Origin of the sequence: Novosphingobium malaysiense, assembly GCF_000802225.1 — a bacterium.
Classification (GTDB): domain Bacteria; phylum Pseudomonadota; class Alphaproteobacteria; order Sphingomonadales; family Sphingomonadaceae; genus Novosphingobium; species Novosphingobium malaysiense.
Genome location: NZ_JTDI01000001.1, coordinates 1 through 115,343 on the forward strand (window position 1 = coordinate 1; position 115,343 = coordinate 115,343).

Sequence of the window (115,343 nt, forward strand, 5' to 3'; positions counted from 1 at the left end):
GACGCTGGCCGACGCCAAGGTCTCGGTCGCCGCCTACGACCCGGAAGGCATGGACCTGGCCCGCCCGCTGATGCCCGAGGTGGACATGGTCGAGGATCCCTACACCGCCATCGACGGCGCCGATGCGGTCGTCATCGTCACCGAGTGGGACGCCTTCCGCGCCCTCGACCTCGCGCGCGTCAAGTCACTGCTCAAGTCCCCCGTCCTCGTCGACCTGCGCAACATCTACCAGCCCGAGGCCATGCGCGAGGCCGGCTTCGCATACACCTCCGTGGGCAGAACCTGACAGGAAACGGCCACCCGAACACATCCAAAACGGTCGCAATTTCAGCTCGTTCGACTCGAGTCCGATAGGCTTGTCAGCCGCGCTCCAATTGCTCTTTGGGGGTACTGTGCACTTCCACACAGTTCCGATCCCGACCAAAAATAGCTTGCATTTCGGTGCTTTCTGGCGCGATGAGTTAACGCCATCTCAACTAATACCAAGGTATACGCCGTGAGATGACGCTGACGTTCAGCGTGGGGGCGACACATCAAGGCGTGGAGTAGGACGCGATGGGTAAGGGCAGCGGGGTCGTTGGACTTCGCAATACCAAAGCGACCGAGACGGTTGTGGTCGAAGCAGCACATCTCGCAGGATCTGCGATTTTGACAGCCGGAGTTGCGGCCGCCTTGGTGGTGGCTGCGATCCCGGCATCAATCGTTTTGGGCGTTTCCGAAGGGTTTAAGTCGATCAAGAACCGCCGATAACCGTTGGTTTGCCAATGGTTTCGTCCGGCTGATCGTACTTCAGGATCATTTCGTCAATATCGCCCCCGCTACAGCGCGGGGCCGGGTTGACCATCGCTGCCCCCATCTTCAGCCTTCGACTGCACCGGGACCGGTGTGGGATAATCGGCCTTCGCGCAGGACGACTGTCGCTCATTTGCGGTCCTTGCAGTTGGGAAGAAGAAGCACCATGCGATCAGACATTACTCGGCGGTTCTTTGTGACCTCGGCCCTCGCCGTAATGGCGCTTCCACGTTGGGCAGTTGCCGCAGTCACAACGATTATTTCAGGGCGCACCTTTCAGGGAAATCGCGCGCCCGATGGCGTGAAGGGCGAAGGTGGCGAAGGCCTGCGCGCCAGATCGAACATGATCATCCAGAATTGCACCTTTCTCGATCTCGGCAATGGTGCTGTGCGGGTCAATGTTCCGACCGACAATCTGACCATCCAGAGTTGTTCGGGATCCAATTTCTATCGGTTCCTCGAGGACACCAGTTCGGACAGGACCAACCCGGCCAACTTGACGAACTTTGCGGTCCGGAAAGTCACAGGTCGCGAAGTCGACCGCGGCATGACCCGGATTCGCTACGGCTCACATAGCGGAACGATCGAAGACGTGACGGCATATGCCAGTTCGCAATGTGACCTTTATTGCGTCGGCTACCAGCTCGATGGCGATGCGCACGACATCACCTATTCTCGCGTGCAGGCACACGGTTTTCGCGAGGTGACGCGTCCTGACGACAAGTACTGGAACGGCGACGGCTTTTCCGACGAACGCGGAAACCACGGCATCCGATACCTGTCCTGCCTGGCAACCGGCTGCAGCGATGGCGGCTTTGACCTCAAGTCGGCGAACGTCTATCTCGAAGATTGCACTGCAGCACGAAACAAGCGCAACTTTCGCTTGTGGAACAGCGGCGTCCTGCGCCGTTGCACCAGCAAGCACCCTCGCTGGTACGGCGGCAAAGGCGGAGCGGCTCATTTTTCGTTCCACGGCACTGTCGATCGCTATGTTCTAGACCAGCCGGTCGTGACCGCCGGGGCCGGGAACCGTGCACCGGTCTTCCTGATCGTAACGAAGAACGTTCTGCACCTCGAAATCCGCAATGCGAAGATCGATGCGCCCGACGCGCCCTTGTTTGCCGTCTACGGACCGGAGCCGGTCATTACCTGGGTGCCGCCCCGCAATCAGCAAGATATCAAGGTCGGCAAAGAGAAGGCCTGAGCAAGGCCGAATCGGACCTTTTCGGCGGAAATCGGCTGAATTCGCGTACAGCCTACGATATACGGAGCCGAAAACCCGACGAGGGGAATGCTGCAATGCACTATCAGCGTTCACCTCGCGCCTTTGGCAAGGTACTATCCCTTTCAACGTTTGAGGCAAAAGGCCCGGTATCGGTACGCCCGATAGCGAGTCGCTCACGATCGTAATTTCGAGATTCGCCAGCGGCCCTGGCGTCGTCCAGATTTTGCGGAACTGAGTCTCTGCGTCCTTCGTTGTAATTATTGCGTATGGCTGATCGCGCAACCAACCATAGAGGGATCACGCACTGTGAAGGTATTCATTACCGGCCTTAGGGGCATCCCAGAAATCATGGGCGGGATCGAAAGTCATTGCGAGGAGCTCCTGCCTCGCATCAAGCGGACAAACACGGATCTCGACATCTCGGTGTTGTGCCGTGCACCATACGTCCAGCGCGACTTGCGCAATTATCGCGGAATTTCCCTCGTCCCTCTGCCATCCCCGCGCTCGCGATCGTTCGAAGCGATCGTGGCGACTTTCATTGCCACGATCTATGCATGGTTCCAGCGCGCTGACGTCCTGCACATTCATGGCATCGGCCCGGCGCTGCTAGCCCCCTTGGCCCGCATTCTGGGGTTCAAGGTCATCGTGACGCATCACGGCGCGGACTACGAGCGCGAAAAATGGGGCCGGATGGCAAAACTCGTTCTTCGCATCGGGGAAAGATCGGGCCTCATCTGGGCCCACCGCGTGATTGCAGTGTCCCCCTCGCTCGCCCTGCACCTCAAGGAGATATTTCCGTCGCAGGCCGAAAAGGTCGTCTACATTCCGAACGGCGCGCCGAAGCTGCCGTCGGGAGGCGTGGATGCCCGCAGGACGCTGGCTGACCTCGGGCTCAAGCCGAAGGGCTATGTCCTGGCCGTGGGCCGGCTGGTACCCGAAAAAGGCCTCCACGACCTGATCGACGCGTTCAAGGCGAGTTCCCCGCCCGACGGCGTTGTGCTGGCCATCGCCGGCGACGCGAACCACGATTCGGATTACGTCCGCAAGCTGCGCTCGCAAGCCAACGACCGCATAATCTTTCTCAATTTCCAGCCGCGACCGGTTCTCAAGTGCCTCTATGAGAACTGTTCGCTCTTCGTCATGCCCTCGTATCACGAGGGGCTGCCGATCGCCGCGCTGGAAGCAGCCTCCTGTGCAGCGCCAATGTTGCTGAGCGACATTGCCGCCAACCGCGACCTTGGGCTGAACGAGGATTGCTACTTCCCCGTCGGGGATACGGCATGTCTTTCCGGTCTGCTCTCGGCCGATCACCGCACTCGCACCGCAGATGCACACATGGTGAAGCGGCGGTTCGACTGGGACACGTCCGCGATCAACACGGCCGATGTCTATTATTCCCTCATCGCCGCGCCGAGCGGCGCCCATGCGCCCAAACGCTCTGCATCGGGAGCCGTCAAATAAGATGGTGCAAGGGTCGCCCCGAAAGAAAAGCGCCGTTTTCATTATTAATTCGCTGGCCGGTGGTGGCGCAGAGCGTGTCATGACGACTTTGCTGCGCGCCTCGGGTTCATGGCGTGATCGATACGACATCTCGCTGGTTCTTCTCGACCGCGAGCCAGGCGCCTACCCGGTTCCCGACTGGATCGATGTCGTCCAGTTCGATACCCGCGGCAATCTGGTTTCCGGTATACGGGCACTGCGCAGGCTGATCGCCGCCCAGCGGCCCGACGTGACGCTGAGTTTCCTGACCCGGGCCAATGTTGCCAATGTCGCCGCATCTGCGGGACTGGGCATCCGTTGCATCATCAGCGAGCGCGTCAACAGTTCGGCGCATTTCGGCGGTCGCCTCCGCGCGGCGGCAAGCAGGTGGCTGCTGCGCTTCACCTACCCCCGGGCAGATCATGTCGTTGCGGTGTCCTACGGCGTCGCCGACGATCTGGCCCGCAATTTCTCGGTTCGCGAGAACCGGATTTCGGTCATCGCCAATCCCGTCGACCACGACCTGATCGCGGAATGTGGCCTTGCTGATCCCGCCGTCCCCGTCCCTGAAGATTACGTCGCAGCCGCCGGTCGACTGGTTCCCAACAAGAACTTTGCAATGTTGATCGAAGCCTTTGCACGGTCCGAACTGCCGGGATCGCTGGTGATCCTTGGGGAAGGCCCGGAACGGGCAAACCTGGAGGCGCATGTCGCCCGCCTTGGCCTTGAGGGCCGCGTTCATCTTCCCGGCTTCGTCGAAAATCCGTTTGCCATCCTCAGGCGCGCATCGCTCTTTGCCCTTCCCTCGAACGCGGAAGGATTCCCCAACGGGCTGGTCGAAGCCATGGCTTGTGGCCTACCGGTCGTCGCCACCAACTGCGCTTCGGGACCGTCGGAAATCCTGCTCGGTTGCCCCCGTGAAGAGGTCCAGGGTGTTGTGGAATGCGACGCCGGCATCGTCGTCCCGACAAACGATGTCGCGGCATTCACCAAGGCTCTGCGGATGCTCGACGATCCGGAAAAGCGCAAAAGAAAAGGGGACGCAGCGGCGGAAATCACGCGCGCTTTCGACACTGCGCAGACGGCAAACCGCTATTGGGAAACCATTGAAACGACACTCGCTGTCGGTCAACCAAGCCCCCTCGCCCGGCATGACGGCATGCCGATGCGGCAAGCGGTCGTGGCACCCGGCAGCTCCAGCAACAGCAACTGAAAAGAGACGCACGATGGCCAGAAATTGGACCCGGGGCTTCATGATCCTTGCGCTGACGCTGACCTGCGTCGGCGGTGTTTCGCCGGCCCATGCCGGGGAAAAGCCGCGCGAGACCAGAAAGGTCGAGCTCAAGCTGGCGCCCGGTGACACGTTGAAAGTGACGACCTATGGCCTGCCGACGTTGACCGGTGAATTTACCGTCTCTGCCGACGGAACCATCGATTTCCCCTTGATCGGGGTAGTCGAGGTAGCTGGCGCCAATCCCTCCGACATCAAGCAGAAACTGACAACGGGCCTGGCAAGCGGTTACGTCAGCGATCCCAATGTAACCGTGGAAGTGGGCGAATATCGTCCATTCTACATTCTGGGACAGGTCGGAAAGCCCGGCGAATACCCCTATTCGCTCGGTCTGACTGTACGCGATGCCGTGGCCAAGGCCGGCGGTTTCAACTACCGCGCCAACGAGAAGCGCGTCTATATCAGGTCTGCCGGCGAAGACGATGAACACGTCTACAAGCTGACAGCCGGCATCCCGGTTGCGCCGGGCGATACCATCCGCATCGGGGAGCGTTACTTTTGAACCAGATGGCGCCCATCAAGCCTGAACAACTTGGCAAGCCGCACCGTCGCGGTTGTCCCCGTTCGTTCCGGCACCTGCGCCTTTTGCTTCAGGCCGACCTCTATCGGTATTCCGGCCGTATCGACGCCAAGACCTTCTGGCGCCATTTCCTGTTCACGCCTGGCTACAAGTACACGGTGTACATGCGCAGCTGCGGTTACCTGAAGACGAAGCGTTTTCAGGCATTCGGGTTTTATCTGCTCCTCAAGTGGCTGCTGCTGCGGTGCCGCTACAAGTTCGGCATTGCCATCCCCGAATACACGGAGATCGGGCCAGGCCTTTTCATCAACCGCTTCGGCGGCATCTACATCAATGGCGACACCGTCATCGGGACCAATGCCAACCTGACCCACGGCACGATGCTCGGTCAGGCAAACCGGGGGTCGCGCGCCGGATCGCCCGTTCTGGGGGATCGCGTGTTTATCGGAGCCGGTGCGAAAATCATCGGACATATCCATCTTGGTGAGGGCTGCATCGTTGGCGCCAACGCCGTGGTGACGAAGGACGTCCCGGAAAACGCTGTTGTCGGCGGAAACCCGGCCAAACTGATTTCCGAGGCTGGCTCAGGCGGGTACATCAACAGGCTGGTGCCGGAAGATCTGCTGCAACGCTGTCGCGTAGCGGGTCGAAATCCCGCCGCAGGCGCTTCTAAAGACCTTTGAACACCAGGCCTATCGAGGCCACGTTCTCCTTGAAATCGCGGCCGGGCGCGGAGCCCTTGCTCGTCTGCTGGCGATGGCTCAGGCTCGCCTGCAGCGACCAACGCGGGCTCAGAAGCCAGGTGGCTCTGAAATTTGCCGAAAATCGATCGTCCGTCCTGTCCACCCCGACGAAGCGGCGATGTTCGTTACCGCCTTCGACATGCAGGATCAGGTTGCGCAGCAACTCGTAATCGGCCTGGACCGACGCGGTTGTTTTCACGTAGCCGGCGGCTTCGACAACGCCGGTTTCCGAAACGCTGCGATCCACCTTTGCCGTCAGCGTGACCAGCGGCGTCAGGTAATACGCGATTTCCCCGCGGATCAGGAACCCATGCACGTCCTTGAACAGAGGATCCTTGTAGTTCTGGCGCAGGTATCCGACGCGCATGCTGCCGTGCATCAGATGACCGAGGTTGAAATTCGACCCCAGCGCGAGTTCATAGCCCTTCGAATCGCGCGCAGGGATCGGACCGATCCGGGTCCGATAGTCGCGCTGGTTGGCCGAAGCTGCAGCAAACACGGCGAAATTCGCGCTCATCGTATATTGCGCAATCAGGCTGCCGGTTACCGTCGATCGGTCCCGGAAATCCTGGTCAATCACGTTGCCCGCGATATCGCGATTGTCGAGGTAATTGCGTCGCGCGAAATCGATCGTCCCGCGAACGCTCAGGCGATTGAACCTGTGCGTCAGATCCCCATAGAATTCCGTGAGGTAGAAACGATTGGGCCTCGCGATGCTGGAGAGGGAATCGGGCGAGGTTCTCGATTCCGAATTGCGGGACCGAAGCGCCTTGGCGTTGACCACGGTACTGGTGCCAATCTGATATTCCAACCCGCCCTGGAAGGCATAGTCGTTCGTGTTTTCCGAGGTGAGATTGAAGTAGCGGGTGGCTTCGTACTCGCCGGCAATCGACCAGCTAAATCCGGGCGAAGGCCTCCCGATCGTGATGCGCGGCTGATAGGTAACAATGCCGTCGCTGCTCTTGCCATTTTCCACCGCGTAGACGTTGTCGTCGAAATCGAGACCGAGGATGACCTGCGGCATGACCTGGATCGAGCCGATCTGGATCGGCACGGCCTGGTATTCGGGTCGCGATCGCTGCGTGACACTGTCCGGCTGATCCTCGTCGAGAGGATTATTGCTCGCTTGCAGAGTCCCCAGTCGGCCGAACGGATTGTAGCTCTGGGCCATGGCAGGAGACGCGAGTGGTCCGAATGCCACCAACGGAATGCTGGTGGCCGCCAAGGTGCGTACTGCGAAGGCAGAAGCAGGTACGATCTGTGCTCTCATTGTCCCTGCCGCATCCTTGCCGATCCGGCGCGTAAGGACTTCACGAAATGGTAGGCGGACTTGCGCCAGGACACCGGAGTCCAACGTGTCACTGCCAGCATGGCTAGCGTGCCCAGGCCTTCGGGCAGATTGACGTCGCTCAGCGGAATGCGGATCGGCTGGTCCAGCTTGAGCGAATAACGGGCGTAGTGGGCGATTTCCTGATTGATCAACCGGCGCAGCAGGCGCCGTTCCTCGGTATCTGCATCGGTCATGAGCTTGCGGGCCGTTCCGATCAGGCAGGGCGTGGACAGCGTATTTGTAGTCTTGCTGACCTTGTTTGACGAATCGCGACTGAAATCCGCCGTGAAGGTCGGGTCGTAGGCCAGGCTGGTCCGCCGCATGGCCCTCAGCCACAGATCCTTGTCTCCGCCGCGCCTGGCCCGGCCTTCCGGAAACAGGCCGGCGTCGATCAACACGTCGCGACGCAGCGCGATGGCACCGGTCCACATCGGGCATTCACGCACTTCGAGCCAGCATTCGAGAAATTGCCGGAAATCGAGAACGGCGCCCGCCTCAAGCTTCTGTGCGATACGTTGGGGCTGGCGATGTGTGTCGAAGACATGGTCGAAACGGGTGGCCGCCGCGCCTGCCCCCGGCGCATTTGCTATGGCCCGCGCAAGCACGGCCAAATGATCTTCTCGCCACAGGTCGTCGGCATCGAGGAAGGCTATCCAGTCGCCTCTTGCCTCGCGAATGCCCAGGTTGCGGGCGGCATACCCGCCAGGCCCCGGCTCTTCGCGCCCGAGCAGACGAAGCCTTTCGCCTGCAAACGAGGCGGCGATGTCCCGGCTCCCGTCGGTGGATCTGTCATCCACCACGACGATTTCGAACGGCGCGAAGTCTTGTGCAAGGGCGCTTTCGATCGCTGCGGCGACATGTTCCGCCTTGTTGTGCAGCGGCATGACCACAGTGAATTTCGGTGTCGTTGTCAGGGGAGCCTCACTGAAGTCGTTTTCGCGCGGATCGATACCCCGAAGACAGCCGGCCGAATTTTCACATGGCCTCCGCAATTTCGAGAGATCAGGATTTGGCCTTCGACCGGACCGTCTCCCAGTGCATACACCGGGTCAAGCATGTGCCGCAATTGCGAAGACGAGCCGGGCAGGAATCTCGTTGGATTGTGCGTCCGCGAAGCGCCAGCCGCCAAGTACGTTGGATTGATCGCTTTTCCGGCTCGCTACAACGCAACCTGTGTCGATTGCGATCCCGGTCGGGTTGCGTTGCAGTGCGAGAATCTATTTGCTCTGTTCAATGCCCGCGGGTCGGATTGGACGACTCCATACTGCTGGCAAAACATCGGAGCCGGGGAATACTCAACAGCTTGCGCATGGCCGAACCCGCATTCCCCTGTCCGGTTTTCGTTGTCTCGATGACGACTGCCGAAGAACGTCGCTCCGCGTTTGCCGCGCGTGCCGCAAACACGCAGGTTCCCTGGCGCTTCTTCGATGCCTGCACGGCACTGACGGAAGACCTGACCTATGACGCGGAGGCGGTGGAGCGCAACAAGGGGCGGCAACTCACCAAGGGCGAGCTGGGCTGCTATGCCAGCCACTACTCCATCTGGCAGGAGATGGCCCGCGAGCAGATCGCCCAGTGCATCGTTCTCGAGGATGACGTGATCGTCGACTGGGCTTTTCTGGCCCGGCTCGGCGAAACCGACCTGGAAGCGCAGGACATCCGGTATCTGCGCCTCTATTCGAAAGCGCCGACTTTCAATCGGGTGGTGAAACGCAACTTCCTGCAGCGTTCGCGGAGTATCGTGGAACTCGTGGGCTATCCTTTCGGCACCCAGGCCTATGCAATCACGCTGAACGGAGCACATGCCTTCCTCGATGCCTGCCGGACGGTCAAACGCCCCGTAGACGATCAGATGGATCGCTCGTGGGAGCACGGCGTACGTAACCTCGCCCTGTTCCCCGCTCCGGTTCTCGAGGAGTTCGTTCCATCAGCCATCGGCGCGGAGCGCTTTGCGACAAAGCGTGCTGCGGCCTATTATTCGCCCCGACAGCGGGTTACACGATCGATGGACAAGCTGAAGATGCATGCCAAGAGACTGAGCGTTCTGCGTGGCAAGTGATTCCATAACGCCCGACGAGCCCCCCGCTTCCAGCGGTGCGCGGTTTGACAGCAAGCTGCGCCGGCAAAGCAAGCAGTCGATCAGCTGGACGATCCTGAGGTTCGCGTCCGATCAGGTCTTTTCCTTCGTCGTTTTCGTCCTGATGGCGAGGCTGCTTTCGCGCGCGGATATCGGTGCCTTCGCGCTGATTTCGATATTCGCGCTCGTGTTCCGGACGATCAGCATGGCCGGACTGGTCGAGACGGTCGCCCGGGAACGCGAACTCAGCCCCGCCTTCATGGATACAGTCTATCGCAGTCACATGGGGTTTAGCCTGATCACCTGCACGTTCATCGTGGCGGTAGCCGATCCCTTCGCCGCCTTCATGAATGCACCGCAGATAGCCGCGCCGCTCCAGGTCCTCAGCCTGACGCTCCCGATCTCATCGCTGGGAGAGACGCACTTGGCCCTGCGCCTGCGCGAATTCGGGCACAAGACGACGGCCCTGCGATCGGTGGTCAGCGGGATCGGCGGTGGCGGCGCGGCCATAGCCGCGGCGCTGATGGGATTCGGCCTTTGGGCGCTCGTCATTCAAAGGATATTGACGGTCGTCATCAGCGTCGTGCTTTCGCGCCAGGCCTACCGGTGGAAGCCCGGCTGGAACTGGCAATGGTCCATCCTCAAGCGCAACCTGAGCATCAATGGCAGCCTCACGGCCATGCAATTGGTCTACCTGGCCATGTCCCGCATGCAGGAGCTGGTAATCGGCAACGTCATCGGTATCGTCGCGGTCGGCATCTACCGCACGGCCTGGCGCACGGTGGACATCATTTCCATCGGCGCAATCCGGCCGTTCTCCTCGGTCGCATTACAGACGCTGTCTCGCGTGAAGGAAGATCCCGTCGAACTGGCGCACGCCTATCAATGGGTGATCTCGAAGGCTTCGGCATTGTCCTTTCCCGCGCTTGTCGGATTCGGAATCCTTGCTCCGGAAGCCGTCCCGGTGGTTTTTGGGGCAAAGTGGGCCCAGGCCGGCGACCTTGCCCAGATCTTTGCCTTCATGGCAGTCCCCTTCACGCTTAACCAGTTTGCCACCCCGTCTCTCGGCGCGCTGGGGGCTGCCCGGATCCTGTTGTTCATCGCCCTTGCTCAGCTCGCCTTGACGGCAATCCTGACCTTCAGCCTGGTACGTTTCGGTTTGTTCGCTGTAGCCTGCGGCTTCGTGGCGCGTGCCTACATCATACTTCCGGTGCAGATTTACATGCTCAAGCGGGTCTCCGGTATCGGCTTCCGCCAGACATGGAACGCCATCTGGCGTCCCTTCGCAGCATCCGCCATCATGGGTGTGATCCTCTATCTCCTGAGACACTCGACGGTCGGCCTTGCCGCCAGTACCGCGATTCCGTTCCACCTGGGCCCTTGGATCGCCCTGCTGTTGAAAGTGGCAATCGGAGCGCTGGTCTATGGTCTGATGCTGATCAGCCTTTCACCGTTCTGGCGAGCTCAGGCGTTGAAGGTATGCCGCAAGGTGCTGCCCAACCGTGTCCTGCCTGGGGCTGGCGCCTGACAGGTTCCTTGTGCACGGACAGAGGTCCCCCTACGCGTCTTCCAGCGCATACCCCTGCGTCTCGATCACGGCACGGTACGGCATGAGGCCACGGGTTATGGCCCCACGCTGTGCAGGTGAAAGCCGCGCCGTCTGCGCAGCGTTCATGTTCGACAATTCCTGGGGCGCATAGTCCTTGACCCGCACCTGCGCGCCGGAATTCATGCCGGCCAGCCTGGGAATGGCCGCCGTGAGCCTGGCGACCGTCCTGTCCGGATCCTCGGTCAGCTCTTCGTAGGAGATCACGATCTGAGCGATTTCGCGGCAGGCCTGCAGGGTCTGCGCGCGTGCGCCGTAAAGGGCGCCCAACGCCTCGAAGAGGTCTTCGCTGTCCGCCTCCATGTCCACGAATCGCGCATCCCAGTCACGGCCGAGCTTGGCGGGAGGATAGCGCTTGGCCCAACTCGCGCAGACCGCATAGGGATCCCGGGTCAGGACGATCGTGTGCACCGGCATGTCGGAAAAGGTTTCGGTCAGGGCGCGCAGACGGACGATGTTCGATGGCGATTTTTCCACCACCAGCGCGTTCGCGCCGACACCCCGCCGCCGGGCTGCATCGATCCAGACCGAACGCAACATCGCATAATCGATTTCGCGCTCCGGATTCCACCGTTCGATGCCCTTGCTCAGTCGCGGCATCAGCCACTGGGCCTCGCCATTGTCGGTCAGCGTCGTCGCGCCGGGCGCCGTCGAAAGCAGCATCGCCAGTGCCGTCGACCCGGAATTGGGCAAATTGGCCACGAACAGCCACTCAAGCCCGGCGATCGGCTCCTTTCCGGCTCGGCGTGCATGGACAAGGCGATTGGCGATATCGGTCCGCACATCGGCAGGCAGGCAGCGCTTTGCGGCCGTGGTTATGCGATGGAACATGCTCAGGTCTCCCCGGCTCCGGTCGTGAGCTGTCACAAGCGAAGGACGCGTTACAGGGCGGCCCTCATCCTCGGTTCGAACAGGTTGGGGTAGTCGGCCCAACCAGGCTGGCTGCGCCGCTGCAGGTTCTCCCTGGCGCTGAACAGCGAATAGCCGCAAAGAACCGCATAGAGCGCCAGCCCCTCCATCAGCCAGAACGGCATGGTGCCAAAGTTCAGCAGGAAGAAACTGAGGTGCGCCGCCACCAGCATCGGACGATCCCAGCGCCTCGCCATCACGGATTTCGCAGCCATGGCGATCCACAGCAGCAACATGGCGCCCACGCCCACGGCACCCAACTCGTAGAGGGTGCCGATCAGCGTGTTATGCGGATAGACATCGAAACCCCTGGCCCATGACTCCGGCCCGAAACCGAACATGATCTGGAAGGGGCGCCCGTCCATGTAGGCATAGAGATACTCGCTCCAGATCAGGGGGCGTGCCGAAAGAACGTGTCGGTCGATTTGCGTGAATTCGCGAGGCGGCTTGATCAGCGCTCCGGGGTTGGAAAGGAACGTGCCCATGTCGGCAAAGCGTTCATGATAGAGTACGGCCACCGCCGCAGCTCCGACCAAGGCAATCATGAGCGCAGTCGCCGCGATGACCCTTCGCTGGCTCGGGCTAACGTATTCCGTCATTGCGGCCCAGAACACGACGAGCATCATCGGGCCCGCCGCGAAAATGGAGGTTCTATAGCCGGCGAGGAAGATTCCGATTGCGACGGCCAGTAGATAGCCGAGACGAATGGCGGGATGCAGCCGATGAGCGAGGCAGCCTACGATGAATGCTGCCAACAGGGCCACGGAAAACGCCGCTTCGTGGTTGTACCCCCCGATCCACACGACGCCATCGCCCATTTCCGAACCCTTCGGCAGATGGAGTGCGAGGGACAGCCACTGGAACAGCAACAGCGGCGCGAAGGCCCAGATGAGCATCGGCATCAATTGCTCATCTTCGTCCTGCCGCATGGCCTCGAAAGTCGCAACGAGGAGCACGACGAAGTAACTGTATTTTACCATGACGGTCATGATGCCGGGAATGTCCATGTTGAGCAGCCCGCTCACCAGGACAAGCATCATGATCAGGTATACTGGCAGGAGCGCTCTCAGCATCAGGTGTGGCAATCTGATAACCAGGAGCCCGATCCCGGCAACAGCGATCGACACCAGGGCATTGCCCGACATTCCCGCCACGAGCGGCTTGAACATGTAGACGTGATAGGCGCCCAGCAGCATTCGCAGCCAGATTGCCGCGAACAGGAAGCGCCCTTGCAAAGAGGGGATGCGTCGCCCCGCCAGCAACGCGATGACAAGCAGAACCAATGTGGCCGGCACGAGAATGCCCAGACCGAAGGTCGGCCCTGAAGAGGCGCTCTCATTCATCGGTGGCTCTTGCCGCCCTTACACATAGTAGGACTTGTAGGCGCTGTAGTAGTAGCTTGCGTCATCGTACCCGATGCGCGCCTGAGCGGTGACATCGACCATGGAAAGGCTCGTGCCGATCACGTTGGCATCGACCGCTTCCAGCTTGCGGAGCGCCAGTTCGGCCGCCCGCGTCGGGGTCTTCCGCCACCGAACCATAAGCACGACGCAATCCGCCTTGGCCGCGATCACGCGGCTATCATCGATTGTCAGGACCGGAGGGGTATCGAGCACGACGAAGTCGAACCTCTCCCTCAAGGCGGCGATCAGTTGCGAGAACGCTTCGCTGTCCGCGAAGGGCTGAACATGGTGCTCGTCGCTTCCGCGAGGCAGGACGTGGAGGCCGGTTTCCGGTTCGACATAGATCGACTCGTGCAATTTGCTTTCGCCGTAAAGCAGCGCCAGCAACCCGGCTGAACTCATGGAGCTGGATTCCGCATTCGAAACCCGGCGACGCAGGTCGCAGTCGACCAGGATCGTGCGCTTGCCGGCCATCGCTGCCGAACGGGCCAGCGAAAGGGCGGCCGTCGTCTTGCCCTCGTTGGGCAGGGCAGACGTTATGGCCACGACCGGATGCAGATCACGCAGGTTGAAATTGATCGAGGTCTGCATGCAGCGGAAGGATTCGGCGAAGGATGAGTGCGGCTTGTCGACGACGAGCTGCGTCGGACGAGACCGATCCTCGCGGTCGGTCAGTTCCGGCAGGTGCTTCGTGTCGGGAATGGAGCCAAGCACCTGCACGCCGAGCCTCTTTTCCAGCGCACTCGTCGTTTCCACGCCCCGGTCTAGCAGTTGCAGAATCGCGACGACAATGGTCGAAACGGCAACCGCGGCGATCAGGCCGATCACGCCGAAGACGACCACATTGGGGAACGTGGGCGAGCCCGGAACGCGCGCAGGCGCCACGATGTAGGAGTCGGCCCTTTCGAGCCCGCGCTGGGCCAGCGTCTGCTTATAACGATCCAGGAAGGTCTGATAGAGCGTGCGCGTGGAATCCGCCTTGCGTTCCAGCTCTGCAAGCCCGACCGCGGACTTGTTGTCCACTGCCAGGGTGCCTTCCGCGCGCTGCAAGGATTGATTCAGCGACGCCGTTCTCTGGCTGGCCGCGTTCGCCTGGATGCTCAGGTTGGCGACGATGCGCTTCACTTCGCCGGCAATCTGCTGGTCGATATCCTTGAGCTGTTCACGCGCCTTTGCCAGCTCCGGATATTTCGGGCCGAACTGCTGGCTGAGGGAGGCCACCTTGCCGCTCACTTCCGCGCGCTGAGCACGCAGCTGGCTGACCACTGGCGAGTCCAGGGCTTCGCCCAGTTCTTCGCCTGTCCCGCCACGCGAGAGCTGCGCATTGGCGGTATTGAGACGCGCCCGCGCTTCCGCTTCCTGCGCCCGTGCCTGGGCCAGCTGCGTGTTTAGGCTGGACAGTTCTGCCTGCGTAACAGTGCTGTCCTGACCGAGATCGAACAGGCCGTGCCTGGCCCGATAGTCGGCTACCGCGGCTTCGGCGGCCTCCACCTGCACCCGCAGCTTGTCGAGCTGGCCCTCTAGAAAATCGCTCGCCCGCGCCGTCGCACCGGCCTTTTCGGACACTTGCTGGTCGATGTAGGTGCTCGCGATCGTGTTGGCGACCTTTGCCGCCGTGGTCGGCGATCCCGCCTCGTACTGGAGATCGATCGCATAGGAAAAGCCGCTGCGCTTGACCGTGAGATGACTCAGTATCGTGGAAATCGCCCAGTTGCGCTCCACGTCTTCCGGGGCGCTGCGCCCCTCCTTCAACGCGGGATTGAACTCCGGGTCGCGCGTCAGGTTGAGCTTGTCGACGACCGTGCCAATCAGCTTTGGAGACCTCAGCACCTGCACTTCGGTATCTACCGAAGCCGAGTCCGGCACTACGTCTGGCACGACCTGATCGACCTTCACCACGTCTTCGGCGCCCCTTTCGAGCGCAACCGTGGCAACCGCGGTGTACCGCGGCGGCGTCATGAAATAGGCTGCGGCGGCCGCGCCGAACATGAGCAGGCTGACGATGAGGATGACGACCCTGCGACGCCGAAGCACCTGCATGAATGCCCGCAGGTCGATCAACGCCCCCTTGTCGACCGGATCTCCGGGGCGCCCGTTATGGGGAATCAATGGTTGAGGTCTGGCATGCATTGCAGGGTTCCGGATCATGAGCGGCGAAAGAAGAGGACATTTCACGGCGGCTCAGCATACCGCAGTTCCAGCTCGTCGTCGGCCGTGGCACCTTGGTGATCCCCGAACAACGGATTGACCGGGCTTGGATTTGTGCATTGGTTTTGCACTGCAGCAAGCCGTTACGCGGCGGACCGTGCGAAAGGAGCGGCCTGAAGCGAAAATTCACTTCTGAATCGAAGATTTCGACCACCTCCTGCCGGCTATCCGAACCTCAGCCCCTCTTTTCGCACACGAGGAATACAGGTGTAAATCCTTGATTGGCTCCCCCGCATGTGCCGATTACGTTTCCTGCGAACCAGGTCCTCCCGGGCACGGAAATCAGGCGTATCGTTCTGTAGCCGGGCTGCGCCGATTTGGCGCTTTCCACCACGCGACTTTATCATGCTTCTCGCCGTCGGGAACGCTTCAGGAAGGGTGGATGTGTTCGGGACCTATCGCTTGGCGCTTGCCCTGACGGTGATGGTGCATCACCTTCTGTCCATCCCCGTGATCGGCCAATATGCCGTGTTTTCCTTTTTCGTGCTTTCAGGCTTTCTGATGACGGCAGTCATGGCGGGAACCTACGGTTATAGCCCGGGCGGATTCCTGCGTTTTGCGACCAATCGCGCACTGCGGCTCTACCCGGCCTACTTCTTCGCCATCGCTCTGGCTCTCATCGCCATTGCCCTCTGCGGGGAAACCTTCGCCCGTGGCTACCGCAATGCCATGTTTCTGCCGCGGGACGTGGAGACCTGGGCCGCGAACCTGTCCATGGTCTTCCCGCGGCTGACGCCCTACCACTTCCAACCCCGACTGCTCCCAGCCACCTGGGCTCTGACAGTTGAGCTCGTGTTCTATGTGCTCATCGGTCTCGGGCTCTCGAGAACCCGCAGGCTTTCCTTGGCCTGGCTCCTGGGAAGCCTGGCCTATACCGGCGGCATGATCGTCTTGGGGGCCAACTACTATGACTTGTACAGCCTCATTCCTGCAGGCTCTCTGCCATTCGCTGCCGGTGCCTGTACCTGGCACTGGCGCGAGGAATTGAGCGCCAACCTGAAGCGTTTCATGCCGCTACGTCCGGAATTTGCCATGACGGCGGGCCTGATGTGGTTTCTTCCATTCGCGGTCGTCGACAAATTCGCAAACATCGACGCGGTGAGGATCGCCGGCCTCTATCTCAACATCCCGTTGGCATCCATTGTCACTCTGGCTCTTTTCAACGTGGACAGAACGCATAAGATGCGAAGGAGTGACAGCTTCTTGGGTGATTACAGCTATCCAGTATATCTGCTCCACTGGCCGATGGGGGCTTTGGCTTCGTGGGCGCTACTAGGGAAACCAGTTCGCGGCATGAGTTTCGCCTCCCTGAGCGCGTTCGCGCTCGCCCTGGTCCTGACGTTCGCGGCGTCGACGGCCGTCGTCCTGGTTGTAGATCCGGTCATCAAAAGGCTACGAAATTCGATCAAGCGTCCCGATTCCCGACAGCCCCTCCCCGCTTCCATCGAGGGCTAGAAACCGACCTAGGCGAACGGATGCCTCATCGGCATAACGTTATCTCCCGAAATTCAACGCCTTTTGCAAAAAGGGGGCACCATGTTCCGATCTGTACGCCGCAAGCTTGCACGTTTTCGGCTTGAGTCGGGGCTCCCCGCCCCCTTCCATCACCACCGGGCAATATTCATCCATATTCCCAAGGCGGCCGGCACGTCGGTTTCCATCGCTCTTTTCGGCCATCAGGTGGGCCACGCCACCGCGCTGGACCGCTATGCCCAGGACTTCGCGGCGACGCGCGACTATTTCAAATTCACCTTCGTGCGCGACCCTCTGGCTCGAGCCCTGTCCGCATTCAAGTTCATGCAGGGAGGCGGGATGACGCCGCGCGACGAAGCCTATTCGAAGCGGCTCGAAGGGTTGACGTTCGAGGAATTTGCCCGCCGGCTGTCAGAATTCCAGGACATAGAACATTTTCGTCCGCAACATACCTTCATTTGTCACCCCTATCGTCGCTTGCTGGTGGACTACGTCGGCAGGATCGAGACAATGGCGGAAAGCTTCGCCTATGTTGCGAAAAAGATGGGATACGAGGGGCAACTGCCGCATATGAACAGCGGCTCGGAAAAACCATCGGTAGACGATGAAACGAGCCAGTTCATCCGCGATTTCTACGCCAAGGACTACGTCTTGTTCGGCTACTGAGGTCGAGTACCGGCGCGACCATAAGGCAGCGCAAAAGGCCATGTCAAAACTGGTGCCTCGGCTGGTCGTGTAGCCTCCGTCCCCGTGGTTCGCATGGTGAATGAAGCGCGCCGCAGCGTTTCTCGATCAGCGCCATAGCACGCGGCCGACCGGCTTGGTCGGCCGCGTCCGGTTCGATGAAGTCCTCGCCCGGCCCGTGCGTCTCCGCTCCGGCCCGGACGAGGACGGTTCAGGCCCTGCCTTCGATCCAGTCGTTGAGCACTTCGTGGAAGAACCGGATGCGCGTCTCCTGATCGGAGAGGTAGGCATCCTTGTATCCGCGCGAGTGCATGCCGGCCTGCATGTTTTCGGCCAGTTCCATGTCCTGATAGACGATCTGCCCGGCGAGTTCGGGAATGCCCCGCCCATTGTCGAACACCCGGTGTTCGCATTCGGGCACTTCGCGCAGTGGTTTCACGCCGGCCATGATCGATTCCACCTCGGTCTGGCCTTCGACGGGGAAGGCCATGCACCACAGGTCGAAGTAGCACTTCTCCGGATCGTCCGGGTGCGGCTCGCTGCGGAAGAGGATAAGATTGTCCGGCAGGAAGCTGATGGTGACGTTGGGGAACATCACCGTGTGCGGGCTGTCGGTGATCTCCTCGTCGTTCATGTGTTCGTAGTGCAGGTAGCCCTTTGCCTTCCAGAGCTTCTGCTTGGCGGCCTTCAGGTCCTTCCAGCCCTGCAGCGCGAAATCCTCGTACGTTGCGTACTTGCCCGGGTCGATGTCCCACTTGCGCAGTTCGGCCTCGAACATGGCGTTGCCACCACCTTCAGGACGGTCGCTGAGCGAGGGGCGCATCGGCTGAACCGTGCGGCCATGGCCCTTGGGCCACATCTCGTGGCGCGCGGAATCGACGTCCTGGTCGATCCATGGCGGAACCTGCGGGTGTGCCGTGCGGGTGTGGTAGCTTTCCGAGAAATTGTCGGTCACGAACTTCCAGTTGGCGTTGAGTTCGATGCGGTACCAGGCAACGCGAACTGCCGTATCCATCGGATAGTTGCGGTAGAGCGCCGGCATGGGCTCGAGAAACTCCTCGAGTGTGGGACCATCGTCGTCCATGCAGTACCACACGAATCCGCCCCAGGTATCGCACCGCAGCTCGCCGAGCTTGAGCTTGCCGCAGGGATTGCCCTTCTTGAAATCGACATCGGCGTCTTGCGCATACTCGAGCTTACCGTCGATGCCCCACTTCCAGCCGTGATAGGGGCAATGGAACGAGGCGACCGAGCTCATTCCGTCGACCATGCGCATGCCGCGGTGTCCGCATGAGTTGTAGAAAGCGCGGACGGAGCCGTCCTCCTGCCGCACCGCGATCACCGATTCCTTCATGAAATTATGGACCATGAAGTCACCCGCTTCGGGAATGTCGGCGGTGCGCCCGGCGATGTGCCAGATCTTCGTCCAGACATGGTCCCATTCCTTCTGGGCGAATTCCTTCGAGAAATAACGGTCGCCCGTTATCTTGTCCCCGCGCAGGTTCGACGGATCGCGGCCATCCATCGGCGGTGGCACGGCAGTCTGCTGGTTCATCGCACGTCTCCCAAGTCTTCGGCCTGGCGGCAATCGCCGCACAAACCTGCAAATGCTCCATTGGGCAATGGCCGGGGAGATATGGCGGCCGGCACACGCACGGCCCGCCCGTTCCTCTCCATCAGCGGCTCTTGCCGTCGACAGCAACACTATATCAGTTGGTCGAATGACCAACCCCTCAATTAGGTGAGGTCGGATCGATTAGCGAGCGCAACCCGGTGGAGAAAAAGCGCAAGGTCGCACCGGCAATCTGGTCGAGCTTGTCCGCCGAATGGTGATGAGCGCTGATATCGTCCAGGAAACCGGGATCTTGCACCATGAAGATCAGGGCCGCTTCGATCAGGTATGTACCCGCCAACAGTTCGCTTTCGCCGGCGCCGGGACAAGCCGCCCTCACCCGGGTCGTGAAGAGTTCGGAAATGGCGCTCAGGCGTATCAGCGAAGGCTTCACTTCGGGGACCCGATAGGAACTCATCAGGTGCGACGTCATCACCACGAAATTGTGCAGTTCGTGCCCCTTGTCCGCACTCACTTCGAGAAAAGGCATGACGAAAGCCCGCACGCACTCTTCCAAAGTCAGTTCGCCGCCTGCGGCAGCTGTATCGAAGCTGCTCTGGATCAGGCTGCGCAGGCCATCGAACTTGCGGTCGAACGTGGCTGCCAGAACCTTGTCCTTGGTGCCGAAATGATAATGCAGGAGACTGAGGCGGACTTTCGCTCTGGCGGCAAGATCGCGCGTGGACGTCCCCTCGTACCCGCGCTGCCCGAACAGGATTTCGGCAGCGTCGAGAATGCTGTCGCGCGTGAGTTGCCCCCTGCTGGCGCTGGCCCTGTCACCATCCTGTGAAATCTGCTCGTCCGTTTTCATCCAAGCGCTTCTGGCCACGCCGAGAGCAATTGCCAAGGGGCCGCGCCGCCAACCCGGCACACTGTCACCTCATGGGACCGCCCGGATTCAAGCGCCTTACCCTGCCCAACCTACCTGGGCGTAGCCAGCAGAAGCTCGAAATCCTTGAGAGCGGCAGAAGCTGTCGCGGTCGGTTCCGGACCGCCCCCCATGGTCAGGATCTCGCCCATGCAGTCCGTGTGGATTCGCAAGGCCTTCGCCTTGCCCGCTATATGTGCGAAGGGATCGTCGAGCGGATAGGTTCGCAGCGCCACCTCGGCTTTCGGCCCGTCTTCCCGGAATTCAATACGCCCGACAAGGCGCGGCACTGTTCCTTCTTCGCGCCAGCGCCCGATGTCATCGAGAGTCACGCCGCCGATGCCCGAGACGGACACATCCTTCATGCCCAGATCGAGATCGAGACCGAAGTTTGCGAGGATGAGGAGCTTGCAAGCCGTATCCCATCCTTCGATGTCCCGGCTCGGCTCGCTCTCGGCAAAGCCCCCGGCCTGGGCTTCGCGCAGCGCTTCCGGAAAGCCGATGCCGCGTTCCATCATCGCATTGAGCAAGTAGTTGGTCGTTGCATTCAGAACGCCTTCCAGACCGAGCACACGACAGCCCAGCAAACCTGTCTCAAGCACGTCGATGGTCGGCAGCGCGGCCGCGGTGGCTCCGCTAATCCTGAGCCGCGCGCCCGTTGCTGCCGCAAGGCGGCGCAATGGCGGACCAGAATGGACGAGCGCGCCCTTGGACACGACAACACCGTCGCACCCCATGGCGAGCAACGTCCGAAGATAGGCCAATCCCGGACTCCCGGTCTCAAAGTCGCTCGGCCCTGCTTCGATCAGCACGTCGGGTTTCGCTTCGACGAGAAACGCGGGGCCAGTCGACCCGGGCACCAGACTGGCAAAGTCGACCTCCTCGATTCCCGCGCCCTTTCGCAGTCCCGCCCGCGAATTGCACACGGCCACGAGACGGACGTCCACCCCGTAGAGGTTCCGATAGCGCGAGCGCCTGGCAAGGAGCATCCGCGCAATCTGACGCCCCACGTTCCCGAATCCCGAAATTGCAACGGCGACCGTTTTCATTGCCTCGCTGTCCATCTCATCTGCGTTCGCGCGGCTCCTACCACGCAATTCACGATGTGCGATGGGCCGGCGGCCCCGGTCAATTACGGCGTGGACATCTCCAGCTGCGAGAACATCTGGCGGGCATAGTCTTCGCTCGTGATCACCATCGAAAGCGTTGCTTCGCTTCTCAGACCGGAAGTGAACTGTCCATCCTGGAACAAAGACACCAGCGAACCGGCATCGACAGGCCCCGTCAGCGTCGCCTCCGAAAGGGTAAACCCATGCCGGTCCGCCGCGTCGGTCATCATGCGTTGCAGCACCGATGATAGCTCGGACACATAGGACTGCACACCGACCGCGAGGGGACTGAACTGCCAGCCATTGGGCAATCGGGTCAGCAGCATCACGCGCTCGGTATTGTCCGGCTTGCCTTCGGCATTCACCACCTGCTGTCGCGCCACGGCCAGAAACACGCTTTCGTCGGCGGAATACGGTAACAGCGCTACGATGGTGTCGAACGACCCATAGCCGCTGATCAGAAATCGCCCGTCGTCCATTCTGCGAATCCTGCACGCCTGCAGGGCTTCAGACATGTGCGGCATGGCCTGATAGTAGAGGCCGGCCAATCCCGGCGGGTCCGCAAGGACGGCATCCGTCGGCAGCGGCGACCCGAGAACGATTTCGCGCGATACCTCGAAATCGGAAGAATTCGGGACATCGACGGGAATTTCACCGGATCGATTTGCCGGAAGATAGGTCGCCATGCCGTTGATCCTTGTCGCTGCAAGGAATTCTCGGTCCCGGAAAAGCTGCGGTATCTTGCCCTGGCGGACGGGGCCTTCGATGCCGGTGAGGGAATCGTCCGGATCGAGCGAGAACCCGTGGCGACTGGCAATGCGCTTCAGGAAGTCTTCGTTGGCCTCGGTGAACGGCGCGATCGCATTGACATTGAAATCGAGAAGCTTCCACGCGCCGCTTTCGATCCGCAGCATGAGGTAATAGACGGAGCGCGGCTTGCCCTCCTCATTCCTGACATCGTTGACCAGCAGAAACAGGTCGGGAGGTACCAGGCTCACGAGCCGTACCGGGGACGGCTCGTCCTTGTCGGCACTCATCAGGAAGGTGCCTTGCGCACCTTTCCGAAAGGTCATCGAGCCGATGCCGTGGTCCTCGATTCTCCAGTAACGGCCCGCAAGGTCGGGCGGTGTCGCAAGGTCGTGCTCTGCGATCACGGCCGGTTCACTCTCGAAACAGCCCGCCAGCAAGAGCGCAAGTCCGGCTGCCAGAGCATGTTTCACGATCGCCCCCACCGAAGTCTTCAGTCGCCTTCCCATGGCTCCGTCACCTCCCACCGAATGCTTAGATAGTCGGATCCCTACTTCCGCGCAGCAAACGGAAAGCTGCGAACGCAAGGACCAGGGTTCCCAGGACAAGCACGGCCCACAAGATCCACGTGCGGCTGGCCTTGCCCTTGTCGAGCCCGGCCGGATCGACCGCGACAATGAGCGGCGACGTGCTAGATGCCACAGTCTTTGCCACGGGCAGCGCAGATTGGTCGGCGGCCTCCATGCCGGGGGCGATCTCGTCCCGGGTCAGGAAGGTATCGGGGGCATCCGCCAGCCCCGCGGCAAGCCGATAGGGCGGCGTGCCATCGAATCGGACCAGGAGTTCGAGCCGAGGAAGCAGAAGTTCGACCTTTGGCGGCCTGGAAAATCCGGCAGTACGACGATCGGCTTCGAGTCTGAAGTTCCGCCATGATCCGTCGACCGAATTGATCCAGAGGGTCGTTCCGGCCTGGTCGCCGCGCAACGTCGCCGCGGCCAGTGAATGCCAGCTCTCCTCGCTCGTTCCTCGGGCAAAGAGCGTGACCGGCATCACCCCGTCGGTCTCTGCTATCTTGACCCTCACGCCTTCCAGGCGCGTGGCAAAAGGTAGCGAGAAGAGAACGTCGCGTGGTTGCGGCATCTCCAATCCCCGCGCGGCCACTGCCAGAGGTGCCCGGGTCTCGCGTTTCACCATTACCGCCTCGGCAGCGCGGATAGCGATCGTCTCGTCGCCGGGGGACTGATTCCAGCGCACCCGGACATACCTATCCCGCAGGTCGGCGTCCTCGAGTGCAATGCGCCGGTCTCCCAGAACGGTCTGGCCATCATCCACGCTGACCATCACCTTTTCCGCCAGTCGCGACCAGTCCTTGAGGTTGGTGCTGGCCTCGACCGTGAAGGTTACCGGCTTCCCCCGGGGCAGATCGACGTCGAGCGCCAGAGCATCGACCGGGTCGTCCAGCTTGCGTGTGTCGATGAGGACGCCGAGCACACTGGTCTCGCCAACGCCGGCCGGGACAAGCTCCCCGTCCAGACCGACGATGCGCGCCTGGTCCGCGTTGTCGAGACGAAGCGTGACACCCTTGATCTGCAAGGCCCTGCTCGAGCCGACGATCGGATGGACCGGCAGCGGGACTTCGGACTTCACATCCGGTGCCTTGTCGTTGCCCATGGCAATGGGCATCGCCCGCCCCGTCGCGTCGAACACGCGCAAGTCGGCATGATCGCTTCGTCGCAGCGCGATCAGTGCCTTTGCCGGCAAGGCCAGGCGTTGCAGCTTGTCCCCCCTTGCGGATTCCACCGGCATGACCGTCGCATAACTGTCGGGACGGGACGGGTCTCCTCCTGACCTGCCCCCACATGCGGCGAGCAGCCACACGAGACTGGCGACGAGGAATATCGACGATTGCCTGCGCATCATGCCGGCTCTCCTGCGTTGTCATCGGCATAGGCTGGCGGCAGCGGCGCGAAATAGCCGATGACAAGCATCAGCCCGCCCACAGCGATAAACGCCACTACGCGTTCCCAGCCTCCCGAGTTGGACAGATCGACAAGGACGAGCTTCACCACCACCATCACCAGCAATGCCGCCCCCGCAAGCCACACGACCCGCAGGGCTCGACGATGGGCAGCGATCATCAAGGCCATGGCAAGCATCGTCCAGAGTATCGCCAAGCCGGTCTGGACCTCGAAGCTCGTCAACAGCGCATCGGCGGACCAGTCGACCCCGAGCCAATGGTGCGCCGTACGCAACCAGATGGTGTTCACGAACACGAACCCCATCAGCGCAGCTATAGCCAATGCGTTGGGACCCGTGACCACGCCGCCGTCGGATGGCGTGGGTACCGCGCTGGCGAGTGTGCGGCGCCAATGGACGAGCACCAGCAATGCCAGAACCAGCGACAGGTCGACCGGATTTATCAAGGGGACATAGGGAAGCGGAGCCGTCACGCCTTCGGCGAACAGGGCCGTCGCCAATGCGCCACAAGCCACCAGGACCGCCAGCGGAACTGCGGCGGTCCAGTAATAGCTGCTGGAATAGCGATCGAGAGGCCAGCGAGCCTTGTCCGCGGGTTCCGCCACACGCTTTCCGGCCCAGGCGGATAGAACGAACAGAACAGCCGCCGCGCTATCGAGGTTGATGACGCCCGCCCAGGACGTGTCCCACAGGCGGCCGCGCTCGATCGCGAGATAGATCGCGTTGGCCAGCATCGCCGTGCACAACCAGACCGTTCCGGCATGGATGAAGCGTTGCCATCCACGCGCCATGGTTTCCGGACCGTCTCCCAGATCACGATCTTCCTCTCGCATCAGGTGCAGATGCAGGCCCAGCCCCAGGCCGAAGAAGGCGATGTCCGGCCAGTAGAGCACGTTGCGCCCCGACAGGACCTGCGAAAGCAGGGTAAATGCGAGCACGAACAGGCTCGCGCGTCCCGGCCAGGTGGCCACCGGCCAGTCGCGCCTGCGCCCCAGCCACGCCGAGAGGGCCATTGCAGCGAGCAGGGCGAGCATCGTCGTCAACCGCTGGAGATTTGCCGACAGGACGGCCTCGTGCAGATCTCCTACAACCTCTTCCGGCAGCAACCGTCCGATTTCGAGCATAATGGTGATGGCCGCGAGCCCGAAGCCGACGAGGAACGATACGTAGCGAGACCCGTATTCGACCTGGACGTACCTTCTCGCCAAGGGGCTTGCGCTGTGTGGTAACGGCTTTCGCAACCACCATGCGGTCAAAAACAGCGGCACGGTTACAAGCAAGCCCCCGACGAAACCGCCGTTGAACAGCGGGACGGCCGAGATGTTGGGCTCCAATGTCACCAGGAAGACCAGAACGGCAACCGCCTGAAGCGCTAGACCGAACACGCGCTGCATCCATCGTGCCTGGCGCATGCCCACCCAGAAGGCCCCGGCCCCTTCGAGGGCCCAGCTGCTGGACGTCCACCGGGCGTCAAGGGCAAGAGGTATTGCCAAGGTCACGAACCCGATGCCGATCGCGGCCATGCATTCGATCAGCACCCGCATCTCGTCTCGCCGCTTGCGCAGGCAGAACATGGCAAGGCCGATATACACAGCGGCGAAACCCAGTGCGCCAAGCGCGCTGCCGTACTCGAAGCGATGCACCATGCCCACTTGCAGCCCGAAACCGGCAATGGCGGGACCGAACAGCAGCGTTCCGTCCGCGAAATTGCCGAAGCGGCCGGGCGTGTTGTGGGCATAGAGGATCGCTGTCAGCAGATAGATGACTACCGACGCAGCGAGGAATGCCTGGCAGACGGCGTAGTGGTGGGGCTCGTAGCTCGTCGCGCCCCATAGGGCCGCAATCCCGAAAGTGGCCACGAACCCCAGCAGGTTGAGCGTGCGCCAGGAACGGCGCCACGCGATCACGAGAATGGCAAGATTGAGGATCGTCCCGTAGGTGAACAATCCCAAGGGCGTGTCGGCTTGGCCACCAAGCAGAAGCGGCACGGCAAAGCCTCCGCCAAACGACGCGAAAGCCAGAGCCTGTGCATTCTGCAGGAGCGCCAGGACGCAGGCCAGCCCACAGAACACCACCATCAAGGCGAAGCCTGCGGCCGGTGGCAGGATTTCATAAATTCGCGACGACGCAAATACCGTGAGGTAGAGAATGGCGACGCCGGCTCCCTGCACCGCCAGGCCGAAAGTCGGACGGATCAAGCGCCGGTTGAAGCCCAGAGCGACCAGCGCCGCGCCTGTCGCGCCCACCAGCGCGAGCCGCAACTCGATCGGAAACCAGCCTGCACTGGCCGCGAAACGCACCAGGAAGGTCAGGCCTATGAAAAGAATCGCAAGCCCGGCGCGCACGATGGTATTCCCGCCGAGCAGCCAGTCCCGCGCCGCACGGACCCAGGCCTCCGGGCCGTGCGTCACTGGCGACGGCGACTCCCCCGCTTCCTGCTCTGGACCCGTGCGCGCTAGCGGTGGCTCCTCGGGGCCCTCTTCCCCGAGAGACTCGATCTCGCGGCGTTCCATTGCGGGGGCGGGTATCGCTTCTTCTGCCTCCGGCTCCGGCACCGGGACGATTCCCGCTGGAAGCGCCGTTTCGACCGGGGCCAGATCAGCCATGGCCGCCCGGATTTCCGCTCTTACGGCGGAACGGAGCAAGACACCCGCAAGCCAGCCGAAAAGACCACCCAGAATCGCTCCGGCCCCGAAGCCTCCATAAGCGCTGTCCATCGACCAGCCGACCAGAACGCCGACAAAGATACCCCACCACACCATTGCCCTGTCCTCCACCCAAACCAAGGCATGCGTTGCTATCCAGTTCGCCAGTACAGTCAGATCACGCTGTCCGGGTCAATCGAAAGCCAACTCTCCCATTATTCCGGACGCGACGCGAAATACCGGCGCACGGCTCGCTCCCGGGGGTTCGGGCAAGGCACGGCCTTTCCCGGGCTCCTTCTGTAACCGTTTCACTTCCCGTCCTGCACGTTAGGCCATCCCGAGAAGAATATTTTGCACGCCGGCGGCGCTTTGCTTTGCCGGTTGCAGTATACGACCTGGCCTAGAAATCGCCGCGCCCAGTCCCTGTCCTTGCTGGATGGAACGCCCTTGAAAGCGACATAGACGATGTAGACGTCCCTGGCTCCATCGATCGCCCGCGTGAGGAACGATTCTTCCGAGCTTTTACCTTCCAGCGTCACACCTCCGGGAGACGGTTTGCGAAGACTTATGACCCAATCCGGCTCGTCTTCCGCGATCTCCCTGAGCATCGTTTCATACTCATCGGCAGTTGAATTGCGCACACGCGAAAAGATGACCGAATAGCGCCAGTCGTTTTCTGTGCCCATTGGAACCAGTTCCGACGATTCCATCTGCCCGTCGTCCGAGGCGTTCAAAGTGACGTAATTGTCCATGGAAGGCGTCAGCAGAATCTCGTCCGCCTCGGCATAAACGCGGACTGCCTCGGGCCAGGCTGGGCCTGGCAACCCCACAGCCAGGAAGAGCACAAGCACCCAACGCATGCGGCACCCCATCGACCCGAATAGAGGCAGGATGATTACTTCCACTGCCTCGACTCACATTTGTGTATTTCCCGCGAGTCAGAGGGGAATAAGCGCTTGCAGTGACTTCAAGTCAAACAATATTGCGGCACCCTCGGCAGCCCTGCCCAGCACGGTCAGCACCCGTACGGGCATCAGTTGATCGCGCCCTTTCCAGGGAGGGGACAAGCTTCATGCTGCAGTCGTAGATGGCCGGGCCCTAGCCCTGCTTGAGCATGTGCCGTGCCGTCTTTTCCAGCAGGGGAATATTGCTGGGCGCTTCACCGAGTACGGCAATCGTCCCATCGGGCATGCGGCGCGCCATGACCAGCATGAACTCTTCGCCCTCGGCCGGAAGGTCATCAAGCTGGTGCGTCGGCATGGCGCGCAGCCTTCTGGCCAGCGAGGGGCGCAGGTCCGTCCTCTCGGCGACCGGCATGCCACTTTCAATCCGCCGGATCCGGCGCTCTTCGGCGACGATGCCCTTGAGCCCGCCCGGGGCTCCAAGCAGGAACTTGGCCAGAGAGCCGCGCTGCAGGCCCATGCGAAGACCATGCTCGAGCACGGTGGCATATTCCGTCAGCCGCGTCTTGTCGTAGTCCACTCCGAACACGAGCTTCACCACCGGAATCAACGGCGCACGCTCTTGCACCTTGATGTCGGCGCGGCGGAGGAGTTCCTCATATTCTGCCGGAGCCTCACGCGCGGAAAGCACGAAATCATAGGCGCAGCCGATGGTGCGGTAGAGCATCTCATGCGTACGCTCTTCTGCCCTGTGCACGTCGTCGACGAGGCGATGCGCGTCGGCAAGCAGCCCGGCGAGCCCGTTGGGTCTCTCGGAAGCGGTCGTCGTGACGTGGCCCGGTGGCACAGGCACGCTGAGAAGATTCAGCGGCCCGGAGCGCAGCGGCGGCTGCAGGGACGGTTGTTCGGACGTGGGCGCGGGGCGCCATTGCGGCAGGGATTGGCTTCTGGATTCGACGAAGACCTTGACGCACGGGTTGCCATACTGGGGGTGCGGCGCGACTTCTCGTTCCAACGTGACGACAGTGTCCGCCGTATCTTCAGCGATCACCTCCTGATCGAGGAGCAGCTCTTCTTCTACCTGCGGCTCGTTCGCCGCCGGGTCGATGTACTCGACTTCCAGTTCGAGCACGGACTTTTCCGGATCGTCATGCTTTTCCGAATCGTCATGCTCGGCATCGAATTCGTCGAAAGCATCGTCCGCAAACCGGAACTGCTTCGCCTGGTCCATAGCCATTTGCCCTGTTCGAATTGGCGCCGCGAACCCGTTCGCAAGAGCGCACTGGAAAGGCCTAAGTGTGACAGGGCCCCTCTTTCCCGACAAGTAATCCATTGGGAGTAGCCCGCATAACAAGCGCCCGACAACGGCCACGCCCGCCGAAAAGCTAGCTCTGTCCCGCACCTGGGAAACCGCCGGACCAGGTCCGCCGGGCCGACACCCCCGATAGAGCTACCGCCATAGCCTGGATTCGCGCGCGTGTTGTCTCTTTTGCCGCCTCGATTCCACCAATTATTCCATTTGACTTGAACCGGTCAGCGGCGACAACTGAAACGCCTGCTACCATGACTGCCAACAGGATTACAGAGGCCTGAATCCATTGCGGAAATTGTCGATAAAGTCCCTGTTCTCTGCATCCGGTCTGCTTCTGGCCCTGGCAGGCTTTGCCCTGCTTTCGGCGCGCGATGCGCCAGACCTTTCCGATTCAGGCCCCTCCCCCCATGTGGCAGTTCCCACGAACGAATTCCTGAACAGTATCGGCGTCGTCTCGACATTCCCCGGCCGGGGCCAACCCGTCGACAAGACCGTAAAGATGCTGAGATATGGCGGGTTTCGGTGGGTGAGAGCCGGCATCGAAGGCCTGACCGAGGATGGGCCGACCACGATTCAAACCTTCCTCGACCTGCATCGCAAGGCCGGCGTGAAGCTGAACTGGGGTCTGGTGAGTGGCGGAACCGATCTCGACCTGCTCATCAGAACGGGAAAGGTGCTCGCAAAGGCAGATGCGCTGCTGGCATTCGAAGGCAACAATGAACCGAACAACTGGGGCATTGAATACGAGGGCGAAAAAGGCGGCGGCAATACATTGTCGTGGATGCCTGTCGCGAAATTGCAGCGCGACCTTTATCACGCTGTGAAGAGCGATCCGCTGCTCTCCCGGTATCCGGTCTGGACGATTTCCGAGCCTGGGGCCCAGGTCGACAATGTCGGTCTGCAATTTCTGACGATTCCGCATGGTGCAGCCACGTTGATGCCTGCCGGTACGCGCTACGCCGATTATGCCAATCTCCACAACTACATATACCATCCGAACTCGCCTGCTCCGGAAGACAACAAGACCTGGAATGCGGCCGATCCCACGGCATCTTCAAAGGTGGACGGACTCTTCGGGAACTACGGGAGGACGTGGCGGAATGGCTTCAAGGGCTACGACCGGGCTCAACTCACCACCCTTCCGCGCGTGACGACCGAAACGGGGGTCGCGATCAACGGTCCGATCGACGAAAGGATGCAGGCGCTCCATCTGCTCAACATCTACCTGGCGCAGTTCAAGCGGGGCTATTCCTACACTTCGGTCTATATTCTGCGGGACCGGACCGACGAAGGCGGCAACCAGACCTACGGATTCTTCCGTCCCGACTATCAGCCACGGCTGGCAGCACACTACCTGCACAACCTGACCACTATCTTGGCGGACGATGCCTCCGCGGAATCGCCGGGCAGCCTGGCCTATGCCATTCCGGACCAGCCGGACACCGTGCATGATCTGCTCCTTCAGCGGAGCGACGGGACCTTTCAACTGGTGGTTTGGGGCGAGCGCTTACAGGGGGCCGACGAGGTCACGATCGAGCTTGCCGACATCCCTGCATCGATCGTCCTCTACGACCCGACGCTGGGAACAGACCCGAGGAGGAAGATCATAGGGAAGAGATCGTTCGATCTGACTTTGAGCGACCACCCTATCGTCGTTGCCATAAATCCAGGGCCGCAAGCCCCGCACAGCTCCCGACGCTGATGCACTTCTCTCAACGATACACGGCCCAAGGAGGGGGCCCTATCCAGCGATGACACGTGACATCATCATCAACGGCAAGTTCCTTCGCGCACCCATGACCGGCGTTCATCGAGTCGCCTTCGAAATCTCCAACGCGCTGGCAGACCTGGCAGAACAGCAAGCGCCGGAACTGGGCGGGCGCCGTTTCGAGGTGTGGCATAGCCATGACGGGCGCGGCAGGGCCGACACGATCCGCCTGCCGACGCGGGACGTGGGGCCGCTTGAAAACATTCTTTGGGAACAGATGACGCTACCCGCGAGGCAAGGGCAACCGGTTCTGCTCAATCTGTGCAACATCGGCCCGATGGCATCCGCCAATGCGCTGACCATGGTCCACGACGCGCAGGTCCTACTGTCGCCCAAATCCTATTCGCTCGGGTTCCGGCTCTGGTACATGTCCGTACAACGTGTCCTGGCACGGCGGAACCGCGCCCTACTGACGGTTTCGGAGTTCTCGCGGCAACAGATTGCCAAGACAGGTCTCGCGCCCCTCGACCGCATTCATGCGATCCACAATGGCGTGGACCACGTGCTGCGCGTGAAGCCGGACGAAGCGGTACTGGCCCGGCTTTCGCTGAAAGGCACCAACTACGCGCTCGCGCTTTCGACCGTGCAGGAACACAAGAACATCGGCGTTCTGCTGAAAGCCTTCGCACGCGCAGAGCTGTCCGGGATGAAGCTGGTATTGTTCGGCTCTGCCGGTCGCGAAACCTTCGCTGCCGAAGGGCATGCCATCCCGCCCAACGTGATATTTGCCGGACACGTGACCGACGGCGAATTGCGCACGCTGATGCAGCACGCATGCGCACTGCTGTTTCCTTCCACGACCGAGGGTTTCGGCCTCCCACCGCTCGAAGCCATGCTTCTTGGTACGCCTGCCATATGCGCCCCGTGCGGGGCACTACCCGAAGTCTGCGGCGAAGCGGCACTCTATGCCGATCCCCACGACGCTGCGGCATGGGCCGCGGTGCTGTCGAGCCTGGCCCGTGACACGGACCGACGCGCCTCCTTCGGCACTCTGGGCCGCACGCGCGCAGCCCAGTTCACCTGGCGCAACGCCGCGCGGCGTCTTCTCGACATCCTTGACTTAGTCGAGCCTTCACGGCCTCATTCTCGATAGTTCTACTGGAAGCCATGCGCACTATGACGCCGTCTATCTGCCCTTCGAACGATCACATATCCATCGCCCCGAGCGCCTCCGGCATGCCAGGCATCAGCAACGACCTCTCCGTTGCCGTGGTGATCGCGAGCCTCGGCCGGCCTGACCTGCTCGATGACATCATCGCACGGATGGCGCAGCAGACACGCAAACCCGATCTACTGCTCTTTTCGACCGTGACGCCGCAAGACCTGCCCGACAGCTTTGTCGAGACCGATACAGTCAAGGCCATATTCGGCCCCAAGGGGCTGACCCGCCAGCGCAATGCCGCGCTGGACTATCTTGGCGACCGCTTCGACGTCATCGTGTTCTATGACGATGACTTCGTTCCCTCGCGTTTCAGTGTCGAAAATGCCGCATTGTTCTTCCGCGCTCATCCGGAGGTCGCCGGCGCGACGGGCAACGTGCTGGCCGACGGGATCAACAACGCGGGCATCGGCAAGGAAGACGCTGAACGGATCGTTGCACGGTACGACGAAAGTCATGAATTCTCGGCCGCGGTAGAACGGGAACTCGTCGGCCTCTACGGCTGCAACATGGCTTATCGCAGTTCCGCCATCGGCAACACGCGTTTCGACGAGCGCCTGCGGCTCTACGCCTGGCAGGAAGACATCGACTTTGCCTTTGCCCTGAATACGCGCGGCAAGATCGTCAAGACGCGCGCCTTCGCCGGCGTGCACCAGGGATTGAAGCACGGGCGTACACCCGGCCTCAGGTTGGGCTATTCGCAGGTCATCAATCCGCTCTATCTCGCGGCTAAGGGCACGATGCCCAAGGGTTTTGCACTGAAACTGCTGCTAAAGAATGTGCTGGCCAATCATCTCAAGATGTTCAGGCCGGAGCCCTGGGTCGACCGCAAGGGACGCGCCAAGGGGAACTGGGCCGGCCTGTTCGACGCCCTGCGTGGCCGTCTTACTCCCGAGAGGATCGAGGACCTCTAGGAGAGCCCTCGGGTAGATCGAGCAGAAAATTCGTTCCGGACGCCGCGAGGCCTTGGCGCTGGCTACCGCTGCGGGTGCCAGACGGGATAGCTTGCCACGGCATCCTTGCGGCCAGTGACGGCCTGAACCGAACGCCTGGCGGCAAGAACCGCATCCCACGCCGTCGCCTTCATCCCGTCAAGAACCGGATAGCGTCCCGGCTTCGTCGCTGGCAGGCCAAGCCGCTGCAGGCGACGATTGAACCGGTGGGAATTCTGCAAATTGCGATGCAGCGATCGCACCTCGTAATTGATATTGACTGAGATCGACAGTGAATCGCCATTCTGGACGCAGTGCGGTCCCACGCTAGGGAAATGGATCCCGTCGCCCGGGCCGAGCTTGAATACCTGCGCCTCGTTCTGGCGCTCCGGCTTGTAGACGGCGGCATTGAAATTCCCGGCGCCGCAATATTCCTCGAGTTCGCCGTCCGTCACCAACGTGCTGTCCCCGTAGGGCCAGGCGAATGCTGTCTTCTCGCCCTGCACCTGCAACAGGAAGCTTGATTCGAGATCGAAGTGATAGGGCGTCAGGCGACCGGGCGAATTAAGGAAGACCAGAGCCTCGCCGACGATGACTTCATCGCGGAATGCACGCGGAGCGTAGTCAAACATTTCCTGCAGGATGTCCTGGAGGACGGGACCGAACACCTTGTCCTGCTCCACATGCTTGAACAGGACAAGGCCGTCGTTTTCCATCAGCCCCTCCAGGGTCTCCTCGAGCGAGAGACGCTCCTCGGGCCTGGTATCCCAGCCATCGGCTATCCCGACCTTCCCGTTCTGCCAGCACTTGAAAGCGTCGCCGTCAGGCAGACGCCGGGACATGGCGATCACGTCTTCGAGCGTGAAAAGCGATTGCACATGTAGCCGGTGCCGGAAGGTGAAGGGCTGGCTGTTGACGTGAGCGAAATTGCCGCTGTCTTCGGGCTCGATCAGGCATTGCTGTCGATCACCGGCGGGCATTATCTTGGCCTTGCTCGTCATTGCCTTGCCTTCCGTTGCGCGCGTCATGACAAATCTGCGCCTTGCATGGTTGAAATCGGACCGGGATATTCACCGCCGGCAGGGGGAAACGCGCCGGCCTCCCCCTTCAGGTATCGGTCCAGAAAAGCCGTGATCACCGCGAACTGATCCTGCTTCGTCTTCATGAACTCCGGGTTCAGAAGGGATAGCCAGTACCGGGGGTGGCGCCAATTCCAGCGCAATTGTTCGTCCTTGAGGTCTTCATGACCGAACCCGTGGATACGCAACCAGAAGAAGTCATCGCGCTTCATCTGCCGACGATGAAGCGCCTTGTCGAAGGCGATCCCGTGCATGAGCGTGCGGTCAGCCGGCTTGTCCGAGGTCTGCACGGCCTCGTCCGGGAAATCCTCGTCGATGTAGAACAGGAGATAGGGGACTGACGGCAGTTGCTTTGCACTCTTTCCGAACACCCAGCCATCCAGATTGACGACTGCCTTTATCCGGGGGTCATCATGCGCCAGCTCGACTCCGGTCGCGCCGCCGAAGGAGAAACCGACGATACCGATGCGGGCCGGGTCGATCCTCTCTTCAAGATCAGGCAGGGCCAGGACGCCGTCCAGTACAGCGCGGCCTTTGCGTGACGTTATTGCCACCCGCCGGCTCGCCATGGCGAAGCCCTCGCGATAGGCTGGAAGAGTATCCATCCTGAAGTCTGCCGCGATATCCTCACGCTCCTGCCTGGTCTCCCCGGCCCTCCGAGCGTCTTGGACGGGGTCGTCGAATGCCACCACCAGATACCCGTGACTGGCGAGATCGCAGACAAGTTTCGCAGAGTCTTCCGCTCGCCCGCCCCAGCCCGGTGCGTACAAAACCAGCGGAATCTTCCCCTCGGAAACGCCTGGCTCCCAAATGTGCACACGATAAGTTCCAGCCGGCGTGCGCAACATCCTAATGGTATCATGCACTTGAGCGGTGCCGGTCGGCGCCATTTCAGCGGCGTTAGCACGCAACAGCAAAATGGCGGCGCCTAGCGTCATCGCTGCCAATCCGACCAACAAGGCTCGCGCAGGCTTCATCCTATTCCTGCGCGCCATCCAGTATCCTGCGGATATGCGTACCAATCACCTGCGCTCCCGCCGGGCGGAACATCTTGTCGTGAGCCCCGGGGCAATCGATCACCTCGAAATCACCCTGGATGTAACCCTCCCAGCCGAAATCGCGCGGAAACAGCCGTCCGGCTTCCCATTCCGTGCTTCGAAACAGCACGACCCGGCCGTTGTAGGGCTCGAGTTCGAAATTTCTGAGCGTCGGCAACAGGACATCTTCCACGAACCAGCGATTTTCCTCATGCATGGCATCATGAACTTCGCCCGGTGCGACCAGGCCAAGACGCACCAGCATTTTCGTTACCCCGAGCTTGCGGACGATCCGGTAATTGTCGAGCCAGTGAACCAAGGGAAGATCGCCCGCCTTCCAACGCTTGTGCAGGGAATCGAAATCACGCTTGCGAATCTGCCACGCGCGAATCTGTCGATCGAGCCACGACATATGTTCGCGATATCCGGGACGATAGGTGTCGTTGAGAACGACCAGCGGCACTTCTTCCCCTTCCGACTGGAGAATCCGGGCAGCCTCGATCGCGATTGCGCCCTGGATGCACAGTCCGAACAACACGTAAGGCCCACGCGGCTGGGCCAGCCGGATCATCTCCACCGCGTCGCGCGCATAGTCAGAAAAGTGGCGCTGCGGCAATTTGATCTGAACCGGCGAAGGGCAGAACTGGATATCGAAGAAAGGATGATCGGTGCCGATCTCCCGTGCCACGGGATAAAGGACCGAGGCATTGTTGATCGCGATGACCGGCAGTCGATCGCCCTTGGGCTGGAGAGCAACGATGCGCTCCTTCAGCGCCTCGACACGCGGATTGCGGCGCGGGCCCGGTGCGACTGGAACAACCTCCGGCCGCTGCCGCTTCGACGGACGACGTTCGTGCGGCTCCAGCACGGCCAGATTGGCGAGCCGGGCCTGCGGACTCGCCACAACCCCCTCGATGACCTTGCGCCACACCGAAAGCAGCGCATCGATCGTCTCCGCATTGTAAAGGGCGCTGGCCCCCTCGCACGAAAGCCGCCATCCCTCTTCGCGTCCCACCATAAACAGGCTGAGGTCCCACAGGGCACCGGCCGAATGCGACGGCGCGGAAACCATGCGAAAGTCGCCGAATTCCTGATCCTCTATCTTGCCGCTGCTGATGCTGGTGCGTTGGACGACGAGATTGATGTCGTAGAGCGGCGTATGATCGGCCGTGCCCTGGTCTCCCATCATCCTCGCCACTTCGGCGAAGGGCAGCAACTGGTTCTGCATGGCTTCGAAAAGTACGGCCCGGGCGCGATCGGCAAATTCGAAATAGGTATCGCCGTCCGCGACCGGCAGACGCAGGACCGCGGAGTTGAAGACCGGGCCAACGATGCTCTCGGCATCGGCGTTTTCCCGTCCGGCTATCTGCGTTCCCAGCACCACCTCGTCTTCACCGGTCATGAGATGAAGCGCCACGGCCGCTGCGGCCGTGGCGAACGACGTCAGGGTATGCTTGTGCGCATGGGCCAGTGCTTCGAATGCACCTGAAACCTCCCGCGAGAGCAGGACAGAGCGGATCTGGCTATCGGCATCGGTGCGCGGGCCGGGACGATCCGGGCTGACCTCGAACCGGGGCAGTCCCTCGAGCTTGCGCTTCCAGTAATCGCGTTGTCCGTCCAGTGCCGGACTCGCCAGGACGTCGCCTTGCCACAAGGCATAGTCGCCGAACTGCATGTCCACCGGTGGAAGCTCGGCGCTGTCTCCCGAATCCGCAGCCGCAGCAAGCTTGCCGAATTCCTCTTCGATCAATCCGACCGACCAGCCATCGACAACCAGATGATGGAACGTGAAGTGGATGCAGGCAAGATCGGGGGCCAGCCTGACCAGCAGCACGCGAAACAGCGGAGCAGGCGAGTCCTTGTCGGAAAAGGTGAAGGGTTTGCGCGCTTCGGCTGCGCCAAGGCGCTCCAGCTCTGCTTCCCGGCTCGGCGACGGAAGGTGACGCAGATCGACGTGATCCGGCTTGAAGGCAACCTCGCTCAGCACTTCCTGCAACAACTGACCGTCGTCCTGCATGCGAAACCGCGTGCGCAGGATCTCATGCCGGTCGATCAACTGCTCCAGTGCCGTCTGGATGGCATAATCGGAAATGCGCCCCTCCAGCCGGCGCCGGAACGACGCGTTGAGCGCCGCCCCTGCCCGCTCCAGATGGACTTCCCGCCAGTACTGCATCTGGTTTGCAGTGGCAGGAAAGCGAGCCACGACCTGCGCGTCCCGTTGCGTGACGGCGTCATTTCCTATGACACGATCGGCCATGGTCATACCTCTGCCCTCCGCATTGCCCCTCGGCGATAGGCCGAAAGCGGCAGTACGTCGGTTGCTGCAACCGCAGGTGCGGATTCGTCACCGCCGACCATGGCGGCCACCTCACTCAGTGTGGGGTTAGTTAGCAGGCGACGGTTCTCGAAATCCATCCCTTGTTCGGACATCCGCGCGCCGATGCGAAAAATCTGCAAGGAATCCGCGCCAAGATCGAAGATGGCATCATCCCGGCCGACATCCGCCAGCCCCAGCACATCGCACCAGATCGCGGCAATTCGCGACTCCGTGTCACTGAGAGCCGCGGCCACCGGCGCGTCGCCCGGCGGATCGAGCCGATGCGGCCGCTCGTCCAACTGCTGCAGTAGTTCCGCGCGATCGATCTTGCCGTTGTCGGTGCGGGGCAAGGCGGCAAGCACCTGGGTCGTGCGTGGATGCATGTGGCGAGGCAGTTCGCGTTGAACCAGGGCATTGGCGGCCTCGATCAGATGCGCTTCGGTCTCCATGCCCGGTTCACGCACGAGGAAGGCATGCAGCTGCCGTGTCCCTTCACGCTCCGACACGACAACTGCGGCGTCGCGTATCCGTGGCTCGTGTCGCAGCACGCTCTCGATCTCGCCCAGTTCGATCCGCTGACCGTTAATCTTCACCTGCGTGTCTACACGACCGACGAATTCCAGAGCGCCATCGCTGCGCCAGCGGACAAGGTCGCCGGTCCGATAGACGCGCTCTCCGGGAACGAAGGGATTGTCCACGAAGCGCTCCGCGGTCAGCTCGGGCTTTCCGAGATAACCCAGTGCAAGGCCCTCGCCCCCCACCAGCAGTTCCCCTACCGCCCCTTGCGGCCGGAGCTGCATGCGCGCGTCGGCCACATAGGCGCTGGTCCGGGCAATCGGCATTCCGATCGGCGCCGAGCCCTCGCCCCACCCTTCCGCCGGAAAGCGGTAGCAGGCAGAGAAGGTCGTGTTCTCGGTCGGACCGTAGCCATTGACGATCTGCGTATCGGGCAGCGCTTGCTGCACCTTGCGCACATGGGCGGGCGACAGCACGTCACCGCCGGCCAGGATCTGCCTGAGCGGAGCGAGCGCCTCGATGCCTTCATCCACCAGCGCATGGAAGAGCGCTGCCGTGAACCAGGCCGTCGTGACCCCGTGCGTCTTGATGGCCCGTGCGATATCGCCCAGCGAAGGCTTGATTTCAGAAACAACCGCCAGAGCGCCGCCGTGCAGCAACGCCCCCCAGATCTCTAGGGTGCTGGCATCAAAGGCCAGCGGTGCGAGATGAAGGAATACCTGATCGGAGCCGAAGGCGATGAAATCCTGGTCGGTCACCAATCGCACGACGGCGCGATGCGGCACCGCCACGCCCTTGGGTTCTCCCGTGGAACCCGACGTGTACATCACGTAAGCCGGATCATCCGCCGTGACAGCGCGCGCCACTGGCGTGGCCGGCGCATCGCTCGCGGCAGAGAAGAGCGCGTCGAAATTCAGCATGCCGGTGTCCGACGATAGCGCGTCAGCGACCGCCTCTCCATCGGGACCGACAAGGACGAGCCGCAAGGACGCATCCCTGATCATGTAGTCGAGTCTCGCCTGCGGATAGGCCGGGTCGAGAGGCACATAAGCCGCGCCGGCCTTCAAGATGCCGAGGATCACTTCAAGCGTTGCCGGCGATCGCGTCGCCAAAAGGCCGACGAGGTCCCCTTCGCCGATACCGTGACCGGCAAGCACATGAGCGAGCCGGTTCGAGCGCTCCTCCAGCTCTGCATAGGTGCGCTGTCCGCCATCCCACAAGATCGCCGGACGCTTGCCATGCTCGGCGGCGGCAGCCGCGAAGCACGCAGGCAGAGTGGTATCGGCCGAGAGACGCGGAAGCACCGGATTGCGCTCTTCCAGCCAGCGACGTTCGGCATCGCCGAGCAGTTCCACTTCAACGATCGGCGTCCCGGCGTCCGCTAAGATCTCGCGCAGGACCTGACGAAGATTCTCGATCCACCTCGAGACCGTCGATTCGTCGAACAGCTCAGTCGAGTAATCAACATCGAGCCGCAGGCCCTTGCCGGATTCGACCATGTTGAAGAACAGGTCGAAATTGACGGCCGCCTTGGCGTTGGGCGCGAGCGAGGCACTGGCTTCGCCGAAATCGATGTCTTCTCCCAGCCGTTCGAGATTGAACTGAACGTCGGTGAGAGGCGTACGATTGGGATCGCGCGGTATGTTCAGGGACCGGATGAGCGAGCCGTAGGTGATATCCTGCCTGTCGAAAGCGCTGAGCAATGTCTGCTTCACCATCTGCAGGTGTTCGCCGAGCGAGCTTGTCATGCGCATGGGCACCCGTATGGGCAGGAAATTGACGCAGTGGCCTGCCAGAACCTTGTCTTCCACCTGCATCTGGCCCGCCATGGGGCAGCCGAGGACAATATCCTCCTGGTCGGCCAAGCGGCCGATCACGGTCTGCAGGGCGCCGAAAAGAGTGGCAAAGAGCGTGCAGCCCAGCTTTGCCCCGGCCTTGCGGACGGCCTGCATCAGTTCCGCATCGATGGTTTCGGTAATCGTCGCGCCCTTGAAAGTCTTGACCTTCGGGCGCGGCCGGTCGCCGGGCAAGGCGAGCGGAGTCGGCAGCGTGGTGTACTGTTCGCGCCACCATTCCATGTCCTCGGATTCCCTCTCGCGGGCGCCTGCCCTGGCCAGAGCATAGTCCGCGAAGGATTCAACCGGATCCAGCTGTGGCTCCGTGCCCGACTTGCGAGCGCGGTAGAAGGCCGCGACTTCCTCGGCAAAGATGTTCGCCGTCCAGCCGTCGAAGACGATGTGATGCGCGGTAAATACCAGCGCCGACCGCCCGGAATCCATCTGCACGATCCGCCCCCGCAGCAGAGGACCATTCACCAGATCGAACGGCGTTTCGGCTTCCTCGCGCTTCACCTGCGCCAGCGTCGCCTCGTCTCCGGAAAGAACCGGCAGATCGATGCGCAGGCTGGGTTGGAGAACCAGGACGGGCTCGCCCCGCTTCACCGTGCCGCGCATCGCGTCGTGGCGGGCGATGAAGTCCTGGACCGCCTCGCTTAGCGTGGCGGGATCGATCGCTCCGTCGAATTCGAGAGTGATCGATTCGTTGTAGGCGCAGGAGGCCTCCGGGCTCATTTGCGCAGACAGCAGGATTTCAAGCTGCGGCTCGGTGAGCGGCACTTCGCGCGGTCCGGTTGCCGGCGGCTTCGGCGACTGCCGGACGACGCCATCCTCGGGCAGAAGTATGTCGGCGCTCTGCAACGCCTCGATCGTTTCCGCCGTGGCGTCGAAGATCCTGTCGAGGTCGGCATCGCTGTGAGCGGTTGTCAGGAAGCAGGGATAGCCCTCGATCACGTGCACGCCCTGCAAGCGCATGTGGTAGTAGAACAAGGGGCCGAGCTTGTGGGCATTGGCCATGTCGAGCATGAACCAGCTCGAATAGGTGTTCACCTCTGAAGGCACGCCCTTTTCGGCGAACAGCCCGTTGATCCGCGAAACCAGTCCGGACGTCCTCGCGGCAAGGTTTTCCTGGAGTTGGGGACCTTCGGCCTCGATGTGATCGAGCACTGCCTTGCATGCGGCAATTACCAGCGGGTGCCGCACGAAGGTACCGGCAAAGAAAGTCGGGGCGACTTCGGGGAAACTCTGGTCGCCGAACTGCCACATGCCGCCGTCCAGCGCGTCCATGAATTGCGACGATCCTGCAAGGATACCGACCGGCATCCCGCCGCCGACGACCTTGCCGTAAGTCGCCATGTCCGCCCGGATGCCCAGCACGGCCTGCATCCCGCCGGGATGCGTGCGAAAACCCGTGACCACTTCGTCGAACACCAGTGCGACTTCGGCGGCAAGCGTGATCTTGCGAAGTTCGCGCAGGAATTCGAACGGGAGCAGTTCGGGGTGACGGCTCTGCACCGGCTCCACGATTACCGCGGCGATATCGTCGGTATTGGCACGGATCCAGTCGAGCGCCTCGGGCGTGCCATAGGGCAGGACGACCATGTTGGAGACGGAGTCCGAGGGGATGCCCGGCGCCAGTGGAAAGGCTCGCGAGAAGCTCGCCTTGCCGCCCGACTTCACCAGCACTTCGTCGAACTGGCCATGATAGTCGTTGTTGAAGACGACGATCTTCTCACGCCCGGTGACGCAGCGCGCGAGACGCATGGCTGCCATGACCGCTTCCGACCCGGTGTTGCAGAATGTCACCCGCTCAAGCCCGACCATGCGCGAGACCTGCTGCGCAACCTCTCCGGCCAGCGGGCATTGCGGCCCGATCGCAAAACCGTCCTGCAGCTGGCGTGCCACCGCTTCCTGCACGAAGTCCGGCGCATGTCCGAACGCGGTCTGGCCGTAGCCGTTGACGATGTCGACGAACTCGTTGCCATCGACGTCCCAGATCTTGGAACCCTTCGAGCGCGCACTGACGACGGGGAACACCATCTCCTTCCATTCAGGGCGGAAGCCCGAAACCGAGCGCGGGTCGGCGAAATAGGACCGATGCGCCTGGGTCTGCGCCTTGGACGAAGGCATCTTGTCGCAATAGCGCCGGGTAAGATCGGCGATGAACTTCTGCTGCTTCTCGCTCAGCCCCGGATCGGTCTGGGCCGTCTTGGGATTGAAGGCACGGAATCGTCCCTGCGCTTCCGGCTGCGACTCTTTCGCTCCATTTGCTGGCGTGGCCGACGCGCCGGCAAGCGGAGCAACGACCGCTGGCGGCGCTGTGGGCGCTGCGGCTTGTGCGGGCGCTGCGGCCTGTGCCGGCGCCTGTCCACCCGCGGGCGCGGCGGGGGGCATCGCAACCGGCGACTGGCCGCGCATGACCTCCAACTGCCGGTCAATCACCGACTGCATGGCGGCAAGCTGCATCTGGAAGGTTTCGGCCAGCCCTCCGGACGGCATGGCAGGCATGCTTGCGGGAGATTGCACCGGAGTTGCGCCAGCGGTCATCGCGGCCCCAGGCATCGGCGCGGTCTCGACCGGAGCCGGGGCGGGCTGAGGAGCAGGCGCCGCAACCGCTTCCGCAGGCATCTCCTCGTCCAGGTACCTCGCCAATGCATCGATCGATGGGAAATCAGCCATAAGCTGGCGGAACGTGACCTTGACGCCGAACTGACGCTGAACCTTGGTCGCGACCTGGCCCAGAAACAGCGAATCGAAGCCGAGTTCGAGGAAGAGCGCGTCCCAGTCCGACGCGTCTATGGTCTCCCCCGAGAGCTCTTCCAGGATCGCTGCGAGTTCCCCGCAAAGCCGGGGAATTCGTGATTCTGCTTGCGACGAAGCAGTAGGTTGGGCTGTCATGTCGATTGCGTTGCTCTCTTGGAAAGGAACCGGCGGCGCACTTGCCGTCGCGGTTGGGAAATTGGCAGGTGCGGCAGCCTCCACGCGAGGTTGCGGCTCGATCCAGTGAAGCTTGCGCTGGAACTGATATGCGGGCAGCGGCACGATCCGCGCATCCGGCCCATAAAGCGGGCGCCAATCGGGTTCTGCGCCCAAGGTCCACGCGCGTGCGCCGGCCTCGTGGAACACCTGAAGATCACGATCGGCTTCGACGAACTCGGGCATCGAAGTCGTGGCGGCAAGATAGCTGCCCTTCTCGAGCCCCTGTGCGGCGAAAGTGGTCAGCGCGCGTCCCGGCCCGACCTCGATCAGCATCGGTGCGCTATCCCGCACCAGTGTCGCGAGCGCTTCGCCGAACCGTACCGGCGCGCGGCAATGGCGGGCCCAGTAGGCGCCGCCGACGGCAGAGCCGCCCTCGACCCAGTCTCCGGTAACGCAGGAAACATAGGGGATCGTGGGGTCTGCGTAGGTGATCGTCTGTGCCAGTTTCTCGAGCTCTTCAACCACCGGATCCATCATCGCCGAATGGAACGCATGCGATGTGTGCAGCCGTCGGCAATCGATCCCGGCCTTGCCGAGCCGCTCCTCCAGGCCATCCATTGCTGCAAACGGTCCAGCCGCGACGCAAAGCCCGGGCGCGTTGATCGCCGCGATGTCGAGATCCGGGCCGAGGAACGGCGCCAGTTCCTGCTCGGACGTGCGCACGGCCAGCATGGCACCGGGCGCAGCGGACTGCATGAGCTCGGCCCGGCGCGCGACCAGCGAAAGGGCATCGGCGAAGGACATTACCCCGGCAAGGCAGGCCGCCACGAACTCGCCCACGCTATGGCCGATCATCGCGCTGGGACGAACACCGCGCGCCATCCATAGTTGTGCCAGCGCATGCTGGGTGATGAACAGCGCAGGCTGGGCATTGACGGTGGAGCGGATCGGGTGCGGCTGATCGTCATCCCCGGCGGGAAGGTCGAACAGCAGCGCGCGCAGATCCGGGCCCAGCCGGGTGCCTAGCAGATCCGCCCCCCGATCGATCCACTCGCGATATACCGGTTCGGTCCGGTAGAGGTTCGCTCCCATGCCGGGGTATTGCGATCCCTGCCCTGGGAACATGAACACGACCGGCGGGGCGTCGTGGGCTTTTCCCTTGATCCCGCGTTTGGGCAAAGTGCGCAGCTTGGCGACGGCCTCTTGCGTCGTTTCCGCCACCACTGCCGCGCGCTCGCCGCGCGCGCTGCGGCCTTCGGCAAGGGTAAAGGCGACATCGGCCATCGGCAGATCGGGATGGCTTTCGAGATGATCGGCAAGCGCCAATGCCTGCGCATCAAGGGCCGCCGCAGTCTTCGCCGAAAGCGGCAGGACCTGCAGTCCCGGCGGGGGATCGTTGCGAACCGCCTCGGGCGCTTCTTCCAGCACGAGGTGGACATTAGTGCCGCCCACGCCGAACGAGCTGACCCCTGCGCGACGTGGTTGGTCCGTGCGCGGCCAGGCAGCCAGTTCCTGCTCGACCCGGAACGGCGTCTCCGCAAAGTCGATGAGCGGATTGGGCGCCTTGTAATTGGCCAGTGGCGGAATCTCGCGCTCGTGCAGGCAGAGGGCCGCCTTGATGAGCCCCGTCACGCCGGCTGCAACGTCGAGATGTCCGATGTTCGCCTTGGCCGAACCCAGGGCACAGCCGCCCGGAGCGCAATCAGGGCCGAAGGCCTGCTTCAGCCCTTCGAATTCAATCGGGTCGCCCAGCGGCGTTGCCGTGCCGTGGAGTTCGACATAGCCGATCGAGGCAGGATCGACATGCGCATTGGCCAGAGCTGCGGAAATTGCACTGGCCTGCCCGTCTGCACTCGGCGCCGTGAACCCGATCTTGCTGCCGCCATCGTTGTTGATGCCGAAACCCCGGATCACCGCGTAAATGGTATTCCCATCGGCCAGCGCATCCTCCAGCCGCTTGAGCACCACGACCGCCGCGCCGGAACCGAACACCGTGCCCGAAGCATCGACATCCAGCGGCCGGCACGTGCCATCGCGCGAGCCCATGCCGCCGTCCTGATAGAGGTATCCGCGCTGCTGGGGGAACGTGATCGAAACGCCGCCAGCCAACGCGGCATCGCAGCTATGCTGCATCAGGCTCTGACACGCCTGCACGACCGCCACCGCCGAAGTGGAACAGGCGCTCAGCACGGTAATTGCGGGACCGTGCAGGTCGAGCTTGTAGGCAACCCGGGTTGCAAGGGCATCGGGGAGCGAACCGACCAGCGTCTGCATGCCGTCTAGCTGATAATTGCTGGCGAAGGTCATCGCCGCCTCGCGCCCGTCGAGGACGCTGCTGAGCAGGTAGGTCGGCATGCTCGCACCGGCGAAGACACCGACGGCACCGGGGAAGCGCTTGGGATCTATCCCTGCCTTCTCAAGCGCCTCCAGGGAAACTTCCAGGAACATGCGGTGCTGCGGGTCGGTCAGTTCCGCCTCTCGCGGATACATGCCGAACAGGTCCGCATCGAACATGCCGGGATCGTCCAGCACGCCGCGGGCGCGCACGAAGTTCGGATCGGCGCGGGTCTCGGCATCGAACCAGTCCTTGAGTTCCTCGTCGGAAAAGTGCGAGATCGAAACCTTGCCCGCCTTCTGGTTTTCCCAGAATTCCTCGATCGATCGGGCCCCAGGGAAACGCCCGGTCAATCCGACGATCGCGATGGCCCCGGAATCGCCACCGGCGTTCTGCCGGCGGCACGCGCCCTGATCGGCATCGGGACCTAGGTCCCCCCCCTCGAGCCAGGCCGCAAGTCGGCGGATCGTGGGACGGGCAAACATGCCGGTGATCGCAATCTTGCGACCGAGCAGCTTTTGAAGTTCGGCATGAACCTGCATCAGCTGCAGCGACCCGCCGCCGAGATCGAAGAAGGCCTCGTCGAGACCGATGCCATCGAGGCCGAGCACTTTGCTCCAGATAGCTGAGATCTGCTCTTCCAGTTCGGCAGCCGGCGCCGTTTTCCTAGCCTTTTTGGCGTCGCCCAGTGCCAGCAATTCCGCGTGGTCGACTTTGCCATTTGGCGTTATCGGAAGCGAAGCCGTTGCCAGGATCCGGCTGGGCCATAGGAACTCGGGCAAAGTATCGTGCACGAGACTCTGCGCCGCGCTGCACACTCTGGCGGTGTCCTCGGGCCCGAGCGGGCCCACGGCGAGAAATCCGAGCAGGCGCTTGATGCCGGACCGGGTCGTCTCGACGACCACCGCCGCATCGTTGACACCTTCACAGCCACGCAGGACCTGCTCGATCTCTCCCGGCTCGATACGCTTGCCATCGATTTTGACCTGTCGGTCGATCCGGCCGAGAAATTCGATCTGTCCATCGGGCAGGTAGCGCGCCAGATCGCCCGTCAGGTAGACCCGCTGGCTGATCGGTTCGGGAGCCTCGACGAATTTCTCGCGAGTCAGGTCGTCGCGGCCGAGATAGCCGATCGCAAGCCCTTCGCCAGCGGCAACGAGTTGCCCCTCTTCCATGCCGTCGACCGGCTGCAGGTCTTCATCGACGATGAAGACTTCCGTACCGGAGATGGCCCTGCCGATAGGCGCCGAAGCGCTGGGCCAGGGACCGTCCGACAGCGTCGAACAGCACGTGAAGGTGGTGTTTTCGGTCGGCCCGTAGCCGTTGATCAGCCGGCATTGCGGCGCAGCGGCGAGGAAGCGGCGGACATGATCCGGAGAAAGCACATCTCCGCCCGCCAGCAACTGGCGCAATCCGGACAGCGCCTCGAGCTGCGTATCGACCATCAGGTGAAACAGGCCGGCAGTGAGCCACGCCGTGGTCACGCCCATATCCCGGAGGGCCGCTGCGACATCATCGGTGGAGGGGCGGTCGTCGCCCACGATCGCCAGCCCGCCGCCATTGAGCAGCGCGCCCCAGATCTCGAACGTGCTGGCGTCGAACGCCAGCGGCGCCAGGTGGAGAATCACGTCGTCAGGCTGCAAAGAACAGTAATCCTGACCGATCACCAACCTGCACACACCGCGATGCGGCACGACGACGCCTTTCGGCTGTCCGGTCGTGCCGGACGTGTACATGACATAGAGCGGATCATCGCCAGCCGACGGCGCTGCTAGATCTTCCGGCAATTCGGCGGGAAGGGGGGCCGAGAGCAGATCCTCGAGCGCCCAGATCGGCAATTTCTCGCCCTGCTTGCCCGCCAGTGCGCCAGTGTTCAGGCGTGCCTGCATCATCGCATCGGCCAGGACAATGCTCGGACCTGCGTCCGACAGCATGAAGGACAAGCGTGCATCGGGATAAACGGGATCGAGGGGAACGTAGGCGGCACCGGCGCGAACGATGCCCAGAATGGCGACAAGCGATGCCAGCGAGCGCGAAGAGCCGAGCGCTACGCGGTGCCCGGGACCTATGCCCTGCTCCGCAAGCCTGAGTGCAAGCCCCCGCGACCGGCGATCCAGTTCGGCGTAGGTTACATTGGGTTGGCCATGCTGTCGCACGGCTGTCGCGTCGGGATACCTGTTCGCCACCCAGGAAAAAGCTTCAGCAACGCTCGTAAACCTCGGGCGCCCGGCACCGCTATACCCTGGTCCGGCCAGGGGACCTTTGCCTTCGCTTGATACCGCAGGCTTTTTCACTCGCTTCGCCTCGCAATCCCTGCCCGCAACGAACAGGCAAATGAATTTTTCTACCTCCTCCGCGACGGCTTTTGCCGTTCGCCTCTACCGTCGACACGTTCGGCGGCAGAGACCCGAAGGAACGCGACCAATCATGGAAAATGGATCGCCTCCCCATGATTTTTTAAATTCAATGGGGACAAGAAAAAACTACCATTCCGAGGTGAGCCGAAAGCGCTACCCCTTCTTCGCCTAACTCTGTTGGGTAGGCATGCTACGACCGATGCGCGGTTGTACGGCCTGGGGATTTGGTGCTGTCTGCACCAGATAGAGATGGAGCCCCATGCGCCGGAGGCGCGATACGCAACATGAGAGCCGTGGCCAGAACTCGCGGAAGCACCTTGCGCCTGCCTGCAGTCGCCACCGTCTCCGGACCCGAAGACCATCCGGGTCATGCTGTTGCCTGGGCAGCCGACTTCGCAGCCGGAACCGAGGTGAGACTACGTATCCTTCGCGAGCTCGCCTTGCCGGAAGCGCGGCCACCGAGGGCGGACGAAGTCTGGCTCTGGCTGGGCATGCCTGCGCTTCCGTCCGGATTGACCGACTGGCCAAGCAATTTGCCATGGCTTTCCGATCAGGAAGCAAGTCGTACCCGCCGCTTCCACTTCGCACACGATCGCTGGAGCCATTCCACGGCCCATGCCGCGCTGCGGATTCTCATGAGCGAATTGCTCGATTGCCCCCCCCGTGATGTGCGCCTTTCATCCACATCCAAGGGCAAACCCGTCTTGTGCCGCGCGATGCACCCAGCTGCCACATGCCGCGCCGTGCATTTCAACATCAGCCACACGCGCGGGATGGTCGCCGTCGCATTGTCCGGCAGCCCCGTCGGCGTAGACGTCGAACCGGTCCGGGCCTTGCCGGACATGCGCCAATTGGTCACCGACCTCATGGCCCCGGAGGCCCTCGCCGCCTTCGATAACACTGCGAGCGAAGCCCAGAAAATGAACCTGTTTTTTCGCTACTGGACACTCGGCGAGGCCTTCATCAAGGCGACCGGGCAAGGCCTGGACCAGGGGCTGGACAGCTTTGCGTTCACGCCCTGCGGCACGGCCAGATTGACCAAAGTCACGCCCGGCTGGGGAGACCCCGGCCGCTGGCACATGGGATTCAGCGCGGCTTCCGCGAACCGAACCGAAGAAAAGTGAGCCCGACAAAAAACAGAGATGCGTATGCCGATCGCGGGCATGTTTTTCGGCAAATCAGGGGCATATTCGCATGATACAAAGCTACTTTGTCTCATACTGGGGCCACAACCATCTCATTACATTTGTCGTAGCTTCAGCTTTTGTCGCAGCGGCTCTCCTCATGAACCGCCATTATTCGATTGAACGCCTTCACGCTGCTAGCCAATTCAACTCGCGGACAGCTGCACACAGACTTTCACAATTCATAATCATTCTCGCTGCCGGGCATTGGCTATTCTATCTCTTGGTACCCAGCTTCGTCGATTACGGTGAGCCGGTAATGCCTCTTCTTGCAGGCAATATACCGCAGGGCGCTCCAGTTTATGCCGACTGGGGAAGTGGCGAGGAAATTGTTGGAAGCAACTATGGACCCTACGTTTTTTTAGCACAAATCCCAATTGTTCTCTGGCTACACTCAATCGCAGCCTCAAAACTTGTGGGAATAATTTTCGCGGCCGGCAGCTGCGTGCTTGTCTATTTGACGTTACGCAAAATCATCGACTCCAAAGAAGAAAAATTTGGCGAGCCAGCAATCTTGTTGGCATTGATGATTGGATTTCTTGCATCCGAATTGCACTATTGGTTTTGGAATCGGCCCGATTCAGCGCTTATCCTCACGGTCGCATGTGGCATATTCATCCATGAAAGAGCTTCATTCCGGAAATCACTTCTCGCCATTGGCTTGCTTGCTGGCATAGCGACAAACCTGAAGCTGTTCGGCGCAATTTACTTTGTACCTCTGGGCGTTGCCTGCTTGACAAGGAACGCAACGGCTTTGCGAAAGCTTTGGCCGGCCATTGCCGGCGCGGCCCTGTTGTTCGCCGTGGCGGTTGCCCTGCCGTTCACCCTGCCATCTTTCAATGCCCGGGCTTATGTCGAAAACATCTTCATGATGCCAAACCAGGGTTTCATCATCGGCTCGATGGTCGAATCCCTGTTCTTCGGTGCCGGAATTCTCCTGCTGCCTTTCCTGCTCTGGTTAAGGAGCGATCGCGACATTGAAAATACGGTCTTGCTCCTAGCCTTGACGGGTTGCGCCGCCGTTACGGCTGTGATTTCCGGCAAACCAGGCGGAGGGCCTCCGTACATGCTCCCGTTTGCCCCCCTGTCCGTCTTTGCCGCAGCACGGATGAAGCCACGTCCGGAACTGAATTCCAGCCTCAATGCGGCGAGTATCCGTAATATCGTGCTCGTTTCCGTGCTGGCGTGCGCAGCGCCAATATGGGCGTACAGTTGGTATCAGATGGCTAAACCGTTTACCCGGCTCGCCGAAGACCGCGCGAAGAAGGCGGAATTGCTCACCCTGTTCCAAGCGTACCCAGAAGCAGAAGTGGGGCCGAGCAGTGGCATTCAAGCGGAAGAGGATATTTACGCTCGCGTCCATCGCGCATTCCTGGGGCACACCATAAAATTCGATTACGTCAATTACGCCGATCAGCGGTTGGCGGGCGTACCGAGTGAAACCATGCTTCCACTCCTGAGTGACTGCCGGGTGCCCTATTGGATATTTTCACGCTCGGGCGACAAATTCGCCAGCCAAATCGATGGGAAGCCCATATTCCGACATCACGAAGTCGAGCGTTTCCACGCAAATTACGTATTGTCCAAGAAACTAAAATACTACGAACTATGGAAATGCATCGAGAGATGAGGTCTTAAACCGTACAGGTTGCTGGTCATGAGGCCTCATTCTCCAACCCGTTGAAGCATCGCCGCCTCAAATTCTCGCGATTCTTGAATTCAGACTGCGTCTCGATCGGTCAGCAGGTGCCGCCAATTTCGATGGAAAGCCTCTTCGGAGTAGGCGCTCACGTGACTTTGCATCTGGCGAACTCTTGCAGCTCTTTCACCTTCCGCCATAGTGACAGCTTCATTCATGGCCTGGCAGATATGCTCCACCGACGTCGGGTCGACCGGCAAGCAGCCTTCACCGGCGACTTCTTCCAATACGGTTCCCTGCGAAACCACCGGCAGCAGCCCGGCTGAGATGGCCTCGGCTACCGGCATTCCGAATCCTTCCAGAAGACTGGGAAGAACAAAGGCCTTTGCATTGGCATATAGCCAACGGATATTGTCATCCGACACGTAAGGCAGGACAACAACGCCTTCCGTCTCCCTCGCGAGATCGTTCACTTGCTCGCTGCCCGGCTCGAGTTGCCCGCAAAGAACATAGCTGAAACCACGGCTGCCCAGATTACTGCGGGCAAAGGCACGAATTGCCGCGGCCTGATTCTTTCGAGCCCCGATACTGCCCACTGTCAGCAGGAACGGCGTTTCTACATTTTCGGGCCGTTCAAGAACCCCGCCTACCAAGTCGGACCGGATGGGAGGGGAAATGACGGATGCCTTGCGCGGCGCCCCGTAAACATCTTCGAATTTGTGCGCACTGGCATGGCTTACAAACACGAGATGTGGCTGAACGCGGCAAATGCGATCGAAGGCCATCTTGTAGACGTCACCCGTGCCCCGCCCGAACAGTTCGGGGTGCGTGATGGGGCCAAGATCATGGCAGAGTACGACATCGCACTCCCGCAATTTGCGATGCATTACTGTCAACGGGTCAAGATGGAGCCAGCGGCTTGCCCCGGCTTTCGCCTGCCAACGGACCTCGCCCGTCTTCGCCCGCAGATCGCGCTCCATCGCCTCCAATTTGCCCAGCAAACGGGCGAAGAGGCCGGAGGGTGTGTCCTTGCGGAAAATACGCCAATACGCGACGTGATCGATCAAGTCTTGATTATGATTGATCAGGCCCAGGCCTATAAAGTATTTCCCGGTCCTGTTGTATAGCGCGAGAGAAAAATCAACACACCACTTGCTTAAAGTTTCGCTCGAAAGCGAACGCTCTAGAGTTTTTGGATTCAGGCATTCATCTGATGATGCGGTCACGTCCACAACAATAAGCATCCCACCTGAGAGTTCAGAAAATTTACACCTTCAAATTACAAACCTGACCCACTCTCCACAGTTGCGCAACAGTAATGCCACACGTCGTTTACAAATTCTCCAGCGGCCGGTCGGACCGGAACCCGAATATGGATTTCAGATAATCCACTACAAAGGCCTCAATTCCATCGGGCCGCTTGCTCAGCACCCAAAGCGTTATGATGGTCAGCAAATACGCCGAAAAGCCCAGGCCCGCAGCTACAGCTGTTTCTACACCAAGGGTAAATCTGTCCATGAAGCTCCCCGAAAATCCAGATACATCCGGGGCCAGGGAATAGGCGACAGCGGCAAGCGCGATCAGGCCAAGAAATATCCTGTGCAGGGGATAGATCTGGCCCCAGACGGACACGCCCGTAATTTGCCTGGCTGCCCTGAGCGTAATGCCCATCGAACAGAAATCGCTGACGGCTTTTGCTGCGATGGCGCCCCATATGCCCCAAAAATAGGCGAAGACGAACGTCAATGGGACCTTTACGCAAAACTCGATAATCGACCTGTAAGCGACCATTTTCAATTTGTATCTCGCGACCGCAAGAGCGGGCAGTGACAGCACGGCGATGCTCGAAAGCGAAGATACAGCCAACGCCGAGACATACATCGAACTCGCAAGCCACTTTTGGCCCAAAAGCGCCTGAATGGCCGGCTTGGAGAGAACCGCCATCCCGATGAGAATGGGGGATATGATAAAGTAATTGCCCGAAAGCGCCTTAACCCAGGCGATGCCCAGCTGCATCTGATTTTGGACGCGAGCGAACAGGTAGCTCAAAGGCCCCGACAGGGCGACCTGAACAGCCTGAAACGGCATTCCGCACAAGTCACCGGCCATGGAATACCGACCGAATGCTTGAGGCGTCAGACGGCTGCCCAGGATGATACGATCGACCTGCCAGTTTATCGCGGCAATGAGCTGTATCAGGGTGTTCCACTTGATTACGTCACTGAACTGCCCCCGCTGAGCCAGGCTCAGTCGCGGCCGGTAGGGTGCCAGGACAAAGGACGTCACCAACATGAAAATCGGCGTGAAGGTCGTGCCAACCACGATTGCCCAATAGCTTTTCGTCATCGCTGCGACCGCCACGAGCAGGATGAAAGAGAGGATCTTCGGCACGGTAATCATGATGAAGTCGGGCCGCATATCCAGCGCACGCGTGTAGTCCGCCATGCGCGGGCTTATGGATCCGCGACACATGGGCGCTATCGCGAGAACCATGATCACCGGGGGAAGGCGCGATTCATGGAAATAGCTGGCCACGGGGAAAGCCAAAGAAATCAGGATTGCAGCAATGAGCGTGGCGCGGATCAAACTGAACGTGAACGCCGTATCGTAATAATCGGGCGTGGGATCGTCCGCTCTCAAGATGGGCTGCGTGACGGGAATATTCGTCACCGCTTCCACGACCACGACGATCGTCATGGCCATGGCCACCAACCCGAAATCGCTTGGCGTCAAGAAGTACGCAAGGATGATCAAGCTGACAAAATCGATGCCACGCGCAAGGATCTTGCCGGTTATCGACCATTTCCCCGCATTGGCCAGCATTGATCCGGAATTCTTTTGCGGATGCATATGCGCACTCACATGTACGTTGACGGCAATCCAAACATTGACCGTCTCAAAAACAATTCACTCGATGCATGATGCATGCAAGGCCATTCACAACACGTGCGGCGTGACGTTCGCCATTATTGGATCGCTGCAACTTCAGCTTCTTGCATTGTCCTCTCGGTCAGGGCGGACATTATCTGTTTTGCCGCGCGCTGCCAGGTGAACTGGCGGGCGCGGTCCCTGCCCTTTGCAGACATTTCGGCAAGCCGCTCCGGATCGTTTTGCAGGGCCTGTATCGAGCGCGTCCATTCCTCCTCGTCCCGCGCATCGCAGTAGCGCGCAGCGTCCCCTCCCACTTCGGGAACGGCGCCGCCGCGAGAGGCCAGAACCGGACATCCACAACTCATCGCTTCGAGTACGGGAAAGCCGAAACCTTCCGTGTGAGACGGAAACAGCAGCAACCTGGCATTGCGGTAAAGAGCGTTGAGTTCCGGATCGCTGACCCTGCCGATGAAGCGGACGTCTTCGGGCAGGTTTGCTTCCTCCAATCCGAAGGCTGCCGCCCCGGCCTGCCCGGCAAGTACCAGCGGAATACTGCGGTCGGCGCGCTTTGTGCAGGCCTCCAGCAGCATGGCAATATTCTTGTGAGGAGCAGCCTGGCTCATTGCGAGGAGATATTTGCCGGGCTCGAGTCCGTGACGCTCGAAAACACCTCCGTCGACCGGCCCGAAGGCTGCATGGTCGGCGCCGTTGGCGATGACCTCGATCCGCCGGCCCTTGGCCAAACCGTGCACTTGCATCCGCCCCCGAGAATGCTCCGAGACCGTTCCCACCTTGCGCGCTCGCCGGGCCAGCCACGGTTGCAAAAGCCTGTAGGTCGCCCGAAATGCCGGAGCATAACTTTCCGGCATGTCGTAGATCTGTGTGTCGTGGATCAGCACGAACTGGTTTTCGCGCAGAACCGGTCCCATGTTGCACAGACTGAGCAATGTCCAGCCAGGGCAGAGAGCGGGGAGAACGAGTTGTTCCCAAGCATAGCCTTTGAAGCGCGAGCGGTGAATCGGAACACTGCTGGGAAAGCGCAGCAATGCGCGTATCGTCCCGTCGTCTGGCGCGTCGGCCGGCACAGCACAGGCGACGTCCAGTCCCTGACCTTGCGCCAAGTCGGCCAATGCCGCCGAAATCTGCCCTGCCGTTCGATCGACCCCGGAAAGGGGGCGAGTCAGAAAGCGGCCATTGATCAGCAGACGAGGAGCGCGGCTACTGCCATGCAGGATTTCGGCGCGCTGCCTCGAGCGCACCCGATCCGGTATTTCCGCCTCGTAGAGCAAGTTACACCTCGCCTTCCGGTTACCGCTGGTCGGCGGAGTTTTCCGCCGGTTCGCGGCTCAGGCTAGGTGCCTGTCTCACAAGAAGAAACAAGGCATCGGGATGACCTCGAAAGGGTTATCCAGCGAACCAGGATTCATTTCGAATATGCCGGGGTCTCTTCCAGCCGCGGTTGGCGTGGAAGGCATATCGCCATGCTACGGCACCGAACGTCGGTACGTCAGTTGGGATTGCCCTGCTCTTCGATCCGCGCCGCGATACTGCGCAACAACTCCGGCAAGTCGGTGCGCATACCGAAAAGTTCATAGAGGTTCATCGTTGCGCCAAGCATGGCAAGTCCGATTGTGTGCCCGGGGACACCAAGTCGGATGAAGCGCGCATAGCCGCTCATCATGGCATCGCTGATATCGCGAAAGTCGCTGAATGTCAGGTTCCCCTGATTGTCCAGAAACAACTCGTGCAGCGTTTCATTCATGCCTCGCGAACGGTCGTGCGAATTTGGCATCGCCTCCTCCATTGCGGGTTTGAGGACGGGCTTAGGAGACATCGCGCCCACCCATCAGAGCGAGCACGGCCTGCGGTTCCTGTGGCAAGCACTGTTTGCGCTCCGGTCTTTGAATCCTCGTACAATCCCACAATGCAACGACCATCCCCGAACTCCCGTCCCGAATTAACATGAATAGCGGTTTTTCGCGCTGCCCCGCCGACAGGGCTGCATTACGCGCGACGGCTGCGGCATCGCCATATCCGACCACGCGGCACTCTGCGCCCGAACCGCAACGGCGCAGCGCTTCCATTGCCCAGCGCCCACTGGGCTTGGTGCTCTCGAACACCATGAAAATGACATCATCCTTCGGCGAGGCCGTTTGGTTGCCGAACGGCAGGACGATGGAAGGCGTTTCCGTCGCAGCAGCAAGTTGCCCTGCGCCCGCTTTGACGTCGCTCGCGGCAGCATCCTCGCCGGAGGAATCGCGCGCCTGCATCGTGCGTGGATCGACACCTACTACAGCCGATCCCACCGGGTTGCGCGCCAGCACGCCGAAAAGCCCCGGCCAACGGTAGAAGATGTGTGGACCGACGCGCGAAACCTGCTGGAGATGCCCACTCCACCACGGCGAAACGTAATCAGCATGATAATGCGTGGCCAGCGACACGTCCCGATCGACAGCGCCGTCAAGCGCTGCCTCCGCGCGCTTGCGCGCCTGCTTCCACGCCCGGGGCCCCGGATGGCGGCTGAAAAGCGAACCATCGCAGGTGAAGGTAAACTGGCATCCGGTCTGCCGCTGGGCACCCTCGAACACTACGCCACAAGCGGTCTTGGGAAAGGCCGGGTGCTTCATTCTGTTCAACACGACCTGGATCACCGCCCGCTGGCCCTTGGGATCGTTCCCGGCTTCGTACCACGCCGCATCCGCCAAGCAGTCGGCAGCCTTGTCCCTCTCTCCGCGCGTTCCTGAAAAGTGGTACGGCGAGACCTTTGCAAGGCTGGCAGGGGGCACCATGACTTTTTCGATTGCCACTCCCGATTCACCGGGCAATGTCTTCTCGCGCGGTGCCGGCTTGTAAAACGCAAGATGTTCCGAGGACCTATGCCGGGTTACGAGGCTGTCGGCGAGGCCGGGTATCGACGGCTGAACGCCACCGGCCAGCAGCCCGCTGCCAGCTAACGCAAACGCGCCCAGCCGATACCGGGTGGACCGGTCTGAAGCTACAGACGCAAGCTTCGAACGAATGGTCTTGACCACTGATCAGCTCCTCGCCTGAACGTTGATCGGATGGGCGGCTTTACCTTCGCTTTGGAAGGGAACGACAGAATTGCCATATGTTTCCCGCGCGAGGCCATGTCGCAAACGAGGTAAACGCCAACTCATCCGGTGTAGCGTCATTTGATGAACCTGGACGTTGCGCCCTGGCCATGACCGAGAAGGCAATTCCTTTGCAGCGGCGAGCCACCATTGCGGCAGAAATCTGCGACGCAAAGGGCCAAAAACTATCGCCCGCGCACGCTTCGCCTGTTGGACCGCTAAAGCGCAGGAAGCACCGATGGTTCCCGTAAATTGCATTCGCGGGTCGCCGCACCCTGAATCTAGACTGTGAAATTTGTCGTCTGGAGGTAGCGGCCAACTTTCTGCTTCCTTATCAGCCTTCGCCAGGGAAGCAGCCACCCGACTTCGAGTCCGCCTCGTGCAGGCTTCCGATTCATCTTCGACCAGTACCTCTCAAGGAACGGGAATTCATCGACCAGCGCCTGGTACGTCCCAGTGAATCGGCCCGGCAGCGTCCCAGGACGCGCGTTCCAAGGTTTTTCACCACCGGTAAAGTGAATGATCGAAGGCTTGACGCGGTCGAACCAGCTCAGGCGCCCGTACCAGGAAACGAAGTTGAACCTTGGCGACAATGGCTCACGTTTCCCTACGCACACGGCATTCAACGCACTTTGATCGTGAAATCTGCATAGGTGCGAGTTGGACCGCATGTATGCGAGCGCCCGATCGGAAATCTCGATCCAATCGTCACGCGATGCAGCGAGGACCCCGGAGTTAAAATAGTCCTTCGGATTATGAATATTCAGCGCCATGAGATAATCTCGGATAGATTGCGCGTATCCACCTTGTTCGCTCCAATTAATGTACGCATGGTCACATGCGGCCAGAATATTTCCTTTGACAGGTTCTGCTTCTATTAATGGGACGATGGAATCGACAATCTGAACGTCCCCATCAATATACACGACTTTCCTATATTTTTCGGGGATCTCGCGACCGACTGCCAAGCGTGCCAGCGCCGATTGGGGGACGTGGGTCGGGTTGTAGGTCGCGTCATGGGGCAATGCGTATGCGGCCGAGGAAAAGTTCCGGAAGGTCACGGCCCATGACGAAAACTCCCTTGCGATCTCGACGGACTCAGTTTCCATGAAATCGACAAGAAATACGATGACATCTGCCCGCCTTCGGACTTCCGGATCGGCAATAATTTGACTGACCGCCACAAGGGTAGGGATCAGGTAACCTCGATCCGTTGTCAGAAAGATGGCCGTCTCTCGGTCAGTTGAGCTCATTTCTCAATCATCCCATATAGAATATTCAAGAAACATGTTTCCGTAAGTCGCAACGACGCAGGCATTCCCCGCGCCACTACGCCATCCAGACTTCCACTCCTGACTTCGTCTTTTTTTGCTATATCGTCCCGGCTGCACCGGATGAGCCGGGGACAGTCTCGCCGCGTCCGGTCAGACGCGCGACGATCCCCGATGCCACGTTGCCAGTCTGTCCGCGCTGGCGTCGCGATGGCCGGAGCGCCAGGGCGGCGCCGGCCAGAATGGCGAAATTGCCTCCGGGATCGGACTTTGGCGATCCCACCGCGGCAGGAATGAGCGACAGGATTGCCGCCACCGACAGCGCCCCGCCGATGTTCCATGCGAGATTGTCGCTATGCGAGAAGGTGGAGGCGCGCATCGGCTTCAAAACCTCGACAAGGTAGCCGATGAACAGGGCCACGCCGAACACGCCGGTCGCCCCCAGGATGGCTGCGAACAGGCTGGAGGACCGGAAACTGCCGGGACCGATGCCGACACCGTAGGAGGTCTTGAACGCCTCCCACCCCTGCAATGCCCAGAACAGACGCTGCTGCCCCGACAAGGAGTCCGACTTGCCTACGGTCATGCCGAACACCATGTCGGAAACGGCGGCACTGAACTGCGGCACAAGGACCATCGTCCCCGCTACGGCAACGGCGAGTATCAGCATCACTATGCCGATCTGGCGCAGCTTGGGTGCGTGCACCGAGGCGGGCAGAAACAGAGCCCGTAGCGTGAAGAAAAGAATGTACCCGGCGAGCCCGACATAAGCAGTGGAAGAGGTGCTGAAAAACAGGACAGCTGCCAATGCGAGCGCTGCCCAACCCGTCGCCCGGGAACGCACGGACCGATACCACAGTTCCGCATTGAGCAGGAACCAGGTGAAGCCGAAGTCGGCGAACGACGACGATTCCGGAAACAGCCCCCTGATCCTGATGAAGCCCTGGTAGGATTGGTCGAGCTGCGCATAATTGCCGTTGCGCATCAGCTCGAAGTATCCATCGAGCGGCGTGCCCTTGGCCAGCGCGACAGCCACGCCCAGGATTACGTGCGTCCAGCCGACCACGATGGCCGTGTTCACGAGCACCGCCACACCGCCGCGATGCCGGCAGACCACATAGGATGCCAGGGCGATCAGCAGGAAGCCGATCATGTAGACGCTTGCCGTAATGTTCTGGGACGTCGGGACGAGCGGTACCGTGTTGAACAAGCCGCCCTCGCCGGTCATGCGCATCGGCGCCACGTCCATCATTCCGGCAAAGATCTTGGGAGCCACGAAAGCACTCGCCACGCCGTAGACGACATAGAGAACCGCCAGCCGATTGGCCGAAATGGCCTCCGCCAGGAACCCGAGGAAGCCTCCCCGCGGCGCAACAATGCGCAAATAGACGAAAAGGATCGCGAACTGGATCGGCGGTATCGACGTTCCGCCGAGAGCCGGGAGCAGCACCGCTGCCGATCCGTCGAAAAGGCCGGATATCATCAGAAACGCAAAAGCGCTGCGCACCGAACCGGCGACCACGATCGCAAGACCGATCGCCAGTTGGATGGCTCCGATGAAGGTGAGTTCCATCGCGGCGTCTTTCCGGGTCAGCCGACCGAAGTCAGTTCGGCAATCTTGGCGTCGAATACTTCGGGCGCGAAGCGCCCTGCCTGCCTTACGGCGTCGTCGGGATCGAAATGTCTCAGGAAATGCTCCATCTCATCCACCGCGGCGACCAGCGACTCCGCGTCCTGGCGGTCAAAGAATACCCCGGTGCGCCCCTCTTCGACGCTGTCGAGAACGCCGCCGCGGCCATAGGCGATAACCGGACGACCCGATGCCATCGCTTCGACGGGAGTGATGCCGAAGTCTTCCTCGGCCGTCATCACGTAGGCCTTGCAGCGGGCATAGGCGCTGCGCAGTTCGTCGAAGTCCATGCGCTCGACAAATTTCACATTGGGCCCCGCCCTGGCGCGCAGCCGCTTCGACATTCCGCCGCTGCCGACCACCAGCAGCGGCAAACCGTTCGCGGTAAAGGCGTCGACCGCGATGTCCGGCCGCTTGTAAGGCACGAGCTGCCCCACCCATAGGTAGAAGTCGCCGCGTTCGCCGGAAGGACGGAACAGAGTCGTTTCCACCGGAGGGTGGACGACGTCTGCCTGCCGGCGCCAGACCTTGTCGATGCGCTGTTGCACGAAACGCGAATTGGCGACGAAACGGTCGACCCGGGCACTGGAGGAAACATCCCAGTTGCGCAGCCGGTGATACATGGTCGGCATCGCGAGGCGCGCAAGCAGATTGGCCTGCGCCTTGTACTGGTGGTAGTGATCCCACAGGTATCGCATCGGCGAGTGGCAATAGCAAAGATGCAGACTGCCAGGCCGGGTTACGATGCCCTTGGCAGGGCCGGATTCACTGCTGATCACGAGATCATAGCCGGATAGATCCAGCTCCTCGAGAGCCATCGGCATCAATGGAAGGTAGTACTGGTAGAGCCGCTTGGACATCGGCAGCTTGTCGATGAAAGTGGTGGTCACCCGCGACCTGTTGATCGTCGCCGACATCCGGCTGGGATCGTATACGTGGGTGAATACGTCAGCGTCGGGATAGAGCCGCAGCAGGCGTTCGATCACGCGTTCGCCCCCGCGCATCGAGACGAGCCAGTAGTGGACGATTGCCACCCGGGGTTTCGAGAACCCCCGCACGGGCCGCTGCCTTGCCAGATCGGGCACGATCAGGTTCATGCGTAATACTTCTGATATTGCTTGTAGTAGAAAGCCGGATCGAGCTTGCCGAAATACGCCCGCTGGCGCAGGTCGACCTGGCTCAAAGCCACGCCGGCGACATGGACCTGATCGGATGGGAGGCGCCGAAGCGCGGCCTTGAGTGCAAATGCCGTTGTCTTGCGCCAGCGCGCCGCCACCACGACTGCGTCAGCCCGCTCCGCCAGCACGCGGGTATAGGCAATGGGCAGCACCGGCGGCAGGTCGAGCACGATCCGGTCGAACTGGGTGCGCAGATTCTCGATCAGATCCTCGAACGGCTTGCCCGTGAGCAAGTGGTCGCCGTCCTCGTCGTCCCCTGCGATAGGCAGTGTCCAGAATACCGTTTCGTTGTCGTTGTGGTCGAAATTCAGCTGGGCAGAGCCGTTCAGGACCTCAAGCAGGCCGGCGCCACGGGACTCCTTCCCGAGCAGGCGGCTGAATCCGCGCCGGCGCAGGTCGCAGTCGATCAGGATTGTGCGCATACCACTGACTGCATAGACGTGCGACAGGCAGCAGGAGATCACGGTCTTGCCCTCGTCCGGCAGGGCCGACGTCACGGCGACAACCTGCGCCTTGCCATTGGTACGCTGGTCGATCGATGCACCAAGCGCCCGGAAGGCCTCGGTAAACACGCCATAGGGCTCGTCCCGCACCGTGGCGATGGCCTTCGAACGACCCGCTCCGCGCGACGGGATCGACGTGAGCAGCGGGATCGAGGCAAGGAAGTGCTGACCGGTGAGATTTTCCACTTCCTCCGGGGTAGTCAAACCCTGGAAGAGCGCTTCGACGATGTAGGCGGCGAGCACCCCGAGGCCCAGGCCGACGACGATCGCCAAGGCAAAGTTCAGCTTGAGATTGGGGCTTACCGGCGCTGAGGGCAGCGAGGCCCAGGACAGCACGCGCGCGTTGGGCCGTTCGCTGCCTTCCGCCGCCAGCAACTGCTTGTAGCTACCGAGATAGGTTTCGTAGATTTCCTGCGATGCCTCGGCATTGCGTTGCAATTCGCTGAGGCCCACCATCGCTTCGTTGTTCTGCGACAGCTTGCCGCGCGCGACACCCAGGGTTGCACTGAGCGATGCAAGTCGCTGGCTGGAAACGTCGGCCTTGGCGCGCAGATTGGAGATCACACGCGCGATCTCCTCGCGAATCTGGTTGCGGACCTGCGACAACTGGCTGCGTACCCGGATCAGCTCGGGGTGGTTGTCGCCATACCGCGAGGAGAGGTTGGCGACCTGCCCAGCAAGCTGCGCTTCCTGGGCACGCAAGTTGGATACGACCGAGGAATTGAGCGCCTCGCCCACGTCATCCCCGTCCGACCCTGAGCGCAACTGCGCCAGCGCCGTGTTGAGCCGCGCCTGATCCTCCGACGCCTGCGCCTTGGCTACCGCGACCTGCTGCTCGTAGTTCGAAATCTCCTGCTCGGTCAGCGAAGTGCCGGAGGTGCTGAGCAAGTTGTTGGCGATGCGATAGTTCTGCAGAGCCTGGGTGTCGGCCTGGGCCTGGTCACGCAGACGCGAAAGCTTGGCTTCGACATCCTTTCGCGTTTTGGAATTCTGGTTCTGCTCAAGCTGCAGTTCCCATTGCGTGTATTCTCGAGCGAATGCGTTGGCGATATTCATCGCCGATGCAGGAGTGTCAGCGTCGTAACTGATGGTGATCGCATAGCTCTCCCCACTACGCTCGGCGCTCACCCGGCTTTGCAGCTGGTCGATCAGCGCCTCACGCTCGGCGGGAGTCCTCTTATCGGTAAGCCCCATCGCCTTTGCGACACGTTCCACCATGTCGCGCGAAGTAATAATTTCGACCTGCGTATCGACGAGTTGGTTGCTGATCGCGGCCCGGCCGGCCTGGGTCGGATCCGCTTGCCCGGCAGCGCTGACGTTGCCTGTAAGCATCACGCGCGCCTGCGCCCGATATGTCTTGGTCATGACCAGCGAACCGATAAGCGCCAGCGCGAGGACTGCCGACATCGTGGCCAGGATCAGGGCCGCATGACGCCTGAAGAAGACCAGCGATCCGTCGAGATCGAGGCGATCGCGACCATTGGAAACGGGGTCTCCGAGCGATGCGATATCCCTGGAACGGGCGTCTGCAGGGACTAAGCTATTGGTGCTCATATCTTTAGCTTTCACTAGCCGTATTTGCGTGGCTGCCGCAGGAGGAAGCCATTACATGACGACGCGCAGCGACAGCGACGCTGCGACGCCGTCGTAACTCCGGCCTCCGAGGCCGCCAGACTGGTGGCGATATCCGACAGAACCGGCGATTCCGAAATTGTCGGTCAAACGATAGCGCGCAGTCAGATCCCCCTCCAAGCGGCGGTCCGTGCGGTTAATGCCGCGATAGTCTTCCACGACATGCGCGCCCCTCGCTTCGAGGATCAGCCGATCGGAGACCGCGTGCTGCGCGGTGAGATTATAGGACGACCGAAAGATCGCGGGAACGTCGCCGCGCGGGCTTGCGTCGACGACGCGTTCCGCACCCGCCGTAAGCTTCCACGTCGGATGCGGGGTCCAGGTTGCCGCGAGATGATAGTCGATCGCGCTGACCGGCTCGAATGTCGGGTCATTGAATTTCTGACGGATATAACCCACAGCCGCTTCCGCGTTGATGCGGCGGGTTACCTCCACATGCGCGCCGGCCAGGACGGCGTAACCCGACGATCCACGCCGCTGCGCGGAAGGTTCCTGGTACGTCAGCTTGTTTCCGGACAACTCCGTGAAGAGCCTGACCCGTTCACTGACCTCGAGATCGATCCGTCCACTGCCGCCGATCCGCTTGACATCGCGGTTGGACAGGTCCCGCGGAACGCCGTTCACCGTCGTATCCTGATAGTCTGTACGACTGGCTTCGGCATTGAGTGTGATGCCGAGACGGTACATCGTGCGCCATACTTTCAGGTGGGCCTGCTTACGATTGAAGATGACGGGGCTGTCGGTCAGGAACTGATCGCCCGCGGTGCCGCGCCGTTCCACACCGCGAATGAACGACACGCCGGATTCGACGTAGATCCATTCACCAAGTTCCAGCAAAGCTTTGCCCCGAAGGTCGGCGGCCGTGCTGTTCTCACCGGTATTGTTGGCGTAGCGACGTATATCCGCGCCGCCGGAGATTTCCATCTGGTGGCGCGAAAAGTCCGATGCGAAGACGAACCGCGGACGCAAGGACAAAACCTCGTCGGACTTCCTTCCGGATTCGACGTTGTAAACGTTCGAATCGTAGGCGCCTTGCACGACCAGTTCCGGATACAACTGGAAGCTCGGCCCCACGTTGATGCCGCCGCCGCGTTCCGGTTCGAAATAGTTGACCGGGGTTTTGGGTTTGGCGTCCTGGGCCGAAGCGACGCGCGGGCTGCTGACGGCGAAAACGAACAATGCCAGCCCCTGCACCCATTTGGACCGCTTCGAACGCCAGCGGCGCCCTGCATGGGCAAGGCGGGACCGATCGCGGCGATGGAAGACAGGCAGGGCCCTTCCGGCAGGCAGCGATGCATCGGCGAGCGCCAGGCGCCCCACGGCGATGATGGCGGCAAGAGTACTCCCTCCGCTCCTTAATCGCGCAATAACCGTCGAGTTGCCCCTTCTCCGCGGCCTCGCGGGCTGGTCAAACCTTACCGAAAGGGGTAGAGAGCTATCCATTGTGAGTATATCCGTCGCCATCATGACAGAGCTTGAGCCAAGATCTTCGACACGCCCCTGCCGAAGGCGCAGCTTCTCGCGCGGTTTGGTGTTCGCGCTCCCCGCGGCCATCCTCTTGTGGGCATTGGCCTTCTGGCTCATCTGAGTCCCCCAGGTCCGCTGCATCAGCAAGAACCTCTGGCGAGCAGCACCGCGGGAACTGTCATGAACAGGATGCGCATGTCCAGCGCATATGACCGCGACCTGACGTAAAGGACATCAGCGGCAACGCGGCGTCGATAGGAAACACTGCTGCGTCCGGAAACCTGCCAAAGCCCGGTGAGGCCGGGCTTTACGCTCATGTAATGGTCCGCAAAGCGGCCATAGCGCTTGAGTTCCTCACGGACGATGGGCCGCGGACCAACCAAGGACATGCTGCCGGCCAGCACGTTGAAGAGTTGCATCAACTCATCGAGGCTCGTGTGGCGAAGGAACCGCCCAACGCGCGTCACGCGCGGGTCATTCGCAAGCTTGAAATCGCGCAGCCATTCCTCCCGAAGTACCGGATCCTTGGCCAGCAACTGGTCCAGGCGCCGTTCGGCCCCGGTGCACATCGACCTGAACTTCAGACAGCCATAGGACTTGCCCCCGAGGCCGACGCGGCGGTGCGAATATATCGGCGGCCCGGGATCGGTTACGACGATAAGCAGGGTGATCAGCAACAGCACCGGCATCAACAAGACGATCAGGCTGGCGCTGACGACGATGTCGATCAGGCGTCGTGTGTCGAATCGTTGCTGCACGACCGGCGACGCCGGTTTCGGGGCTTTGAGGATGACACTGCGTTCAGCCTCACTTGCAGCCGACGAAGCGAACGGCCGTTCCGCCAGTCCGCTATGCGTTTGCTTCAAATCGAGTTTAAGGCGATGCATCGTATAAGGCTACCGCAAGGGTTGAGGAATGGACTTACCGGCCTCCGAAAGCGAAGACCGAACGTGCCCTGACGATTTCCCAGATTGGCTCTCATCTCAACCGGGCATTGGATGTATCGGCGGCTCATTCGGATGGGTAGGCAGCAATTAATGGCCGCCCCCCATTCCCCCCCTCTGGATAATTTCTTGCCTTCACAGAGGCTCTTACTGTGATGTCTGACGGGTGCGCAGATCACCCGATTCGATTTTTCCGAATCCCTGCGACAAGGAGGACGGCAATGAATGGCAGGAAGGGAAACAAGAGCATGATACGTTCTCGCACGGTCGCAGCCGCGCTCGCCGCGGCACTGCTGCTGCCACTCCCGGCCAATGCAGGCGCGCCCACCATCAGCGTTAGCGAAGCCAACAGCGAACTTACCGACGGCTACCGGCTGGCCACGGGCGACAAGCTGAAAGTCACGGTCTTCGACGAACCCACCCTTTCGGGCGAGTACGAGGTCGGGGTCGATGGCGATCTCGCCCTTCCGCTGCTGGATCCCATTCCCGCTGCCGGCAAGACGCCCAAGGCGCTAGCCACGATCATCGCGGACAAGCTCGAAAGCGGCGAATACGTGCTGGTGCCGCGGGTATCCGTAGAGATTATCGAGCACCGCCCCTTCTACATTCTCGGCGAGGTCAACAAACCCGGACAATATGCCTACAGCGGTGAGATCACTTTCGAGCAGGCGGTAGCCCAGGCAGGCGGATTCACCGCGCGTGCGAACAAGGGCACGATCTACCTGCGCCGCCAGGACTGGGGATCGAAACGACGGGTAAAGCTGGAAGGTCAACCGCTCAAGCTGGCGCCGGGTGACACGATCGAAGTGCGCGAAGCCTTTTTCTAAGCCCAGCGCGTTCCACTACTGGACTCCGGAGTCCCGATTTGGGACAACGGAGCCATGCACTTAATGTCAATTAACAAAGTTGATTCATCCCCCGAAATGCACGATGCTCTCTTCAAACATCAATTAGTTCGAGTCGCATAATTCACAGGGATCATCGATTCCTGGTGCCCACAGGAATTAAAGGGGGGCGACGATGTTTAAGAGTGTTTGTCTGGTTTGTGAAAATGACCTTGAGCGTCAAGGACTTTATCATTTCTTAAAATCAGAAGAATTCGACGTAATCTGTTCAGCGTCAGGTCTGGACGACATTCCTGATTCGCTGTCTGGTGATTCATTTCTGGCAGTCATTGACGTGCCGGATATAGAACAACAGCGCGGTGCCGTAGAAGATCTGAAACAGATCGCACCGAATGCAGTGACCGTCATCCTGACGGAGAATTTCGACGTCGATGCGATGGTCGGTTGCTTCCAGTCCGGCGCTCGCGGTTATATCGTTAAGTCGAAGCGCTCCGAACCGCTGATGATCGCGCTTCGCCTCGTCGCGCTGGGTGAAATGTTCATCCCTCCCAACCTAGCCGAAGCGCTGAACCAGCGCCCCCAGTTGGGCTCTTCCAGCTTCTCGGTCGAGAAGGAAAAGACCAATCCGGCCCCCGAACTGTCGCCGCGCGAACACGACGTTCTGTGCTGCCTGATGGCCGGATATCCCAACAAGTCGATTGCCCGACAGCTCGACGTTTGCGAAGCCACCGTGAAAGTTCACGTCAAGGCGATCCTTCGCAAGCTGAAGGTGCGCAACCGGACCCAAGCGGCCATCTGGGCCAGCTCCAACGGTATACACGACACGCGGTTGGCTTGCTGAAGGACCTCTTCGGCAATACGTACCAGGCAAACCGACATCAAACACCGCGGGCGGCCGGATGATTTCCGGCCGCCCGTTCTATTTCCCGGCGCCTGTCGATCTGGCGCGAGGCTACGTGGGGGCCATCCGATCCAGACGGCATGGCGCCCTTCCATGCCCTTGGCGGTTGCCTGCCCGGCCCCTGTTCATGACCGAGGTGGCCAACGGCCCGCCCTGAGATGATCTGGCGGCGGGTGCATGTTGACGCCGCGCAAGGTTTGTCGAAAGCTGTTTCGATAATCGAACCTGCATCGCGTTCCGTGCCCTGCGTCTCCGGATGACAGCACGCTTGGGTGGGACAGGAAAACTATCCGCAGGCGGGCAGTTTCAGGGGAGGTCACGATCGCCGGCACCACAGACAAACACGCTGCGGCTGATCTCGCTTTCAGAGGGTCGGATCTCCACAAGACCTATCAGACCGGCGAAACTGTCGTGCATGCCCTGCGCGGCATCGATTTCGCAGTGCCCCGCAGCGAGATGCTGGTGCTGCTCGGGCCTTCGGGAAGCGGCAAGTCCACGCTGCTCAACATAATCGGCGGTCTCGATCGCCCGACGTCGGGCAAGCTCTACTACCGCGACACCGAAATCACCGCGCTCAATGACCGGGACCTGACCCGATATCGTCGGGCGGAGGTCGGCTTCATCTTCCAGTTCTACAACCTGATCCCCAGTTTGACGGCGGAGGAAAATGTTAGGCTGGTGACCGATATCGCCGACAGCCCGATGGCACCTTCCGAAGCACTGGCGCTGGTCGGCCTGGAGGAACGCCGCAATCATTATCCCGCACAGCTTTCCGGCGGGGAGCAACAGCGCGTCGCCGTCGCGCGCGCCATTGCCAAGCGACCGGGCGTCCTGCTCTGCGACGAGCCTACCGGCGCGCTCGACAGCAGTACCGGGGTGCGCGTGCTCGAAACGCTGGAGCGTGCACACGCCGAGCTGGGAACCACTGTCGTCATCATAACGCATAACGTCGGTATTGCGGCCATGGCTCATCGCGTCATCCATTTCCGCGACGGCCAGATCGGACGGGTCGAGATCAACGAAAAGCCGATCGAACCTGCAAGGATCAGCTGGTGACGGCCCTCGACCTCAAGCTGGCGCGCGACCTGTGGCGCATGCGAGGACAGGCCTTCGCCATTGCGCTGGTATTGGCGGCAGCCACAGCCACTTTCGTACTTTCGGTCGGCGTCCACCGGTCCCTCAGCGCGACGCGCGAAGCCTATTACGCCCGCAATCACTTCGCCGATGTCTTTGCGAGCATGACCCGCGCGCCCCGCAGCGCCGTCGCGCGCATCGCCCGGATTCCGGGTGTACAGCGTGCAGAGGGCAATATCGTACAATACGCGACGCTGGATTTCCCACACCGCAACGAGCCGGTGCGCGCCCTTATCAATTCGGTCGACGAATTCGGCCGCACGCATCTCAATGCCATCACGCTTCGCAAGGGGACGCTTCCCCGTCCGGGACACGCAAGCGATGCCGTCGTCGGCGAGAGTTTCGCCAAGGCCAACGGCCTCGATATCGGCGACAAGATCACGGCACAGATATATGGCCGCAGGGAAGTCCTCGACATCGTCGGTATCGGCCTTGCCCCCAACTACATCTACGCGCTGGCACCGGGTGATCTCGTTCCGGACGAGTCGCGCTTCGGTATCTTCTGGATGGGGCGCAAGGCGCTGGAAGCCGCCACCGACCGGCGCGAGGCGATCAATTCGGTCTCGCTCACTCTCAGCCGCGGTGCATTGAGAGCCGACGTGATCCGAAAGGTCGACACGATACTCGCGCCCTACGGCGGCACTGGCGCCTACGGCCGCGAGGACCACCTTTCCCACGCGTTTCTAGACAGCGAGCTCCAGCAGTTGGGGGCCATGACGCGCGTGATCCCGCCAATCTTTCTGCTGGTTTCGACATTCCTGGTCTATATCGTACTGGGCCGGATGATCCGCACCGAACGGGAGCAAATCGGGCTGATCAAGGCCTTCGGCTATTCCAATCGGGCGATTGGTGCGCATTACCTCAAATTCGCCTTGGCCATTGCGGCGATGGCGATCATCCTGGGAGCATTGGCGGGCATATGGATGGGCCAGGCCATGACCCGCCTCTACGCCGAATATTACCGTTTCCCGTTCCTGAAGTACCAGCTCTCTCCGCGCGTGTTCATAGAGGCCGGTGCATTGGCGGTAGGCGCGGCTTCGCTCGGGGCGCTGGGCGGCGTGCGCTCGGCCATGAAGCTGCAACCAGCGGTGGCGATGTCCCCGCCTCCACCGCCGGTCTACCGGGCCGGCGCGGTTGAGCGGATAGGAAGTCTCGCCGGCTTTACCGCAATCGGCCACATGATCGCCCGCCACATGGCGCGCTGGCCGGGCCGATCGGCCATTACCATTCTGGGAGTAGCCCTTTCGGGAGGGCTACTGTTCGCAACCATCCAGTTCATCGACGCCAGCCGCAGCATGCTGGACCAGGTCTTCGCCCGCGCCCAGCATCAGGACCTGACTGTCACCTTCACCGAGGCGCGCAACGAGGATGCGATACACGCGCTGGCCCAAATACCGGGTGTACTGCGCGTGGAGGCCACCCGGGCGGTGCCGGTCAAGTTCCGTCTCGGCAGCCGCACCGAGCGCGCGGCGATAGAAAGCACCGAGACCAATTCGCGATTGACCGCAAGGATCGACAGCCAAGACCAAATCATCTCACTACCGCCGGCGGGGCTGATGTTCAGCCGTCAGCTTGCAGAAAAGCTCGGCGCACGGATCGGCGATCCGATTGGCGTGGAATTGCTTGGAGGGCGCCGGACGCGGACCGTGCTGCCGCTGGTGCGCGTCATCGACGAGGTCGTTGGTGCCCGCGCCTATGCCAACCAATCCACACTCTCCGACATCGTGCGAGACGCCACTCCCGTGGGGGCCGCGCTGCTCAGCATTGATCCAGCCGCACGAGATCGCATCCTGATCCAGCTCAAGGACATGCCGGCCGTGCTCGGCGTAACCGAGCGCGAGGCCGCACTGAAGAAGTTCACGGAAGTGATCGACAACAATATCCTGACGATGATCAGCTTCTACGTCGCCTTCGCCTCGGCCATAGCCGTGGGCGTGGTCTACAACAGCGCACGCATCCTGTTTTCCGAGCGCGCCCACGAACTCGCCACGCTGCGGGTCCTGGGCTATCAACGCAACGAGGTCGCGGTTGTACTGCTCGGCGAAATAGGGTTGCTTGTTGTCTTGTCTCTCCCTCTCGGTTGCTTGCTGGGATACGCAATGGCCCAACTCATGATTGCCATGTTCAGCTCCGACCTTTTCCGCCTGCCTTATGCGGCCACGCGCGCGAGCTACGGCTTCGCCATGCTGGTCGTGCTGATCGCGGCGCTGGCCACGGCGCTTTTGGTCGCCCGGCGCGTGATGCGGCTTGACATGGTACGCGTACTGAAGGCCCGCGAGTGATGGGTGCCTTCATCAAGCGCTGGCGCTGGGCCCTCGTCGTCGGCGCTGTCCTGCTCGTCGCCTTCGCCTACGCTTTTTGGCCAGAAGCCGAGCCGGTCGACATCGGCACCGTAAGCAAAGGCCCGATGCAGGTCGGCATCACCGACGACGGTGTGACGCGGGAGAAGGAACTGTACGTCGTCTCCGCTCCGGTCACCGGGTTCACGTCCAGGATATCGCTCCAAGCCGGCGACCGGATCGAGAAAGGCCAGATCATCACCCGGATGACCGGACGCCCGGCGCCGCCGCTCGACCGACGCGCCCAGGACGAACTGCGCGGTGCCCTTTCCGCCGCGCGGGCGGCTGAACGCAGCGCGCGCGCGACCCTCGCCCAGGCCCGGCGCGATCTGGGACGGGCGCAATCGCTCGCACCTGAAGGCATTACCTCGCGCGCGCAGCTTGAGGAGGCGCGCACCAACGCCTCCAACAGCGAAGCAGCGCTGACGCAGGCGCGCGCAGAAGTGCAGCGGATCGAGGCTTCGCTTGCCCAGCCGGGCCGAGCCTCGCGGGGGGCGCCTGTACCCGTCGTCGCCCCGGCGAACGGATCGGTCCTGCTCGTGACCGAAAAGAGCGAAGGCGTCATTACCGAAGGAACTCCTCTCGTCACCATCGGTGATCCCGCGAAGATCGAGGCTGTCGTAGACCTCCTGTCGCGCGAGGCGGTGCGCGTGAAGCCGGGCGATCGAGTCGAGATCACCCAATGGGGCGGACCGAAGCCGTTGACCGGCCACGTCAGGTACGTCGAACCCTTCGGAAGGCTCAAGGTCTCTGCGCTTGGCATCGAGGAACAACGGGTCAACGTCATCGTCGGCTTCGACGACGCGGCCGCGCAGGATGCGGCACGCCTCGGCCATGGCTATCAAATCGATGCCACCATTATCATCTGGAGCAAACCGAATGCCGTGCGCGTCCCGATTGGCGCCCTCTTCCGCGGCAAGGACGGGGGATGGCGCGTCTTCACCGTCGAAGGTGGCAGGACACGCGAGCGTCGAGTGGAAATCGATCACATCAACGATGTTTTTGCCGAAGTCGTAAAGGGCCTCACCGACGGTACGAGCGTGGTCCTCAATCCGGCAAACGATCTTGAGGACGGTCAACGGGTGGAGGCCCGTTGAACGCAAAGCCTCTCGTTTTCATCGCCCTGTAATATCCGCGCCGCACTTGAACTTTGCGTGTCCGCGCGATCGAAATTGGAACGGCCCTGCTGACCTGCCGAGAGATGATCTCGGATACGCGACGGCGATATTCTGTTTCTGATCGGCACAGCGATGAACAACTGTACATAACGACCCAAAATTGCGATAAGGTGAAGTCAATCGCCACGTAGTTTCTGTTGCGAGGCTATGTGAGTTCTAATCTGTCGCGCGGGCGCAATGAGTTTTTGTCCTGCAACGCGTGTGACTGCACGCGCAGCAAAGGCATCCCGAGGTGACCGTTCCCGCATGCCGGCTCTGCCGTCAGCGGGAACGTGGAGCGGGCATAGGAGGGACGTGTCCCTCCCTCCTGTGCCTGCTCCACAACTGATAGACCTCTGCCCTTGGTATTCGGCAAATCCAGCACCCCCGGCTCTTCATTCCGCAGGCGCGGCGGCGGTCAGGTGGTTTCGAACCAGCCCGGTTTGTAGGGTTTTATGCTCCAGTCGCGCGGGTCCGCATCGTCGTGACGAGAGACACCTTGCGGCGATCCGGCGAACACGTCCTCCCAGCGGTCCGCCAGCGTTTCGAGCGTCATAGCCGGATCATCGAAACCGGGCGTACGCGCTAGATAGAAGCGCGCCACGTGGCCGCCGATTGATTCGATGCACTCTCCTGTGAAGGGAACGCTCTCGTGTGCCAGAAAGGCCACAGCCGGCGATACGATTTCGGGTGGCAGGTTTTGCCTGGCATGGGCAATGAAGGACGACGACGCCTCGTCCTGCGCCGCATAAACCATGCGCGTCAGTGCTCCCGGAATTACGCTGTTCGATTTGATGCCATGCTCCGCGCCTTCAGCCGCAAGCGCACGGGTAAGCGAATAGACCCCGCCCTTCGCCGCCGCATAGGCGGTTTGCCAGGCGAACCCGGCCATTGAGCCCGAGGAGATGTTCACGATCCGTCCGTAACCTGTGGCCTTCATGTGACCCCAGGCTGCGCGGCAGGTGTGGACCGTTCCCATAAGATTGACTTCGATCGTCTGCCTGAAGTCCGCCGGGTCCATCTCCTCAAAGGCCACGACCGGACAGATCCCGGCATTGTTCACCAGGATGTCGACCGTTCCGAAGGCTTCGAGGGCAGTCGCAACGATTGCGTCCGCGCCCTCCTGCGTGGCAACGCTGTTCGTAGAGGCAACGGCCTTGCCTCCGGCTGCCTGGATTTCCTCGACGACGGCCTGGGCATTGGCCTCACCCTCGTAACCGAGGCCGGCGGGAAGCCGGCCGATGTCATTGACGACGACATTGGCGCCCCGTTCAGCCAACAACAGCGCGTGCGAGCGGCCTAGACTGGGATTGCCGCCCGCACCGGTCACGATTGCGGTTCGACCGTCGAAACGCAGCTCTTCCATGGCTATCTCCCCTTGCGCTGAGCACTGCCATACATGACTGTGCGCAACCGCGTCAGGTCGAAGAGGTAGCCTATTTGCCCGGCGAGCGGACCTTTTCACCCGCTGCTCCCGCAATCGCCTCCAGGTTCGATCCCGACAGCGAGGCGAGCGCAAGTCTATCGGTGGAAATGTCATTCCGTGGATCCGGTTCTCCGCCACCAGCCTCTGACGGAAGCGTAATGTCGGGATCGGGTACTGCGAACAGACCTTTTCCTTCTCGCCGGCCAGTTCGTCCCCCGTCCGATGTCATGCTGACGACCCAGGGGGACAGCAGCAGGCCGAGCGTCAGCGGCGAAAGCCAAAGGGCAAGCACGGGATCGACCCAAGCCGTCGCTGCAAAGATCAGGCCGAGCGCCAGGTGTTCGCGCAAGTCGGGGATGATCTCACGCAGCGGTATGCGCCGCGCCTCGCGGGCCTGGGTATGCCAGCCGGTGGAAATGCCTAGCAGCATGCCGAGCAGCGCCTTGGTCTGCGTCACCATCGCGATCGGTGCGAACAGCATCGCCAGCGGCACGTCGACGGCCACCGAGCGCAGAACCGCCAGTGGCCCGCCGAAAGCCCGCCGGCGCCCCTTGTCGGCCAGAATCCAGATCAAACCCATCGCCTTCGGTCCGAACAAGAGCAGCACAGTCAGCCAGAGAACGCTGGGCGGAGCGACGCTCGCCAGACCTTCACCCGCACCGCCCATGGCCTGGGCTATGGCCACAATCAGCAGAAGGAGCCAGCCGGGCGATGTCAGATAGGCCGAAGCCCCGATGAGCAGATGCAGACGGCTGGTCCAGTGCAGGCCGGACGTCCCGAGTAGTCGCAGGTGCTGCAGATTGCCCTGCATCCAGCGCCGGTCGCGAATGGCATGGTCGACGATAGTGGGCGGGTATTCCTCGTAGCTGCCACCGATCATTACCATGTGCACGGCCCAGCCGCGACGGCGCAGCAGCGCGGATTCGAGCATGTCATGGCTCATGATGTGGCCGCTGAACGGACCCTTGCCGGGCAACTCCGGCAGCCCGCAGCTTTCGGCAAAGGCACGGGTGCGCACGATCGCGTTGTGCCCCCAGAAATTCGCCTCGGACCCCGACCACCACAACAGCCCTGCAGAGGCGATCGGGCCGTAGGCCTCGCTCGCAAAGCGCATCCAGCGCTGGAACAGCGTGCGGGCGTTGATGATCATCGGCACGGTCTGCAGCAAACCGATCGAGGGCCGTTCCTCCATGATCGCTGCCATCCCGACGATGGCATCCCCGCTCATCACCGAATCCGCATCGAGCACGAGCATGCATTCATAGGCCGCGCCAAAGCGACGGACCCATTCTGCGATATTGCCCGGTTTGCGCGCAATGTTCTTCTCGCGACGGCGATAATAGACCGGGATCGGCGCTTCGGCGGCAACCTCGCGCCAGACCGCCAATTCCCGCTTGCCGTGCAATTCATTGGAATCGCTGAGCACGAAGAAATCGATCCAGTCGCCGCCCCCCGCTTCATGGATCGAGCGGGCCATCGCGCGAGCGCGGCCGAAAGTCGCCTCGACGCTTTCATTGTAGACCGGCATGAGCACCGCCGTGCGATGACGCAGTGTCGACGCTGGGCTGGGAATTGCGGAAAAGCCGGGGTGTTCGCCGCTGATCAGTTTCGCGAACCCGATTGCCGAGTTCACGAAGCCGAATGCGATCCAGCTGAATAGAGGCACGAAAAACAACAGCAGAAGCACTTCGAACAGGTCCAGCCCATCGCGCGAGAACGTGAAGCGCAGTTCGCTCGAAGCCGCGAGGCCCAGCACGGCCGTCAGCGCGATCAGCAAGAGGCGCTTCACCAGCATTCCTGGAGGCTGCGTCTCCACCTCGATCGATCCGGGGGCGCTGCCATGCAGCCGCTGAACCGGCATTTCCAGTGGCGCTTCATCCGGAAGCAGGCGCAAGGTTTCTTTTGGCGTGGTCATGACTCGATCATCTTGATGACGGTTTCGCTGAGCGCGGTAGCCCCGCGCCTGAGATAAAGACGGAATTCCGGCCGAGGCGCCGCAGAAGGGCGCAAGTCGACCATGACGCGCCAACGCGCATCGATGCCCGCGACAGGATAGGCCGCAAGAGCGAGCACCGCTTCGTCGGGCAGGTCCGTCGCAGCATCGATTCCGGCGTTCCGTCCCTGCCCCGCCAGCACCGACCCGACAAAGTCGAAGACATATTTGCGCGCGCCCTTCACGGGTGGATCGCCGGGCCTGCCGGCGGGCCCTTCGAACACGTCTACACAGCGCGCATTCCCGTCATCCACCGGATCCCGTGAAGTCCAGGTCAGGCGATAGGCAAGGTCGCGCCGTTCGCCGCGACGGGCTGGGGCATCGGCTACCCAGAATGCGACGACATTATCCTGCGTCTCGGTGTCGGTGGGCATTTCATAGAGCATGACGCTGCCCGCTCCCCAGTCGCGCGATGGCTCCACCCAAAGCGATGGCCGCCGGTCGTAGAAGGCCCCATCGTCCTGGTAGTGATCGAATACCTGATCGCGCTGCATCAGGCCGAATCCCTTGACGCGATCCGCGCGAAACGTCGTGACGCGCGCATTCGGCGTGTTCTCGAGCGGACGCCAGATGCGCTCGCCGGTGCCAGACCAGATCGACAACCCGTCGGAATCGTGAATCTCGGGCCGCCAGTCGGCGCGGGTGTCATGCTGGTCGTACCAGTACATGCTGGTGGCAGGCGCAATTCCGAGACGGTCGATATCGCGGCGCAAGAACAGGCTGGCGCGAACATCCTGCTGCACACCCCCGGCATCGTTGCGGCAGTCGAAGGCATAGGCTCCGGCAAGGCTCGGTCCGTCGAGCAGGGCATGAATCCGCACGTGCGCCGCACCGAGCGGCTCAATCCAGAACGACGTGAAAACGGGAAACTCCTCGGGATTGCCCGTGCCCGTATCGATCGCAACGCCCCGCGCGGACAGCCCGTACTGGTTCCGCGAGCCGGCGGCGCGAAAATAGGATGCGCCCAGATATGCCAGCCAGTCGCTGGCCCCGCTTGCCGCCATGACACGAAAACCAGCCGGATCGACGCTCTTGTTGCCCACGAAAAGGCCTCTCGTGTCGATCAGCTGACGGGCCCGTCCATTCGCCACGAGATGGATGGCAACCGCGTGGGGAGCGATGCCCTTCCCGGCCGGAAACAGCCGTATGGTACCGTCCACTGTTTCGGCCGGACCGTAGGCAAGTTTGCCGAAAGCATCGAAATCGGTGGCCTGATGACGTGCCGGCCCCGGTGCGGAATAGCCGGTCGCAGCGAGGCGGCGCGCCTGTTTGACAAGCCACTCCCACGAAAAGGCCTCTGGCGGGCCGAAGCGGCCGCTCGCAGCTTCGAGAGACATCGGGAACGTGGCCATGCCGATAGCGGCGGCAAGCCAGGCGCTTGCTTCTCTGCGGGTCACGCCGTCCGCAGATCCCGCCTCATGGAAGGGAACCGAACAGGACTCCACCGTTTCGGACATGGCAAAGGGCTCAGCTATCGCATTCATCCTGGAAAATGGGTTCGCCAATGCACGGTGATACGCAGAAGACACCGAAAGGTTGCCCTGGATCGGGTCAATCCTGTGGCGCGTCTCGCATTCCGATAATAACCTGCGCACCGGGCTTGATGGTACCGGAGAAAATCTCGGTCCGCCTGCCGTCGCTTGCGCCGGCGGTCACATAGACACGCTGCGGGGTCCCGTCCTCCCCAAGGAGATAAACTTGCGCTCGCGTGCGATCAGTTGAGGATTCGGGCGCGAATTCGAGCGCGGCCGAAGGGACCAGCAAGACATTGCGGCGAGCGGGCAAGGCGATTTCCAGCTCGGCCTGCAGGCCGGGGATCACTTGTGTGCCGGGATTCTCCAGAAGGAATGTCGCTTTCGGATCGCCCCTTTCACGCTCGATCCTCAACAACCTTGCTTCCAGCGTCCTGTCGGGCAGGCTTTCGACACGAACGGCAGCCCTGGCACCCGGTTTGAGGTCCGATGCACCGCCGTCGACCCAGGGGACAGTTATCTCCAGGGCATCATCCTCTGGCGTCAGCCGAAAAAGCAGGGTGCCTTCGCGCACGTATTGCCCGACCTGAACATCCTCTTTCGACAGAAATCCGCTGAAAGGGGCACGAAGCACACTGTCTTCGATCTGCTTGCGCCGAGCCGCGAGCGCCATGCGAGCGGCATGCAACCGATCCTGCGCCGCTTTCTGCGCCTGTTTGCTACGGGTAGCTTCGGCCCGGGCATCTTCCATCTCGTTGCGCGCGGGCACGCGTCCCCCCGATTTCGCCCAGACTCGCTCAAAACGTGCAAGCACGCCGGCTTTCTGATCGGCAATGACCGATGCCGCTTCCAAGTCGGCCTTGGCTGCCTCAAGCCTGGCCTTGTCGGCCTCCAGCAATTGCTTGGCCGGGCCAGCGTCGATGCGCGCCAGTTCCTGCCCTCGCTGCACGGGGCCACCTGGTGCCGCGGGAAGACGGGTGATGGTTCCGTCAAGACTCGCCCGAACTGCCAGATCCCGACTCCCCCGCACGACCCCGCGCTCGGAAACTTGCGGGGTCAGGTCGCCGATTTCGGCGGGGGCGAAATAGTACGGGCTCTCGTTGCCGCGCAAAAACCGATACGCCAGAAAGGCCGAGGCAATGAGGGCGACTGCAAGCAAGACTACCGCGGCGAGATGACGGCGTCCTCGCCTGGGGCTTGCGCCCAGCAGCGCGTCCAGCGGAGAATGGCCGTGATCGTTGTCCTCACTCACAGACCAGCACCTCGCCCGAATCCTGTTCCGGAACCGCCGGGGTCAGATCCGCATTTTCCCAACCCCCGCCCAGCACGCTCCACATTCGAATCGTGGCATCTGCCAGATCGGCGCGGGCGGCGACCTTGGCTTCTTCGATGGCGAGTGCCGCCGCCTCAGCCACGAACAGTGTCGCGAAGTCGCCCGTTCCACTGCGGTAGGCAAGACGCGCCTCCTCTACGGTGCGACGGGCCTGAACGGCTGTCTGTACCAGATCCGCCTCCCGCTGGGCCGCCGCAGCAACTGCTTTTCGCGCGCGCACCACCTCAGCCAGCGCTGCTTCGCGAGCCGAGCGGTAGGCGACGCGGGCCTGGGTCGCGAAATTCACGCCAATGCTGTCTCCGCTTTCAGCTGCGTCCGTCACATCCAGCGTGGCGGGCTCCATTCCCTGTCGAATGAGCTGAGCGATAAGCTGATGTCGCAAGGAGAGCAGGTCCGCCCGCCGGGCAAGATCCGGTTCGTCGGGCCCCGGGGGCTTGATCGCGATATCGGGAAGCTTGCCCTTTTCCCCGATCACGCGATGCAGCCTCTCTGCGTCCGTATTGGAGATCCGCGCAAGATTGGCCACGGCTTCCTGGTACTGCTCCCGGGTCGTTTGCAGGCCCGTCTCGCTCACCGCGAGAAGCGACCCTGCAAGGCCGGTATCTATGCCCGATACGAGACCGGCCTCCCGCCGGAATGCCGCTATTTGCGCATTGTCGGCATATTGGTCGTGCAAGCTCTTGCGTAGGGCCAGGACTTCCTGAAGACGCCGGACCCGGATGTAGGCTTCGGCGATATCGGCTGCGAGTTGGGCGCGATGTTCGGCGTGGCGATAAGCGTGGGCAAGATGCAGCGCATCGTCGGCCTCGCTGTCTCGTGTGCTGAACAGACGGCCGATCTTCACGTCGAGCCGCTTGCCACGTGCTTCGCTGCGAGCGCTTTCATTACGCAGACCGATTGCTTCACACGCCATTTTCCGATCTTGGTCGAGCCCCTCGTCGACCAGATCCGACATGACTGCATCACCGGTCTCTTGCCACCAGTAACCGGGCGCCTCGTCTTTTCCCTCGCCGTCTGCCGCCTCCACTGGCGGGGCCACCGGCGCGTCGGCACCTGTCTCGGATGAAACGTGGGAACACCCTGCGGCGATAAGCGGCATCAACAGCAGCGCCAGTCGGCGGAACGGGGGGAAGGATTCGCGCACGACCCTTGCGATAGCAACGTTCCATAACAAGGCAAACGCGCGGTTTCTCTTACAGCTCGGACGCTCTGCGAGGGTTCTCGGCTACCAGACATTCCAGCGCGAGCCGCGAACGCGCTCAGCGCCTGCCCCCTCACCCGGGGTAGGGGGAGGATTTCAGAATGCCGGCAAGATGCGTCGCATTGCCCGCAACCATCCCCGCTGTCTGCAACACCTTGTCAGGAGTCTTTGACAAGTCCTTGAAATCCGTTGCTCCCATAGCCTCTCCCACCCAATAGCAGGCAGCCACCGAAGGGATCGTCCAGCCCACGTCATTAAGGGCCTGGAACATTTGCGCCGAGCAGAAATGCGCGCCGTCCTCGTTACCGACGATGGCCGCGACCGCGACCTTGCCATAGCTCGGCATGCGCCCTTTCTCGTCGGTCTCTGAAAAAAACGCATCCATGCGCTCGAGCACGCGTTTGGTCACGCTGCTGATCTGACCCATCCAGATCGGGCCGCCCAGAATGAGAATATCGTGCGCAAAAATCTCATCCCGTAGCTCTGGCCAGGCATCACCACTGCCCTCGTTCGAGGTGACGCCCGGCTTGATATCCTTGGCCGCCACTCTGACCGGCGTGGACACAGTCGCGCCCAGCTTTTCGAATTCCCTGGCCAGCACGGCAATCAGGGCGTCGGTTGACGAAGGTTCCGCCGGGTCTGCCTTCAGTGTGCAATTCAGGGGAAGTACCTTGAGGTTCACTCGACTGTCCTTTCCGCGCGCGGCGCGCTAAATACACCTTCCCCTTTCATCGATATGTCATGGCCCCTCGGTGCAAGGGCGCCGGAAGCCGCCAATGGCGTTCAGCCCCCGCCCTGCATCTGCGAAAGGGACTTGCCGCCCTTGCGGGCGTCCTCGGCGGGATGGTCGCGCCCGGTGACGCGTTCGACCCCTTCGCCCTGCTTGAGCGATTGTTCCTCTGCTCGCTTGCCGACATCGCGGGCGACATTGCCACCGCTGCTGCTTTGCTGCGATGGCGCCTCCGCCATGCTGTCGATCAGCTCGTTGTCGGGATGCCTTGATTGTCGTTGAGGCATGATACTCTCCTTTTGCTTTTCGACGCTCAGCTCTGGTCGCCGGTCACCTTCTCGCTCCCGCGCGGCAAGTCTTTCTGCCGCATCGTGTCGTCGGTAACCTGCTCGTGCTTGAGCGATCCCTTGGCCTCGTCGGTCTGGTGCGCCGGGCTCTTGTCGGGCCCATGATCTTCGGCCGGATTCGTCTTCTTGCTCATCAAAGCCTCCTTCAGATGGATTGCGAATGTTTGCTCGAAGGCCGCGTGATCTCAGACAGCGACTTGCCCGTTCGCGAAGCGGAAGACGGCGCGAAATCGCTGAGCGAGACTATACCGACCATGTGCTTGCGTTCGTCGATGACCGGCATGCGCCGGACCTGGGTCTCGCCCATGTTCGCCATGACGTCGTCAACGTCGGCGTCGCTGAGGCAGTAGAGCACGTCGCTGCTCATCACCTCGGAAACCTTCGTCTCCGGTCCATGACCACATCCGATTCCGCGAATGGCGATGTCGCGATCCGAGATCATGCCCACCAACCTGTCGTTCTCGGCCACGGGCAGAATACCGTAATCGCCGGCTTCCATCGCACGCGCCGCATCGGCCAGGGTCTGGTCGGGGCGAATGGTCTCGACGATGCTGGTCATGCATTGCGAAACATTCATCGATTGCTCCTTTGGTTTTGCGCGGCTTTCTGTCTTCTCAGCGCACCGCAGGGCAAAACCGTTCCCGCGTTAGCGGCAGGGCGTGATCTCTGCTGGACCGTTCGTTACAACACGACGGTTTCGTTTCGCTATGATGTCGATTGCTCACTCACCGCTGCCCCGCGGCCGGGCAGGTTATGGCCCTTTGCCGGCAGGCAGCATTCGCAAGTCCACGGGGGTTGCCCAGAGGCGCATTCGGGGTGTCGCTTGTGGACTTCCCATCGAGCAATCTTGGAATGCGCCGTCGCCGTTCAACGGCGCCCAGAAAGGAGCGGAAGCGTCCCGCTCCCTCCCAAGCGCTCGGTTACGCGGCCTCGAGATTGGCTGGCGCGTTCGACTGTTGCGAGATTTCCGTGCCCGCATCATGCGCTTGCTCGGACTTCCTGATATGGTTCAGGAACTGCTCGACCTGGGCCTTCAGCGTTGCAGCCTGGTTTTCGAGCTCGGTCGACGAAGTCAGGACCTGGGCAGCGGCAGCGCCGGTCGCGAGCGATGTCTCGCGAACCTGCTCGACATTGCATGTCACATCATCAGTGCTGCGTGCAGCGAGATCTATGCTTCGGGCCAGATCCTGGCCGGCGACCGATTGCTGGTCCACGGCAGCGGCGATAGACACCGAGGTCGCTTCCAGTTCCTCGATGTCCTTTTCGATAGCCCGCAGGGCCGCGACGCTGCAATCGGTGGATTCCTGAATATCGCGGATCTGCTGGGCAACTTCTTCCGTGGCCTTGCTGGTCTGATCCGCGAGTTCCTTCACTTCGGACGCGACCACCGCGAAACCCCTGCCGGCCTCTCCACCGCGCGCCGCCTCGATAGAGGCGTTCAGCGCAAGCAGATTGGTTCGATGCGCTATCGTCGAGATGAGCTTGACGATCTGGCCTGCCTGTTCGGTCGAATTGGCGAGTGCGGAGATGATGCTGTCGGTATCTGCGGCAGTGAGCGTGGCCTTGCGAGCGAGTTCCGCCGAGGTTGCGGCCTGCCGACTGATCTCGTTGATCGACATGGCGAATTCGTCGCTTGCCGCTGCAGCCGCGGTCACCCCGGCCGATGCCTCGTTCATCGCGGACGAGACTTCTGCGGTCTGATTGGCCGATTGTTCGGCGGCCGCTGCCATCGAACTTGCGGTAAGCTGTAGCTGACTGGAGGCCGCGGCAACGCTGCTGACGACATCGCCGACGGTCTGCTCGAACTTTTCGGCAAGCTCCAGCAACACGCCGTTCTGCTGCGCACGCAGCGCTTCGCGTTCACGCTGGATTTCCTTTTGCCGTTCGATTTCCGCCTTTGCCGCCTCGGCGGCCTCGGTCCGCATGCGATCGAGCTTGAGATAGCCGCGGCGGAAGACTTCGAGAGAGCGGGCCATGTCGCCGATCTCGTTGGTCTGGTCCGTCCCCGGGACGGTGATGTCGTTGTCGCCGTCCGCAAGCCTCAGCATGGCTCGGGACATGTCCTGAAGCGGCCCGGTAATGTCGCGGCGCGTCAGGACGAGGGCGAATACACCGTTGAGGGCCGCCAGAAGCGCAAAGGCGAACATGACGAATTCGCTCCAGCCGACGAAAGCAGCGCTGCCCTTCTGGCTCGCCTCGGCACGGCTGGCCAATGCGTTTTGCAGTGCGGTTGCCCTGCCGGCGAGGTCGGAGCCCTGCCCCGCGTCGTCGGTCACCCGGCCGTTCGCGGAAACCTTTGTGCGGTATTCTCCGAGGGCCCGATCCAGCTGTTCGAAAGCCAGGGTCACTTCAGGATCGACGGATTCCAGACCAAGCCGGGCCTTCGCCAACTTGTCGCTGGCTTCCCCCAGGAGCCTGCCTGGCCGGGACGCCTGCGCGGAGGCGCCGTCCGGGGAGGACAGGCCGGCCTGCAGCAGCGCTTCATTGATGTTGCCGGCGGCGCCGGACACGAGCTGGGCGGAATTGTTCAGTTGGGCTGACTCCACCGCACTGCGCTGGATCGTGGAGAGCACGAACCAGCCCGACAGGGCGATGACGAAAGAAAGACCAAGGAAAACGCAGATGACGACGCGCATCTTCGTGACAATCGACTGGCGGCCAAACCAGTTGCGCTTCGGCACGGAGGTCATATCCGACATTGCAGGATTCCCCATCAGCACTTTATTCCCCCTTGTTCCCCGCCGGCTCCGGCCTCGATACACCGCATGCACCCGGGGATAGCGCAAGGTAATCCGATGCACTTAAACAAGGCTTAATTCGGCCAAGCCGCTTACCGAGCGCCCTGGGTCAGCCCGCGGCCCGACGCGGAAGGTCGGCCGTCCGCTGCGCACGAGCGGACGTGGCCAACCGGTGGAAGCCGCGCAAATCGCGATCGGGGACGATGCGATCGCTCTGGCCAAGCGACGTTTCACCAGCGCCGAGCAGCAGCCAGCCGTCCGGCGCCAGAACCGCAGCCAGCCGCTCGAACGCGCGCGCGCGGGTCACGTCGTCGAAATACAGCAGGACATTGCGGCAAAGCACGATGTCGAAATGGGCCGGATTGGGCGGCGGATCGAGGAGGTTGTGCTTTTCGAAGCGCACCATCCGGCGCAGCTTTTCCTTGGCGCGCCAGCCTTGCGGGGTTTCCTCGAACCACTTGACCATCTGACCCACGGCAAGGCCGCGCTGGATCTGAAACTGGGTGTAGCAAGCCGACCGTGCGGCCTCGACGACGGAAGTCGATACATCGGTACCGACAATGTCGATCGTCCACCCGGCCCAGCGCGATTCCTGCTCCGCGAAAAGCATGGCGAGCGAAAGCGCTTCCTGCCCGCTCGAGCATCCTACCGACCAGATCCTGACGCTTTTGGTCGATGCTCGCGCCTCGGCGAGATCGGGAAGCACCCGACCCGCGAGCAGGTCGAACATGGCGCGATCCCTAAAGAAATAGGTCTCGTTGTTGAGCAGGGCCTCCACCAGGGTGTGTGCCTGCGCCGACCGCTGCGACATGCCCAGTTTCGCAATCAGACTGTCGAGATTGGCAATCCCGTGTTCGCGGCAAAGTCCCGATAGCGCCGTACCCACCCGCCAGCGCCGGTTGGGCGGAAAATCCTGGCCGGTCTGCGACCTGAGCAGGTCAGCCAGTATCCGCTTGGAGGTTTCGCTTATCTGCATACGGCGAACCCGACGCTGGCAGTTATGCGAGATGCAATCTCCCCCGGAGGAAGTATCGCCGACGCCAGCCCCGCTTCGGCCACTGCGCGCGGCATCCCCCATACCGCGCATGTGAGCTCGTCCTGTGCAAGGATGGTGCCGCCAGCCGCCACGATGCTCGCCGCCCCCTCGGTGCCATCACGCCCCATGCCTGACAGAACTATGCCCAGGGCCTGATCGCCTATCGCATCCGCCAGCGAATGAAACATCGGATCGACCGATGGCATGCACCCGCTTGGGGCGGGCGTGCGATCCAGCTGAACAGTCAGCCGCCCCGACCTGTTGTCCAATGTGAGGTGCGCATCACCCGGCGCAATCACGATGCAGTTCCGTTCGACAAACATCCCGTGCTCGGCGACGACCGTGTGACAGCCCGATGCGCTTTGCAGCTGGCGCGCAAAGGCCGGGATGAAACGACTGGGAAGGTGCTGGGTCACGAAGATGGGAATGCCCAGTCGCGATGGGAGGGCGGCAAAAAGGCTCGTCAGGGCGTGAATGCCACCCGTCGAGGCCCCGATGGCCAATGCTCCGGCGGGCCGCGATGAACGCGGCTGCGGAGCGCGAACAGGCACTACACTCGCAGGAATCGGCTCTTGCGCCGCGCGCCCGAGAGTGCGGATCTTGCCGATCAGAATCTCACGGTAACCATCGCGAAGGCCGCGTGCCTCGGGCTTGGGCAATGTATCCGCCGCACCTTGCGAAAGCGCAGCGAGCGTGTGTTCCGCGCCGTCGACCGTAAGCGAGGAAACGACCAGAATACGCGCACCTCGACCGCGCTCAATGATTTGCGGCAACGCTTCGAGACCACCCATTCCAGGCATGTCGAGATCGAGCAGGATGACGTCCACCCGGCACCGACGCAATGTTTCCAGCGCATTCTCGGCAGTGCTGGCGAGAGCCGTGACGTCAAGGTCCGCGACGCCGTCGAGCATCCGCCGCAGCGCCGTGCGAGCGACCAGCGAATCATCGATGATCATCAGCCGGACGGACTCTGGCCCGCGACCCACGACCGCATCTTTCCTGAATGACGACCGCGTCACTGCTGGCGGACTCAGGCGACCCCCACGAGCTGAAGTTTCATGTGCAGCGTCTCACGGTCGAAAGGCTTCATGACGTATTCGTCGGCGCCGGCCTCAATGGCCGTGCGAATGTGGTCGAGGTCGTTCTCCGTCGAGCAGAACACGACTTTCGGCTGGTCGGCATGACCGCCCTGGCGCAGCAATTTCACGAATTCGATACCGGTCATCACCGGCATGTGCCAGTCGAGCACGATCACGTCGGGCATGCTCTCCTCGCAGCGGGCAATGGCCTCCTGCCCGTTCGTCGCTTCCCTGACGGCGAAATCCAGCGATTCGAGGGAAGTGCGCAGAAACTTGCGGATCATGCTTGAATCATCGACGATCAGGCAGGTCTTCATGGGGTCGTTCCTTCCGTAAGAGGCCGACTGTAGCCCGTGATCGTCACCAATCACTTAAGCGGCACGCACTTCCCGCGGTCCGGCAATGACGGTTCCGACATCAAGCAGCAGCACCGGCCCCTCGTCGGTCTCGACCATACCGTGTGACATGCCAGCCCAGTTGCCGCCCATCCGCGTTCGCACCGGTCCGGGCGCCGAGCGCGCTTCGGTGACGTTCCGGATGCCGTCCAGCAACAGGGCATAGGCATGCCCATCATGATCTATCACCGCGGCTGGAGCGCCCGCCTCCCGGTTGGGTGCCATCCCGAGGCCGAGGGCACACTGGCAGTCGATGACCGTCAGCACCCGGCTGCGCAGGGCGGATAGCCCGGCGACGTGATCCGGTGCACACGGAACCGGCGCAAGCAGGTCCAGTTCGATCACCGATTGCACGTCGCCGGAACGCAAGGCGATCCGTTCTCCGGCGATCACGACGATCAGCAGCAACTCGTTCATGGGCAGGTCCTCCCGCGGGACAGATGCAGTGCCGAGAGCAGCCCGGCCTGATCGTAGCGGTAGATGCTTTCTGGTTCGTCAGGCATCTCCGCCGGATCCGCGCGCAACCGGATCACCTTGCGGGCATTGATCTTGCCGCCATGCGCCGGCTCCGTGGTGATGGCGAGATCCGCATCGACGCTCCCTTCGTCCACGACGTCATAGCCTGCCGCTTCCACCATCGGCCTTACGAAGTTCTGGATCCAGGGATCATCGGAAGGCAGGAGACAGACCGGAAGAGATTCGCCCGCAGCCTTCCTCACCCCATGCCGGGCAAACAGCTTGTAGGATGCTATGACCGAAGTCGGCTGCCCATCTATCAGGGCCACCCCGTCACGGTCGCCGGACTGATCGGTAGCGAGAAATTCCGCCTGGATCTGCCGGATGCCCAGAGCCTCGCCAATGGCATATGCGACCTCGCATTGGCCGTCGTGCAGCCGGAACAGGCGCAAGGCATCCTGCGGCAACGGTCCGAGATCCGCTCCTGCAAGCGGGAGAACACGCTCACCGATGACCACAAGCATGCTCACGCCGTCCGTCTCGACAGCACCCGGTGCCACTTCCTCCAGCCGGACGACAACGGCCATGGGCATGGCCTTTCGCTTGCCATCCAGCCCGGTGAACAGCAGCACCGGCGTCGTCCGGGCGGCCTTTGCGGCTTCTGGCGTCGCGACCTGGCGCGTGGTTCGCTCCAGCGTGTCGAACTCGAGCCCGCCTGCCTTGGCGAGCCCGGTCGCTTCCAGCAGCAGAATCGGCGTTCCGTCATCGGTAAGAGTGGTGCCCGCGTAGATGCCCGCGGAGATAATCGCCGGAGCCACCGGCTTCACCACCAGTTCCTCGTGATCGTGCACGCGGTCGACCGCCAATGCGAAAAGCTCTCCGCCGGTGAGCCGCAGCACGATCAAGGTGCGCTCCTCGTCCTCGACACCGCTTTCCATCCTGAGCAGATCGGCGAGTATCAGGCACGGAAGGCGCCTCTCGCGGATTCTGGCCAGCATCGCCCCGCCAACACGAGACAGTTCGAGCGTGTCCTGCCCGACTCTCGCGATTTCCTCGATGGATGAGCGCGGAATGGCAAATCGCTGGCCATCTATGCTCACGGTCAGCGCGGGTATGATCGTCAGGGTCAGAGGTACGCGAAGACTGAAACGCGTGCCCTTGCCCGGCGTGCTTTCAACTTCGATCGTGCCGCCGACCCGCTCTATGTTGGCCCGTACCACATCCATGCCGACCCCTCGGCCGGAAATCGACGTCACGGTGTCGGCCGTCGAAATACCCGGCTCGAAGATCAACGCGGTGCGTTCGCGCGGCGAGAGGCGGGTCGCCTGCGCCGCGGCGACGATTCCCGCAGCCACCGCCTTTTCGACCAGCCGCGCGTCGTCGATGCCCCGTCCATCGTCGGCGATATCGATCTGGATCTGGTTGCCGGACTGGCGTGCGCTGATCGAAAGCAGGCCCATGTCGCGCTTGCCCGATGCCACCCGTGCCGCAGCCCCCTCGATGCCATGATCGACGGCGTTGCGGATGATATGCGTGAGCGGATTGCGAATGATCTCGATCATCTCGCGGTCGAGTTCCACCTCGCCGCCGTCAATATCGACCATGATCTGCTTGCCGAGTTCGGCCGACAGATCGCGAACCAGCCTCGGAATGCCGGCAAAGAGACTGTCTATGCGCTGCATCCGTGTCCGCGTCATCGCGTCGCGAACATCGGCAATGATGGAGGAAAGCCGCTCGAACGGCTCGCCCACGCTCGCTTCGGCGGAACTTTCACGCAGCCGTCGGGCCAGTTCGTTGCGCGCAAGGACCATGTCGGACACGCTGCTCATCACCCGGTCGAGCAATTCCACCGGCAGCCGGATCGAACGCTGGGATGACGGCGCCTTGTGCTGATCGTCGTCCCCGCCCGCAAACTCCAGAGGGAAGGCAGCGGGAACATCGGCATCCGGTTCCAGCGCAGCGATCAGATCCTCGTCGCCACCATCGGGAAGTTCGGCGCCCTGCTCTAACGCATCCGCCATGTCGCCGATCCGATCGAGGATTGCGAAAACGGCGCTTACGAGGGCGGAATCGGCCCGTCGGCGGTCGGCACGCACGTCTGCCAGGGCGTCTTCGGCGGCATGACTGAGCGCTTCGAGACGAGGAAATTCGAAGAAGCCGCAGTTTCCCTTGACGGTGTGAAAGAAGCGAAAGATCGCATCCAGCCGCGTGCGATCGCTTGGGTCATCTTCCCATGCGATCAATTCTCCGCCCAGCGCCTCGAGCATTTCGCGCGTTTCTGCCAGGAAATCGGCAAGCAGATCGTCCATCCATTCCCCCCGCTTGCGCAGGCTTATGCGGCAGAATGTTTTAACCAAGAGTTAGACTGGGCCGCGAAACGGCAATTGCCAGGCAACCGATCGCACGACGAATTTGCAGCAATCGCGGCGCCGAATGCCAATCCACACGCGGGAATGGCGTTTCCATTTCGGAAACATTTTCCACCTACCATACCGGTCGAGCGGAAGGGGACGTTTCAAATTGATCGAAGTCGAAGTTCAAAACGAGACGCACCAGACTCAGGAACGCCTGCGGTTTGCTGCCCTGCCCCGGATAGGCGAAGGAATCAGGCTGCGCGAGCCGAACGGGTTCTGGTCTTCGTATGACATCATCGACCTTTGGTACCAGAAGGCCGAATATGGAGACATCTGGGTGCCGTACATGCACGTGCGTATCACCCCTTCCGACGGCGCCGCAGAACCCGTGACAATGACCAAGGGCGGACCGGACGACCAGCAGGAAGTGATCGATCAAGCCAAGACGATCGCCCATATCCTGAACGAAAAAGAGGACGTCCAGGAAAGAGGAGACGTGCCATTCTCGAGGGTCTGATCAAGCGTTCTGCGCCGCGCGGACGACGCGAAAGTGTGCCGGCCGAAGTCGTCGAGGAGGTCGTTGAGGCGGTGGCGGAACCGCCCCGCATCAGGCGGTGCCTGCTCGTCGACGATTCGCGCGTGATCCGAAAGGTCGCCCGCCGCATTCTGGAAACCCTGGGCTACGAGATCGCCGAGGCCGAAAACGGCGAGGAAGCCCTTGCGAAGTGCAAGACTGCCATGCCCGACCTGATCCTGCTTGACTGGAACATGCCGGTGATGGGCGGCATGGAATTCGTCACGGCTCTTCGCGGCATGACGAGCGAGACCCGGCCTAAGGTCGTATTCTGCACGACCAATTCCGATACCGACGCCATCCGCAAGGGCATCGAGGCCGGTGCCGACGAATATGTGATCAAGCCGTTCGATCACCAGACACTACAGGCCAAGCTGCAACGCATCGGTGCTGCCTAGGCGGGAACCCCGACGGTGCAGCAGTGCCGGGCTCTTACCCCTGCGTTAAACGATGCCGTGCCCCTCGATCCTTAGAACCGGCACGGGTCCTGCGTTGTACGGCAGATCGAAAACAGCGGCCTCGGCCGATTGCCGAAAGTGAACCGGCCCCCCGCCCACCAAGGCAACACGAGAGATTTCGCCGGTCATCTGGCGACGCCCGAAGGAACGGACCACCAAGGGCTTGGTCGGCGGCACCAGGATCAGCATGAAGAGAGCGCCATCCTTAGTGGTGAACCGCACATCGCCTTCCTTAAAGCCGTTGAAACCGCTTTCGTTCTGCATGCCGACCTGAAGCTCGGTCGGTCCTTCCCCGTACGTATGCCACGGGCGTGATCCGAAGATCGCTTCGCCGCCGGTAACCATCCACTCCGCTAGGCCATCGAGGATCTTCTCCTCTTCGAAATCGATCGTGCCGTCTCCGCGCTGGGGGATCGAGAGCAGCAGGTTGCCGTTCTTCGAGACGACATCGGCCAGCCGCTGCAGCACGGCCTCGGCGCTGACATAGCTTTTCTCGGTGAAGCGAGAGCGGTTGTAGAACCAGTCGCCGATGCAGGTGTCCGTCTGCCAGGGTTCGTTCCACAAGTGATCGCTAAAACCGCGCTCCACGTCCTGCACCAGCCCGAAGCGCGCGTGCGGCTGGAGCTGCTTGGCCGTCATGACCACATCGATTTCACCGTGCCAGTCTATCGACCGGTTGTAGTAGTCGGCCGCGGCGGCAAGGCCATAGCGGCCGAACGGCAGCTCGTAGTTGTCGAAATAGCAGAAGTCGGGCTTGTACTTCGAAACCAGGTCCATCTGCCGCAAAAGCCACTGCCGCGCGAAACCCTCGTCGTCCGGCGGCGCGGTTTCGATCCACTGTCCGTCGTGCTGTTCATGCCATGCGTCCATGGCCTCGATGCTGTCGATCCCAGCCGGGGCGACCATGTGCGGCCCCGTATAGAGTTCTTGCGGATCGAGCCCTTCCCACCATTTTCCGACACCATCGGCCTTGGTGAGCCCGAACGCGTCGTAGCGCTCCCCCTTGCGCGGACCGACAGGATCGTACGCATAGGCCGGCTGATACCAGTGCCAGGCATGCGAAGCATGGTTCGACACGCCGAACTTCAGCCCTGCGGCGCGCGCGACCTTTTCCCAGGTGCCCACAACGTCTCGCCCCGGTCCGACGCGCATCGAATTCCACGCATGGTGCGATGAATCGAAGCAATCGAGGTTGTCGTGGTGACACGCCAGGCTGACGAAGTACTTGGCCCCTGCCTTCACGAAACGCTGCATCAACGCTTCAGGATCCCACTTATCCGCCTTCCACAGGTTCTGGATATCCATCATCCCGGTGTCCGCCGGATGGCCGTAGGTCTTGAGGTGATGCTCGTACATCGGATGGCCCTGCATGTAGAGGAACCGTCCGTACCAATCGCCCTGCTCCGGCACTGCCTGCGGCCCCCAGTGCGACCAGATGCCGAACTTGGCGTCGCGGAACCATTCGGGATAGCGGTAGTTCGCCACGAGCGAGTTCCAGGTCGCCTGGACCGGGCCTGTAGCCGTGCCTGCCGAAGTGGCGGCCAGACCGCGCGCGGAGGCGCCGGCAGCGAGGGCTCCGGCAAGAAAAGTTCGGCGGTTGGGCATCATCTCTCTCACAGTTTCCATCTCCGCAGGATCGGATCTTCGTGGTGGCTGCTCACCGATCGAGGCGTCCCGAACTCGCAATTGGGCGATCGACTGGCCTGCCCCGCCATTGGGAGGAGGAGCGACGAGGCAGGCCAGCCAGCTCAGCGCCGGGGCCGCTTCACCCGCAGCGCCGAGCCGTTCCACGTCACCTCGGCATCGGCCGAGGTCTCTTCCGCCACGCTTTCGCCTGCGGAAATCCACTTGATCCGCACCGTCCGGCTCTCGGACATACCCGCGTAGCCCTTGCCCCGACGCGCGCCGAGCGTAACCGTGCCGGTGGTGTCGTCGTAAGTGACCGGCATGCGGCTCCACGCGCCGGCCTTGTACTGCTCGGACCGGCCGTCGTCGTCGTAGAGGGAGAATGCGCCGTCAGCGCCGGTGTAGATTACCAGCGTGACCGGTGCGTCCGGCTTTGCGTCCGTGTATTGTATGACCGGCCCCATCGGCACGATCGAACCGGCACGAACGAACAGCGGCATGCGTTCGGCCGGCGCCGGAACAGTCGCGCTGTGCCCGCCTTCGTAGGTCTTGCCGCTCTCGAAGTTGTACCAGGTTACGCCCTTCCCGGGGAAATAGACCTCGCGATCGCGCGCCTTGTACGTTGTGACCGGAGCAACCAGGAAAGCCTTGCCGAAGAGATACTCGTCATTGACGGTACGGGCCCTGGCGTCATCCGGGAAATCCATCACCAGACCGCGCATGATCGAGCCGTCCTTCATGTAAGTATCGGCCCCGAGCGTGTAGATGTACGGCATCAGGCGGTAGCGCAGCTTGTCGTACCACACCATCGAGGCGCGCATCGGCGAGCCTTCCGGCGAAATCTGGTAGATCTCGCGCCAGGGATATTCGCCATGGCTGCGGAACAGCGGGCTGAAGGCGCCGAACTGGAACCAGCGCAAGTTGAGTTCACGCCACTCCGCCAGATCCTCCGGCTTCGGATCCTCCGCCGCATAGCGCGGCTCGACCGAAAAGCCGCCGATGTCATGCGTCCAGTTGGGCAGACCCGACATCGCCGTGTTCACCCCCGCCGATATCTGCGCATGCAGGTCGTACCAGCGCGTCGCCACGTCGCCAGACCAGACCGCCGCGCTGTAGCGCTGCAGCCCTCCGAAGCCTGAACGGGTCAGCAGGAACGGCCGCACGTCCGGTTTGAACTTGCGCCAGCCATCGTAGAACGAGCGCGCATTCATCAATGGATAGGAATTGAAGAACTCCGCCGCCGGGCCGATCGCCGTCGGGCCCATGGTATCGATGCGCTTATCGATCGAGAGGTTGGAATGCATGTCCGGCTCGCTGGCATCGGCCCACCAGGCATCGAAGCCAAGCTTGCCGATGCGATCCTCGATCTGCCGCCAGAAGATCTCACGGCCCTTTGCCGAATAGGGGTCGTAGAAGGTGTTCAGGTAGCCGGGCCCGACCCAGTCCTTGTTCCCTTGCTCCAGATTGCCGTGATAGATGGCGCCCGCGGCATCGAGTTCCTTGTAATTGTCGGTGGTCGGATAGAATTTCGGCCAGACCGAAATCATGATGTTCGCGTGTTCGTCGTGAACCTGATCGACCATTGCCTTGGGATCGGGGAAGCGCGATGCGTCGAACTCGTGGCTACCCCATGTGGGATCGGTCCAGTAGCGCCAGTCGAGCACGATGTTGTCGATGGGGTACTGCAGCTTGCGATACTCACCCAGCACGTCCAGCAGTTCCTTGCTGGTGTCGTAGCGCTGGCGCGACTGCCAGAAACCGTAGACCCATTTGGGCATCATCTCTGCCTTGCCGGTAAGCTCGCGATAACCGGCGATCACCCCGTCCATGTCCTTTCCGGGTACGAACCAGTAATCCTTATCGCGCGCGACATCGCTGCTGAACCAGACCGAATGGCGGTCGGCCTGCGGCAGCGGATCGTTGTGCAGCAGCGCCATGTAACCTGCGTTGGGTTCCCACTCGATCCGAATGTGCACCGGCTTTCCCGCCGTCATCGGCAGTTCGAAATTGCCGTACCAGGGATTCCAGTTCTGCCGCCAGCGATCGAGCACCAGTTTGCCGTCGGCATAGACCTTGTAATAGCTCGAACCGTAGAGCTGGAACTTGTGCACCCCGGTCTTGTCCGGATGCAGGTCACCATTCCATACGACGGTCTGCGTCTGCACAGCGTTACCCGCGGTGTTCTGGCCTTCGCTGGCAGCCTCGGTCTTCGCCTTGGCAGCCTCCGGCCACTTGGCCTGATCCTCGATATACTGATAGTCGATCGAGGCTTCCTGACGGGCGACGGCGAGCTTGCCATCGAGGAAGTACTCGGCCTTGAAGCCGGGCTTGCCGTCGCTGGTGACTTTCAGCCCGCCCTCGGCACCGACTAGGGAATAGGGCTCGGGGTTGCCGAAGCGGGTAATGCTCTCGTTGTCCCACAGCAGGCCGTAGTTGCGCGTGGAGACGACGAACGGCACGCCGATATCCATGTTGTGCTGGGCAAGTTCGACGTCCTCGCCATTGTAGTCCATCTGCGCGTTCTGGTGCTGGCCGAGGCCGTAGAGGCCTTCGTCGGTCCCGCGGTTGAACTGCTGCGAGACGGTAACGTAAGGCTTGCCGCTCGCCTGGGTCTGCGTGAACACCGTCGGCGCCGACTCCGCGAGCAGTTCCTTGCCTTGGACATCGAGAAAGCGCACGCGGCCGTTCGCCAGATCGACATCGGCGATGGCCTTCGCCGCCTTTACCGTCACGTGACCACCCGCCTGGCTGACGGAATATTTGCCGGGCGCGGGCGGGTTGGGCGCCATCAGGCTTTCGTTGGGCGCGGGCGCCTCGAGGCCGCGCGGATGGGCAACGACGTGGAAAGTGCCATCCCCGTGCAGGGTGATCTCCACGCGATCGGAAGGCCCCGTCTCGGGCGTGACGGCCACGCCGCCGGGAATGGTTTCGACCTGAGCATCGGCCGCCAGCGCTGGCGCCAAGCACAATGCGCTGCCTGCCAACAGAGCCGCGATCCGGATATGCTTCATAAAATAATCCCCTGCCCTTCAGGCCTTGTCTCTCGAATGGATCAAGTCACTTGGATGAATAGAAACCGGTGGTGACCTTGAGCACCTGCGGCTTGTCGACGAGATTGAGGCCGTAGTCGGTCTGATCACCGTTCCAGACGCGGGTCTTGACCCATTTGCCGTCACGGAACGTGCCCTCCTCCACCGACACGATAACCCCGTTGGGTTCGCCGCCGGCGGGAGAGAACCGCACTCGAACATGATCGCCCATGACGAGATATTCGGTATCCGAAAGCTGCGCCACGGCAACGCCGCCGACCGGCGCATCGGCCCAGGGCGGCGGCTCGGAGGGGAGCCAGGTCCAATCCTTCTCGCCAAACTGCCACTGCCCCCAGGTCGCGGTGATTTTCCAGCGTCCCAGCACGGTCTCGCGCGCTGCCCCATCATCGGGCTTGGCCGCCCCCCAGGTCGGGCGCGTATAAGCGATCCGCGCCCAGTCGCGCATGATCGGGGCCAGCGTCGCATAAGGGAGCGCAACGGCCTGGAGCGTCTCCTTGCTGAGATCGCGCGCACCGAGCGGATAGTTGAAGAAGCCGGTATCATCCATGCCGAATGGCGCGAAACCGATGCCGCCGCGGCCGATCGTCGGCCAGAAGAACCGGGCGAACTCTTGCGCATTGCCGATTTCCGGCACCATCAGCGCATTGTCCGGCCGGTCGTACTTGTCGAGATACTGGATCACGTTGCCGCTGTCGCGGTCGTAGATGTCGGGCGCGGCGAAGTCGATCGCCGGCGCCGCCGCCTTCCAGATATCGAGCACGTCCCATTGCGGCCCGCCGCTGGCGACGCCCGTGGGATCGGGCACGTTGGAAGGCCCTGCCAGCGAGGCATTGACGTACATAGGCAGCGGCTTCACCGCCTTGCCCGCCTGCGCCACGGCATTGACGAAGCTGGCCACATACCACGTGTTGAACGCACGCGGCGCCTGCTTGCCGAAAGCCTGTTCCCAAGTGCCTGACTTGCCGGTCTTCGCGGCGAGGGCGGCGGGAACCTGCTGCGCAAAGAGTCGGTTGCCTTCCGCCGAATAGTCGCGTGGCACGCGGTAGGAGCCGGTTTCATTCTCCGGCTGGACCATGATTACGGTGTTCTGCCGATCATGATCGCGCAGATATTCCATAACCTTCACGAATGCGCGACGGTCAGCCTCCAGCGTGGTCTTCGCCAGCGGCGAGAGCACGTAATGGTCGGACCCGTCGGGCGCCTTCATCCGCGGGAAGCGCTTGTTGTCGAGCTTGACCCAGGCGGGTGTGTAGGACGGGCTCGTGTTCTTCCAGGTGCCGAACCAGAGCAGCACCACGCGCTTGTCATGCGCCCGCGCCGCATCGAGCAGGGACTGCAGATAGGAAAAGTCGAACCTGCCTTCGACCGGCTCCACCTGCTCCCACGCGATCGGGATTTCGAGGGTATTGGCATGGATCGCATCGAGCACCGGCCAGACGGCATCGAGCGTGTCCGGATAATTGCTCGAATTGTTCGCTTGTGCCCCCAGCATCAGATAGGGCGCGCCATCGACGATCAGGGCATGGTTGCCGTCACGGCTTTCCAGGCGTGGCAGCGTTGCCGGTGCATCGGCGGCAAACACCGGCCCGGTGGCCGCAAGAAATGCGCCAAGAGCGAGCGATGCGAGAATGGCAGATTTTTTCATTTTCTCCCCTCCACGGGATCTCCGTAGACGATGCCGCGTCCATCGGTGCCGATGTAGACTCGTCCAAACCGACGCGGATCACCTGAAATCACGCGAATGCGCAGCCCCCACTGGTGGGCCTCGTCGTTGATCCGCACCCAATCGTTCCCGCCATCGACCGACCGCCAGATGGCGCGCAGGCCATCTACTGTTCCGAGCGCATAGAGCGCTGGATCGTCATGGCCCGGCGCAGGCTTGCCCAGCCCATAACGTTCTATCTCGATCGTCTTGCCGGTGCGCGTCCAAGTCTCGCCGAAATCGGCCGAGTGCCACAAGGCCCCATCCAGATTGACCCACAGCGCCCCTGCCCGGCCCGGATCGGCCAGCAGTGGCGGCGGCGCTTCGCGGTTGGTGGACCGGGCCGCCGAAAGGTCAGCCGGAAGGCCCGAGCCTGCCACTGCATGGAAATGTGCCCCGCCATCATCGCTGCGCACGATGCGCCCTTTGACGAAGTCGACTGCGTAAAAGCGACGTGCGTCGACCTTGTCGGCCGTGACCCGCACCCGGCTCGGCAAGCCTTCGATGGTCTGCCAATGCGCGCCGCGATCGCGCGTGAACCGGGGAGCGTCTGTCTCCACCAGGAATGTCGAACCGTCCGCTGACACGGTGATCGCGGCATTGCCGGTTTGCTCGGGCGGCGGTGAACCATCGGCGTGGGCCTTGCCTGCCGGCACATGAAGCCGCGTCCACGATCCGCCCCCGTCGGCGGACCAGGCAAGCGAGGTATCGGGCACAACCGGCGCATGGATATTGCCGCTGCGCACCATCACTAGCGGGGCCCGACCGGCATAGTCGAGCGTGTTGGTATTCGCGAGGAACGGGTTGAGATGCATGTGCGGCGGCGAGACGGCAAGGTCATCGTGCCGGAAACCGCTGATGTCGCCGAAGCCGGAAACAAGGTGCGCGCCGCCTGTTGGGCTTGTCAGCGTGATGATCGCGGTCTGTTCGATCCCGCGCGTCCACGGAGTCCAGTGCATGGTGCCCGGCTCTTGCAGTTCGTTCGTCGCGTAGACGGTCGCGCCGGTGACGTAGGCGGCATGGTTGGCGTCGAACGGATCGATAGCCAGACCGGCGATCCAGTGGCCGAAGTTGGCCTTGCCGTCGAAGTCCAGAAATGGCGTCGCCGAAACATCGCGAACGGAGCGCTTGTACAATTCGTCCCAGTGCCCGCCGCCGTCGTGCGAAAGCCAGACGGTATCAACCGGATCGCCGCGATCCACCGTGCTCACGGCAACCGTATCGGGATCGGAGGCAGCGACCGCCACGCCCATGTACCCGCCAACAGGGGCGTCCTTGCCCTTGATCGGCGTCACATCCTGCCAATCGCCGGCTTTCGGATCGAACCGCCAGACAGCGCCGCGGGTGATTCCGTTGGGGCCGATCCCGTCGCACAAGGTCACCGTGAGCACGCCATCGCGCCCGAGCGCAGCCTTGGCCGGCAGCAGGTCTGCAGGCGGCCCGCCTGAGACCGGATGCCACGTCTTGCCGCCATCGTCGGACTGAAACAGATGCTGAGCACCCGGATCGGCATTGCCGACGAAAATTCGGCCCTTGGCTCTGTGATCGAAGACGACGAAGGACAGCCCGCCATGCGTCGCACGCCTGTCGGTAGGAAGGCCAAGCCCGGACAGCGGAAACGATCCGACCTTGCGCCAGGTGGCCCCGGCATCGGTGCTTTGCCAGAGCCCCTGATGGCGCGAGCCGAAGAACAGCCGGTCATGATCGAAGGGGTCGATGGCCAGCCGCTCGCCCAGCCCGCGCCCGTTTTCGTTGCCGCCCATGCGGAACGGGACCGGGGTCACCCGCCACGTTGCGCCATAATCGGTGGAACGGAAGATAGCCGCCGGCGCGGACCAGTTCATGCCGGCGGCAAGATAGACGGTGCCCGGATCGACGGGATCGGCGGCAATGCTTTCGATCCCCATGTAATTGCCTTCGGAAACGGAATCCTGCAGCGGCCACCAGCGCTTCGCCTGCGCGTCCCAGCGATAGGCGCCACCCATGTCGCTGCGCAGCCAGGCCAGGCCAGGCTCGACCGGGCTGAACACGACGCCGGGTGTAAAACCGCCGCCGCCCACACGCACGTTGCGCCAGTCATACGCCATTTGCGCAGTGGACGACCGCGCAGCAGAAACGCCTTCGGAAGGTGCTTCTGCCCGAACCGGAACACCGGCGCACGCCGCCAGTATTGTGAGCGCAACTAACGGCGCTCTAGTCACCCCTGAATTGGCCAAACCCTCGCCTCTCTCCTGCAGTTTCAGCGTTCCTGACATTGCTTTCAGAATCGCGTCTTGACGCTGTAACGCTCTTCATAGATAACGCTAACACCTGTGGAGGGGAATAGCAGTGACGAAAAATTATCCCGTCGCCAATCGCGGTCTTCCCGAAGACTGGCGCGACGGCATATTCCTGGGCCGCATCGCGACCGCGGAGGGCCCGACTCCGATCATGATTCGCGACGGCAGCGTCTTCGACATGGCGCGCGTTGCGCCCACCGTCTCGGCTCTGATCGCCGGCACCGTTCGCTCGGGCGGTGAGCGCCTGGGCGGCATGGACGTGCTGGAAACGGCAAACCTGCTAAGCCCGGTGGACCTGCAGTGCATCAAGGCCTGCGGCGTGACCTTTGCCGTCTCGGCGCTGGAGCGCGTGATCGAGGAACGAGCGCGCGGCGACCATACGCTTGCCGCAAAGATCCGCGGCAAGATCGAAAACGTGCTCGGCGGCTCGATCGGCAGCACCGTGCCCGGATCGCCGGAAGCCGAAGCCCTCAAGCAAGCGCTCATCGGCGAAGACATGTGGTCGCAATACCTGGAAGTCGCGATCGGCCCGGATGCCGAGGTTTTCACCAAGTGCCCGGTCCTGGCGAGTGTCGGTCACGAAGCGGTCATCGGCGTGCGTTCGGATTCCGGATGGAACAATCCCGAACCCGAAGTGGTGGTGATTGCCGGCCCGGACGGCAAGGCCGTGGGCGCGACGTTGGGCAACGACGTGAACTTGCGCGACTTCGAAGGCCGCTCTGCCCTTCTCCTCGGCAAGGCCAAGGACAATAACGCTTCGTGCTCGCTGGGGCCGTTCATCCGCCTGTTCGATGAGGGCTTCACCATGGAGGACGTACGCAGTGCCGATGTGGCAATGACCATCGCGGGTGAGGATGGCTACGTGCTCGAAGGCCACAGCACCATGCGCGAAATCAGCCGCGATCCCGAGGATCTGCTACGCCAGACGATGAGCGAACACCAATACCCGGACGGCTTTGCCCTGTTCTGCGGAACCCTGTTCGCCCCCACTCAGGACCGCAATGAGCCGGGCCGCGGCTTCACCCACAAACCCGACGATGTCGTCACCATATCCAGCGCCCGTCTCGGCACGTTGGTCAACCGGGTGGCGACCTCGGCCCAGGCGCCGGCCTGGACTTTCGGCATCGGTGATCTCTTTACCAATCTTGCACGCCGCGGGCTGCTCCCGGCATGACGAATGATCAGGACGATATGTTGAAACAAACCTCTTCCGGTGGCGTGAGCGCCATTTACCCCGAGCTGCGCGAGAAACGGATCATCGTCACGGGCGGAGCCTCGGGCATCGGTGCCGGGCTTGTCGAGGCATTCGCGGCCCAAGGCTCACGCGTCGTTTTCGTAGACATTCGGGACGCCGAGGGCGAGGCTCTTGCAGGCCGCCTCGCGGATAGTGTGACCCATGCCCCGGTCTATCACAATTTGGACCTCACCGACGTCGATGCAGTGAGCAAGTCCATCACCGGGTTCATCGACGAACTCGGCGGAATCGATGTGCTGATCAACAATGCCGCCAACGACGACCGTCACTCTATCGCGGAGGTAACGCCGGCATTCTGGGAAGAGCGCATGAACGTAAACCTGCGCCACCAGTTCTTCGCCGCGCAGGCGGTGAGCCCCGCAATGCGCGAGGCCGGCGGCGGTGTTATCCTTAACTTCGGATCGATCAGCTGGCACCTGGCCCTGCCCGACCTTGTTCTCTACCAAACCGCCAAGGCAGCCATATCCGGCCTGACGCGCAGCCTCGCCCGCGATCTCGGCGGCGACAACATCCGCGTCAACACGATCGTCCCGGGCAATGTAAAGACCCCGCGCCAGGACCAGTGGTACACGCCCCAGGCGGAAGCCGAAATCGTGGCGGCGCAGTGCCTGCCGGGACGCGTCATGCCCCACGACGTCGCGGCGCTGGCCCTCTTCCTCAGTTCCGACGGCGCCCGCATGTGCACGGCTCACGACTACTGGATCGACGCCGGCTGGCGTTGAAGGCAATGCAGGCAGGGCACCTCCTCTCCGTCGGCGCGACGCTGGGTGAAGGGCCGGCATGGATCGACGGCGCGCTGTGGTTCGTCGATATCAAGCAAGACACGATCTTCCGCTTCGATCCGGCAACCAAGGATCTCCGGAAATGGCAAGCGCCGGACCATGTCGGATGGATCCTGCCTTCTGCAAACACCGGCCTTATCGCGAGCCTGAAAACGGGACCCTGCCGCTTCCTCCCGGACACCGGCGCCTTCGAACCCATAGCGCAGGTCCAGCCGGACCTGCCCGACAACCGCCTGAACGACGCGGGCATCGATGGCCAGGGGCGGATCTGGTTCGGGACCATGGATAATCTCGAGCAAAGCGAGACCGGCCGGATCTTCCTGCTCGACAAGGGCACCGTAATGCCGACGAACCTGGCCCCGGTGGCGATCACCAATGGCCCGGCCATCTCGCCGGACGGCACCAGGCTCTACCATGTCGATACGCTCGGCAGGAAAGTGATCCGGTACATGATCTCGGCCGAGGGCACTCCGGATGCAGGAGACCTCTTCCTGCAATTCAGCGGCGACGAAGGCCACCCGGATGGCGCAATCTGCGATGCGGAAGGCGGCGTGTGGATCGGTTTCTTCGGCGGCAGCGCAGCGCGTCGCTTCAGCCCCGAAGGCGCGCTGACTCATGAAGTGAACTTCCCGGTCAGCAATGTCACCAAGATCGCCTTGGGCGGGACGGACGGCCACACCGCCTTTGCGACGACGGCACGGCAAGGGCTTTCGGACGAGGAGTGCGCACGACAGCCGCTCGCTGGCGACATTTTCACCTTCCGCGTAGAAGTGCCCGCCTCGCCGGAGCGCCGCGCAAATACCTGAATCACATTGGTCCGGCGTGCAAAACAACAAGGCACGGATCGCAGGGAAAGGATCGTCTCAATGGATAGAGTCGGATTGAACAAGCGCCTCATCGCGCTCGTGGTCGCGGTTGCGACGATCGGCGGCTTCATGTTCGGCTATGATTCGGGCGTCATCAACGGCACCCAGAATGGCCTTGAAGCAGCCTTCAATCTTGGCAGCCTGGGCATCGGCATCAATGTGGGCGCCATTCTCGTCGGCTCCTCGATCGGCGCCTTCATCGCGGGGCGCCTTTCGGACATGATCGGCCGGCGCGGCACGATGATGCTGGCGGCAATCCTCTTTCTGTTTTCCGCCGTGCTGGCAGGCGCGGCGGGATCTTCGGCCTTGTTCATCGTGGCACGCATCATCGGTGGCCTGGGCGTCGGTGCCGCCAGCGTGACTTCGCCGGTCTACATTTCCGAGATGACCCCGGCCCATCTGCGCGGCCGCCTTTCCAGCATGCAGCAGGTGATGATCATTACCGGCCTCACCGGGGCCTTCGTTGCCAACTTCGTGCTCGCACGCTGGGCCGGCGGCTCGACGGCGACGCTCTGGTTCGGCTTTCCTGCATGGCGCTGGATGTTCTGGCTGCAGGCCATTCCCGCCGCCCTCTACTTCATCGCCTTGCTCTCGATACCGGAAAGCCCCCGCTACCTTGTCGCGCGCGGGCACGAAGCCCATGCGCACGCCGTGCTGGTTCGCCTGTTCGGGGAAACCGAGGCGAACCGCAAGGTCGCCGAAATCCGCGCTTCGCTTGCCGCCGATCACCATCGTCCGCGTCTGTCCGACCTTATCGACAAACAGACCGGCAAGATCCGCCCCATTCTGTGGGTGGGTATCGGCATCGCCGTGTTCCAGCAATTGGTCGGCATCAACGTCGTCTTCTACTACGGCGCGACGCTGTGGCAGGCCGTCGGTTTCACCGAGGACTATGCGCTCCAGACCAATATCCTGTCGGGCGCGCTTTCCATCGGTGCGTGCATCGCGACCATCGCCCTGATCGACAAGATTGGCCGCAAACCGCTGCTCCTGATCGGTTCCGCGGGCATGGCCGTGTCTCTCGCACTGGTGGCCTGGGCCTTCTCCACCGCGGTGACCGGTCCCGAGGGCGGGCTCGTGCTGCCCGGCAATTCCGGCCTCGTCGCGCTGATTTCGGCCAATGTCTACGTCGTGTTCTTCAATCTAAGCTGGGGGCCGGTGATGTGGGTAATGCTGGGCGAAATGTTCCCCAACCAGATCCGCGGGTCTGCATTGGCGGTGGCGGGTTTCGCCCAGTGGATCGCCAATGCCGCAATCTCGGTGAGCTTTCCCAGCATGGCCGAAAAGCCCGGTCTTGCCATCACGTACGTGCTCTACGCCACGGCAGCGGCGGTCTCCTTCTTCTTCGTGCGCGCAACGGTGCAGGAGACGCGGGGCCGCGAACTGGAAGATATGCAGGGATGAAAATCGCTGCGGGAGACTGGCAACTCGAACTCGACCCGCATTGCGGCGGCATGGTTCGGGCGCTGACCCGGGAGGGGCGCAATATCCTGCGCCCCATGCCGCCGGGCAGCAGCGAGCCGTTCGAAAGTGCCTGTTTCCCGCTGGCGCCCTACGTCAACCGGATTGCCTATGGCCGTTTCGACTGGGAGGGAACGACGCACCGCCTGGCGCCCAACCATGCCGGGCAGAAGCATCCGTTGCACGGCACGGCGTGGCTTGGCGCTTGGACGGTCGAGACCCAAGAGGCGCACAGTGTTACTCAGCGGTATTGTCATGAAACCGGCCCGGATTGGGATTGGTCCTTCACCCTGCGACAGACGCTCACGCTGACGGAGCAAGGTTTGGAAGCGCGTCTCGATATGAAGAATACCGACGAGCACGCCATGCCGGTCAGCCTCGGCTTTCATCCATGGTTTTGCCGCCGGGCAGTCATAGCCATCGCATTTGAAGCCGGTGCGGTGTGGCTGGTCGACGATGACATGCTCCCGACAGAATCGGCGCCTCCCGACACTCTGGGCGACTGGAGCCGCGGCGCGGCCATCGAACGGTCCGATCTGGTCGATCACTGCTATGCCGACTGGAAGGGCGCCTGCACGATCGCGCGTACCGACGGCGACATCGTGCTGGAAGGGAACAACACACCCTTCCTCCATCTTTACGTGCCGCCCGGGAAGGACTTTTTCTGCGCCGAGCCGCAAAACGCGATGCCCAACGCCGTCAATCTCACGCCTCCTGCCCCGCTCGCCCCGGGCCAGTCCACGGGCATTGCCATGCGCATCCGCAGCGCGTGAAACGCCTCGACGGCAGCTGCAGCGCTCAGCCTGGAACGCGCAGCGCGGGCCTTCGGCGGGGCGCCGCGTCCGATTGTCGGCGTACCAACTTGTAATCCACCATGATCCTTTGCGCGCTCATCTCGCCCTTGCGCTTGCTGCGTAGCAGCGTCACGAGCAGTTTCACCGCGCGTCGGCTCATTTCCGCAATGGGCTGATGGATCGTCGTCAGTTCAGGCCAGATCGTCGTTGCCAGAGCCACATCGTCGAAGCCGCAGACGGTCAGGTCTCCCGGCACATCCATGCCGCGACGGTGGGCGATTGCGACGGTGGCCGCGGCCATATCGTCGTTGCTGGCGAATATCGCCGATGGCGCATCGTCCAGCGACAAAAGGATTTCGGCGGCGTCCAGCCCGGACCGGTAGGTGAAGTACCCCTGGCGCACGAGCGCTTCATCGAAGGGTATGCCCGCCTGCACAAGCGCTTCTCGATACCCTTCCAGCCGCTCGCCGCTTGCGGAAAGGTCGGGATGGCCGACGATAAACCCGATCCGCTGATGGCCGAGGCCGATAAGATGCGCCGTCATTTCCCGCGCCGCGCTGCGGTCGTCGATCGTAATTGCCGCAACACCTTCGCGCGGCCGCGCCGTCGCCACCGCGACCGTGGGAACCCCTGAATCTTCCAGGACCTTCATCACTTCGGGCACTTCGTTGAGCGGCGGCGGCAGGATCACCCCGTCAACCCCGCCGGCAATCATGCGTTCGGCTGCGCGGGCAAGATCGGCGCCGTCTTCCACCTTCTGGACAATCAGTTGCACGTCGGACCGCCCGGCCTCCTCGAGGCTTCCGACAATGAAAGCGCTGAGAAACGCTTCGGACGGGTTGGAATAGAGCAGCCCGAGCCGGATCTGGGCGGCACCTGCCAAACTGCGTGCAGCGCGGTTCGGCGCATAGTTGAGCTGGGCTATGGCTGCATTGACGGCGTCGCGGGTCGACTGACGAACTTTGGGTTCGGAATTGATGACCCGCGAGACCGTCATCATCGATACGCCCGCGAGCGCCGCTACGTCGGCTATAGTGGGAGCCCCGGTTTGACGGGACTTCGCATTTCGGCGTTTACGCTCACTATCAGACATATCGGCACTCTAGCAGGACTTCAAAAAAGGCAAAACGCCTTCCCGATGCTATGGCCGGATCATTTATGGTAGCGCAATCATTTTTGATGCCTTAGGGTCCCGGCAAAGGGAAAGAACGAGGATGTGATGAGGCGTTTTCACCGTGTAATGCAGGCTGCCGTCATGGTCTCCTGCGCGTCCATGGCCATGGCACAGGGCCAAGAGCCGACCGCCGCTCCAGCGCCGACTGCCGTGCATCCCGAACGTTGGCCGGCGGCACAAAGCCCCGGGCTTGTCGATGCCAGGAACGAAGCGCGCATCACTGCGATCATGGCGCGCATGAGCCTGCGTGAAAAAATCGGCCAGATGATCCAGGCGGATACCGCCTCGATCACTCCCGAAGATCTCAGGACCTATCCGCTGGGCTCGATCCTGGCCGGCGGCAATTCGCCTCCGCTCGGTGCACCGGACCGCTCGCCCGCGGCAGCATGGGTCGCCACGGCGCAGGCCTTCAACGCCGTCGCCACGGAGAAACGCGAAGGCCACGAGCCGGTCCCCATCATGTTCGGCATCGATGCCGTGCACGGCAACAGCAACGTGGTGGGTGCGACGATCTTCCCGCACAACAGCGGCCTCGGTGCGATGCACGACCCGGCACTGATGCGCGAGATCGGCAAGGCCACGGCCGCCGAAACCGCGGCATCGGGCATCGACTGGGCTTTCGGCCCCACGCTCGCCGTGCCGCAGGACGACCGCTGGGGGCGCGCCTACGAAGGCTATTCGGAAGACCCTGCCCTCGTGGCGGCCTATGCGGGGCCGATGGTCGAAGGGCTCCAGGGCAAGCCCGGCAGCCAAACGACCGTACAGGCCGGCCACGTCGCCGCCAGCGTCAAGCATTTCCTGGGCGATGGCGGCACGGCGGGCGGCATCGACCAAGGCGACACCCGTGTGGATGAGGACACACTGATCCGCATCCATGACGCCGGGTACCCCAAGGCCGTGAACGCCGGGACAATGACGGTCATGGCCTCGTTCTCGAGCTGGAACGGCGTGAAGATGCACGGCAACAAGGCGCTGCTGACCGATGTGCTCAAGGGCCGCATGGGCTTCGACGGCTTCGTCGTGGGCGACTGGAACGGTCATGGCCAGATTCCCGGCTGCACCAACACCGATTGCCCCGCAACCTTCAACGCCGGCCTGGACATGGCAATGGCGCCCGACAGCTGGAAGGGCCTGTTCGAATCGACTCTCGCCGCCGCGAAATCGGGCGAGATCCCGATGGCACGCATCGACGATGCCGTGCGCCGCATCCTGCGCGTAAAGATGAAACTGGGCCTGTTCGATCCCGCCCGCCCCTATGAACACAGACCGCAGGAAATGGGATCTGTCGCGCACCGCGCCATCGCCCGCCAGGCCGTGCGCGAGAGCCTTGTCCTGCTCAAGAACGAAGGTGTGTTGCCGATCAAGCCCAGCGCGACCGTCCTCGTCGCCGGCGACGCAGCGGATGATATCGGCCGGCAGGCCGGGGGATGGACCCTGTCGTGGCAGGGCGATGGCAACACCAATGCCGATTTTCCCGGCGCGACGTCGATCTATGCCGGAATTGCCCGTGCGGTTAAGAAGGCCGGCGGCAAGGCAATCCTTTCTCCGGAGGGCAGCTTCGCGCAGAAGCCCGACGTCGCGGTCGTCGTATTCGGCGAGGAGCCTTACGCCGAACTGCGCGGAGACGTGCGGACACTCGAGTTTCAGCCCGGCCACAAGAAAGCGTTGGCCCTGCTCAAGAAACTCAAGGCTGCGGGCGTACCCACGGTGTCGGTTTTCCTTTCGGGCCGCCCGCTCTGGGTCAATCCCGAGCTCAACCAGTCGGATGCCTTCGTCGCGGCCTGGTTTCCCGGTTCCGAAGGCGAAGGCGTGGCCGACGTTCTCGTGGGTGGCCAGACCGACTTTCACGGTACGCTCTCGTTCAGCTGGCCCAAGACGGCCGGCCAGTTCACCCTCAACAAGGGCGCTGCGGGGTACGACCCGCTGTTTCCGCTCGGCTACGGCCTGACTTATGCGACAGGCGGCCACGTAGGCCCGCTCGCCGAAGAACCGGGCATCGACGCCAGCGATTCCAATTCAAGCACCTTCATCGAAGAGGGCATCGTCGCCAAGCCGTTCCAGATCAAGGCCGACGCCGGTGTCAGCCACCGCCTTGTCGACAGCGCTGACAGGCAGGAAGGCGCCATCCGGTTCGCGTTCACCAGTGCCGGCAAGGCGTCCATTCTCGGCCCCAATCTAACACTCGAACGCGAATCCAACGCGGACATGAATGTGGAGGTGACCTACCGCGTCGATGCCCAGGCTCAGGCGCCCGTCACTCTCGCACTGGGTTCCGGAGCGGTGCGGATCGACAAGTCACTGGCCGACCAGGGCCAATGGGCGAAGTTGCGTATTCCGCTCAAGTGCTTTGCCGAGCATGGCACCTACCTCGGCGGCATCAGCCAGCCCTTCACGCTGAGCGCCGACGCGCCTTTCACCATCACCATCTCGGACATGCACCTCGCCACGGACCCGGCCGGTGCCGTGTGCCCCCAGTAAGGAGACCACCGCGATGACCGACACGCCATCGACCTCCCGCCGCGCCCTGCTCGGCGGTATCGCCGCCGCCGGGCTTGCGGCCACGATCTCCTCTGGCAAGGCCACAGCAGGTCCGACTTCCATAAAGTACTCGGGCCCGTCGATTCCGCTCTGGCCGGGCACGCCCCCGGGGGCACCGGCCGCTTTGCCGGTGCGCAAGGTCGCCCAGCAAAGCAAGGACGCGGCTTTCGACGACCGCTGGATAACCGGCGTGGCTGCGCCCTCGCTCGAAGTTCGCCGCCCGGCGTACCGCGACGGTTCGGCGGTGATCCTGCTGCCGGGCGGCGGCTACGGATTCCTGGCGTGGGACAACGAAGGCGAAGAGCAAGCCCGCTGGCTGACCGAGCGCGGCGTGACATGCTTCATCCTCTCCTACCGCCTTCCCGGCGAGGGGTGGGCCAATCGTGCGACCGTTCCGCTGCAGGATGCCCAGCGCGCCATGCGGATAGTGCGCTCGCGCGCCGACGAATTCGGAATCGATCCCAAGCGCATTGCCGTGCTGGGCTTCTCCGCCGGCGGGCACCTTTCCGGCAGCATCGCCACGCGTTTCGACGAAAAGGTCTACGTCCCCGTCGATGCGGCGGACACGGTTTCGGCCCGGCCCGACCTGGCCGGCATGATCTATCCGGTGGTCAGCCTCGCGCAGCCTTTCACCCACGGCGGATCGCGCGACAATCTGCTCGGCGAAAATGCCAGCGAAGCGCTGCGGCAGGCCGGATCGGTGGAGACCCGCGTAACCGACCAGACGCCACCCGTCTTTCTCACCGCGTCCAGCGACGACGGCCTCGTGCCGATCGCCAACAGCCTGGCCATGTACGATGCCATGCTGGCCCGGCAGCGGCCCGCGGAATTTCACGGCTTCGACAAGGGCGGCCACGGTTTCGGTGCGCGTCTGCCTGACGACGTCCCTGCCCATGCCTGGCCGGATCTTTTCCATGCCTATGGCAAGCGGCACGGGGTCTTTGCGGCATGAAGCGCCTCGCTCTGCTGCTACCCGCCGCTGCCCTGCTGATCGCCGCGGGGGAGCCCCATCACTACCAGTCGAGCCCCGAACGCCGTACGGTCGAGGACACGCGCGACTGGGGCCCGTGGGCAGGTCCGTTCCGGGAAAAGCTGGTCCCGTCGATGATGCAGGACTTCGGCGAGAAATACCTCTATGCGCCGGCCAATGCTGCCCTGCCCCCGCCGGCCAAGGGGGAAAAGCGCGTGGTCTTCATGGGCGATTCGATCACCGATTTGTGGAATCTGGCGCAATACTTTCCCGGCAAGCCCTACATCAACCGGGGCATCGGCGCCCAGGTCACGGCACAGATGCTGGTCCGCTTCGAACAGGACGTCGTCGCCCTCCAACCGAGCGCCGTAGTGATTCTGGGCGGTGTCAACGACGTATCCGGCTTCCTGCAGGTCGAAAGCGCCGAGGGCATCGTTTCCAATATCGAGGCCATGGCCGACATAGCCGACCGCCACGGCATCAAGGTGGTGCTATGCTCGATCCTGCCCGTCACCAACACGCCCACCGTCGATTATAACATTCGCGAACGCAAACCTGCCGAACTGCGGCTGATCAACCGACAACTGGAAGCTCTGGCCAGGGCCCGTGGCTACGCCTACGCCAATTACGCCCCTGCCCTGGCCAACGAAAAGGGCCTCATGCGCCTGGAATTCACCAAGGACGGCGTGCACCCGCTCCCGGCCGGATATGCCCGCATGGCCCCAATCGTCGAATCGGCTATTGGGGCTGCATTCGCAAGCGATCGCCCCTAACACGCACGACCAGCCTGTCGCCGAACGCCCCCACAGAGATCCTCCATTTGCCCGAAAAGTGCCGTCTCACCGGGGCTTACCCGAACTTTCCGAGCACAATTGCCAGACAAATGTTAGCGGTATATTTTTGCTGTTGCGCCCCCGTCACAGCAGTGTTAGGAGCAACAGCCACAGACGGACCGATATCAAAAGGATCGGAAAAACGTCTACGCACGACATAAAGTGATAGCGCTATCATTTAATTGCGCAATATCACTTGGGACAGGAGGGGACTGATAGTGGCCGTATTCAATCAGCTTTGTCGCGGATTTTCGGGGCTCGGCAGCCGCGATTTCCTGCGCGCAAGCGTTTCCGCGACTGCTCTGGTGGGCTGTGTACTCCCCGTCGCTGCATGGGCGCAGGCCGCAAGCAAGTCCGATGTGCAGGCCTCCGATGACGAAATCTCGGAGCAAAATGCAATCATTGTCACCGGCATTCGCGCTTCCCTGCAAGGGGCCCGCGCGCGCAAACGCGACGCCGAGCAGGTCATGGATTCGATCACCGCGCAGGACATCGGCGCCCTTCCAGACCGCTCTGTTTCAGAAGCCTTGCAGCGCGTGCCCGGCGTCACCCTGCAGCGCACCAGCGACAACCGCGACCCGGCACGTCTTTCGGGTGAAGGCGGCGGCGTTTTCATCCGCGGACTGTCATTCGTTCGCTCCGAACTCAACGGCCGCGATGTATTCTCGGCCGCGAATGGCCGTGCGCTCTCGTTCGAAGACATCTCGTCGGACCTGCTTTCCGGGGTCGATGTCTATAAGAACCCCACGGCCGACATGGTTGAAGGTGGGATCGGCGGCACAATCAACCTGCGCACGCGCAAGCCCTTCGATGCGCCCGGGTTCGTTGCCGCCTTTTCCGGCGACATCAATTACGCCGACCTGCGCAAGAAGAGCTTCCTTTCAGGCAATGCGCTGATCAGCGACCGCTGGGACACGTCTCTGGGCGAAATTGGCGTACTGGTGTCCTATTCGGTCAGCAACATCGGCAACCGTACCGACTCCATCTCCACCGGCCGTTACGTGCCCACATCGGTCTCCGCTGATGATGCGGCTGCCTCGGGCGGATCCCTGACCGAAGGCGAGACCGTATATATTCCCAATTCGATGGGCTATCGGCGGATTGACTGGTCGCAAAAGCGCACGGCCTTCGATGGCTCGATCCAGTGGCGCCCGTCGGATACGCTGACCTTTACCGGCGAAGCGCTGATTTCCAAGGCATCTCCACACGACCTTGAATATGCGATGGGCGACTGGTCGCAGCCCGAAACGTACAATCCGAGCTACGTGTATGGTTCGGCGGGCGAACTGGTGTCGGGCGTGGCCCAGAACCGCCAGCTCAACATGGACACGCGCGCAGGCAGTCAAAACAAGAAGACCCAGGACTATTCGTTCAAGGCCGAATGGGTGCCCGACTCGCACTGGACATTTTCGACCGATGTCCAGTACGTGAAGTCGAGCGCAACAGTATACAGCATGACTGCCTTCACCGGCGTCAGCGTTCCTGCGACGTTCGATTTCGACTATTCAGGCAACGACCCCAAGCTCAATATCTATCCGACTGATCCGTCCCAGAGCTTTGCCGACAAGAGCGTCAACTGGTGGGCGGCCGCGATGGATCACCTCGAGGACAACGAGGCGGACCAATGGGCTTGGCGCGGCGATGCCGAGTACCGGTTTGACAACAGCTTCCTGAAGTCGATCAAGGTCGGCGCGCGCTGGACCGACCGACACGCCATCACGCGGCAGACCGGCTACAATTGGAGCGTGCTGTCCGCACAGTACTGGCTTCCGGGTAACGAGGTGTACCTCGACCAGGCGGCCCCCGGCGGACCTTCGGACCTCCCCGATCAGACGCAGTTCGTAACCTTCCCTGACTTCTTCCGAGGCGAGGTCGGCAATCCCACGTCGGGCCTCTGGTTCCCCTCCGGCTCGCTCGTCAACCAAGGCACCGGCCACGCCTACGATTACCTGCAGGCAACGGAAACCAACGGCTGGGGCTGGACACCGTTGAGCAACGATTTTTCCGAAACCACCGGCGGTGGCGGAATCAATGATCAGACGCAGAAAACCTGGGCCGGTTATGCCATGGCGCGGTTCGGCATGGACGAAAGCCCGATCGGGCGGTTCGACGGCAATATCGGCGTTCGTGTCGTACACACGAAGGCCGCAGCGGTCGGCTCGGCGGCCAGCATCGGAACTGTCAGCGTGAACTGCGATCCGACGACAACGGATTGCACGGACTACAACACCGCCGTGGCCTTTATTGCAGGCGACCTGGCAAGCCAGGAAACCTCGGGCAAGAACAGTTATACCGACGTTCTGCCGAGCCTCAATCTGCGATATTTCGCCAGCAACAACCTGCAGATCCGCTTCGCCGTTTCGAAGTCGATCGCTCGCCCGAGCTTCACGCAGCTCAATCCCTACACGTCGCTCTCATTCTCGTTCAATCCGGATGGCACGCCAAGCGGCACGGGCGTTGGCGGCCGTACCACGGCCTTCACCGGTACCGCCGGCAACCCCGACCTGAAGCCCACGCGTGCGACGAACTACGACCTGAGCTTCGAGTACTATTATGGCCGCTCGAACAGCCTGACGCTTGGCTTGTTCTACAAGGATATCAAGGACTACATCTTTGCCGGACTCGTAGAGCAAAGCTACACCAGCAACGGTCAAACGGTCACCTTCGACGTCACCCGCCAAACCAACGGTTCGCACGGGACCATCAAGGGCGCCGAACTGGCCTATACCCAGTTCTTCGACTTCCTTCCCGGCGCTCTCAGCGGATTCGGTTTCAGCGGCAACGTGACCTATGTCGACTCGACCGGCGGCAAGAACACGGCAGTCAACGTGTTCGATACCAACCAGACCACCAACGCGGGTCTGGAACTGCCGCTGGAAGGCCTGTCCAAGTGGTCCTACAATGTCGCCGGCATCTATGAGAAGCACGGCATTTCCGCCCGTGTCGCCTACAATTGGCGCTCCAGCTACCTGTTGACGACGTCTGCCGCGAACATCAACTACCCGGTCTGGGCAGATTCCTACGGGCAGCTTGACGCGTCGTTCCTGGTTTCGGTGGGCGATCACTTCAAGATCGGCCTGCAAGGCACGAACCTGCTGACTTCGCGCACGTTCCTACGCGTGGGCGATCCCAACCTGAAGCCGCGTTACAGCTGGACGGAAACCGACCGCCGCGTGGCCATGGTCGTACGCACCCTGTTCTGATAGCTCCTCCCAAGGCTCCCGGTCCGGTCCCCCGGATCGGGAGCCGATTGGACGAACGGGAGAGGCCTCATGAATGGGCCTGACAGAAAGACAACACGATACGTCGTCGCGGGCGGTGGCAGCGCAGGTTGGATCACGGCAGCCATCCTGGCGCACTTTCTTCCCCCTGATGCAGCTTCCATCATCCTCGTCGAGTCCGAGGAAATCGGCATCATCGGCGTAGGGGAAGCGACTGTCCCGTTGCTCGGTCAACTCAATGCCCTGCTCGGCATTCACGAACCCGATTTCGTCGCTGCCACCAACGGGACATTCAAGCTTGGAATCGAATTTGTCGACTGGGGCGAGAAGGGCAACCGCCACTTCCACGGTTTCGGCGATTTCGGCGAAGACATCGATGGCCTTGCCCCTCATCAACACTGGTTGAGACTAAACAAAACCGGCGCCATCCCACCGCTGGGCGAATGGTCGATGCCTTGGGCGGCGGGGCGCCGCGACCGGTTTGCCCCGCCTCAGGCGATGAAAGGCGAGGCCGCACAATTCAGCTACGCCTATCACTTCGACGCGGCGCTCTATGCCGGCTTTCTGCGCCGCCTCGCTGAAGCGAAGGGCGTGAAGCGGGTCGAGGGCCGCATCATCGATGCAGAACGGGACGGCGAGACTGGCCTGGTCTCCCACCTGACGCTCGACGGCGGTCACCGGATCGACGGCGATATCTTCGTGGACTGCACCGGATTTGCCTCGCTGCTTCTCGGCAAGACGTTGGGCGTTCCCTATCGTGACTGGAGCGAATGGCTTCCCTGCGACCGCGCCGCCGCCGTGCCTTCCAGCCGCGCCGGAAGGCTGACGCCCTTTACGCGCGCCACCGCTCTGCCCGCCGGCTGGCGGTGGCGCATTCCCCTGCAGAGCCGTACCGGCAACGGCCATGTCTATGCGAGCCGGTTTCTGTCCGATGACGAAGCCGTAGCACAGCTTCTGACAGGGCTAGATGGCGAACAACTCGCCGAACCGCGCCTGCTGCGCTTCACGCCAGGGCGGCGCGATCGATTCTGGGAAGGCAACGTCATTGCCATCGGACTCGCAGCCGGTTTTCTCGAACCCCTCGAGTCCACCGCAATCCAGCTCATTCAGACCGGTGCCGCGCGGATCGTGGAATATCTGCCTTCCGGTCGTCCCGATGCTGCGCTTGCAGCCGAGTATAACCGTCAGACTGCGCTCGAATACGAACGCATCCGCGACTTCATCATCGCCCACTATTGCCGATCGCGACGGACCGAGCCTTTGTGGCGCGAAGTCGCCACGATGGATCTGCCCGAAACGCTGGCCCATAAGCTTGCTGTCTGGAGCGCGTGCGGGCGTGTCCCCCTTTACGAGCTCGAATCCCACCAGGAAGCGAGCTGGGTATCGATTCTCATTGGCCAGGGCATAATTCCGAATTCCCACAATCCGCGCGCAGACGCCCTGCCCGAATCGAAGGTGCGCACCATTCTGGAACAGCGGCGCATGTTTCTCGCGCAGGCTGCCGGACGCATGCCTGCTCACGACTATTTCATCTCGCGCACGTGCTCAGCCCGCGAGATGGCATGACCGGACCAATTGAACGTGTCGTAATTGCCGGCGGCGGCAGCGCCGGATGGATGTCTGCCGCGGCGCTTGCGCACACTCTGCGCGGCACGAATATCGCCATCGATCTTGTGGAATCCGATAAAATCGGCACGGTTGGCGTGGGGGAAGCGACCATCCCCCCCATCCGCATCTTCAACCAGATGCTGGGCATAGACGAAACGGAGTTCGTCCGCGCTACCCAAGGCACGTTCAAGCTCGGCATTGAATTCGTCGGCTGGGGAAACCGGGAGGGCCGCTATTTCCATCCCTTCGGCCGACACGGCGACGACTTCGGTCCCGTCCCCTTTCATCAGCAATGGCTTGCCGCACGCGCGGCGGGAGAGGATAGCCCGCTGGCAGCCTATTCGCTCGCCACCGTCGCGGCCCGGCAAGGCCGCTTTGCACCGCCTCTTATGCACGCCGGACGGGCCACCGTATGGTCCACGTTTTCGCACGCATATCACTTTGATGCATCGCTCTATGCCTCCTTTCTGCGCCAGCGCGCCGAGGCGCAGGGTGTGCGGCGACATGAAGGCCAAATCGCAGATGTCCGGCGCGATTCGCAAAGTGGCCACGTGCGCGAAATCGTTTTGCGTGACGGGAGGCGCCTCAAGGGAGACCTTTTTCTCGATTGTACAGGCTTTCGCGCCCTCTTGATCGGAAAGGTTCTGCAGACACCTTTCGAGGACTGGAGCCACTGGTTGCCTTGCGATCGGGCCCTTGCTGTGCCCACGAACAGCACTTCCCCTCCCGTCCCCTACACGCGTTCGACGGCACGCCGAGCAGGATGGCAATGGCGTATTCCGCTACAACACAGAGTCGGCAACGGCCTGGTGTGGTGCAGCGCCTTTCTGGATGAAGACGCGGCCCGCGAGGAACTTTCAGCCAACCTCGACGCTCCAATGCTCGCGGAACCCCGCCTTCTACGATTCACCACCGGAAGACGGACAGACGCATGGGCGAGCAATGTCGTTGCAATCGGCCTGGCGTCCGGCTTTCTCGAACCGCTGGAGTCGACCAGTCTTCACCTTGTCCAGACGGCCATCACGCGCTTGCTCTCCTGGTTTCCCGGAAAGGACTTCAACCCACTGGTCCGCGCAGAGTACAACCGCCTTACTGCACGGGAATGGGAGGCGGTTCGCGATCTGCTGATCTTTCACTATACCGCCGCAAGGCGAACCGACACACCATTCTGGCAGCATTGTCGAACGATCTCTCTTCCCGATGCGCTTGCGAACCGCATCGATCTGTACCGCTCCTCCGGACGCATAATGGATCGCGATGGCGACGTCTTTGGACGCGACAGCTGGCTGGCCGTCATGGCGGGGCAAGGCATCGATCCATTGGATCGTGATCGCCTTGCCGATGCGGTACCCGCTGCCGAGCGGCTGAAAGTACTCGCAGCCATGCGAGAGGTCATCCACACGACAGCGGCATCGATGCCCTCTCACGCCGAAACGCTGCGCGGTGCTTTCCGGTCCAACGGAGCGGCGGAGCCGTCTTCCTGACCGAAGTCTACGGCGCTACCTCGCGATACGCGGTAGGCACCTCAGCTCAGTATCCGCTGCTGTTTTCCGTTGCGCTGCCCGAACCCGACGGCGCCTCCGGGGCCACGCCCGGCACCCCGAGGAAGTCTCCCTCCTCGCCGAACCATGCGCGGAATTCGGTAAAGCCGGGAACGCCTTCGAAAGTGGAACTGGCCATCTGGTCGACTTCGACATGGATCACCGCGGGCTTGCCCGAGGCCAGCGCGCGTTCGACGGCCGGGGCCAGGTCCTCCAGGCGTTCGACGTATTCGCCATGCGCGCCGAAACTCTCGGCGGTCTTGTCGAGCCGTACTTCGTTGCTCCAGCGGGCTTCCGGCGTCGATGTGTTTTCGCCGAAATTGGCCTTGTAGGAGGCCGCTTCCAGCCCCCAAGCGTGGTCGACCGAGACGATACAGATGATCGGCAGTTTCTTGCGCACCGCCGTCTCGATCTCGGAAATGTGGAAGAGAAACGCGGAGTCCCCCGTCAGCAACACCGCCCGGCGCTTGTCGCCCACCGCAAGCTGCGCGCCCATGGCCATGGGCAGGCCATTGCCGATCGCGCCCCAGTTCGAACTCCACATCGAATCGCGCGGCGTGAACTGCACTAGTGCAGAGGCCCACATGCTCGCGCCGCCGCCGTCACGGATGAGGATCGAGTCCTCGGGGACGACCTTGGTCGCTACGATCGGCACCTGCCCGGGATGGATCGGCATCGAGGTGGTCGGGATCGCATCCATCAGCGCCTGCTTGGCGTCATCGCGCTGCTTGGTCCATTCGGGCAGCTTGGCGGGCAATTCGCGCGATACGCCTTCCAAAGCCTTGTTGAGCTGCGGCACCACGTCGCGCAAGTCGCCGACCAGCGGCACGTCGATCGGGCGGTTCACGCCCATCGCATCGGCATCACGCTCGATGTAGATCCACTTGCGCGTCTCGTTGCCCGGCTTCCACGAATGGCCGCGCCCGTAATTGAGCGCCTCGCCCAGCTCGGTGCCGATGGCCAGCACGACATCGGACTGACCGGCGATTTCTGCACCCACGGGAGAACTGTAGTTGAAGGTCCGCGCTTCCATGCCCGGCAGAATCGCCTCGACGGCATTGGACAGCAGGATCGGGCAGTTGAGCTTGCCGGCGAGTT

Annotated in this window: 82 protein-coding genes (1 of these 82 running past the window's edge); 33 read left to right on the plus strand and 49 right to left on the minus strand. The window is 62.1% G+C overall.

Annotation, left to right across the window (positions count from 1 at the left end; genetic code table 11):
• The 6 genes from LK12_RS00005 to LK12_RS00035 form a co-directional block, all read left to right on the plus strand.
• On the plus strand, positions 1-286 hold a 286-nt coding region (locus LK12_RS00005; RefSeq protein WP_039277935.1), incomplete at its 5' end, for a UDP binding domain-containing protein.
• 375 nt (positions 287-661) lie between these two features.
• Complete coding sequence (locus LK12_RS00015; RefSeq protein WP_231568152.1) at positions 662-1,996, plus strand: hypothetical protein; 1,335 nt, start codon at positions 662-664, stop codon at positions 1,994-1,996.
• 327 nt (positions 1,997-2,323) lie between these two features.
• Positions 2,324-3,478, plus strand: a complete 1,155-nt coding sequence (locus tag LK12_RS00020; protein WP_039277943.1) for a glycosyltransferase family 4 protein — start codon at positions 2,324-2,326, stop codon at positions 3,476-3,478.
• 1 nt (position 3,479) lies between these two features.
• A complete protein-coding gene (locus LK12_RS00025) occupies positions 3,480-4,709 on the plus strand; it encodes a glycosyltransferase (RefSeq protein ID WP_269430613.1) in 1,230 nt (409 codons plus the stop codon).
• 13 nt (positions 4,710-4,722) lie between these two features.
• Positions 4,723-5,289: a polysaccharide biosynthesis/export family protein gene (locus tag LK12_RS00030; protein WP_039277946.1), complete on the plus strand. Its 567-nt coding sequence runs from the start codon at positions 4,723-4,725 to the stop codon at positions 5,287-5,289.
• Between the two features lie 5 nt (positions 5,290-5,294).
• The gene (locus tag LK12_RS00035; protein WP_039279865.1) at positions 5,295-5,990 is read left to right on the plus strand and encodes a serine O-acetyltransferase; all 696 of its coding nucleotides are present in this window, start codon (positions 5,295-5,297) and stop codon (positions 5,988-5,990) included.
• On the opposite strand, the gene LK12_RS00040 is transcribed toward LK12_RS00035, so the two are convergent.
• Together LK12_RS00040 and LK12_RS00045 are read right to left on the minus strand one after the other, a co-directional pair.
• Entirely contained in the window at positions 5,977-7,320 is a 1,344-nt protein-coding gene (locus tag LK12_RS00040) for an outer membrane beta-barrel protein (RefSeq protein ID WP_052223019.1), read from the minus strand. The genes LK12_RS00035 and LK12_RS00040 overlap by 14 nt on opposite strands.
• On the minus strand, positions 7,317-8,270 hold the full coding sequence (locus LK12_RS00045; protein WP_269430615.1) for a glycosyltransferase family A protein: 954 nt from the start codon (positions 8,268-8,270) through the stop codon (positions 7,317-7,319). Before LK12_RS00045 ends, LK12_RS00040 begins: the two co-directional genes overlap by 4 nt.
• Before the next feature lie 419 nt (positions 8,271-8,689).
• On the opposite strand from LK12_RS00045, the gene LK12_RS00050 reads away from it, so the two are divergent.
• Together LK12_RS00050 and LK12_RS00055 are read left to right on the plus strand one after the other, a co-directional pair.
• A complete protein-coding gene (locus LK12_RS00050) occupies positions 8,690-9,439 on the plus strand; it encodes a glycosyltransferase family 25 protein (protein WP_052223020.1) in 750 nt (249 codons plus the stop codon).
• On the plus strand, positions 9,429-10,985 hold the full coding sequence (locus tag LK12_RS00055) for a lipopolysaccharide biosynthesis protein (RefSeq protein ID WP_052223021.1): 1,557 nt from the start codon (positions 9,429-9,431) through the stop codon (positions 10,983-10,985). The genes LK12_RS00050 and LK12_RS00055 overlap by 11 nt, the downstream gene beginning before the upstream one ends.
• Positions 10,986-11,015: 30 nt before the next feature.
• Here the strand turns inward: LK12_RS00055 and LK12_RS00060 are convergent, their stop codons facing one another.
• Genes LK12_RS00060 through LK12_RS00070 form a run of 3 tightly spaced genes read right to left on the minus strand, consistent with a single transcriptional unit; the run spans position 11,016 to position 15,484 of the window.
• Complete coding sequence (locus LK12_RS00060; RefSeq protein ID WP_039277951.1) at positions 11,016-11,894, minus strand: sulfotransferase family protein; 879 nt, start codon at positions 11,892-11,894, stop codon at positions 11,016-11,018.
• Positions 11,895-11,944: 50 nt separating this feature from the next.
• Entirely contained in the window at positions 11,945-13,315 is a 1,371-nt protein-coding gene (locus LK12_RS00065) for an O-antigen ligase family protein (protein WP_231568155.1), read from the minus strand.
• A gap of 18 nt (positions 13,316-13,333) precedes the next feature.
• Positions 13,334-15,484, minus strand: coding sequence for a GumC family protein (locus LK12_RS00070; RefSeq protein ID WP_231568156.1), 2,151 nt, complete (start codon positions 15,482-15,484; stop codon positions 13,334-13,336).
• 444 nt (positions 15,485-15,928) lie between these two features.
• On the opposite strand from LK12_RS00070, the gene LK12_RS23585 reads away from it, so the two are divergent.
• On the plus strand, positions 15,929-17,038 hold the full coding sequence (locus LK12_RS23585; protein ID WP_197063416.1) for an acyltransferase family protein: 1,110 nt from the start codon (positions 15,929-15,931) through the stop codon (positions 17,036-17,038).
• Between the two features lie 81 nt (positions 17,039-17,119).
• Complete coding sequence (locus tag LK12_RS00080) at positions 17,120-17,722, plus strand: sulfotransferase family 2 domain-containing protein (protein WP_052223023.1); 603 nt, start codon at positions 17,120-17,122, stop codon at positions 17,720-17,722.
• 229 nt (positions 17,723-17,951) lie between these two features.
• Here LK12_RS00080 and LK12_RS00085 read toward each other — a convergent pair whose 3' ends face one another.
• From LK12_RS00085 to LK12_RS23590, 8 genes are all read right to left on the minus strand, one after another.
• Positions 17,952-19,295, minus strand: coding sequence for an aromatic ring-hydroxylating oxygenase subunit alpha (locus tag LK12_RS00085; RefSeq protein ID WP_039277954.1), 1,344 nt, complete (start codon positions 19,293-19,295; stop codon positions 17,952-17,954).
• A gap of 178 nt (positions 19,296-19,473) precedes the next feature.
• Positions 19,474-20,163, minus strand: a complete 690-nt coding sequence (locus LK12_RS00090; RefSeq protein WP_052223024.1) for a TetR/AcrR family transcriptional regulator — start codon at positions 20,161-20,163, stop codon at positions 19,474-19,476.
• A 110-nt stretch (positions 20,164-20,273) separates the two neighbouring features.
• A complete protein-coding gene (locus LK12_RS00095) occupies positions 20,274-21,230 on the minus strand; it encodes a homoserine dehydrogenase (RefSeq protein WP_231568158.1) in 957 nt (318 codons plus the stop codon).
• A 122-nt stretch (positions 21,231-21,352) separates the two neighbouring features.
• Positions 21,353-22,585: a hypothetical protein gene (locus LK12_RS00100; RefSeq protein WP_039277957.1), complete on the minus strand. Its 1,233-nt coding sequence runs from the start codon at positions 22,583-22,585 to the stop codon at positions 21,353-21,355.
• Positions 22,586-22,610: 25 nt separating this feature from the next.
• The gene (locus LK12_RS00105; protein WP_082010259.1) at positions 22,611-23,996 is read right to left on the minus strand and encodes a DUF3999 family protein; all 1,386 of its coding nucleotides are present in this window, start codon (positions 23,994-23,996) and stop codon (positions 22,611-22,613) included.
• Entirely contained in the window at positions 23,993-26,830 is a 2,838-nt protein-coding gene (locus tag LK12_RS00110) for a DUF2339 domain-containing protein (RefSeq protein WP_231568159.1), read from the minus strand. The genes LK12_RS00105 and LK12_RS00110 overlap by 4 nt, the downstream gene beginning before the upstream one ends.
• 176 nt (positions 26,831-27,006) lie before the next feature.
• Positions 27,007-27,558 (minus strand): hypothetical protein, encoded by a 552-nt coding sequence (locus LK12_RS00115; RefSeq protein WP_231568160.1) that lies wholly within the window; start codon positions 27,556-27,558, stop codon positions 27,007-27,009.
• 238 nt (positions 27,559-27,796) lie between these two features.
• A complete protein-coding gene (locus LK12_RS23590; protein ID WP_156135329.1) occupies positions 27,797-28,837 on the minus strand; it encodes a hypothetical protein in 1,041 nt (346 codons plus the stop codon).
• Between the two features lie 601 nt (positions 28,838-29,438).
• On the opposite strand from LK12_RS23590, the gene LK12_RS00125 reads away from it, so the two are divergent.
• The 3 genes from LK12_RS00125 to LK12_RS00135 all read left to right on the plus strand — a co-directional run bounded on the left by LK12_RS00125 (position 29,439) and on the right by LK12_RS00135 (position 32,753).
• Positions 29,439-30,614: a hypothetical protein gene (locus tag LK12_RS00125; RefSeq protein ID WP_197063417.1), complete on the plus strand. Its 1,176-nt coding sequence runs from the start codon at positions 29,439-29,441 to the stop codon at positions 30,612-30,614.
• A gap of 49 nt (positions 30,615-30,663) precedes the next feature.
• Entirely contained in the window at positions 30,664-31,773 is a 1,110-nt protein-coding gene (locus LK12_RS00130) for a glycosyltransferase family 4 protein (RefSeq protein WP_039277964.1), read from the plus strand.
• Between the two features lie 83 nt (positions 31,774-31,856).
• Complete coding sequence (locus LK12_RS00135; protein WP_039277968.1) at positions 31,857-32,753, plus strand: glycosyltransferase family A protein; 897 nt, start codon at positions 31,857-31,859, stop codon at positions 32,751-32,753.
• Between the two features lie 62 nt (positions 32,754-32,815).
• Here the strand turns inward: LK12_RS00135 and LK12_RS23595 are convergent, their stop codons facing one another.
• Genes LK12_RS23595 through LK12_RS00155 form a run of 4 tightly spaced genes read right to left on the minus strand, consistent with a single transcriptional unit; the run spans position 32,816 to position 46,995 of the window.
• Positions 32,816-33,799, minus strand: coding sequence for a hypothetical protein (locus tag LK12_RS23595; protein WP_052223028.1), 984 nt, complete (start codon positions 33,797-33,799; stop codon positions 32,816-32,818).
• A complete protein-coding gene (locus LK12_RS00145; protein ID WP_039277971.1) occupies positions 33,796-34,827 on the minus strand; it encodes an alpha/beta hydrolase family protein in 1,032 nt (343 codons plus the stop codon). The genes LK12_RS23595 and LK12_RS00145 overlap by 4 nt, the downstream gene beginning before the upstream one ends.
• A 1-nt stretch (position 34,828) precedes the next feature.
• Positions 34,829-37,144, minus strand: a complete 2,316-nt coding sequence (locus LK12_RS00150; RefSeq protein ID WP_231568162.1) for a condensation domain-containing protein — start codon at positions 37,142-37,144, stop codon at positions 34,829-34,831.
• A gap of 2 nt (positions 37,145-37,146) precedes the next feature.
• The gene (locus tag LK12_RS00155) at positions 37,147-46,995 is read right to left on the minus strand and encodes a non-ribosomal peptide synthetase/type I polyketide synthase (RefSeq protein WP_156135330.1); all 9,849 of its coding nucleotides are present in this window, start codon (positions 46,993-46,995) and stop codon (positions 37,147-37,149) included.
• Positions 46,996-47,459: 464 nt separating this feature from the next.
• On the opposite strand from LK12_RS00155, the gene LK12_RS23600 reads away from it, so the two are divergent.
• Both LK12_RS23600 and LK12_RS00165 read left to right on the plus strand, forming a co-directional pair.
• Entirely contained in the window at positions 47,460-48,290 is an 831-nt protein-coding gene (locus LK12_RS23600; RefSeq protein ID WP_197063418.1) for a 4'-phosphopantetheinyl transferase family protein, read from the plus strand.
• Between the two features lie 70 nt (positions 48,291-48,360).
• Positions 48,361-49,980 carry a glycosyltransferase 87 family protein gene (locus tag LK12_RS00165; RefSeq protein WP_039277976.1) on the plus strand — a complete coding sequence of 540 codons (1,620 nt, stop codon included), beginning with the start codon at positions 48,361-48,363 and terminating at the stop codon, positions 49,978-49,980.
• An 89-nt stretch (positions 49,981-50,069) separates the two neighbouring features.
• Here the strand turns inward: LK12_RS00165 and LK12_RS24090 are convergent, their stop codons facing one another.
• The 11 genes from LK12_RS24090 to LK12_RS00225 all read right to left on the minus strand — a co-directional run bounded on the left by LK12_RS24090 (position 50,070) and on the right by LK12_RS00225 (position 64,391).
• Positions 50,070-51,233: a glycosyltransferase family 4 protein gene (locus LK12_RS24090; protein ID WP_082010264.1), complete on the minus strand. Its 1,164-nt coding sequence runs from the start codon at positions 51,231-51,233 to the stop codon at positions 50,070-50,072.
• 88 nt (positions 51,234-51,321) lie between these two features.
• Positions 51,322-52,851: an oligosaccharide flippase family protein gene (locus tag LK12_RS00175; protein ID WP_156135331.1), complete on the minus strand. Its 1,530-nt coding sequence runs from the start codon at positions 52,849-52,851 to the stop codon at positions 51,322-51,324.
• Between the two features lie 104 nt (positions 52,852-52,955).
• Positions 52,956-53,789 (minus strand): glycosyltransferase family 4 protein, encoded by an 834-nt coding sequence (locus LK12_RS00180; RefSeq protein WP_156135332.1) that lies wholly within the window; start codon positions 53,787-53,789, stop codon positions 52,956-52,958.
• Between the two features lie 578 nt (positions 53,790-54,367).
• The gene (locus tag LK12_RS00185) at positions 54,368-54,703 is read right to left on the minus strand and encodes a hypothetical protein (RefSeq protein ID WP_156135333.1); all 336 of its coding nucleotides are present in this window, start codon (positions 54,701-54,703) and stop codon (positions 54,368-54,370) included.
• Positions 54,684-55,667 (minus strand): cell wall hydrolase, encoded by a 984-nt coding sequence (locus tag LK12_RS00190; RefSeq protein WP_156135334.1) that lies wholly within the window; start codon positions 55,665-55,667, stop codon positions 54,684-54,686. The genes LK12_RS00185 and LK12_RS00190 overlap by 20 nt, the downstream gene beginning before the upstream one ends.
• A gap of 566 nt (positions 55,668-56,233) precedes the next feature.
• Positions 56,234-57,205 (minus strand): glycosyltransferase family 8 protein, encoded by a 972-nt coding sequence (locus tag LK12_RS00195; RefSeq protein WP_039277984.1) that lies wholly within the window; start codon positions 57,203-57,205, stop codon positions 56,234-56,236.
• 118 nt (positions 57,206-57,323) lie between these two features.
• Positions 57,324-58,796, minus strand: coding sequence for a hypothetical protein (locus tag LK12_RS00200; RefSeq protein ID WP_039277987.1), 1,473 nt, complete (start codon positions 58,794-58,796; stop codon positions 57,324-57,326).
• A 17-nt stretch (positions 58,797-58,813) separates the two neighbouring features.
• Positions 58,814-59,950, minus strand: a complete 1,137-nt coding sequence (locus tag LK12_RS00205; RefSeq protein WP_052223035.1) for a glycosyltransferase — start codon at positions 59,948-59,950, stop codon at positions 58,814-58,816.
• Complete coding sequence (locus LK12_RS00210) at positions 59,947-62,088, minus strand: GumC family protein (RefSeq protein WP_039277990.1); 2,142 nt, start codon at positions 62,086-62,088, stop codon at positions 59,947-59,949. Before LK12_RS00210 ends, LK12_RS00205 begins: the two co-directional genes overlap by 4 nt.
• A gap of 51 nt (positions 62,089-62,139) precedes the next feature.
• Positions 62,140-63,750 carry an outer membrane beta-barrel protein gene (locus LK12_RS00215; protein ID WP_197063419.1) on the minus strand — a complete coding sequence of 537 codons (1,611 nt, stop codon included), beginning with the start codon at positions 63,748-63,750 and terminating at the stop codon, positions 62,140-62,142.
• 23 nt (positions 63,751-63,773) lie between these two features.
• Entirely contained in the window at positions 63,774-64,391 is a 618-nt protein-coding gene (locus LK12_RS00225; protein WP_039279909.1) for a sugar transferase, read from the minus strand.
• A gap of 434 nt (positions 64,392-64,825) precedes the next feature.
• On the opposite strand from LK12_RS00225, the gene LK12_RS00230 reads away from it, so the two are divergent.
• The 5 genes from LK12_RS00230 (at position 64,826) to LK12_RS00250 (ending at position 70,893) form a co-directional block, all read left to right on the plus strand.
• The gene (locus LK12_RS00230; RefSeq protein ID WP_052223158.1) at positions 64,826-65,404 is read left to right on the plus strand and encodes a polysaccharide biosynthesis/export family protein; all 579 of its coding nucleotides are present in this window, start codon (positions 64,826-64,828) and stop codon (positions 65,402-65,404) included.
• Positions 65,405-65,597: 193 nt separating this feature from the next.
• On the plus strand, positions 65,598-66,263 hold the full coding sequence (locus LK12_RS00235) for a LuxR C-terminal-related transcriptional regulator (protein ID WP_039277997.1): 666 nt from the start codon (positions 65,598-65,600) through the stop codon (positions 66,261-66,263).
• A gap of 471 nt (positions 66,264-66,734) precedes the next feature.
• Entirely contained in the window at positions 66,735-67,379 is a 645-nt protein-coding gene (locus LK12_RS00240; protein WP_231568163.1) for an ABC transporter ATP-binding protein, read from the plus strand.
• On the plus strand, positions 67,376-69,739 hold the full coding sequence (locus LK12_RS00245) for an ABC transporter permease (protein WP_039278001.1): 2,364 nt from the start codon (positions 67,376-67,378) through the stop codon (positions 69,737-69,739). Before LK12_RS00240 ends, LK12_RS00245 begins: the two co-directional genes overlap by 4 nt.
• Positions 69,739-70,893 carry an efflux RND transporter periplasmic adaptor subunit gene (locus tag LK12_RS00250; RefSeq protein WP_052223038.1) on the plus strand — a complete coding sequence of 385 codons (1,155 nt, stop codon included), beginning with the start codon at positions 69,739-69,741 and terminating at the stop codon, positions 70,891-70,893. The genes LK12_RS00245 and LK12_RS00250 overlap by 1 nt, the downstream gene beginning before the upstream one ends.
• Before the next feature lie 478 nt (positions 70,894-71,371).
• Here LK12_RS00250 and LK12_RS00255 read toward each other — a convergent pair whose 3' ends face one another.
• From LK12_RS00255 to LK12_RS00320, 15 genes are all read right to left on the minus strand, one after another.
• Positions 71,372-72,319, minus strand: coding sequence for an SDR family NAD(P)-dependent oxidoreductase (locus LK12_RS00255; protein ID WP_052223039.1), 948 nt, complete (start codon positions 72,317-72,319; stop codon positions 71,372-71,374).
• A 70-nt stretch (positions 72,320-72,389) separates the two neighbouring features.
• A complete protein-coding gene (mdoH, locus tag LK12_RS00260; RefSeq protein WP_052223040.1) occupies positions 72,390-74,294 on the minus strand; it encodes a glucans biosynthesis glucosyltransferase MdoH in 1,905 nt (634 codons plus the stop codon).
• Positions 74,291-75,829 carry a glucan biosynthesis protein gene (locus tag LK12_RS00265; protein ID WP_052223159.1) on the minus strand — a complete coding sequence of 513 codons (1,539 nt, stop codon included), beginning with the start codon at positions 75,827-75,829 and terminating at the stop codon, positions 74,291-74,293. The genes mdoH and LK12_RS00265 overlap by 4 nt, the downstream gene beginning before the upstream one ends.
• A 94-nt stretch (positions 75,830-75,923) precedes the next feature.
• Positions 75,924-77,096, minus strand: a complete 1,173-nt coding sequence (locus LK12_RS00270) for an efflux RND transporter periplasmic adaptor subunit (protein WP_039278004.1) — start codon at positions 77,094-77,096, stop codon at positions 75,924-75,926.
• The gene (locus LK12_RS00275; protein ID WP_052223041.1) at positions 77,089-78,321 is read right to left on the minus strand and encodes a TolC family protein; all 1,233 of its coding nucleotides are present in this window, start codon (positions 78,319-78,321) and stop codon (positions 77,089-77,091) included. Before LK12_RS00275 ends, LK12_RS00270 begins: the two co-directional genes overlap by 8 nt.
• 130 nt (positions 78,322-78,451) lie before the next feature.
• The gene (locus tag LK12_RS00280; RefSeq protein ID WP_039278008.1) at positions 78,452-79,060 is read right to left on the minus strand and encodes a flavodoxin family protein; all 609 of its coding nucleotides are present in this window, start codon (positions 79,058-79,060) and stop codon (positions 78,452-78,454) included.
• A gap of 101 nt (positions 79,061-79,161) precedes the next feature.
• Positions 79,162-79,395 (minus strand): hypothetical protein, encoded by a 234-nt coding sequence (locus tag LK12_RS00285; RefSeq protein ID WP_039278010.1) that lies wholly within the window; start codon positions 79,393-79,395, stop codon positions 79,162-79,164.
• Between the two features lie 26 nt (positions 79,396-79,421).
• Positions 79,422-79,589: a hypothetical protein gene (locus tag LK12_RS24470; protein WP_156135335.1), complete on the minus strand. Its 168-nt coding sequence runs from the start codon at positions 79,587-79,589 to the stop codon at positions 79,422-79,424.
• 11 nt (positions 79,590-79,600) lie between these two features.
• Positions 79,601-80,032: a CBS domain-containing protein gene (locus LK12_RS00290; protein WP_039278015.1), complete on the minus strand. Its 432-nt coding sequence runs from the start codon at positions 80,030-80,032 to the stop codon at positions 79,601-79,603.
• Positions 80,033-80,375: 343 nt separating this feature from the next.
• On the minus strand, positions 80,376-82,154 hold the full coding sequence (locus LK12_RS00295; RefSeq protein ID WP_052223042.1) for a methyl-accepting chemotaxis protein: 1,779 nt from the start codon (positions 82,152-82,154) through the stop codon (positions 80,376-80,378).
• A gap of 148 nt (positions 82,155-82,302) precedes the next feature.
• A complete protein-coding gene (locus LK12_RS00300) occupies positions 82,303-83,169 on the minus strand; it encodes a CheR family methyltransferase (protein ID WP_039278019.1) in 867 nt (288 codons plus the stop codon).
• Positions 83,160-84,185: a chemotaxis-specific protein-glutamate methyltransferase CheB gene (gene cheB / locus LK12_RS00305; protein ID WP_039279930.1), complete on the minus strand. Its 1,026-nt coding sequence runs from the start codon at positions 84,183-84,185 to the stop codon at positions 83,160-83,162. The genes LK12_RS00300 and cheB overlap by 10 nt, the downstream gene beginning before the upstream one ends.
• Before the next feature lie 74 nt (positions 84,186-84,259).
• Entirely contained in the window at positions 84,260-84,625 is a 366-nt protein-coding gene (locus LK12_RS00310) for a response regulator (protein ID WP_039278022.1), read from the minus strand.
• Between the two features lie 54 nt (positions 84,626-84,679).
• On the minus strand, positions 84,680-85,120 hold the full coding sequence (locus LK12_RS00315) for a chemotaxis protein CheW (protein ID WP_039278024.1): 441 nt from the start codon (positions 85,118-85,120) through the stop codon (positions 84,680-84,682).
• Entirely contained in the window at positions 85,117-87,468 is a 2,352-nt protein-coding gene (locus tag LK12_RS00320) for a chemotaxis protein CheA (protein ID WP_039278028.1), read from the minus strand. The genes LK12_RS00315 and LK12_RS00320 overlap by 4 nt, the downstream gene beginning before the upstream one ends.
• A 211-nt stretch (positions 87,469-87,679) precedes the next feature.
• Here LK12_RS00320 and LK12_RS25055 point away from each other — a divergent pair, with 211 nt between their 5' ends.
• Both LK12_RS25055 and LK12_RS00330 read left to right on the plus strand, forming a co-directional pair.
• Positions 87,680-88,030 (plus strand): hypothetical protein, encoded by a 351-nt coding sequence (locus tag LK12_RS25055; protein ID WP_231568164.1) that lies wholly within the window; start codon positions 87,680-87,682, stop codon positions 88,028-88,030.
• Between the two features lie 89 nt (positions 88,031-88,119).
• Positions 88,120-88,485, plus strand: coding sequence for a response regulator (locus LK12_RS00330; RefSeq protein ID WP_039279934.1), 366 nt, complete (start codon positions 88,120-88,122; stop codon positions 88,483-88,485).
• A 45-nt stretch (positions 88,486-88,530) separates the two neighbouring features.
• On the opposite strand, the gene LK12_RS00335 is transcribed toward LK12_RS00330, so the two are convergent.
• From LK12_RS00335 to LK12_RS00350, 4 genes are all read right to left on the minus strand, one after another.
• Positions 88,531-90,153, minus strand: coding sequence for an alpha-L-fucosidase (locus LK12_RS00335; RefSeq protein WP_039278030.1), 1,623 nt, complete (start codon positions 90,151-90,153; stop codon positions 88,531-88,533).
• Between the two features lie 140 nt (positions 90,154-90,293).
• Positions 90,294-93,182 carry a TIM-barrel domain-containing protein gene (locus LK12_RS00340; RefSeq protein ID WP_039278031.1) on the minus strand — a complete coding sequence of 963 codons (2,889 nt, stop codon included), beginning with the start codon at positions 93,180-93,182 and terminating at the stop codon, positions 90,294-90,296.
• 46 nt (positions 93,183-93,228) lie between these two features.
• The gene (locus LK12_RS00345; RefSeq protein ID WP_052223043.1) at positions 93,229-94,866 is read right to left on the minus strand and encodes a DUF5597 domain-containing protein; all 1,638 of its coding nucleotides are present in this window, start codon (positions 94,864-94,866) and stop codon (positions 93,229-93,231) included.
• A complete protein-coding gene (locus tag LK12_RS00350) occupies positions 94,863-97,010 on the minus strand; it encodes a WD40/YVTN/BNR-like repeat-containing protein (RefSeq protein WP_231568165.1) in 2,148 nt (715 codons plus the stop codon). Before LK12_RS00350 ends, LK12_RS00345 begins: the two co-directional genes overlap by 4 nt.
• A gap of 241 nt (positions 97,011-97,251) precedes the next feature.
• Here LK12_RS00350 and LK12_RS00355 point away from each other — a divergent pair, with 241 nt between their 5' ends.
• Genes LK12_RS00355 through LK12_RS00375 form a run of 5 tightly spaced genes read left to right on the plus strand, consistent with a single transcriptional unit; the run spans position 97,252 to position 102,339 of the window.
• On the plus strand, positions 97,252-98,376 hold the full coding sequence (locus LK12_RS00355) for a fumarylacetoacetate hydrolase family protein (RefSeq protein ID WP_039278040.1): 1,125 nt from the start codon (positions 97,252-97,254) through the stop codon (positions 98,374-98,376).
• Between the two features lie 17 nt (positions 98,377-98,393).
• Positions 98,394-99,179: an SDR family NAD(P)-dependent oxidoreductase gene (locus tag LK12_RS00360; protein ID WP_039279938.1), complete on the plus strand. Its 786-nt coding sequence runs from the start codon at positions 98,394-98,396 to the stop codon at positions 99,177-99,179.
• 5 nt (positions 99,180-99,184) lie between these two features.
• Positions 99,185-100,045: an SMP-30/gluconolactonase/LRE family protein gene (locus LK12_RS00365; protein ID WP_039278041.1), complete on the plus strand. Its 861-nt coding sequence runs from the start codon at positions 99,185-99,187 to the stop codon at positions 100,043-100,045.
• A gap of 6 nt (positions 100,046-100,051) precedes the next feature.
• On the plus strand, positions 100,052-101,509 hold the full coding sequence (locus LK12_RS00370; RefSeq protein ID WP_269430618.1) for a sugar porter family MFS transporter: 1,458 nt from the start codon (positions 100,052-100,054) through the stop codon (positions 101,507-101,509).
• Positions 101,506-102,339, plus strand: coding sequence for an aldose 1-epimerase (locus LK12_RS00375; RefSeq protein ID WP_052223044.1), 834 nt, complete (start codon positions 101,506-101,508; stop codon positions 102,337-102,339). Before LK12_RS00370 ends, LK12_RS00375 begins: the two co-directional genes overlap by 4 nt.
• Before the next feature lie 25 nt (positions 102,340-102,364).
• On the opposite strand, the gene LK12_RS00380 is transcribed toward LK12_RS00375, so the two are convergent.
• On the minus strand, positions 102,365-103,453 hold the full coding sequence (locus LK12_RS00380; RefSeq protein ID WP_039278045.1) for a LacI family DNA-binding transcriptional regulator: 1,089 nt from the start codon (positions 103,451-103,453) through the stop codon (positions 102,365-102,367).
• A gap of 186 nt (positions 103,454-103,639) precedes the next feature.
• On the opposite strand from LK12_RS00380, the gene LK12_RS00385 reads away from it, so the two are divergent.
• From LK12_RS00385 to LK12_RS00410, 6 genes are all read left to right on the plus strand, one after another.
• Positions 103,640-106,012, plus strand: a complete 2,373-nt coding sequence (locus LK12_RS00385; protein WP_231568167.1) for a glycoside hydrolase family 3 protein — start codon at positions 103,640-103,642, stop codon at positions 106,010-106,012.
• Positions 106,013-106,025: 13 nt separating this feature from the next.
• A complete protein-coding gene (locus tag LK12_RS00390; protein WP_039278048.1) occupies positions 106,026-107,024 on the plus strand; it encodes an alpha/beta hydrolase in 999 nt (332 codons plus the stop codon).
• A complete protein-coding gene (locus LK12_RS00395) occupies positions 107,021-107,815 on the plus strand; it encodes a GDSL-type esterase/lipase family protein (protein ID WP_039278050.1) in 795 nt (264 codons plus the stop codon). The genes LK12_RS00390 and LK12_RS00395 overlap by 4 nt, the downstream gene beginning before the upstream one ends.
• Positions 107,816-108,093: 278 nt before the next feature.
• Positions 108,094-111,078 (plus strand): TonB-dependent receptor, encoded by a 2,985-nt coding sequence (locus LK12_RS00400; RefSeq protein ID WP_039278052.1) that lies wholly within the window; start codon positions 108,094-108,096, stop codon positions 111,076-111,078.
• A gap of 69 nt (positions 111,079-111,147) precedes the next feature.
• On the plus strand, positions 111,148-112,662 hold the full coding sequence (locus LK12_RS00405; RefSeq protein ID WP_039278055.1) for a tryptophan halogenase family protein: 1,515 nt from the start codon (positions 111,148-111,150) through the stop codon (positions 112,660-112,662).
• A gap of 50 nt (positions 112,663-112,712) precedes the next feature.
• Positions 112,713-114,188, plus strand: coding sequence for a tryptophan halogenase family protein (locus LK12_RS00410; RefSeq protein ID WP_331454123.1), 1,476 nt, complete (start codon positions 112,713-112,715; stop codon positions 114,186-114,188).
• Positions 114,189-114,234: 46 nt separating this feature from the next.
• Here LK12_RS00410 and LK12_RS00415 read toward each other — a convergent pair whose 3' ends face one another.
• Positions 114,235-115,343, minus strand: partial view of a thiamine pyrophosphate-binding protein gene (locus tag LK12_RS00415; protein WP_052223045.1) — the 3' portion only. Its footprint extends 676 nt past the window's final position; 1,109 of the gene's 1,785 nt are visible here — the last part of the coding sequence; its start codon lies beyond the right edge, outside the window; it ends in the stop codon at positions 114,235-114,237.

Bases quoted from the DNA above. Each gene is read 5' to 3' on its own strand.
- LK12_RS00025 (WP_269430613.1), top strand. From the start codon at position 3,480: ATGGTGCAAGGGTCGCCCCGAAAGAAAAGCGCCGTTTTCATTATTAAT.
- LK12_RS00030 (WP_039277946.1), top strand. From the start codon at position 4,723: ATGGCCAGAAATTGGACCCGGGGCTTCATGATCCTTGCGCTGACGCTG.
- LK12_RS00035 (WP_039279865.1), top strand. From the start codon at position 5,295: ATGGCGCCCATCAAGCCTGAACAACTTGGCAAGCCGCACCGTCGCGGT.
- LK12_RS00040 (WP_052223019.1), bottom strand. From the start codon at position 7,320: ATGAGAGCACAGATCGTACCTGCTTCTGCCTTCGCAGTACGCACCTTG.
- LK12_RS00050 (WP_052223020.1), top strand. From the start codon at position 8,690: ATGGCCGAACCCGCATTCCCCTGTCCGGTTTTCGTTGTCTCGATGACG.
- LK12_RS00060 (WP_039277951.1), bottom strand. From the start codon at position 11,894: ATGTTCCATCGCATAACCACGGCCGCAAAGCGCTGCCTGCCTGCCGAT.
- LK12_RS00065 (WP_231568155.1), bottom strand. From the start codon at position 13,315: ATGAATGAGAGCGCCTCTTCAGGGCCGACCTTCGGTCTGGGCATTCTC.
- LK12_RS23585 (WP_197063416.1), top strand. From the start codon at position 15,929: ATGCTTCTCGCCGTCGGGAACGCTTCAGGAAGGGTGGATGTGTTCGGG.
- LK12_RS00080 (WP_052223023.1), top strand. From the start codon at position 17,120: ATGTTCCGATCTGTACGCCGCAAGCTTGCACGTTTTCGGCTTGAGTCG.
- LK12_RS00085 (WP_039277954.1), bottom strand. From the start codon at position 19,295: ATGAACCAGCAGACTGCCGTGCCACCGCCGATGGATGGCCGCGATCCG.
- LK12_RS00090 (WP_052223024.1), bottom strand. From the start codon at position 20,163: ATGAAAACGGACGAGCAGATTTCACAGGATGGTGACAGGGCCAGCGCC.
- LK12_RS00100 (WP_039277957.1), bottom strand. From the start codon at position 22,585: ATGGGAAGGCGACTGAAGACTTCGGTGGGGGCGATCGTGAAACATGCT.
- LK12_RS00105 (WP_082010259.1), bottom strand. From the start codon at position 23,996: ATGATGCGCAGGCAATCGTCGATATTCCTCGTCGCCAGTCTCGTGTGG.
- LK12_RS00115 (WP_231568160.1), bottom strand. From the start codon at position 27,558: ATGCGTTGGGTGCTTGTGCTCTTCCTGGCTGTGGGGTTGCCAGGCCCA.
- LK12_RS23590 (WP_156135329.1), bottom strand. From the start codon at position 28,837: ATGGCTATGGACCAGGCGAAGCAGTTCCGGTTTGCGGACGATGCTTTC.
- LK12_RS00130 (WP_039277964.1), top strand. From the start codon at position 30,664: ATGACACGTGACATCATCATCAACGGCAAGTTCCTTCGCGCACCCATG.
- LK12_RS00135 (WP_039277968.1), top strand. From the start codon at position 31,857: ATGCCAGGCATCAGCAACGACCTCTCCGTTGCCGTGGTGATCGCGAGC.
- LK12_RS23595 (WP_052223028.1), bottom strand. From the start codon at position 33,799: ATGACGCGCGCAACGGAAGGCAAGGCAATGACGAGCAAGGCCAAGATA.
- LK12_RS00145 (WP_039277971.1), bottom strand. From the start codon at position 34,827: ATGAAGCCTGCGCGAGCCTTGTTGGTCGGATTGGCAGCGATGACGCTA.
- LK12_RS00150 (WP_231568162.1), bottom strand. From the start codon at position 37,144: ATGGCCGATCGTGTCATAGGAAATGACGCCGTCACGCAACGGGACGCG.
- LK12_RS00165 (WP_039277976.1), top strand. From the start codon at position 48,361: ATGATACAAAGCTACTTTGTCTCATACTGGGGCCACAACCATCTCATT.
- LK12_RS24090 (WP_082010264.1), bottom strand. From the start codon at position 51,233: ATGCTTATTGTTGTGGACGTGACCGCATCATCAGATGAATGCCTGAAT.
- LK12_RS00180 (WP_156135332.1), bottom strand. From the start codon at position 53,789: ATGGGACCGGTTCTGCGCGAAAACCAGTTCGTGCTGATCCACGACACA.
- LK12_RS00195 (WP_039277984.1), bottom strand. From the start codon at position 57,205: ATGAGCTCAACTGACCGAGAGACGGCCATCTTTCTGACAACGGATCGA.
- LK12_RS00200 (WP_039277987.1), bottom strand. From the start codon at position 58,796: ATGGAACTCACCTTCATCGGAGCCATCCAACTGGCGATCGGTCTTGCG.
- LK12_RS00205 (WP_052223035.1), bottom strand. From the start codon at position 59,950: ATGAACCTGATCGTGCCCGATCTGGCAAGGCAGCGGCCCGTGCGGGGG.
- LK12_RS00210 (WP_039277990.1), bottom strand. From the start codon at position 62,088: ATGAGCACCAATAGCTTAGTCCCTGCAGACGCCCGTTCCAGGGATATC.
- LK12_RS00215 (WP_197063419.1), bottom strand. From the start codon at position 63,750: ATGAGCCAGAAGGCCAATGCCCACAAGAGGATGGCCGCGGGGAGCGCG.
- LK12_RS00230 (WP_052223158.1), top strand. From the start codon at position 64,826: ATGATACGTTCTCGCACGGTCGCAGCCGCGCTCGCCGCGGCACTGCTG.
- LK12_RS00235 (WP_039277997.1), top strand. From the start codon at position 65,598: ATGTTTAAGAGTGTTTGTCTGGTTTGTGAAAATGACCTTGAGCGTCAA.
- LK12_RS00250 (WP_052223038.1), top strand. From the start codon at position 69,739: ATGGGTGCCTTCATCAAGCGCTGGCGCTGGGCCCTCGTCGTCGGCGCT.
- LK12_RS00255 (WP_052223039.1), bottom strand. From the start codon at position 72,319: ATGGAAGAGCTGCGTTTCGACGGTCGAACCGCAATCGTGACCGGTGCG.
- mdoH (WP_052223040.1), bottom strand. From the start codon at position 74,294: ATGACCACGCCAAAAGAAACCTTGCGCCTGCTTCCGGATGAAGCGCCA.
- LK12_RS00265 (WP_052223159.1), bottom strand. From the start codon at position 75,829: ATGTCCGAAACGGTGGAGTCCTGTTCGGTTCCCTTCCATGAGGCGGGA.
- LK12_RS00285 (WP_039278010.1), bottom strand. From the start codon at position 79,395: ATGCCTCAACGACAATCAAGGCATCCCGACAACGAGCTGATCGACAGC.
- LK12_RS24470 (WP_156135335.1), bottom strand. From the start codon at position 79,589: ATGAGCAAGAAGACGAATCCGGCCGAAGATCATGGGCCCGACAAGAGC.
- LK12_RS00290 (WP_039278015.1), bottom strand. From the start codon at position 80,032: ATGAATGTTTCGCAATGCATGACCAGCATCGTCGAGACCATTCGCCCC.
- LK12_RS00295 (WP_052223042.1), bottom strand. From the start codon at position 82,154: ATGTCGGATATGACCTCCGTGCCGAAGCGCAACTGGTTTGGCCGCCAG.
- LK12_RS00300 (WP_039278019.1), bottom strand. From the start codon at position 83,169: ATGCAGATAAGCGAAACCTCCAAGCGGATACTGGCTGACCTGCTCAGG.
- cheB (WP_039279930.1), bottom strand. From the start codon at position 84,185: ATGATCATCGATGATTCGCTGGTCGCTCGCACGGCGCTGCGGCGGATG.
- LK12_RS00310 (WP_039278022.1), bottom strand. From the start codon at position 84,625: ATGAAGACCTGCCTGATCGTCGATGATTCAAGCATGATCCGCAAGTTT.
- LK12_RS00315 (WP_039278024.1), bottom strand. From the start codon at position 85,120: ATGAACGAGTTGCTGCTGATCGTCGTGATCGCCGGAGAACGGATCGCC.
- LK12_RS00320 (WP_039278028.1), bottom strand. From the start codon at position 87,468: ATGGACGATCTGCTTGCCGATTTCCTGGCAGAAACGCGCGAAATGCTC.
- LK12_RS00335 (WP_039278030.1), bottom strand. From the start codon at position 90,153: ATGATGCCCAACCGCCGAACTTTTCTTGCCGGAGCCCTCGCTGCCGGC.
- LK12_RS00340 (WP_039278031.1), bottom strand. From the start codon at position 93,182: ATGAAGCATATCCGGATCGCGGCTCTGTTGGCAGGCAGCGCATTGTGC.
- LK12_RS00345 (WP_052223043.1), bottom strand. From the start codon at position 94,866: ATGAAAAAATCTGCCATTCTCGCATCGCTCGCTCTTGGCGCATTTCTT.
- LK12_RS00350 (WP_231568165.1), bottom strand. From the start codon at position 97,010: ATGGCGTATGACTGGCGCAACGTGCGTGTGGGCGGCGGCGGTTTTACA.
- LK12_RS00360 (WP_039279938.1), top strand. From the start codon at position 98,394: ATGTTGAAACAAACCTCTTCCGGTGGCGTGAGCGCCATTTACCCCGAG.
- LK12_RS00365 (WP_039278041.1), top strand. From the start codon at position 99,185: ATGCAGGCAGGGCACCTCCTCTCCGTCGGCGCGACGCTGGGTGAAGGG.
- LK12_RS00375 (WP_052223044.1), top strand. From the start codon at position 101,506: ATGAAAATCGCTGCGGGAGACTGGCAACTCGAACTCGACCCGCATTGC.
- LK12_RS00380 (WP_039278045.1), bottom strand. From the start codon at position 103,453: ATGTCTGATAGTGAGCGTAAACGCCGAAATGCGAAGTCCCGTCAAACC.
- LK12_RS00385 (WP_231568167.1), top strand. From the start codon at position 103,640: ATGGCACAGGGCCAAGAGCCGACCGCCGCTCCAGCGCCGACTGCCGTG.
- LK12_RS00390 (WP_039278048.1), top strand. From the start codon at position 106,026: ATGACCGACACGCCATCGACCTCCCGCCGCGCCCTGCTCGGCGGTATC.
- LK12_RS00395 (WP_039278050.1), top strand. From the start codon at position 107,021: ATGAAGCGCCTCGCTCTGCTGCTACCCGCCGCTGCCCTGCTGATCGCC.
- LK12_RS00405 (WP_039278055.1), top strand. From the start codon at position 111,148: ATGAATGGGCCTGACAGAAAGACAACACGATACGTCGTCGCGGGCGGT.
- LK12_RS00410 (WP_331454123.1), top strand. From the start codon at position 112,713: ATGTCTGCCGCGGCGCTTGCGCACACTCTGCGCGGCACGAATATCGCC.